This window comes from Salirhabdus euzebyi (genome assembly GCF_014207435.1).
GTDB lineage: Bacteria > Bacillota > Bacilli > Bacillales > Alkalibacillaceae > Salirhabdus > Salirhabdus euzebyi.
The window spans coordinates 1-115,343 of the sequence record NZ_JACHGH010000006.1 but is presented as its reverse complement, the minus strand read 5'-3'; the positions used below and the strand labels follow the sequence as shown (position 1 = coordinate 115,343).

The following is a 115,343-nucleotide window of genomic DNA, read 5'->3' as shown; positions in this document are numbered from 1 at the left end:
TTTTGAAGGACAAGGAATTTTGCACACTTTATACTGACCTTTCCAACCCTACTTCAAACAAAATTTATATGGCAATTGGTTATAAACCAATTGCCGAATCGATTGTGATAGAATTTAGTTAACGTATGATTGGAGGAGTGGCCTTATGTCCAGAAAAGAAATTCAAGAACAAATAGATCAACTGAAAATGGATTACATTCGTATACAAGGAGATTTAGATAAACTTGAGGCTGTCGGGGGAAGAGTTTCTCCTTTAGAAAAAACATTAGAACGGATGGAAAGTGAGTTATCTAAGTTAAGAGATCAACTCGCTAATATAGAAGAATAAAATATACGTCCTTTCTTTTGGAAGGACGTTTTTATTTATAAATAAGAAAATATAAATCCGAGAAATCTAGCTCCAGCTACCTAGCCCTTTTGGGCCTCAGTCAAGTCCCTAAGTGGCAGTGACTTCACTACCGTATATAACTTATGCCATCCTGTATAGACAGGATGCTTCCATCTTACTTATTTAAATAGTCATGTAATTCCTTTATTGCCTTCCTTACTTCGTTAACATGTGTGCTATCGTTCATATGCTCCCGGGCATGAAGTAGGACTGGGCGCACGGATTCTACAGAACGGCCAAACTCATACATCCACTCATAACGAGGTACCATCCACGTATGAAAGTGATGGGTTGTATCTTCATTGTAAAAGTAGTAAACATGCTCAATTTGGAATAAGTCTCGTTGTGCTTTTCTAATTTTCCTCAAAATATGGATATAATCTAGTGCTTCTTCTTCTGTTAGTTCATCAAAGGATTTAATATGGCGTTTGGAAGCTAAAATGACTAAACCTTTAACAGGATACGCCACATCTTGATGAGCATGGAAATGTTCTGTTTCAACTACAACTCCACCCTCTGGCTCCACAACCCCACTAGTAATAGCACAGCTTAAACACTCTACTTCAACGGTTTGACCATTTGCTAACGTTATTTTTTTCAAGAATTTTTTCCACCCTTCGACTATATCTACAAAATTATAATCCATTTCGATAGTAATATACATAAATACGTATATTTTACCAACTAATCATGTATTTTCCATAAATAAGTGGTAAGATACAAATGTGTATACTTATACACACCCTAAGTTTACTACCATTTCTGTGGGGTATAAATAATAAATAACCAACTAACAAAAAACACATACAGGTGATAAATCCTATGAAGAACCCAAATAAACATCATATGTTATTTAATGAAGATGAATTATTTCATATATTTACGTCTTTATTTGATATCGTATATTTAATGAAATTTTTGCCCCCAAAAGACTTTCAGTACATACGGGTCAGTGAAAATGCTAAGAAGTTAGCTTCTTTAAAAGATAATGATATCGGTAAAACTATTAGTCAAATTTACCATTCCCATATTGCTGGGCACTTAAATGAACATTACTATGAGGCAGTAGAAAAAAATGGGCCGATTACATTTCGAGATCGATTAAATATGGATAACGAAGAAAAATACGGAGAGTCCGTCCTTATTCCTTTTCAATATAACGAGGAAACTTATGTTGTTGGATTAACGAGAGATATAACCCACGTAGTTAATTTAGAAAAAAAACAAGCCTATGATCCTATTACAGGTTTACCTTTCTCAGATAATTTTATTTCGGCGTTAAACTCGACGTTAAAATTAAAGAAATACGAAGGTTCTATGTGGAATTTGTACTATATATCGATTAATCAACTTTCCTTTATACAATACACGAATCGTAATGTAGAGACTGAGCTCTTAAAACAAATAGCAAACCGCTTAAAAAGATTTTTAAAAAGTGAAGATTTGTTAAGCAGAGTATCTAGTAATGAATTTGTCATCGGTGTACAAATACATTACCCTGAGGAAGGGAAAGATATCGCTCACCAAATTTATGAAGCAATTAACCACCCTTTTCAAACAGAGGAATTTGAAACAATTGTCACCCCATCCATTGGAGTGGCTACTATCAATCCAGCCACTTTAGACATTCCATCAAGTATGGCTGAAGCCTTTCAAGCAATGTTGCGTGCGAAGTCGAAAGTCGATACCCAAATCGTTTTACCTAATGATACAGATTGGTCTGATAATAGTCGCAAAAACACGTTGGAAAGAGACCTATCTTATGCATTGCAAAAAGGTCAATTTCTACTTTATTATCAGCCAAAACTAGACATAAGAGAAAATAATTTAAACGTAGAGGCATTGTTACGTTGGAACCATCAAAATTTCGGCCTAGTCCCACCTAATGAATTTATCCCATTAGCTGAACAAAACCAGCTGATCAAGATTATCGGTAAATGGGTTATTCAGCAAGTATGTAAAGATATGAAAGCATTTAAAAAGCTCAATCCAAATATTAAAGTAGCGATAAATATTTCACCAGTTCAGTTAAATGACGCCAATTTTGTTGAGGACATAAAGAAGATAATTGCAAAAGAAAAAGTTGATCCTGGTAAAATAGAGTTAGAAATAACGGAAAGTGATTTATTACACATCCCTTCTGCACAAAAACAGTTTGAACTATTATCTAATGTAGGATTTCGTTTAGTTCTAGATGATTTTGGGACTAGTTATTCCTCCCTCAATTATTTAAAGGAGCTTTCCGTACAGAAAATCAAAATAGATAAATCCTTTATTATGAATATGGACTACCATCAAAAGGATCAACAAATTGTACAAATGATTATTAAACTGGCTAAAAACCTAGATCTAGAAGTGACTGCTGAAGGTGTTGAAAAGTGGAAGCACATTGAATTATTAACAAAAATGGACTGCAATGAAATACAAGGCTATTATTTAAGTAAACCTCTTCCAGTACTGGAAATTATGAAAAAATTAGAAGAAAATAAAATAAGTTTAACCGAGTATGAAAAGAGGATGTCGTGAAAGTTTATCACGACATCCTCTTTTCATTTGATTAATCCTCTTCTGTACCTCTCATACCCTTACCTTGTCTACCTCTTTTGGAATTACGGTTAGCACCTTTTTTCATATTCTCATCTGTATATTCCGCTGCAAATTCCATATCCGGAGTGCTTTCTGTTGGTGTTTTATTGTTTTGCTTTGCAGCATCGTATGCTGTCTTTCTTTTTGTCATCATATGACCCTCCTTTTCCTCACTATTTTTTTCTAAAAAGAAGAAATCATACATGGAGTTATTTCATCAAAAGCCCTGCCTTGTCTAGAGCCATTACCGCTTCATTTAATGCTTCTTCACTTTCAGCTGCAATGGTATGAAGATGAATTCCACCCGTTAGCTCCGATAACAAAGCTGCATTTGAATCTTCCACTTTCTTTACAAATTTTTTTACATCTCTACGATTTGACACCATAATAGACGCCGTAAACTCACCATAAATCGGATGTTCAATCGTCACTGTTTTAACGGTCGCACCATGGTCAACAATAATGTTTAATTCCTCCTCCGTTCTCTCAGGGGGATGATAGCAAGCAATTGTCCGTTCCACTTGATTGGAATCCTTCGTTGAACGCAAATAAATATAACCTTGACTCGTAGCCATAATTGGTTCATTTTTTGCCTTTAATAAAGAAATATCACCAACAATGACTTGTCTGCTTACGTTGGTTTTATTAGCAAGTTCTCCACCGGTTACTGGTTCTGTCTGGTCTTTTAGGAAGTTTAAAATAAAATCCCTGCGCTCTTCACCTAAAATTTTCTCATCGCTCATGTTTACTCCCCATTCCACGGAAATAATCTATCCTTATTTTACCTCAATGTATCACGCAATTAAAATATTGTAGTTATCTGTACAATAGACCTCCCTAAAGCTTGCAGCTCTTCTAATGTCGTTTTTTCACCAAATGACACACGAACAAATTCCTTTCCTTTTCTATCTGTTTCCCCAAGTGCTAACATCGTTTTAGAAATAGCCTGGCTTCCTACTTGGCAAGCACTTCCTGTAGAAATAGCAAAGCCTAGTCGATTACACTCTAACATCAGCCACTGCCCTTCTATCCCTTCAACGGAAAAGCCTATGATAGCAAAGAGTTGCTCGTCATCTAATCCTTCATATACTGTAAGTCGATTCAAAATTGGCTGCAATTCTTCAATGAAAGCTTTTCGAAAGTCTTTTGCTCGATCCATATTTTCTTGCCTATTTTGAACTGTTAACTGTGCTGCAATAGTAAAAGCTGCAATACCCGGCACGTTTATCGTACCAGGACGCATACCTTTCTCATGGGTCACAGATGGAAATGGTGATTGCCAATTCGTATTTTGTTTTACGACCATTGCCCCTACCCCTTTGGGACCGTACACTTTATGGCTTGAAATCGATAAGCTATTTACCACTTCTGCTATTGGTTTTATATCAACCTTTCCAAATGTTTGGACACAATCTGTGTGCAGCAATATTTGATGTTCCTGACAGATAGAAGCAATATCTAAAATAGGCTGTATCGTTCCAATTTCTCCATTACCATGCTGAATACAAACAAGTGCTGTATCTTTTCTAATAGCACGTTCCAGTTCATTCACATTTATAACTCCATTTGGATTTAGGGGTAAATAAGTTATGTCATATCCTTCTCGTTCCATCTTACCTAATACTTGCTGAATGGAAGAATGCTCAGCTAAGGATGTAATGATGTGTTTTTTTTCGTCATCCTGTGCTGATAAAAGGGCATTCACACCCAAATGGTTACTCTCTGTCCCACCACTAGTGAAGTATACTTCCTCTGCACCTACTCCTAGTAAATTGGCTAACTCCTTTCTACAAGTAGTTAGTAAGGAAAAAGCTTTTCCGCCGATATCATGTAAACTATTCGGATTACCGTAATACTCACGTGACGTCTTGACAAATAACTCTAACGCTTCGTCTCTAATTGGACAAGTAGCTGCATAATCGAAATATTTCATATCCCATCAACTTCCTAATTTTTAATTAAATTTACTTGTTATTAGTTTAATTCTGTGTCAATATAGGTGTCAAGACACCTGTAAAATCAGGAGGAATAAGAAGTGAAAAAAACGGATGTCATCATTATTGGTAGTGGGATTGCTGCCTTGCAGCTTGCCACACATATTGACAAGGATAAGAATGTGATAATCCTCACAAAGTCTCATTTAACAGAGAGTAACTCCTACAAAGCTCAGGGCGGAATAGCCTGTGCCATAGGAAAAGGTGATCATTTTATTAAACATTTAAACGATACGCTAGAGGCAGGCCGCCACCTGCAAGATGTAGAAGCCGTTGCTATGCTAACAAAAGCAGCTCCATCTATCCTGCAATCCATGATTAAAGAGGGCTGTCCGTTCGATAAAGATTCTGACGGAAAGGTCTTGTTAGGTAGAGAAGGTGCTCATCATGAAAATCGTATTGTTCACGGTGGTGGTGATCAGACTGGAAAAATTATGATAGATCACCTTACAAAGAAACTTTCACACAATATTTCCGTAATGGAAAACTTTTTCGTTTTTCAATTATTAATAGATAAACAATCAAATACTTGCTTTGGGATAAAAGGTAAATATGAAAATAACAAAACAGAAACGATACACGCCGATCACATCGTACTAGCAACAGGTGGTGCAGGTCAGGTGTATTCTTTTACGTCTAATGCACTAACAGCAACAGGAGATGGAATTGCATTAGCTTATCAAGCAGGTGCTGCCTTAACAGACATGGAGTTTGTTCAGTTCCACCCAACACTTTTATATGTAAACGGGGTAACAAAAGGACTTATTTCAGAGGCTGTGCGTGGAGAGGGTGCCAAACTTTTATTAGAAGATGGAACCAAAATAATGGAGGGCATACATCCACTAGAGGACTTAGCACCTAGACATATTGTGTCCCAAACGATTTTTGAAAATCTACAAAATGGCAAACAAGTGTATTTAGATATATCGATGATTGTGGATTTTGAAAAAAGATTCCCTTCCATTTCAGAGCTCTGTCTATCAAATGGTGTGTCTATAGAAAAAGGAAAAATTCCGGTAGCACCAGGTAGTCACTTTTTAATGGGAGGCATTAAAACCGATAAAAATGGATGCACCAATATTAATCGGCTATATGCCATTGGGGAAGTAGCATGCGCCGGAGTTCACGGTGCAAATCGACTAGCTAGTAATTCTTTGCTAGAAGGCTTAGTATTTGGGCGAAACTTAGCAAGCTTCATAAACCGTTCAGAAAATTTAGTTCAACAGTATGAAGAACGCTCTACTCCTTCTCTTTCTAGCAAAACCCTACTTCCTAGTTTGCGAGAATTACAAACTAGGATGATGAAAAACACAGGAATTGTACGTTCAGAAGAATCGCTTAAACAACAATTAGAGTGGTTAGAAAAATATAAAGCAAACACACTCTTAACCAAAAACTTAGAGCACTACTCCATCAAAATGGTTACGAAAATTTTTATGCTAACAACTGCATGGCTTATAACTTCTGCAGCTCTTCAAAGAAAAGAGAGCAGAGGGGGACATTACCGTTCCGATTTCCCTCTAGAGCTGGAAGAATGGGACCAAACACATATAGTACTGGATCAAAATAGTAGAAAGGAAGAGTATGATGAACAAATTAAAGCTTACGCAACTACTTGAGGCTTTCTTTTTGGAGGATATCGGAGAAAGAGACGTAACGAGCGATGTACTATTTGGTTCGGAAGCTACAGGAGAAATCGTCTTTATCGCAAAGGATGATGGTATATTCTGTGGGGAAAAAGTGATAAAAATTGGATTTCCCATTTTAGATTCTACAGCTGACGTAACTCTCTTTGTTTCAGACGGTAGCTTGATTGAAAAAGGTCAAAAATTAGCTGTCGTACAAGGGAAGACAGCAGATTTACTAAAAGGGGAACGTGTTGTTCTTAATTTAGTTCAACATATGAGTGGAATTGCTTCGAAAACGAATGAAGCTATTAAGCTTTTAAATAGTGATTGTACAAAAATATGTGATACGAGAAAAACAACCCCTGGTCTTAGAATGCTGGAGAAATATGCCGTTACAGCGGGTGGAGGCTTTAACCACCGATTTGGATTGTATGATGCAGTCATGATAAAAGATAATCATATTTCCTTTGCTGGCTCGATTACGAAAGCTGTAGAGAGAATTCGGAGGCATATCGGTCATATGGTCAAAATTGAAGTGGAAACCGAAACAAAGGAACAAGTGCTTGAAGCTGTCCATGCAAACGCAGATGTCATTATGTTCGATAACCAAACACCCGAATCTATTAAAGAGCTAATCCAGTATGTGCCAAAACATATCGTTACAGAGGCTTCTGGAGGGATTAAGATCGAGGATTTACCACGTTATTCTAATACTGGGGTTGACTATATATCCATGGGCTGTTTAACCCATTCTGTTGTTGCATTAGATATTAGTGTAAAAGTGAAAATATAAATCACCTTTTAGTAAGACGATTTATTTTAAAGAATGGTGTTCTTAATCCGTCATCATAGATGGAAAATTGACGTACTTTACCTGTTTAATCCCAGCCGCTACGGAAATACACTACGCTTTCCGCGGGCTCGCGCTGAGCCTCCTCTCGCAAAGGTCGCTCGTTATGGGGTCTCAACGTCTTCGCTGTCCCGCAGGAGTCTACGTGTATTTCCTTCGCTGGTCATGAGCACTGTAATTTAAAGTACTTAATTCATTAGAGTGAAAGATTATTATACTTTGTGGGCTAATTACTACTCTTAAATCAAAAAGATATTACCAGTGTAGGCAGAATACGAAGACTCCTGCGGGATAGCACATGTCTGAAGACCCCGGAGCGGTGCTTTTTCCGCGAGGAGGCTGAGGCCGGGCCCGCGGAAAGCGAAGTATGCTGCCGAAGCGGTTGTATAGCACTCACCAACAAAGCTATAGCTATGTCGTAGTTTAAAGAAAAACAGCATTTAAAGCCTTTATAAAAAATAAAAAAACAATAAAAATAGGGAGTGTGTGTTGTGAACTTATTAGAAGTTTTAGAGCAAAATAGCACAACTATTCCAGATCGTTTTCGAGAGATGTCAACAGAAGAGCTAGAACAATTTGTTTGGGATGTGAAGAAGTCATTAGGGAAAAGGCTTTTCATTCCAGGCCATCATTATCAAAAGGATGAGGTTATTCAATTCGCTGATGCCAGAGGGGATTCTCTTCAATTAGCGCAGCTATGTGAACAAAATGAGGAAGCAGAGTATATTGTTTTTTGTGGTGTTCATTTCATGGCAGAAACCGCAGATATTTTAACGACCAAAAATCAAAAAGTTTTCTTACCTGATATGAGAGCTGGTTGCTCAATGGCCGATATGGCCGATATTCATCAAACAGAGCGGGCTTGGGAGCAACTCACAAAATTATTTGGATCTACAATCTTGCCTTTAACCTATGTAAACTCCACTGCAGCTATAAAATCTTTTGTTGGGAAAAACGAGGGTGCAACTGTCACCTCCTCTAATGCGGAGAAGATGGTGAAATGGGCATTTGAACAAAAGGAAAGAATCTTATTTCTACCAGATCAGCATTTAGGTCGAAATACAGCTTATAACTTAGGTGTTCCATTAGAAAAAATGGCTGTATGGGATCCAATTAAAGAAGAGCTTCTTTATGAAGGACCTATAGAGGAAATAAAAGTTATCTTATGGAAGGGACACTGCTCCGTTCACGAAAACTTCACTGTTCAAAATGTCGCACAAGTACGTGAACAATACCCGGACATGCGAATTATTGTCCATCCTGAATGTCGTAGAGAAGTTGTGGAATTAGCAGATGAAGCAGGGTCTACAAAGTATATTATTGATGCCATTGAAAAAGCAGAAAAAGGGACATCTTGGGCGATAGGAACAGAAATGAACTTAGTCAAACGGTTAATAAAAGAGAATCCAGATAAGCATATTATTTCACTAAATCCCCATATGTGCCCTTGTTTAACGATGAACCGAATCGACTTACCTCACCTTGCATGGTGTCTTGATAGCATCGTACAAACAGGTACACACAATCAAATTACCGTCACTGAATTCGATGCCCAAAACGCAAGGCAAGCACTTGCTAAAATGCTTGAGCATGTGTAGACTTTGTGCCTGTCACCACCCGAATTTTGTCGAAAAGCCTAGCAAATAATTTGCTAGGCTTTTTTCATTAAAGAACATACGAAGCGAGTACCCGTTGTACTTCGTAAATATTTAGTTGCTTATTAAATGTCTTTTCGATAGGAGTGGCGGAACCAGAAACCCATATTTTCATTTCGGCCTCTAAATCAAAATTGCCTGCTGTTTCAATGCTAAAATGGGTAATACTTTTATAAGGCAGGGAATGATATTCCACCTTTTTTCCAGTCATTCCTTGTTTATCTACTAAAACTAACCTTTTATTAGTGAATATAAACAAATCTCTGATAAGCTTATAAGCTTTCTCCAATTGTTCTCCTGGTGCCAATAACTCACGAAACTCTTTTTGCGCTTCCTCCACACTTACTTCAGATGCATTGCCCATTAATCCATCAAATAATCCCATCCATTTTCCCCTTTCTATTATTTAGAGTTTTTTATTCACTTCCATCGCATCCTTGAGCCTTTTTTGCATATCACCTATTCCTCTCGTTCCATGAAGAGGAAAAGATAAACTCACATCATTCGGAAAGAGCATTTCTAGTATAGGCTTAAATTTTTTACCACCTAACATCGTCACTTTCGGTACATTAAAAAGGTTGTTGTCTTTTAGTTGTTTTCTCATATATGGGATTGAAATAATATCTTTATTTTTATGTATTTGCGAAAAACTTAAATCATAAGAACCTTCTACGAATTGATTGGGTAAAAGGATTCCGTATTTTGGCGATATAATTACCCAGTTTCCGTAAAATTGTTTCGCATAAGCCTGGCATAATCGATGGAAGGTACCAATATACGCTTCTTTTGCAAGTATATGATTTAAATGAGGGTATTTATCCCAAATTTTAGGTTTTCCAGAAGGTATAATACATAACTCTTGTATATTATCGGTCAAATTGAAAAGACACCTCTACTTCCCCAGGTTTTGAATTTGCTTATTGAACACATAGCTTACCCTTGAATATCCCACCTTTTCTTCATAGAAACGGTGAGAATCTTTTCTTTGTAGCCCCGAAGATAAGGACACGAGCGCAAATCCATTTTCCTTTGCCCATTCTTCCACATAAGAAAGCAGCGTTTCACCGTACCCTTTCGATCGCTCCTGATCATCTGTTACTAAATCACACACCCAAACAAAACGACCATTATATAACGTAATCATAGGCATAAAGCCAATCGCGGCAACTATTTTATCTTCATTAAGAGTCAAAGCATATAGCTTATATCCTTCTTTGATTTGGGCCTCCATTACTAAGGATACATATGTGGAAATATCCAAATGTCCTCTTAATTGCTTAACTACCGGAAAAGCTAGCTTTATTTCATCCTCTGTCACAAGCTCCTGTATAAAATAATTATTCACACTTATCCCCCGCTTCTCCACATTTTTTCTATTTACTTATCGCCTTTGCTTTGTCACTATATTCTTTGGATGATTGTTTAAATCCTTTATTAAATCGCATCTAATTCACCTATTGACATTAAGAGTCAAAATTGGACAGAATACGCTCCATATCCTCCTTCATTTCTTTCATGTCTACTGGATTTACAAGGTTATTTTCTACTTTATATTTACTTTTCAAAGATAAGATCCGATAAACACTTTCATTAAGTCTCTCTTCTGAAATTTCTCCTGTTTTTACAGCATGCTGGATTCGCTCGTAGGAACTTACAATATTATCTTTTCCGTGAGCTATTAACAAAATATCACTACCTGCTTTAAATGATTGCAACGCCGCTTCACTAACCGAATAGTCATTTGTAATTCCTTTCATCGTTAAATCATCTGTAATGACCACTCCCCTAAAGTGCAATTTCTCCCTTAGTAAATCAGTCATAATTTTCTTAGATAGTGATGAAGGATTTTTTGAATCTAGCTTTGGAATCGAAAGGTGCGCAACCATAATAGCATCTGCATTTTCTTGGATAGCTCGCCGAAAAGGTTTTAACTCTATCTTTTGTAGCTGTTTCAGAGACTTATTCACTACTGGTAATTGTTTATGGGAATCTACCGACGTATCACCATGCCCCGGAAAATGTTTTATAACTGGAATTACATTTTCATATTGATGACCTTGCATGACCGGTATTCCGTTTTTTACTACTTGACTAGGTGTTGAACCATAAGCTCTTGACCCGATAATAGGATTTTCAGGGTTACTATTTACATCCATTACAGGTGCATAGTTCATGTTAAACCCTAAAGCGCTTACTTCCTTTGCTAACATTCGCCCTATTTGGAAGGATAACTCTGGATCATTTTTTTCTCCTACTTCTTGTGCACTAGGCGCAATTACTAACTCTTGCTCCGGAATTCTGCTCACTTTGCCCCCTTCTTCATCTACACTAAAAAATAAAGGGACCTGGTCTTCATTTGCCTTTTTTAGGTCATTAATAAAAGAAACAGTTTGTTCTACACTTTCCATATTGTCTTTAAATAATATAAATCCACCTACATAATAGTCATTTATGTATTGCTTCATGACGGAATCAATTGTTTGACCCTCTATACCAACCATAAATAGTTGACCAATTTTCTGCTCAAGCGATAGAGACTGTAATTGCTCGGCTATAGTATCTGACTTCGAAACCGGAATAACGTCATTGTCTAATTCCTGCTCCTCCAAGGTATATTCCTTAACTTCTTCACCCTTCTTTTCTTCCGTTAACATTCCTTGGAATCCGATAAAACTTACAAAAACAATGGCGGTCCATACAATGGATGTTATACGTCTACTCAAAATGTCACCTCATTTATGTACTTTTATCTCTCCTCTCTATTTTTCTCCATTTTTCCCTTTCTACACATATGGGATAAAAACTTGTTGCATTTCCCCCAAAAGAAAAGTGACTTATAAAGAATGAATATCTTTACAGTCACTTTTTTAAAAAATTATTTTCTTTTCGACCATGGTAAATCAGTACCAAATTTTTCTGCCATCTCTTTTGAATCATGTCGTCTTTGGCGACGATACTCTGCTCGCTTCTTTGCACCAGAATGGAGCCACTCTTCTTCTTCTGTTTCTGGAAAAACTTGTGGAACTGGAACAGGCTTTTTCTCTTCATCCACTGCTACCATCGTTAAAAAGGCTGTAGCACAAACCTTTCGTTTACTGGAAAGTAAGTTTTCTGTGATGGCTTTTACGAACACTTCCATTGATGTTTTATGCGTAAACGTAACAAAGGCTTCTAAGCATATGGTATCTCCTTCATAAACAGGGTTTAAAAAATCTACGGAATCCGTCGAGGCTGTTACGACAGGCATTCTTGCATGTCTAGCCGCTGCTATAGCTGCAACATCATCAATATATGCCATTAACTTCCCACCAAATAAAGTTCCATGAGAATTCGTATCTGGTGGCAGCACATGTGAAGTTTTAATCGTTAAAGATTCGATACAAGGTTTTGCTTTCATGCTATCCCTTCCTTCATCTAACGTATAGCTTTATTTTAACCCATAGCCGTTCTAGATATATAAGGGATTGCTTACTTTCTTTCTAAAAGCTCAATAACTTCTCTGTCCACCCCACGATAAAAAACTGTTTTCCAACCGTTTTGGAGCATTAGCGGTCCTTCTATCGGATTTAAACCCTTTTGTGCTAAAAGATCGATCCATTGATTCAAATCATCGACCTCCAAACATAGGTGCATTTTATCATTTGCATAAAAAGCACTGTCCGTTTCCACAAGTTCAATACAAGTATTTCCTCTTTGCAAAAAGGCTATTTTCTCTCCAGGAAGCTCAAGATAATCGATCACTTTAAATCCAAAATAACGATGATAAAAAGATTCAGTCACCTTTAAATCAGAAATTTGAATACCTATATGGTGAAGCTTCATCTTACTGACCCCCAGGAAGAATAAGATTCATATCGCCAAACTCATGCCACAAATAGTTATAATGAATGGCCTCCTCGTAAGCCGCAAACAGAAAATCTTCCTTTATAAAAGCTGCGAGCATATCCAAATGACTTGCTTCTGGTTCATGGAGTCCTGTTAATAGGCCATCAACAACCTTCAGTGAAAAGCCTTTGTAAATGTATAAATTTGTAACGGTATCCATTGATTCAACCGTTTGAAATTTATTGACCGCAGATTCCAAAGCTCTTACTACTGTTGTGCCTACAGCTATAACCCTGCCTCCTTGCTTCTTCGTCTCATTAATTAAATCTGCTGTTTCCTTCGGGATGTTAAATGGTTCTGGATGCTCTTCAGGACTTGGCCAACGATCCTTTTCATAATAACTTAATCCTGCATGCAAACTTAAAAATGCTATTTGAATACCCTTCCTCTTTAGTTCTGTTAATAGCTCCCACGAAAAGGCTCTACCCGCTGAGGCAAGCTCAACAGAACCAGGAACAGTTCCATAAACTGTTTGGTATGCCTCTAATGGCAAAGGTTTTTTAATATATTCATAGCGAATCGGCTTGCCAATTTGATATATTGCATTAAAAAGATTTGACCCTGATTGATTGAAGGACATAATGACAAGCGGTCTGTTTTTACTATAGTCAACAATCGTTCCCTTTAAATTACCTGGGAAATGTATGCTTAACCCTATATGATAATCTGGATTCACTATGAGAACTTCCCATTCATGATTAGACAGCTTTCTTGAAAGGCGAATCTCCACTTCCCCTATAGGACTTTTCCCTTCCAGAACAGGCGGAATCGTACGGCTATTATTGAAGACGAGTAAATCACCTTTTTTAAAATAGGAAGCTATATTAGAGAATTGGTCATGATACCTTTCACCATTGTCTCTCTTCATTACCATAAGCCGGACTTGATCCCTTTTCCCTTTCGTCCACTCAATTGGTTCTGTTGCATTTAAATGGGTTGGAATGTCAAATCTAGTAGAGGTCATCATAAGGATAGCCTCTTTTCATTTGCAAAAACTTCCGCTTGAAACCTTTCACCATTTTCAACAGAATCATCCGATGCTAAATATAAAAAGACATCTACCACATCAGTAGGATTAGCTAATTCATAGTCACAGTCAGGAACAGCGATATCATGCATGTCTGTATCCATCTCACCCGGGTCCACCATATTTATACGGACGCCCGATTCTTCTAATTCATCGGCCCATGTTTGCGTCATACCTTCAACAGCAAACTTAGAAATACCATATGCCCCCCATTCGCCAAAACCCGTTTTACCCGCCTCAGAAGTTACATTAATAATAGAGCCAGCTTCTCGTGTCAGCATTCCGGGTAATACACGCTTTGTCATAAGAAATGGGTTATTAACATTTACACGCATCACTTCCTCAAAATCTTGTTGCATATAATCTACTAACAATTTTGGGCCTGGTCCAAAGATGGATGCATTGTTAATTAACACATCAATTTGCCCGAAATGGTTTTCCACTAAAGAAACAAATCGCTCCACATCTAAACTATTTGACACATCCGCCTTTATCGCCAACACTTCCGCTCCAATTTGTTTTACTTGCTCTTCCAATTCTACCAACCGTTCTTCTCCTCTGGCACAAATTGCTAGACGCGCACCTTGTTTTGCAAATGCTATAGTTAGAGCTTTACCTAATCCCTTTGAAGCACCCGTAATAACTACCACTTTATCGTTAACATTTATCATATTTATCTTCCTTTCCTTTTCGCTTATTAACTCCATTTTAGTGAAACACAAGAAAGGAAACATCAGAAAAAGAGGTGAAATACATATACGAAATTGGAAGGGTAGTTCCCTACGACTTTTGGAGTAGGGATGGCATATTCGCATATGCTTTAAGTAAGCTAAAAAAATAAGACTAGTACTTTAACAGGTACCGTTACCTATTACAAACATTAAAAATGCAACGGAAATTGACTACTAAATTACACTTCAATTTGTAGTTATTTTTTTATTGATATACATCCATCTTCACTTATAATTGCTTTTTACTATGTAAGATTAATTGCAACCGAAAGTTAGGGTATACGTCCAGTGTATGGTTACATTTAGCCTACTTTTGTGTGTTAATTGAGTGTGTAGCAATATCTTGTAATTTTGCAAGGATATCTTTTTCGCTTGTTTCCGAAAATGAATATAGCTTTTATGGTAAAGTAAATATAAAGTTTGTGAAGAATTGTTCATAAACTAACGAAGCAGTTTAGTTTAACAAACAATAAGATATATGGAGAGATTTTAATGAGTAAAGTAGGAGTTTACAAGGTGGATATTACACCACCATTAGGTATTGAATTTATTGGATACCATAGACCAACAGGTATTACAAATGTTGATGAACGAATTTATGCAACAGCGTTTGTGTTTGAAAGCAATACAGCTAAGACTGTATTTATTAGTATTGATAATATAGGAATGCTAATAGAAGACACATCAATAATTCGTGAACAAATTGCAAATGAATTAAGCATCCCATTTGAAGGAATTACTGTTGTTTACACACATACCCATTCAGGACCTGCAACGGTTAGTAATAGTGAAGTCGTCAAGGCTTATAAAACTCTACTAATAAAAAATGTTGTAAAAGCTGCGGTTAAAGCGAATCAACATGTACAAATTTCTGAGGTTGGATGGAATGTTACAATGGGGGATATTGGAGTTAATCGTAGAGAAGAAACTACTGATGGTAAAGTTAAGATGGGAACAAATGAAAATGGTATTGTTGACCAGCGAATAGGTGTTTTAGCAATTAGAAATCAAGCTACACAAAAGTTATCGGGAGCAATAGTATTTTGTACTGCCCATCCTAATGTCTTAAAGTCAGACAGTGACATCTTATCAGGTGATTATCCAGGGTTAACAAGGGCTATTCTTGAACAGGTACTACATTGTCCAGTTATAATTGTACAAGGCGCAACTGGAAATGTTAATGCAAAATACCGTGGTTCAATGAGAGCAATACAGCAAATGTCGTATGCATTAAGTGGCTATGCTCTCACCATGATGCCTTCAATTGTATTCAGGTCAATTTCCAAGCACAAAACAATTTCTACAAAGTATAAGATGGATTTAAAAGACATACCTGAAACAGATAATATAAAAAGAATGGCATTATCAGCTGAAGAACAGTGGGGAGTCAATACAAATAAATGGCTTACGGTTATGTTAAATAAGTACAACCAACATACAAAAAAAATATCGATTGTCTTGGAAATTCAACTATTTCAAATCAATGAAGGTTCTTTTTCAGGAATACCTATGGAACCCTTTTCAGAATCAGCTCTCGATGTCCAAGAAAAACTTAACAATAAACTTGCATTTTTTGGTGGCTATACCAATGGCTATCTCGGCTATTTACCTACAAAGGAAGCATACCCATATGGCGGTTATGAAGTCGAACTTAATCCAGTAGTTTATGGACCCATTACAGGTTTGTGGATGCCTCCAGTCGAAAATACAGCTGAATCGATAGTTAACAAAGTCTTGGAACTACATAGAAACTGAACCTTATTAAGCAAACAGTGGTAATAGCTGAATATGGGGCTGTCTAATGTGGTAGCTCTTATTTTGTTAAAGGGCAGGGTAGTTGATGAAATAAATTTTAAGGTGGAGTAGTGGAATGGTTGGTTCAAGTGTTTAAAAAGTTGTGTAAAGAATCAAATCTGGGAGAGATAATAGGATTTCCATTGTCAATTTCAGGCGGTCTTCTGCATAAGATGTATGCTATTGAAACAGACAAAGGAAAATATGCGATTAAAATATTAAATCCTCAAATTATGAAAAGACCAGATGCCATGAATAATTATGTTAATTCAGAGAGAATTGCTAATTTGGTATCAATGAAAGTACCTACTGCTCCAGCAAAAATATTACTCAATGGTGACTTCTTACTAAAGATAGACAACCATTTTTTTATGATTTTCGACTGGATAGAGGGAAAAACTCTTAAACCAAATAGAGTTAATTCGAGTCATAGTGAAAAAATAGGTTCTTTACTCGCTGAAATACATAGGACAGATTTTTCTGAACTTAAAATAAAAGAAGAATTGGGAGATAATGAACAAACCATAGACTGGAAAAGTTACATTCAAAAGGGACAAAAGAGTAACGCTGAATGGGTTGAACTGATGCTTGAAACTGTTGATCAACTTTATGAGTGGACTTCATTAGCAAACAATGCAAATAGAATGCTTTGTACAAACTTAGTTATTAGTCATAGGGACTTAGACCCGAAAAATGTTTTATGGAATAATGATAATCCCGTTTTTATTGACTGGGAATCTGCTGGTTATATTAATCCAATGCACGATTTAATAGAAACTGCACTATACTGGTCTGAAGAAGAGATAGGAAAAATAGATAAAGAAAAATTTTTTGCTTTTATAAACGGTTATAAAAAGAGATATGGAGAAGTTCAGATAGATTGGTCTACCGTCTTAGAAAATGGATTTTTAGGTAAGTTAGGTTGGCTTGAATATAATTTAAGACGTTCCTTGTGGATTGAGTGTTCAGATGAAGAAGAACAGATGATGGGTACGACTCAATCAATTGAAGCAATAAAAGAAATTAGAGACTATGCAGAGAAAATTCCAACATTAGTTGAATGGCTTAATGATGAGGTTTAATCATTTGTTATTCAACTAAAGGGTGCTAGAGTTAAACAAGAGGAACGCCAAATTTAAGGTGGTGTTCCTCTTTTTTTTGGAAAATAAAGGGAATAGACTGAATTTTATGATAAAATTATATTATAAAAAATAGTTCTTCAATTAACGAGCAGAAGAGTTGAAAAAGGGAAATTAGGTTAGGTGGTGGGGATGTGGAATCGAAACGTAATGTCGTATTATGTGCGTTACTACTTGCTTTATTATTGACTGGTTGTGGTAATAGAATTGATGTAGAACAAGCTAACAAAATTGCTGAAAATTATGTCCAAGAAAACGAGTCTGATGGTGATGAGTGGTATATCAGTCAATCAGAAAGTAATGCTGGGAATTGGGTTATTCATATGAAACTTTTGGGGAACGACTGTGAGATTAAAGTTGTTTATATTAACAAAAAATCTGGTTCTATATCTGATGTTCTTGGTGGTAACGAATGTTAAGCTAACGATGGGAAATATTCAATAAGGAGTTGTTAGTGTGGCAACTCCTTGTTGTGTTAAAGAACAGTATGGTTCAACAAGAAGTTTTTAAAAAAGGGGGTAATATAATGCTTAGGTTTTTATCATTGGTTATTTTAGCTTTATCTACTCAAATTATTGGAATTATTATGTGGGGAGAATACGTCTGGTTATATAAGTTTGCAAATGGTGGTGTAGGAGGAACTCCGTTAAAACATATTCAACCTATTTTATGGGGGATTATTGTTATTGAGGTTATTACATTTGCCTTATTAACGGTATATCTAAAAAAGAAAGAAGACTAATTCACTTATTCCATTAACGGGTACTAGAGTGTAACAAGCGATAATCTAATGATGGTCTTTTATTTTTCTAAAGCGCAATTGGGATATTATGTTAAAATTTTGTGCATAAGGATCTTGTGCTTACGAGCAGAAGAGTTTAATAACAAACTTTCATTCTTTAGAGGGAGTCTATAATAAATGAAAAAGATTTTTATTCTTTCATTATCCTTAATCACAATAATAATTAGCCTCATAATCCTTAACAATTATCTTAATCCAAATGTTGAAGGTTCAATAAAAGATAGATATAAATGGATGAAAAATGTTCAAGTATTGCAAACAGATTGGTATGGGAGTGAAGGTTTAACATTTTTTGTTGCAAAGAGTCTTAATAACAATGAGATAGACTTTTGCAAAGGATATGTTAGCAAAAACATTTTTCAGACAAAGACAACAAGGAGAGGTTGTGTACCCTTAAGTAAAAGCATAGTAAATGAGGGAGTGGTTGGAACATCAACTTTTAATGGAAAGCTAAGCAGGAGTATGCAAGAAGATTGAGAAAATAGAAGGAGGGTTGTTATGGGGGGGTTAGCATTTATTTAGTTTTTGTTTGTATATATTGGTTTGCCTACTGCAGTAGTTTTGGTATTACTATGGATTTACGAAATCAAATCAAATAGTGAAACTCAAGTTAGACAGAATAAAGAGATAATTCAATTATTAGATGATCTTAATAAATAGATGAAATTTTGATTTCAACTAAAGAAGATAACCATTATAAATGAGGTTTTTATTTTTGCAAAATTATATTTGGAATAATATGTTAAAATTAACTTATTAAGTTAAGACGAGGAAGTGTTTATTCGTATTTTTGTTGGGTCAGAAAGGTTTCTCTTAATGGTCGCCAATAAGGGGGATTAAAAATTGAAAAAAAGTATTGTATTGTTCTTTTTCAGTCTGATGTTAGGTAACTTGTCGGCATGTGGTAATGAGAGTAATCCAATTATTGAAAGTTCAGCTATTGAACTTCAAGATGTCGAAAACTCCGACACTGAAGTATTGCGTTTTTCTGTTTATATTAGTGATATCAATATGGAAACAGATCAACATTTTTCTGTTAGATTTTTAGTTCAAAATCCTTACATCAAGAACTTAATTAAAACAAATGAAATTGATGTTACCGATAGACTATTTACCTCAACAAAAATAGATAGAGAAAATGGGAAATCAAAATCATTTTCTGTTTGGAAAACGCAGGAAATAAGACAAGAATTTTCAGTTCATGAAATAAAAGAAAATATAGAAGAAAGAGAATCTGTCATAGTTGAACTTTATAGTGGTGAAGAAATAATTGCTCGAGACATAATTAGTTCTTTTGAAGATGTGAGGAAGTGAATATATAAAAATAATACCAAAAAATATTAAATTCTAATTGTCCTTCGGGAAGATAGTGGAACAAGACCATTTTCTAATTGTGTTAACGTGTGCATTAGTTTAAAAAGGAAACAAATAAAAATAATAGTTATATTCCAATTGAACTGAATTAATATTATTCACAAACAAAAAACAAAAAGCGCTGCAAAATACAGCGCAACTTAATAAACATTTTTACTTTCATTTTGGTACGCAAAATAGAGTTTTACGATAGGTAACGGAATCCTTACTAGTATTTGCTAGCCTTATTGCTTAAGATAAAGGTTCGAATTGAAAAGCCATTTGTTCATCAGCAACAGTAAAGCGGTCCCTACCATTTGTTTTTGAATGATAGAGTGCATCATCCGCAATTTTATACAACTCTTGTATTTTGTGGCCCTTTTGGTAGACGAAAGCAATCCCGATACTTATCGTACATTGTATGGTTTCTTTGTTTACATTTTCAAAGGAATAAGAACGTGTCTCATTAAGCATTCTCTGAGCAAATTCAATTGCCTCTCTTCTGCTTTCAACCTTTTTAGCAAGTGCGAATTCCTCTCCACCTATTCTTCCTGCTATTCCTCCATCTTCCACGAATCTTTTAAGCAATTCAGCAAATGTTGCCAAAACTTTATCACCTGTTAAATGTCCATACTGATCATTTACTTTTTTGAAATCATCAATATCTATTAAATAAAATGCTAAAAAATCTTGCTCTTTCTTTTGGGCGATTTTTATTTGAAGCTTGTCCATAAAGTATTGACGGTTAAAGAGGGATGTCAACATATCCGTGGTTGCACGTTTAAAAAGGTCATCTTCATACAGTCTTTGTGCTGTAATATCCTTCAGCATCCACAGTACACCGATGAAAGAATTTTTTTCATCTTTAATATGAAGTTGTTCTAATTCAACATGCTCCCCTTCTTCTAATTTATATTCTGTTTTTCTATTATACCCTTTTAGTATTTCATCACCTTTAGGTATGTAATGGTTAATGTTTTCTCCAATCCTCATGTTTATTGCTTTAGGATAAATTTTAGATAATAGTAGTTTACCTTTTTCATTTAATTGCACAATGGTGCCTCTATTATCCAACACTAGTATCCCGTCACGCATGTGCTGATAAATTAAATGATTAGCAAATGGCCATAAATCAAAAATCTTATAACGGAATAAGCTTAAAAACACAAAAATACCAGCAGGCAGGATGGTGACAACAAAAGGATAAGCAAGAAAATCTGCAAGGAAAAGTTTTGCAACCCCAAGTATAATAGGAAAGCCGGATCCTAAAATGAGCATTAGATGTTGCATTTTATTCGTTGCAGGTGTTTTTCTATAATTAATTGTTAACACAAAGAATGCATATAGGAGCAATAAAAATGCACAAATAATAAATACTTGACTAAAAATAGTAGATTCTACTGTGATTTGTTCCCAGCTATAAAAGGAATCTAACGATATATTTGACCGAATAAGATGATGGTAGGAATCTGTAAAAATTAACGTAATATAAGCAATCGATATAATGCCCATATACTTTATTAAATGGAAAGACTTCGATTGATTGGAATGTATGAATTCACGAACGAGCCCATAATAAAATACAGGCATAAGAAAAAAGGGAATTTGTTGAACATTTCGCCAAAACAACTTCACTTCAAATGATTGGAAGTAAAGCTCAAAATAATTAGCTAGCGCCAACAAAGAGGTAAGCCACATTAAGGCTATAAAATACCTTGCACCTTGTACCTTTCTATATTTAAAAGCGAATGCGCCAAAAGCTGCTGATAAAATAAATGCTACCCATAGTAAAACTAAAAATCCAGCGGATCCCATTCTATAAACCCCACTCTAATAACCATTTTTATATTTATTTCCTAGGCCTTTAGTAGAAATACAAGGAAGTTTTATAGAAAAATTGCCGAAGAATAGTCTTGAAGGAGGACCTGTAGGAAATAGTAGTAGTACCATTACTTCTAATACATTTCTATTGTTTAGGAAGACAAAAGCTATCTTTCGTATATTATAGCAAACTTTTTAACTATTACGAATATAATTTCAAATAGATTCCCATACTCATTAAAGTTATATATTCGTCATTATATTAGAAGTAGTTTTTGCCTATATAAATCAACATTATTTAAAGGAACAACTCCACTGCTCACTTTAGATAAAGCTACAATATTTATAGAAAAAAGCCAAAAGATAAGTATAAGTAGTTGAAAATATATTACTTTACCTTTACTTTTTTGTTAAGCGTTTTTTAAAATAAAGTCTATGGAGGCTTTAGTAATGAAAATATTAGTAATAGAAGACAACGAAAGTGTAAGTACGATGCTAGAGATGTTTTTTCAAAAAGAGGGTATAGAAGGTACGTACATTCCGGATGGCGCTGAGGGTTATAAGCGATTTAAGGAAGAAGAGTGGGATTTGCTAATCATTGACTGGATGCTACCGAGCATGGACGGGGTCACTCTATGTCGTAAAATTCGTGAGGAAAATAATAGAGTACCAATCATTATGCTTACAGCTAAAGATAGCGAATCTGATCAAGTCATTGGGTTGGAAATGGGGGCAGATGATTATGTTACTAAGCCATTTAGCCCACTTGCTTTAATGGCTAGAATTAAAGCAGTAACACGTCGTTACAACCTTACTCAACCTAAAAAAAGTGACCATCATTCTTACATTGAAACGAAGCATTTTAAAATAAGTAAGTCGACGAGAGAAGTCTTTTTTAACGAAAAGCCAGTTACCACTCTAACGCCTAAAGAATTCGATTTACTCTATTATTTCGTTCAACATCCAAAACAAGTCTTTTCAAGAGAGCATTTACTAGAACGGGTTTGGGGATTCGATTTTTATGGGGATGAACGCACAGTAGATGTTCACATCAAAAGACTGCGTAATAAAATCGGTAATGAAACACAACCCTTTTTCCATACCGTGTGGGGAGTAGGCTATAAGTTCGATGAGTCGGTGGAATCGAATGAGAATTAAATATATTTTTCAGCTAATTGGAAGCCAAATCAGTGTGCTTATCTTTGCTTTTCTTATTTTAAGCCTACTTTTTTCTCACTACGTAGAGGAATTGGTCTACCAAAACAAAGTGGATGAACTCATTTCGTACGGAGAGAAAATATTAAATGACCTTGATTCACATCCACTTGAACGCGAGCAAATTCCCATGACACAATACAGTGAGATATTACGTACAAGGGATATATTTATTACGTTATTTGATGAACAAGGCAAAGTTATCTATCCTCAAATTACCGATTTTCCGATTACAAAATTATCCGAGCAGGAATGGACAACCATAACGGAAGGAAGAGCAATCACATTAAAGCGTGATCTGGAAAGATTTGACCAAGCAGTATCTTTAGTTGCAGCTCCTTATATTCAAAACGGTCAGTTTTTAGGTGGGATATTACTAACAGCACCAATTAGTGGTTCTAGGGAAATGATTACGGAGCTAAATGAGTATTTGCTCTTTACTGTTGCAATAGCACTTTCCATTGCCATTATTCTTAGCTGGCTAATGTCTAAATTGCACGTGAATCGTATAAAACGTATTCAGGATGCAACATCAGCAATCGCCAATGGAAATTACAAAGTTCATGTGCCTTCCTCTAATTTTGATGAAATCGGTGAACTTGCAAACGATTTTAATCAAATGGCCAAACAACTAAACCTTTCCATGGAGGAAATTAAACGTTTGGAAAAAAGAAGAAGGCAGTTTATTGCAGATGTTTCCCATGAACTTCGGACCCCATTAACAACGATAAATGGCCTGATTGAAGGATTACGAAATGACATGATTTCAGAGCAAGACAAAGAAAAAGGAATGGACTTAATCAGCAAAGAAACAAATCGTTTAATTAGATTAGTGAACGAGAATTTAGATTATGAAAAAATACGCTCCAACCAAATAAAGTTAACAAAAGTCGAGTTAAAACTAAAAGAAGTATTTGAAATCATAAAAGAACATTTAGACCTTCATGCACAAGAGAAAGACAATACTATTCTTATGGATGTAGAAGATAACTTAACCGTGTATGCTGATTACGATCGGATTATCCAAATATTAATTAATATTGTAAAAAACAGCATTCAGTTTACGGAGAATGGTACGATTTGGATGAGGGGACGTGCTTCATCTACGGAAACGATAATAGAACTTGAGGATAATGGAATTGGCATTGACCCAAAGGATATCGAATCCATATGGTTACGTTTCTATAAAGCTGATTTATCAAGAAAAAATAATCCGTACGGTGAATCAGGATTAGGATTATCCATAGTAAAACAGCTTGTACACCTTCACAATGGGGATATTAAAATTAATAGTACTAAAAACAAAGGGACAAAATTCACTATTCATCTTCCTAAAAAGAATATGTAAGAACAAAAGCGCAAGCGCCTTGCTCAGCCTAAGGCAGGCATAAGACAAGACCTGCCGTAGCGGTTTTTGCCATAAAAGGGATTGACTTATGTACCGAGGGGATAGGTGCTGGAGCTAGACTTGGCTCCCCCGTGCAACTAACTTATCCACAAGTCTAAAATTTTATCATTTCTTAAGCAGCAATAAAGCGAGTAAAAATTACTCGCTTTTATTTTTCTACACTAGAAAAGTAGCCACGTTTCATGGATAAATATCACTCCCCATACTATCCCTTAGAATTTTCTTCATTTTTTCTTATCCTATTCAAAGTTTGTTCATAATTTGGTCATATTTACTGGATATGATACGAGTAAGCAAAAATTCTTTACTTTTTGCTGATTGTACAAAAAGGAGGATTTATGATGGATGACAATCAAATTCATGAACAACAAACAACAGAAAAACCTCATCAAAAAAGCAAAAAGAATAAAAACTGGTTTTCCAATATATTAGCAGGTATGGTAGGGGCTGCTCTTACCCTAACCTTTGCTCTAGCCGTAAATGATTTTTCTCCTACCTTTAATCAAGAGGATCATACAACCCAAATTCAATCATCTCTTGTATCAACGGAAACAAGTAATTTAGCTGATGTTCAAGAAACTTCTTCTGTATCGACTCCGATTACAAAGACAGTTGAAGAAGCCTCCCAAGCGATAGTTGGTGTTGTGAACATTCAGGAAACCAACCCTTTTTTCTCCCGTAATGGTAACTCACAGTCTAAAGAAAGCGGGACAGGTTCAGGAGTGGTTTTCAAAAAAACTGGAAATACCGCATACATTGTAACGAACAATCACGTCATCGAGAATGCGAACGAGGTTGAAATATCTTTTCATAACGGAGAAAAAGTCGAAGCACAAATTGTTGGAACAGATCCTTTAACAGATTTAGCTGTACTAAAGGTTCGTGCCGATCATGTTACAACTGTAATGGAGTTTGGTGATTCTTCCAAACTGCGCCCAGGTGAACAGGTTTTAGCAATTGGAAATCCATTAGGCCTAGACTTCTCACGTACTGTTACACAAGGCATTATTAGTGGAACCGAGCGAACCATTAATGTTTCCACGTCAGCTGGGGCTTGGGATCTTGATGTTATCCAAACTGACGCTGCCATTAATCCCGGTAACAGCGGTGGTGCTTTGATTAATACACAAGGACAAGTGATTGGAATTAACAGCTTGAAAATTTCCCAAAACGGGGTAGAAGGATTAGGTTTTGCTATTCCGAGTAATGATGTGGTTCCTATCATTAATGAATTAATTGAAGATGGTGAAGTGAAACGCCCTTATATAGGGGTAAGTTTAATCGATGTACATGACATCCCATCTTACTACCGAAACAACATTGATGAAAGCTTAGAAACTGGAACAATGGTTGCAAAAATTGATACTTCCTCTCCGGCTGTAAATAGCGGACTAGAGGTTGAAGATGTAATCATAGCTATTGATGAAACAGAAGTTAAAGATGCTAGTGATTTACGAAAATATTTATATACAAAAGTTGATGTTGGTGATGAAGTAACATTGAAAATTAATCGTAATGGAGAAATATTAGAAATCAACATTAAATTAACAGATTAATGGGAGGAAATAATGGAAAAACAATTTATTAAAATAACCCTATTCCTAGTAATTGTACTATTATTAGGCGCTTGTAACAGCACAAATGACTCAGAAGGAAGTTCAGAAGAAATTGTCTTCCCTACTTTTGATAAAGAGAAAATTGAAAGTATTGATAAGGTGGCAGAGTTTGAAGGTGGGGTCGTTACTGGAAAAGAATTTGCTAACCATTTAGCTATTGAAGGCTTCTTTAATCCCGACGCAGCACTAGAAGATGATACCTACCAAAGTGAAGCCTTACAGTACTTGGTAATGGAGAAAAAACTCAGCAATGAAGTGGAAGATCGTACTTGGGCAGAAGAACAAGCTGCTTTAGTTTGGAAACAAATTGAGCAAACATACGATAACAAAACGAGAAATAATGCCTATGAGGCGCTTGGTATTACAGAAGAGGAAATCAAAAATTATATCGTCAACTTTTATGTTGTTCAAGATTATTTTCAGGAAGATATTACCGAAGGAGAAATTAGTGATTACTACGAAGAAATTAAAAATGACTTAACAACTGCTTCTTTCCGTCATATTCTTGTCTCTACACAAGAAGTAGATGAGGAAGGAAACACTGTAGAAAAACGTACAGATGAAGAGGCACTGGCTATTATAGAAGAAATACAAACGAAACTAGAAGAAGGTCAAGATTTTGAAACTTTAGCGAATGATTACAACGAAGATCCTGGTAGTGCTGAAACAAATGGCCTATATGAAGAAGTAGCCGTATCCACTTTAGACGAGAACTTTATGCAGGCAGTTCTTCAACAAGAAAAGGATAAAATAGGTGAACCTGTAAAGACAAACTATGGTTATCATTTAGTGCAAGTGCATGATCTTCAGACGAAGAGTTTATCCGATGTCCAAGATGCAATTAAACAACAGCTTGCAAACGACTATGCAAATGAATACTTGGCTGAAACTGTGCCTAACCTAATTACAAAAGTTGATGAATCGATCTCCCTTTAACATAGAGGCTGTTGGTATTGTACCAACAGCCAATTTCTATTTAGAGTACAAAACCTTGAATCACGCGTCCCTTTTCATCCACTTTTTCCACATAATCCCCTTCTGTCAAATCCCCAATTACTTTTCGCCAGAACTGTTGAGCCCTCTTGTTTGTTGCAATTTGCGTAACCTCCCATGGTCCTTGAAACTTACGGAAAATGCTTCTTGCTGCATGTGAGCCTATCCCTTTTCGGTTAAATTTTTTCAAGATGAAAAATTCAGCAATTGAATGGCTAGCATTACTTTCCGATTCCGTAGTGACAAGTGCAAAACCTGCTATTTCTTCCTCTACCTTTATAATATAGGGATGATAGTTTTCCTTCTCCCAATATGCTGTCAAATCATATGGTTGGTACTTCCCATCCTCTTCTACACGTATTTCATCACGATATGCTGTAAATTCATAGACATAAAATTGAAATAAATTTTGTATTACTCCTTCTTGTGTTTGTTTTGCCTTTTCTATTATGATGTTCAAAAAATCCCCTCACCTACCATTTTATTTATCTTTTAAAGTATAATAGAATTGCAATTTATTATCACTTAGAAATGAGGAATTTTCTTGAGACAAATAATTGCCATGGGTGGTGGCGGGTTTTCCATGGAGCCCGATAACCTGCTTTTAGATAAATATATTTTAGATCAATCCAGAAGCAAGAAACCAACCATTTGTTTTTTGCCTACAGCAAGCGGTGATTCAGATAGTTATATTCAACGATTTTATACTTCTTTTGAAAAACTTCCATGTACACCAACTCATCTATCATTGTTTAAACTACCAACTAGAGATTTAGAAGGTTTTCTTTTAAAACAGGATATTATTTATGTCGGGGGTGGGAACACGAAAAATTTACTTGCTCTATGGAAAGAGTGGAACTTACACACGATTTTAAAGAAAGCCCTTCAGCAAGGGGTAATTCTAGCAGGTCTTAGCGCCGGTTCTATCTGCTGGTTTGAAGAGGGACTAACAGACTCCTATGGAGATTTGGATCGACTTGCGTGTCTGGGCTTCTTGAAAGGTAGTAATTGCCCTCACTTTGATGGAGAAATCAATCGTAAACCTACATATGAAAAAATGATACAAAACAGAGAACTTAAAAGTGGTTACGGTGTTAGTGATGGAGCAGCTATACATTTCATTGATGAAAAGTATTTTCAAACGGTAAGTTCTAGGCCCAATGCAAAAGCTTACTTTTATTCCATTCACGAGGATCAGTTAATAAAAAATTTGCTAGATACAAAGTATTTGGGCTAATCAGGAGGACTATAGTTTGAATAGGAGATATGTAATTATTACGGCTATTTCAATATTTGTTTTACTACTTGCTATACCTATCTACTCTACCTTTTTTAAAACGAATGACCCAATAGTAGAAGAGATGAGAGCTATGGGAGTAGATACAACTTATTATTTTGACCTAGATGTTGATCCTGAATCAAAAATTGTGACAGGAACTGCTTCTATCTATGCTTTAAACGATACTGAAAAAGACTTAGAATCCATTTACTTTCATTTATATCCAAACGCATTTGAAGAGGTGGAAAAAAACGATGAAAATTGGGAGACAATTTTAGGTGATTTTCCATTACCAGGATTTATTGAAATGAAGGAAATAAAGATTGATGGAGAAACCTCTAACTATGTTGTAAAAAATACGATACTTGAAGTTCCTTTGGAGTGGAAAACAAATGAACTTACTAAAGTAGAGCTAGCTTTTACATTAAACGTTCCATTAAATAATAATGCTATTTCCTATGATCAATATGCTATGTGGCTTGGTAATAGTTTACCCATTAAATCTGTTTATGATGAAAGTGGTTGGAACACAGACCCCTATTATCCAATAGGAGATCCATTTTATAACGAAATGGCCAATTACCACGTGAAGGTGAAGGTACCTAAAGAATATCAAGTAACGAATACAGGGTTAGATGTCTCTCCAAAAATAGAAGAAGACAGTAATATATATGATATAACCGCAAATAAAGTTAGGTCCTTTTCATTTGCTATTTTGGGAAATGAGTATGATAAGGTAGAGTCCCAAATAGGCAATAAAACAATACGGACCTGGTACCGGAAATCCATAGATTCCATGGAAGCTGTCAACAGATTCCATGAAGTAAGTGAAAAATCCATTGCCTTTTTCAGTGAGAAATATGGTGAATACCCGTATGAAGACTATGATGTCATTGCAACAAGAGGTTTCTTTGGGGGAATGGAATTACCTGGAGTTTCTTTAATTCAAGGAACATATTTTACCGACAACACCGATTATGGCGTTAATTCTGTTGCACACGAAGCAGCTCACCAATGGTGGTTCCATGTTGTTGGAAGTAATCAAATAGAGGAACCTTGGCTCGACGAAAGCTTAACTGTTTACAGCACCATTCGTTTTTTAAAAGAGTATTACCCGGAAGTTGCAAAGGATACAGTAAGTAGAAACCTACATCGCGTTACAGCTATCGATGAATTAAAGACAGAAGAACAGTTGGTTAAAAGTGCTGTTACATCCTTTAAAACCTGGGATACTTATTTTTCTGTCATTTATTCCATCGGCCCACTAATGTTTGACCGATTAGAAAACGAAATTGGGGAAGAAAAGATGGATAGCATCTTAAGCAATTACTTCGAAAAATACAAATATAAGATTGCAACTGGTGAAGATTTAATTCAAACGTTTGTTGAGGAATTAGGCGAAGAAGCTGAAACATTCTTTCATTCGTGGTTACAAAATGAAATAACTAACTTACATTAAAAAATGAGGAGAATATAAAATGACAAATATTAATAACTTATTAAATGAATTCGAACAACTTACACGTTGGCTAGAGAGCCTAAAAAAAATGGATGCGGAGAAATTTTTCTCCCCTTTAGCCGAAGGTAAGTGGTCGGTTGCAGCACTTGTTTCACACTTTAAGTCTTGGGATGAATATGTTTTATATAATAGGGTCCCTTTATTTAATGGCGAAGTAGCACAAGGAGAAAATGGGCCAGATCAAGAAGAAGTTAATGAAAATGCGAAACAATATGCACATAGTGGCATTAGCCAGGAGAATCTCATTAATGAGGTTATCCATACAAGAAAGCAATTCATTCAAACATTAAGTGAATTACCAGAAGAAGCTTGGAGTAAAAATCATCAGCTTAATGAGAATAAAACAATCACATTAGAGGACTATATTAGTGGTCTTATTAGTCATGATGAACATCATCAAAAACAAGTAGCTTTATAGAAAGGGGAATAGGGATGAACAAGATTGATCAAGCTATTCAGTTTAGTGCTCAGGCACATGATCAACAATATCGCAAAGGATCATCCACTCCATATATAAGCCACCCTTATGCTGTAGGATTAATACTTATGCAGCACGGATGTGCAGAAGAGGCTATTATTGCCGGAATTTTACATGACACTGTGGAAGACACAACAGTCACATTGACAGAAATTGAAAATAAGTTTGGCATACACGTAGCTCGTATAGTAGAAGGTTGTTCTGAACCTAATAAAGAGCTCTCTTGGGAAGAAAGAAAGCAACATACGATTGAGTACGTAAAAACAGCTCCTTTAGAAATACGCCAAGTTACTTGTGCTGATAAGCTTCATAATTTAAGATCAACGAGAGAGAATTATGAGTTAATTGGTGAAGAGTTATGGAACCGGTTTAAAAGAGGGAAAGAGAAACAAGCTTGGTACTATCAAAGTATCGTAGAAAGCTTAAAGCATGGTGAACACTTTGCCTTAATTGATGAATTAGAAAAAGAAGTGAAAAGTTTCTTTATAAAATAAATGCTGTTTGCTAAATCAATGTTGCTTTATTCGCTTAAACTGCGAAGTACTATAGGTTTGCATTTTGATGAGTGCTATACGACCGCTTCGGCAGAATACTTCGCTTTCTACGGGTTCCCAGTGAGCCTCCTCGACTTCGTCTCCGGGGTCTCACTTAGTCACTGGTCCCGTAGGAGTCTACGTATTCTGCCTCCGCTAGTAGTATTTTCTGATTCAAGATTGGCGATAATCATGAAGTCCATTCATTTTATGAGAATTCCAAACCTATCACTTTGGCTATATTTCAACTCTGTTCCAACCATCAGTTCTTTGAATTATAACACGTACAAAGCACATGATCAGCGAAGGAAATACACGTAGACTCCTGCGGGACAGCGAAGACGTTGAGACCCCACAGCGAGCGATTTTTGCGAGGCTCAGCGCGAGCCCGTGGAAAGCGTAGTGTATTTCCGTAGCGGCCGTGATTCATACATATTAAGTTACGTCGCATTTTCCATCAACTGTGATACAAATGACAACAGCCTTTAAAAAAAAAAGCAAAAATAAAAGACGGGTATTTAACCCGTCTTTACTTCACTCTTCACTTTTAATTTATTTAACATATCTACTGTCATAGAAGCTAAATCAAACTCTGCTTTAAATCCCCATTCCTCTTTTGCTGCTTGTGCATCAATAGAGTTAGGCCAACTCTCCGCTATCGCTTGACGTACTGGATCTACATCGTATGAAAGAGCAAAATCTGGTATGTGCTTTCTTATTTCTTGAGCAATTGCTTCCGGATCAACACTCATAGCGGTTACGTTAAACGCATTTCGGTGTTTCAACTTAGTGGAATCTGCTTCCATCAGTTGAATAATAGCCTGTAATGCATCTGGCATATACATCATATCCATAAAAGTATTTTTATCAATATAGGAAGTATATGCGCTATTTTTGATTGCTTCATAATATATTTCTACTGCATAATCTGTTGTTCCTCCACCAGGTGGTGTTACATAGGAAATTAAACCTGGGAAACGAACACCTCTCGTATCTACACCAAACTTTTGGTAGTAATAGTCACATAAAAGTTCTCCAGAAACTTTATTGACACCATACATCGTTGAAGGACGTTGAATCGTATCTTGTGGAGTGCTGTCCTTTGGTGTGTTCGGTCCAAATGCTCCAATGGAACTAGGTGTGAAAAATTGCGTATTCAATTCTTTTGCCACTTCTAAAGCATTTACTAAACCACCCATATTAATATTCCATGCTAATAATGGATTTTTTTCTGCAGTTGCAGATAACAAGGCTGCCAAATGCATAATAGTATCAACGTTATGTTTTTTTGCAATGTCACCAATCTTTTTCGCTTCGGTGACATCTAGAATTTCAAACGGACCTGATTGAACAACTTCACAATCGGTTTCCCTAATGTCTGTAGCAATAACATTTGTACTTCCGTATATTTCTCGCATTTTCATAACGAGCTCAGAGCCGATTTGCCCTAATGCACCTGTAACCAATATTTTTTTCATTTTCCTTCTCCCCCCAACTTCTCTAGGATGTATTAAGTCTATATAAGTCCTAGTTCTTTCCCTACTTTTTCATATATTTTAATCGCATCATCCAGCATTTCTTTCGTATGAGCAGCTGTTGGCATGTTACGTACTCGACCAGTCCCTTTTGGTACAGTCGGGAATACGATTGATTTTGCATAAACCCCTTCTTCGTATAGGCGTTTACTGAATTGCTGTGTTAATTTTTCATCACCAATAATACATGGGGTAATAGGCGTTTCACTTTTCCCTATGTCATATCCAAGAGACTTTAATCCTTGTTTTAAATAATCGCTATTTTCCCACATTCTATTTTGTAAGTCTGTGCTCTCCGTTAGAATGTCAATTGCTTTGGCACTAGCTGCAGCATCAGCCGGTGAAACTGCTGTCGAGAATAAGAATGGACGAGAACGAACCTTTAACCAGTCAATTAAATTTTGTTTTCCTGCTACATAACCACCAATAACACCAATTGCCTTTGATAAAGTTCCCATTTGCATATCTACTTTGTCTTGAAGTCCGAAATGTTTAACTGTTCCTGCGCCTTTTCCTAATACACCTGAGCCATGAGCATCATCTACATATGTGATTAAATCGAATTCCTCAGCAATTTTCACGATTTCTGGGAGCCTTGCTACATCACCATCCATCGAAAAGACACCGTCTGTTATAACCATCACTTTATTATATTGACCGGATTCAACAGCTTCTTTTGCTTTTGCTCTTAAATCCTCCATATCAGAATGGTTAAAGCGAATAATCTTTGCACGAGATAATCGGCAACCATCTATAATCGATGCATGGTTTAACTCGTCGGACAAAATGGCATCATTTTTGTCCATTACTGCTGAAATGGCAGCCATATTACAATTAAAACCTGACTGATAAGAAATAGCTGCTTCGGTACCTTTAAACTTTGCAATTTTATCTTCTAATTGTAAATGAAGATCCAATGTACCGTTAATGGTTCTTACTGCACCCGCACCCACTCCATGTGATTGAACTGCATCAATAGCAACTTCCTTCAAACGATCATCTGTTGCTAGTCCTAAATAGTTATTAGAGGATAAGTTAATTAACTTTTTATCATTAATTGTAATAATTGGCCCATTCGCCCCTTGAACCGGATCAATGTCGTTATACAAACCTAATCCCCTTAATTCCTCTAAGTTTTCATTTAAAAATCCATTTAATTTTGAACTTGTCATCAAACAAACCTCCTTGTAATATGTAAGCGCTTAATAAACAGTTGTCTTTCCTATATACACAACACAATCATTTAAACATTAATTTATACATACATTTTAACACAACGTGTTTTTTTGTGTATACAGAAAAGACATCAATGGGTCTTTTATGAATTTGCTTTCCATTATTTTTCCCCAATATAAGTTCACTATAGATAAACTTTTCCATTATATTTAGCTATTCCGTTTTATAAACCTATTCATTCCTTTCCAATGAAGAATACGTTAATTATTAGAGTTTACTTCTTTACTACTAAGGAGGAGGGAAATGAATGGATAAAAACTTTCTTAAAAATATAGAAAATGTTACTGGCGTTAAAGCAGATAACATTTTACAAGTAGCGAAGTCCTTCCAACAAGCAGACTTCAAAGATGAAAAAACAGTACGTAATTTGATTCACCAAATATCAAAAATGGCAAATAAACCTGTGACTAAAAAAATGGAAGATCAATTAACGAAAGCTATTTTAAGCAAAAACATCCCTAACCTTAACGAACTAAAGAAAAAACTCTAACAACTAGAAGAGAGTCTTCCACTGTTAGTGGCTCTCTTCTTTTTTACTCATTACAGTCATTCTCTCATTACGATAAGCTTTACTAGTTTGTGGATGTTATGCTATATTTAATATAACTATTTTAAAGGAGGTGACGGTTGAGATGATCAACGCATGTGCGCACGTAATTCATACAAATAGCTTGTATTTGAACCGTGCTCAAACTCATGGTTTTGTTACTAACGGGATACGTATGCCCTTTTTTAGTAACTGAATGATGACATGTGTTGGATCTCAAACCTAACTTCTTTGGTATATTTTTATTAGATCTACACCATTTGCGTGTGGATTTTTTTGTACGAAAGTATAAAAAAGTATTAATATTTGGACTAAAGTGTCTAGGGATAGAGGGTCTATCTCTGGACTTTTTTTGTAAAAAAATATTAGGTGTCACGGTTTTTCCAGCACATTGTTAAGTATGAGAGATGAACAATACTGGAGGAAATATAGATGTTATTAACGTTAAAAGATGTGAAGAAGATTTTTGGAAGTGACCTATTGTTTGAAAACTTAAATTTTGAAATAAAGGAAAAGGACCGAATTGGTTTGGTAGGTAGGAATGGTAGCGGGAAAACGACCATTTTTAAATTAATAACAGAGCTTGAAGTACCAGATAAAGGGCAGGTGTTTAAAAGAAAAAATGCAACAATCGGTTACTTATCGCAAATTCCCGAGTTTGATGGGCTTGTTGCTGATTTTCTAAAAATGAGCTTTCAAAATTTAATGGAATTAAAAGAAAAGATGACCGTACTAGAACAAAAAATGCTTGATCCTAACAAATTTGAAAAGGCTCTACAACAATATGGAGAAGTCCAAGAACAATTTTCAAGATTAGGTGGCTATGAAATCGACTCTAAGCTTGAAATGGTTACGAACGGGTTAAGAATACCACACCTTTTGAATCAATCTTTTGAACAATTAAGTGGAGGGGAAAAAACAAAAGTTGGTTTAGCAAAGGTTCTATTAGAGGAGCCTACAGTACTTTTACTTGACGAACCGACGAACCATTTAGATTTACCGTCTATTGAGTGGCTTGAAAACTATTTAAAAGATTTTAAAGGGGCTTGTTGCATCATTTCCCATGATCGATACTTTTTAGATGAGGTTGTTACAAAAGTCGCCGATTTAGAATCCGGAGAGATAACCCTTTATCACGGTAACTATTCGGCCTTCGTAAACGAAAAAGAAGAAAGGTTACTTGCTGAATTTAAAGCTTTCCAGGAGCAACAAAAGAAATTGAAAAAAATGAAAGAAGCAATTAAGCGTTTGCGTCAATGGGCAAACCAATCAAATCCTCCGAACGCCGCACTCCATAAGCGAGCGAGAAATATGGAAAGAGCTATCGAACGGATGGAAAAATTAGACCGCCCTATTTTGGACCCGAAAAAAATGAATCTTTCCTTCCATACTGATCAAAGAAGTGGTAAAGACGTTGTTCGCTTAGAGGGTATCGGGAAGACTTATCAGGATGTGACGGTTTTACAAAATTTAGATTTACACATTCGTTACCAGGATCGATTGGCTATCGTTGGCCCTAATGGTAGTGGGAAGTCTACTTTACTCCACATTATAATGGAGGAAGAGAAACCTAGTTCGGGAAATGTTCATTTAGGCGCACAAGTGAAAATAGGTTACTTGTCCCAGCAACCTTTACACGGAGTTGATCCAAATATGAAAATGATTGATTATTTTCGATCGTTTATTACGGTTACCGAGGGGCAAGCGAGGGAAATTTTGTCACGTTTTATGTTCTACGGATACTCTGTGTTTCAAAAGGTGAGCCAACTAAGTGGAGGAGAAAGGATGCGCCTGAAGCTCTCTATTTTTATGCACCAAGACTTGAACTTGTTAATTTTAGATGAACCAACAAACCATTTAGACGTTGATTCACAGGAAGTACTAGAAGATGCCTTAGAACAGTTTACCGGAACTGTCTTATGTGTTTCTCACGATCGATATTTTTTAAATAATTGCTTCCACGAAACAGCATATTTATTAGGTGGTAAACTTCATCGATTTATAGGAAACTATGATGAGACGAAGGAAAAAGCCCAATCTGTCGGCTATTAGAATAGATTATGAAAAACTAACTCATAAAGAGTCTCCTGCCTGACTATGTAAATTAATTTGCTAGTCAGGCTTTTTAATAGTTTGAAAAATATGACATTTATATCTATATTAGATAAGGGGGAGATAAAATGACAAAAAAACACATGTGGACAATCATTAGTTTAACTATTATTAGCTGTCTTCTTATGCTAATAATTGAACAAGGATTACAGACAACCTATTTCACAAAAACGATTGCTAAAATCATTTTGTTTTTAGCAGTTCCTCTTTTCTACATTCGTTTTATTCTGAAAGAGAAGATTCTCGTATTTCTAAACTTAAAAAACATTGATATTACAAGACTAAAAACAGGCTTCTTATTTGGTATTCTTTCTTTTCTTATTATTTTAGTGGCCTACTATGTTCTAAAAGATTTTATTAATGCAGAAACAATTATTTCAGACTTAAAAAACAGACTACATATTACACCAGAAATTTATATTTTTATCGCTTTATATATCACATTCGGAAATTCATTATTAGAGGAGTTTTACTTTAGGGGATTTATCTTTCTTAAGATTTACCAGACCAACCATAAAAAGCTAGCATATGTGTTTTCAGCAGCACTATTTGCCATTTATCATGTAGCCATTTTTATCAATTGGTTTAACATTTGGCTTATTATGTTGGCGCTAATTGGATTATTTACGGTTGGCCTTATTTTTAATTGGCTAAACACGAAATCAAACAACTTTCTTAATTCATGGATTTTACATATACTAGCTGACATTGCTATCGTCGCTATTGGATTTTATTTATATCAAATTACTTAGGCAGCAGGGGTTTCCTTGCTGTCCTTTTCCACCCCAAACGGAAAGCGCTTTCATTTTTTATATAATTAACATATGATGGATAGTAGAGGAATAATTATTACGGTTAAGGGGGAGATAAAATTGACAATTCACGAAAAAAAGTTCAATACAATGGTTATTCATGGAGGCTATGATTCTAAGGATCATTTGGGTAGTTTATCTACTCCACTATATCAAACATCTACTTTTACTTTTGAGACTGCGGAACAAGGGGAAAAAAGATTTGCAGGAGAAGAATCTGGTTATATCTATTCTCGCTTAGGTAACCCTACTGTCCGAGCATTAGAGGAACGAATTGCTCTTTTAGAAGGAGGAGAAGCAGGCCTTGCTTTCGCTTCCGGTATGGCCGCAGCATCAGCTATCCTATTTGCCCTAACGAAAGCAAATGATCACATTATATGCTCTCAAGGTATTTACGGCTGCACATTCGGACTATTGAATATAATGAAAGAAAAATACAATATTCAGACTGATTTTAGCCATCTGGAAACAGAGCAAGAAATAAAGGCACTTATAAAACCTGAAACTCGTTGTATTTATATTGAAACACCTATAAATCCTACTATGAAATTAATAGATTTAGAGCTTGTTTCAAAGGTTGCCAAAGTGCATAACATCCCCGTAGTTGTGGACAACACCTTTTGTTCTCCGTATTTACAGCAACCGCTTCAAAAGGGATGTGACATCGTTATCCATAGCGCAACAAAATATATCGGTGGTCACGGAGACGTTGTAGCTGGTCTAGTAGTCGGAAAAAAAGACTTTATTTCGGAAGTAGCGATGACGACGCAAAAGGATATTGGTGGAATCATGGCTCCATTTGACGCATGGCTTTTATTACGCGGACTAAAAACATTGCCAGTTCGGTTAGATAGGCATAGTAGCAATGCCTGGAACATTTTTCAAAAGCTTAAGGAACACCCAAAAGTAGCTAATATCTATTATCCAGGTGATCCAGACCATAAAGACTATCACATTATGAAAAAACAAATGAAACAAGGAGGAGGGCTTATTTCATTTGAGGTAAAGGGGTCGAAACGGGATGCCCAACAAATGCTTAATGCCCTTTCTTTCATTAATATAGCCGTAAGTTTAGGAGATGCAGAAACACTCATTCAACACCCCGCAACCATGACTCATGCTGTAGTACCTGAAGAATCTAGGCTAAAAATGGGAATAACTGATCAACTAATTAGGCTCTCCGTTGGGTTAGAGGATTGGGAGGATATTTGGGCGGATCTTAATCAAGCATTAGAATCTATATAGCCGTACCTATTATTTTAAAACATAGGCAATGAGCTATCGCTAAAAGTGTAGGATTTAACTTTTAACGATAGCTCTTTTTTAGGTTCTCTATTTAGTTTTAAAACCCCAGTCAAAAACGGATCGGGATTTCTTAAATTCGCCTTAATTATCACTAGGTGAAATTTTATCTTTTAGCTTTAAAGAGCTTTTTTCATCTAATAAATAGAAGAAGATGTACCTTTTTCAATTTTAGGGATAATCGATTTAAATAGAAAAAAGCTAAACATACCTGACGTAAAAATAAAATAAAAATAGTAATAACTTCGCTAGGTAAAATAGAACTCATGAGTAAGAATAGATAAGCAATCAATTGTGCCCCATTAAAATGTAGGGTGTGAAAAGCCATATATGTACTTCTCGCATGAGCTGGTGGAATGCTTGCCATATAACTTCTTCTTATTGGAACAATTAGTATTTCCCCTAAAGAAATAATTGCCATGATTAGTAGAAGAAGTGTTAAGTTTGTTGTATAGGATAGAACTGTAAATCCCAATGTAACTAGTAAAACCCCTACTAACATTACATGTTTATCTTTAAACTTACTAAAATATCTTGAAACTACTAGTGTTGATAATACAACAATTAACGTATTTTCACTTAATAGCACACCGACTATCCCTGTACCATCAATTTCAGCCCCAAAAAAGGATTGTTGGTCTACAACTCGCTCAAACCTTAGGGCAATATAATTTGTAAGTTGAAAGTCTAAGGAAGTAAGAAAGGTACAGGCTAGCACAAACCCTATAAAAATTCGGTCGGATAGCAGTTCACGGTACCTTGTCCACCAATTGACGTGCTCTTTAACACCATTTTTTTCAATTATCTGATAGGACTCTTCAATAAATAAAGCAATGATAACAAAAACAAGTAATGCTCCAAAAGATAAACTTAGAAACAACCAAAATAAGTACTTATGAAAAAGTAGACCACCAAGCAGACTACCAACAGCAAAAGACATACTATTTGCCCAAAATATATACGAAAACACTTGCTTTCTTTCTTGCTTCGTCGTCACATCAATTAGCATTGCAGAATTTGCTGGTCCAAACATCCCAAAACAAAACGTATGAACTAATAACATGCAGTAAGTTAATTGTGGTATTGAAAACCACGGTGAATTACAAGCTGTCATTACTGCATATGCTAATAAACTTATCCCCTGAGCTGCCACCATTACTTTTTTTCGACCATAACTATCTGCTAAAAGACCACTCAAAAGCTTTGCGACGATTCCTATAACAACATTCACCATAAGCAAGAAACTTGCCTGTTTTATTCCAAAATATATTGTCATATATATATGGTCATAAAAGGAAATATCATCGAACTGATAAAACTACTAATTGTAGAATATATAATTCTTAATTTTATATTTTTATGGAAATATCGAAAATGTATGCTCTCCACCCTCTTCAATTTTAACTACACAAAAATGAAGAATTCAGATTCAGATGTTAGGATGAAGTAGTGATACCTTATAAATCTTTTAAAAAGTATGAAAAAAGCCATAGAATGAGTGAATATACACATCCTATGACTATATGTTTAAAAATATATATTAGCAATATAAATCATGCATTATTATATAGAAGGTACGTATACCGGATTTTCTGATCTGAATTTAGTTTTAATAGACTCACGATAAATACCCCCTTTAACAATAATTTCCTAACAAATCAACAATACCTTTAATAGATTTGACTGTCAATATATTCCTTCACTAAAGAACCTTGCTCCACATTCTTTTGTGTGAACCTCTCGACGTTCTCTCCGTATATCTTTTTAATTATATGTAATGCAATATTTTTTCCTGCCTCAAACCCGGAAGCTGTTATGATGTTTCCATCTTCTACTAGGTTACTGTTTACAACGAAATCCACATCCGGATACATACTTTGCATTGTATTTTTAGAAATGCTTTGTACCACAGCTTTTCTTTTGTTTAGTAGTCCAGCTTCAGCCAACAAAACCGTACCCAAACCAATAGAACCTACATTTTCCACATAACTATATTTCTTAAGCCAATTAACCGTTATGCTATTGTGTATTATTGTATTGATTGCACCCAAGGTTCCACCTGGAATAATAATTATGTCTAGCTCTGGAGCATTTGCGAAGGAATACATAGGTTGTAGCCAAAAACCAGATTGTGTCATGACAGAAGAACCTTTTTCTGAAACTGTTACGAGTTGAAACAACTTCTTTCTAGGTAGGCCTCTTTTATATAACGCCAACGACTTCTCTAACTCCGAGCTTGCAACTAAAGAAAAAACATCCCCCACATTAGCCACATCTCGATGGTTAACATCATCATAAAGTAAAATCCCAACTTTTTTACTTTTATCCACCATATTCCCCTCAAATTCTAAAGAATTTAAATATATTTACCTATTTTACCATATTTTTTCAATTTTTCACTAAATTTTATAAGCGTATTTTTTCCTTGTGCCGTCCTTTATCCTATATAATAGATGTTCTAAGCTCTGAACAGAAACGAGGTTAAATGATGAAAGTCGAGGATTTTAAACTTGGCATCATATATACAGCTAGTGCTTATTTGCTTTGGGGATTCTTGCCGATTTATTGGAAGCTAATTGAGGGTGTTACAGCAAGTGAAATATTGGCACATCGTATCATTTGGTCGTTTGCTTTTATGATGATCATTCTTTTTGTTAGTAAGAATTGGTACCCTTTTTTGGAGGAATGTAGAAGGCTTATTAAAAATAAAAAAAGGTTGATAGGCATTACTTTGGCTTCCATTGTTATAAGTTTAAATTGGCTCATATTTATTTGGGCAGTCAATAGTAATCATGTAGTGGATGCTAGCTTAGGCTATTATATTAATCCATTAGTAAGTATTTTGTTAGGTGTTATCGTACTAAAGGAAAAGCTATCCTTTTGGCAGTTAATGGCCGCCTTCATCGCTTTTTTAGGTGTCCTCAATATGACGATAAACTTCGGTTCAGTCCCTTGGGTATCCTTAGTATTAGCGACTAGCTTTGGCTTATATGGACTGTTAAAAAAGTTGTTTCCCATTAAAGCGATGTATGGACTTACTATTGAGACGATGCTAGTAACACCTATCGCACTGTTATTTTTACTAAACACACATTTTGGCAGTTGGTCTTCTATACAACTATTTAACATGGAAAGTGGTTTACTTCTTTTAGCAGGCGCTGTAACAGCCATTCCATTGCTGTTATTTGCAGGTGGGGCTGCTAGAATTCCTTTATCCTTGTTAGGTTTTTTACAATACATTACTCCCACTATCATGTTGATTCTTGGCGTCTTACTTTACCATGAGCCGTTTACTAGCGTGCACCTTACATCTTTTACGTTAATCTGGATAGCATGTGCTGTTTACAGTTTATCGCGCACAAAACTTTTCACACGGTTAGAGCCAAAAATCTTGAGGAAAAGAAAATCTATGTAATATCGTAACCGTAGTCTAACAACATATTGAGGCTACGGTTTTTCTTTTAATCTTTTCATGAAACTGATTACATTTTTCGTTTGTCTAAAAAGCAATTCCCCCGCATTCTCCATACTTTCCGTCAACGTAATTGGCTGCATCATGATGGAAAAACAACCAGTAAAAAGTTCTCTTAGTTTTTCCTCTTCTTGCACACTACCAGAAATTAGGATGGTAGGTACACCTTGTTCTGTAGCAAGCTTTGCCACATATGCTGGTCCCTTTCCATAAAGAGTTTGGTAATCACTTTGTCCTTCTCCTGTTAAAACGAAATCAGCATCAACTAACTCCTTTCTTAACCCCATTACCTCAGCAACTAATGTTGCTCCGGATTGTAATTGAGCGCCAATCGACAAAAGGGCAAATCCTAATCCACCAGCGGCCCCAGCTCCTGGTAAATGGCGTAAGTCTTTATTCACCTGCTCCTCCATCACATTTGCATAATTCCAAAGTGCCTTATCTAATTTCTCTATTTGTTTTGGATTGGCGCCTTTTTGCGGTCCATATATCACACTTGCTCCATCCTTGCCACATAAAGTGTTATGAACATCACAGGCAACAATGATTTCTATATTGTGAAGACGTGGGTCAAGAGAAGAAATGTCTGCTCGTTTAACCTTTAGTAAATCCTCCCCAAAGATTCCCACTTCCTGTTGGTGAGCATCATAAAATTTTGCACCTAAAGCGTGTAACATTCCTAAACCACCATCATTAGTTGCACTACCACCTAAGCCTATAATTATTTTCTTATAGCCGTCGTTCATCAACTGATTTATTAACTGCCCAACACCAAAAGTCGTTGTAAGGTATGGATTCCTTTTATCGTTGGGCACTAGCGTTAATCCCGCTATTTTAGCTACCTCTATAACTGCCGTACTTTCTTCTAGGATGCCAAAAGTCGTTGATATTCCTTCTCCTAGCGGACCAATGCAATTTGTTTGTTTCACTTTACCATCTTCCCCATGCACAAAAGCATCTATTGTTCCTTCTCCCCCATCAGCAAGCGGAACTAATGTTACATGTGCATCAGGAAAAACGTCATGGCAGCTCCTTTTCATCACTTCACAAACTTCTTTTGCAGAGAGACTCCCTTTAAAAGAATCAGGTGCAATAACTATTTTCATTTTTTTACCCCTTAGAATTTATATTCATTATCAACTATTTACCCATCATTAGTATTTAATCCTTCTTATAGGAAAAATTAGTATTATCAATATGTATTAGGAGGATATATCCATGGATCAAGAAAAATTTACGAAAGATTCAATGCCAACAGCCCCCGAATCTTATTGGAGAGATTCGGTCACTTTACCTTCTTTTGAAGCGCTTAAACAAGATATAGATGCAGATGTTACGATTGTTGGTGGTGGAATTACTGGTATTACGACAGCATACTTATTGCAAAAGGAAGGACTTCAAGTTGTTTTGCTAGAAGGCGGAGAAATTTTGAATGGCACCACCGGGCATACAACCGCAAAAATTACTGCCCAACACGATATCATTTATGATGAGCTTATTGGACATTTTGGTTTAGAAAAGGCTAGAACTTACTATGTGGCGAACATGGAAGCAAAAGAATTTATTGAAAACATTGTAAAAGAAAATAATATTGATTGTGATTTCGAAGAGCAGGATGCTATTATTTATGCCACATCAGATGACTCCATGCAAAAACTTGAAAAAGAGTACCGGGCATATGAACGCTTAGGAATAAAAGGAGAATTTTTAGATAAAATTCCTTTTAACATCACTATTCAGGGTGCTTTAGCCATGAAAAATCAAGCCCAGTTCCATCCACTCAAATATTTGAAGCATTTAGCTTCTTCCTTTGTAGAGAATGGTGGAAAGATCTATGAGAATACAACAGCGGACACTATTGAAGAAGCAGCAAAATCAAAGGTTGTAACACGTGATGGATATAAGGTTACGAGCGATTTTGTACTTGTATGTTCTCACTTCCCTTTCTATGATAAAAAAGGCATGCATTTTGCCCGCCTTTATCAGGAGAGGTCCTATCTTATTGCAGTAAAAGCAAGGGATGAATATCCAGGAGGTATGTATTTAAGTGCCGATCAACCTACTCGCTCTCTTCGCTATGCAAAAATGGACGGAGAAAACATTGTTCTAGTTGGAGGAGAGGGGCATAAAACCGGACATAGTACGGATACGATGAAGCATTATCAAGCATTAGAAAACTTTGCTCGCCAAACCGTTGGGATTGAAGAGTTCTTGTATAGATGGTCCGCACAAGATATTTATACGCTTGATAAGGTTCCTTATATAGGACGAATCACTTCCAATGATCCGAGTATTTTAATTGCAACTGGGTATAAAAAATGGGGAATGTCAAGCAGTACTGCAGCAGCAAGATTATTAACGGATCTTGTTTTAAAAAGAGACAACCCAGCCCAAGAACTTTTTAGTCCTTCTAGATTTGATGCAGATCCCGATTTCCGTAAATTTATGAGCCAAAACATGGATGTTGCAGGACATTTTATTAAAGGAAAAGTGGAAGGACAATCGAAAAGCTTGGATGACCTTTCTGAAGGAGAAGGTGCAGTCGTTAAAATTAATGGAAAACGTGCAGGAGCATATAAAGATGAAGCAGGGGAATTTCATATAGTAGATACAACCTGTACCCATATGAAGTGTGAATTAGAATGGAATAATGGTGAGCATAGTTGGGATTGTCCATGTCATGGTTCTAGATTTTCCATTGATGGAGATGTGCTAGAAGGTCCCGCTACAAAACCACTAGATAAACTAAACTCTAACTAAAATAAGAAAGCTGGCTATTGGCCAGCTTTCTTATTTTAATAATGGATTTAACTCACTAATCAATTTTTGTAGTTTTTGCGATTGGTCGTAATATAATTGTTTAGTGTTTTGATCCTTTGTTTGTAAAGCAAACCCTTCTAAATCTGCTTGTATTTTTCTTAACTGTGCAGCTAACAATGGTTTCTGTTGAATTTGGGAATCATCTGTATCATCAACAAACAAATCAACATAAACATTTCCTTTTGAATCTACTTGAGCCAAAAATACGTCGGAGAAATTTTGTGCTCCTTGTTTTTGGATTTCTCCTTGAAGCCATTCTTTTGTATATCCATAATGTTTTAATTTTTGCTCGATCAGTTGACCATCTACTATAACTAACTGTGGTAGACGTTCTTCTTCCACGAGAAGCCCTAAGGTTTGCGGGGTAATCGGTTGATTTCCAGCCTTCATCATTACACTAACTTTTCCGTTCGTTTCTAAAACCGCAGCTTCTACATCTGATAACTTAAAAGCATTCTTTTCTCTTAATTTCGTCATTAAATCATCAAAAGTAAACCGAACTTTTCTCAAATTATCCTCTAGCACTTTCCCATTTTCAACTAACACGGTGGGACTACCCTCCACTGCATCACGAAACCGAAAAGAACCTAGAGATATGTAGTTGACAATGAGTTGAAAAAGTGTCCAATATATTAAACCAGCAACACCAATTGCGATTGTCACTTTTTCATTTATAGCAAGTGTAGCTGCTATACTACCAACGGTAATGCCTACTACATAATCAAAGAATGTAAATTGGGATATTTGTCTTTTTCCCATAATTCTGGCAAGTGTCAACAAAACAACAAAAGCAATTAATGACCTTATAAATATTAATAATAAATCTGGCATTATTATTACCTCCCATTCATACATACTTTTTCCTAAATTAGAGAAAATATAAGCAAATGATAAAAAGAAGGGGACGAATAACGTTGCTCAATAAGTTAAAAAAATTCGTTACTTTTTCCATCCTTTTGATTCTTTTAGCAAGCTGCGCACCAACTGATGATACCAAAAAGGACATAGAACAATCCTTAGATCAAATAAAATCTTCCGTTAAGATTAACGACTGGCAACAAGCTAGTAAAGAAGTGGATAGCTTAAACAAAAAATACGATAAACACCTTTGGAAGATGCAAATGTTAGGTGAAGAAAATTCATATGAGCAAATGAAGATAGAAATTGAACAACTAAGGGCAGCTATAGAAGATGAAACAAAAAGTAATATTACAAAAGAAGTGGCAACGATTAGGGCCTACTTAAACAACATTTTTCGATCCAATTAAGAAAGAGGGTGGCATTTCGCCACCCTCTTTACATTAAAAACCTTTATATTGAGGCTCTTCCTGTTCAATTTGTTTGACACGGGGCTCTAAGGATTGTACTAAAGACATTGTTTGTTGTGCAGCGTTATCGTATAGTTGCTTTGCATTTTTATCTTGTGTTTGTAAAGCAAACTGTTCGAAACTTGCTTGTGCACTTTTTAGACCAGCAACTGCTTGTTTTACTTGTGCAGATACAGTCATCGTATTCACCCCTTTCTTTTGTTACAACATTATTATCTGTACTATCTGCAGACTTATTTATGGTGAATATTGTTATTGGATTAGACTTTTGTGTATCCATATTGCTGCTTGCGAACCTTCCCCCATCGCTATAGTAACCTGCTCTGAATGCGCAACGACATCTCCTGCTGCCCATACGTTTGGAACATTGGTCATTTTCGTTCTTGGATCCACGACAATATGTTTGTTTTCCAACCTTTCTAAACCTAGTTGATGACCTATTTCCGATCGAACCTCATTTCCGCCAAATGCAATAAACCCTCTGTCACCATGTACTACTTCATTATTTTTCAATCTAACCCCATTGAAGTATTCCCCTTCGGCCATTACTTCCATTATTTCTTCATTAAGGAAAGAAATATTCTTTTCCTTTAATTTCTTTTTAACATCATCTGATATTGTTTTTTGTTCATGATTTATAAAGATAATATCTTGCGTCCAATAGGAAAGTGTTAATGCCATGTTTGCACCTGAATTACCTGAGCCCATGACAATTGTTTTTTTATCTTTCACTTCATATCCATCACAATCCGGGCAAACATAAACAGATTTACCTAAGCATAGATAAAGGCTGTTAAATGGAGGAATTCTATCCATAACGCCAGTGGCTATTAAGAGCCGTTTTGTTACATATTCTCTTTCATTTTGAGAAGATAAGATAAAAGTTTCCTTCTGCCTTTTGACCTTCAAAATTTTATCGTTTGCAAATTCCACTCCAAATTTTTCAGCATGTTGTTTTCCAACAGATCGTAAATGTTGCCCACTAACACCATCTGGGTATCCCAATATATTGTGGTAGCTTCGGCATATCACTGATCTTCCATCATTAGAATCAATTACTAATGTATGGTGTTTATATCGCCCTAATTGGATTGCAGCTTGTAACCCAGCAATGCCCCCACCAACTATAACGCAATCATAAACCATCATGCTCTCCTCCTTTCTAAGAAAGGAAAAGGTTCTAACGATTAAATCGTTAGAACCTTAACATTTTCATTAGCCTTTTTGTACATTGGCAGCTTGTGGTCCTTTTTGACCATCTTCAATATCAAAAGTAACGGTTTGTCCTTCATCTAAAGTTTTGAACCCGTCACCTTGAATTGCAGAATAGTGAACAAATACATCTTCAGAACCTTCCACTTCAATGAAGCCAAATCCTTTTTCTGAGTTAAACCATTTTACCGTTCCAGTTGCCATTTGAAATCCTCCTGAATCCTTTTTGCTAGGTGATACTTCCATGTATCACTACATTTATAATATGTGCTAAACAAAGAAACACATTCAAATAATCCGTTAAAAATTGTTTTTAATTATAGCAAAGTTTACCAAATTCAAGCATATAACACCCTATGAAAAAATAGCCATTAGACATAAATATTGTTTTTTCCAACAAAACCACTAAAACAAGACATATTTGCATGACAACCGATGACAAATTTTTCAGAACTTGTCCTATATACTGAAGAAAAGCATGAAGTGGTGAATTTGTATGATGAATGATTCAATTACTGTTTATAATGTGAAACACTCCGAATTCAAAGTGAAATGGAACCAACAACTAAATAGTATGGATAAGGATGACATTTGCTTTTACCGGTTTGTTGGAGGCAATCTTAAAGAAACGGATGAACTTATTCAACAACTGAACACCTTGAAAGAAAAGAAGGCTCTTCTTTTAGGTGTATTTCGTTTTCCATTTCGTTTTGAGGGAAAAAAGCGTTTGCAAACAGCTATCACACAATACTTTCGAATGAAAGAACTTTGTGACGCGATTATTTTCTTTCATGGTGATGGCATGATGGATATGATTGACTCTACCACAACAGTAGTCGAAGCAAATCGCATTTTCGGTTCATTTGAAGAAATAGCCATTAAAGCACTCGAAGAAATGGTCGCAATTCCTGGTGAAATGAACATTGATGTCCATGATATTCGAACTTTCGTAAAAGAAAAGAAAGGCCCTCTATTTTTACATACAATAGAAGGTGATTCATTTGATGAACCGTTAAAATATTTAATATCAGCACCTTATTTACCAGAAAATTTTACAGACGGGAAACAAATGATCTTAAATATTGGTTATACACAAGAAGTTGGCATGGATGCCTTTAGACATATTAACCTCCGTTTGAACGATTTATTCAACAAAGCAGATCTTGTTAAATTAGGTACCTATTTTATGGATGAGCCTGGTAATCGCTTTAAAATCACTCTATTAGTGAATGGAATAGATGATCCATTTCCACAGCCGGATGACTTAAAGAGGATCCCCACTCCACCACTTTGGTTAAGAAGGAAATGGGATATCATTTTGCAAAAAAGTAAAAATTTAAAAATATTTACCCAACCAAAAGAAAATAATAAAGAACACGGAAACTCCATAGAAAAAGAAGATAAACTGCATTTATAAATGGAAAAAGCCCCTTTTGGGGGCTCTTTCTTAATGATTAACTTCAATTTCACCAATATCCGTTCTAACTTTTAAAGTAGGTCCTGGACCGTTACCGTTTGTAACAAAGGGGCCATTAACGTCAATGTCACCTATATCACTATCCAAATCCAACACTAGGCTTTCTGAAAGTTCCTTCACATTAACAACAACTTCTCCAATATCCGATTTAATATTTACATCCTCTGTGATGGCTTCCATAGTTAATTCAACTTCACCTGTATCTGATTCAATCTCTATTTTTCCGACTGCACTTTTCACATTTACCTTACCTACATTTGTTCTAATTGTTGCTTTTTCTCCTACAAACTTATCTATTCCAACTTCCCCAACATCATTTGAAACGAAAAGCTCTGTTACTTCTATTTCTTCAATGTCTATTTTACCTACATCTGATTCCACTTCAACATAACTTAATAAACCTTTAGGTATACTTACATCAATGTATTGTTTATCATTCATATTAAAATTGATAAATGGTATGGAAAAAAACTGTTTCGAATGTATATCTGAAGTTACCTGTAGAGTATTACCCTCTTGTGTAATCTCGAATGTACTTTTGTTTTCGTTTTGTTTTGAAACTTCACCGTGAATATGAACTTCTATTTCATTACTATCACTTTCGAAAATACGAACATCCCCAACATTGGATTTAATTTTTACACTTTCTATTTCTTCTGCATCAAATGATTGACGTTCATTAATATCAACTTTTGGCCCTAGAGCAAAAATACTCCCTCCCAATGATACAGTACCAATTATTCCTATAATAAGTACGATAAGAGCGCCTATTACTACCTTTTTCATTACGCATTTCCCCCTTTAATAATTCTAATATTGAATTTCACATATTTTAAAATGATATGATATAAAAATTTTCCTACATAGATCATTCCGACACTAAACAACACACCAAGGCTACTTACTGTTATCGATACAAAGAAACCTAATAAAGCATTACTTGAATCAAAAAATAAGGAAACAATCCAAGCAAATGGCGATAAAGTAAGTGCAATTGCAGCAGCTGATAGCCCTACATATACTCCAATAATTGCTACAATAGGTCCAAGCATAATGATTAGGTTAAAAAAACTAAGCCCGATTGTTGCAATAACTGCCTGTGAAATGTTTTTAACTGACTTATCCGTTTCTGCCTGGGTAACACGGTAATCGATTAGTAAATCCTTAGCAATCACTCTAGGACTCCCTAAATCTTTTACTATTTCTTCTTCTGTCTTTCCTTCTGCTTCTCCAAGTTCAAAATGCTCCTCAAAGTCATAAATCATTTCTTTGCGATCATACTCAGGAACTTTTGCTAGCTGCCGTTCTAACTCTTTTAAAAATAATTGTTTATTCATTTTCAGTTGCCTCCTCAATTAATTCACTTACACCCTTACTAAATTCCTTCCAATCACGAATAAGCTCGTTCATATACTCTTCGCCCTTATTTGTTAAGGTATAATATTTTCTAGATGGTCCCTCAGTTGATTCCGCCAAATAAGTCGTACAATAATCTTCCTTTGTTAATCGTCTGAGTAATGGATAAAGTGATCCTTCTGCGACATTAATTCGTTTAGAAATGTTTTGTGCTAACTCATACCCATATTGATCACGACTAGAAATTAGTACAAGCACACAAAGCTCTAAAACACCTTTCTTAAATTGTACATTCATTTCATTTCACTCCTACTATTTATCAATCACTACTAGATATTGTTTAGTACTACTGCAAAAAAATTAGGACTATCGTTACCTATGAGTATATAATAATATACACTACTGAATATTGCAAGATACTGATTATAATATTTTGGAATTTTTTACCCGAGACTTATTTTTACATAGAACAACGCTGTTTTAATCCGTCTATAGACTGAAATGCCCTCATTATTTAGCATGGTTTAGGAAGTGAAAATTCCAGGGTGTGGTTTTTCTCTGTAAATTTCTCTATTTATTCCAATGAAAAACCTTTATATTTAACTTAATCTGCATATGTTAAATATAGGTCACGAAAAATACGTTTACCTTTATATATTTTTTTATTAGAGCTCAGACATCGGTTTTTAAACTTGCATAATGGGGAATTGATTTTTAATAAGGATTACAGATAAATTGACAGGTGTGAAATAAAATGAATAAAGGAATTATGATTACTGCTTGTACTCTACTCCTTTTAGGTGGGTTGTTTTTTATTTTCCTCATAAAAGATATTCCAGCTACAGAGCAAGATGTTAGTATAGAACAAGACGAACTACCTGAACCAGAAAGAGAAGAAGTACCAAATCCCGATAAAAATTCACCATCGATTTCTGAAAAAATTTCACAAACTGTTACAGATGTAGTAGAAAAAGCAATTGAGTTTCTTTCTAAAGAGGAAATGAACATAGTTGCAATAGGGGATTCATTAACAGAAGGTATCGGTGATGAAACAAAGAGCGGTGGTTTTGTAGGCATTTTGGAAAGACGCATTGATTCAGCTAATGATATACCAATAACAGTAAGTAATTATGGGAAAAAGGGAAACCGTACGGATCAATTACTTATTAGGTTGGAAGAAGAGGAAATTAATCATTCGATAAAAGAGGCAGATTTAGTTTTAATAACGATAGGTGCAAATGACATTATGAAGATTGTCAAAGAGAACTTCCTCTCTCTGAGTTATGATGATTTTTCCTCGGAGCTTGATCACTATCAAAATCGATTAGAGGCAATTATGAACTATATTAGAAGGATGAACCCGTCAGCACATATTTATTTAGTTGGTCTGTTTAACCCATTCGCTCAATATTTTGGGGACATCCCAGAACTTGATATCATTGTTAATGATTGGAACACAAGAGGTAGAAGAGTAATTGAAGCTGATCATAACGCTACTTTCATTCCAATTAAAGATGTGTTTCAAAATACAGAAGACCACTTATTTTCAGCTGATAATTTTCATCCAAATGCCTTAGGCTACGAAAAAATAGCTGATCGAGTAATGGAATACATCACATCAACCTATCGCAGGGTCAGCAATTAAAAAGAGATTTTTGAAACCGATCCTGTACAAGATGAGTGGTAGTCCGTCACCGCGGAAAAATACTCGCTTTCCATGGGCAAGGCTTCAACCTCCTCACAAGCCAAGAGCGCTCACTGCGGGGCCTTTAGACTCTTGCCTCTCCCATAGGAGTATCGCATGTTTCCGCAGCTTAATTAAGTGGTTTGTAGAAACGCGAAGAATTCCCAAAACATAATGATCTCACGTGTCAAACTTAATCAGAAAAATCTATATCAGCGTAGGCAGAATACGGGGACTCCTGCGGGATTAGTGACCTAAATTAAGAACCCAAAGACGAGGTCGAGGAGGCTCACTAGGAACCCTAAGGTTCTCGAAGTATTCAGCCTACGCTATTAATGGCTATTTGATTAAAGAGTAGTAATAAGACCACCAAGTACAACCTTAAAAAATTGCATGAAGATTTCTTATTACCTATATATATATTTTCAATAGTCTTTCTCTCTAATTAATTAGGATAGAATACTGCGCACATTCATAGCGAAGGAAATACACGTAGGACAGCGAAGAGGTTAAGACCCCATAACGAGCGTTCTTTGCGAGTGAGGAGGCTCAAGTGGGAGCAAGCGGTAAGCGTAGTGTATTTCCGAAGTAGTTTGATTCGCACTTATTAGTTACGTCAGATTTACTATCAACTGTGATGCAATGACGACAATTTATACAAAATGATACTTAAAAAAAGTGAATTGGGGATAAATATGTTTGAAAAAATAAAGATAAAAAATAAATGGAAGGCTTTATTCTTTGGCTTAATGGGCATTAATGCCGTTGTTATTATCTGGCTTCTGTTACTCATATTCCTACCATTAGCAGGAGAAAAAATCGAATCAAAAGAAAATATCGATAAAGGGCAAGCTGAATTCACTATATCTTCCACAAAACAAAATTTAAACCGACTAATTAATACTTATCTAGAAGAACTTTCTGAGCACACTGATATTGATTATGCTATATCGATAGATGACAGTGTCAAGCTTATTGGCACTATTCTTGCGTTTGAAAAAGACATACCACTTACAGCAAGTTTTACTCCAGAAGTTCAAGAAAATGGTGATTTAAACTTAAAACTTCAGTCCATTACATTAGGAAGACTGGAGTTACCAAATAAAAAAGTACTAGATTACGTAAAGAAGAACTATCCTATGCCTGAATGGGTGATCGTAAACCCAGGAGATGAGAGTATCTATGCTGCCGTAACCGAAATGAAAATTAGAAGTAATTTTAATGTAGCTGTTGAGTCATTCAATCTAAAAAGAAATCGCCTATCTTTTAAACTAACTGTTCCAAATAAAGCATTTCATTTTAATTATCCATTTTAAAAAAGGAGGGATTATCCCTTCTTTTTATTTGTATATGTGAATAAGATTCCTTACCTTTCCTCATATAATTTATCATTTTCGTTTATCTATGTTTTATTGTTAAATAGTCTCAATATTCCCAAGCTTTTGGCATTTCGACAATTTCTTTCAATTTTTTATAGGAAAATTAATCATTATCGATTACAATAGTAATGTTCAACTACATAAATTTACTAAAGGGAGAGATATTTATGTTACAAAAGTGGGGAAAAGGCGGTAGCGTAATTGTAATCGCTGGTATTGCACTAATCATTTCATTATTCTTACCATGGGTTGACCTTGGAATCTTTTCAGTAAGTGGATTTCAACAAGAAGGGTATTTAGTACTTATTCTTTTTGCTTATCCTTTATATGTAGCTTTTGCCAACAAACCAATTAACGCAATTGCAGGCTTGGCAACGTCTATTATTTCTGTTGTATTTTTATTTTATTTCCTATCTTCTAAATCCGAGAGTTTATTCGGAGAAACAATTAATGCTGCCGGAACTGGTCTTTACTTAGCACTTGTTGCATCATTTGTCTTAGTAGTAGGAGTCGTTTTAAAAATTAAAGAATCAAAATAATGGTTATATGTAAAAAACCTTCCTGCTTGGAAGGTTTTTTTATTGGTTTATGTGTATTTGCATTATTTCCGTTTCCCCGCCCTTTACTTCCTTACGGTCCGCTATCTCTAGTGTATCCACAATGGAATAATTCGTAATAATTGTTGGAGTTAATGAACTTTGTACCTTTTGATTAATTAAATTTAAGTTAAATGATAAAAGTTTATCTCCAACAGATACCTTTTGCCCTTGCGTTACAAAGGAATGAAAGCTTTCCCCATTCAAATTAACCGTACCCAAGCCAATATGAATTAACAATTCCACACCCGAGTTACCCCTTAAGGCAATAGCATGTTTTGTTGGGAAGAGTTGGATAACTTCTCCATCAATTGGTGAAACAACTTCCCCTTCATTTGGTTTTATCGCAACCCCTTCTCCAATTAGTTTTTCTGAAAAAGTTGGATCTGGAACCTTTTCAATGGGTATTAAATCTCCTGAAATCGGAGCAATGATCGTTTCTGTTTTTGTTAACTTAGACGCCTCTTTCCCAAACCATTTTTGGAGCATTTCTTACCTCCTAATAAACCTTTTGCTAATTTCAAGGATGTAATTATTAATTTTTGTTTTCTTGCCCTATTTTATTCCGGGCTTAGAACGAGAAACTTTGTTTTAACTACTCCCTTTAGGAAAACCTATAAAGGAGACGGGGTCCTAGCGTCTTGTTGTATCTTATGACGACTGCACCGTCTTTTTATGTTTGATATGAAGGAGGGTTAAAAGTGAGTGACAACCATTTCACACGTGTAGGTACAAATATAAATGACGTAAAAGAAAAAAATGCCCAATCTGGACTTTCTTACAATGAGGCAAAAGAGCTTATTGCCAAAACGACTGGTGGTAGGGATACGGCAAAATATAGTAACACGAATATAGAAGAAGTTCAGAATGAAATAAATAATCAGCATAACTTTTAATAAAAAAGAAGCAAAGGGAACTTTAAGCAATTTCCCTTTGCTTCTTTTATTTTTCAAATAAATCTCCAGTTAAATACCTTTCCCCTGTGTCAGGAGCAATAGCAACAACGACTTCCTCTGGAGTTTTTCTTTTTGCTACTTCTATTGCTGCAAAGCAAGAAGCACCTGCGGAAGCTCCAACTAATATTCCCTCTTCCTTAGCTAACCTTCTTGTTATTTCATAGGCCTCCTCATCCTTAATTTTAAAAATTTCATCATATACCTGTTGATTTAAAATATTTGGGATAAATCCTGGGCTAGTTCCGACTAGCTTATGTTTACCTGGTTTTCCTCCTGAAAGGACAGGGGAACCAGCAGGCTCCACGACGTGTATGCTTAGATTTTTAAAATACTTTTTCAATTCCTCACCTGTCCCGGTAATTGTTCCACCTGTACCTGCTGTTGCAACAAATGCAGACAACGGTTTACCAATCTCCTCCATAGCATCTATGATTTCTTTTGCTGTCGTTCCACGATGGGCGTCTGAATTAGCTATGTTGTCAAACTGTAGGGGCATAAAGCTATTTGGTGTTTTATTTACTAATTCCTTCGCTTTCTCAATTGCACCTGGCATTTTTTCCGCTCCAGGTGTTAAAACAATTTTTGCTCCGTAAGCTTTCATTAGCTTAATACGTTCTTCGGTTGCAGTATCAGGCATAACGAGAATCGCCCTATAACCTCGAGCAGCTGCGTTCATCGCTAAACCTATCCCCGTGTTTCCGCTAGTAGGTTCAATAATTGTAGCTCCTTTATGTAATAACCCCTCCTGCTCTGCCTTTACTATCATGTTATATGCTGCACGATCTTTAACACTTTTACTTGGATTAAACATTTCTAATTTCAAGTAAATGGCCGCTCCATTTTTGGGGCCAATTTTATTTAACTTAACTAATGGGGTATTCCCTATTAGGTCTGCAATATTGTCTACTACCCTCATTCCTTCACGTCCTTTACAAGAGAATTGATTATGATTTTACCATATTCTTTGCATTTTTTCGTCAAATCTGAAATAAGATACTTTTGTTTCTTTTTTTTAATTATTTCGTTATTATATATATTTAGGAACACGAAGTATTTAGAAGGAAGGGATTTATCATTACCGATCAAGAAAAACTAGCAAAGAGAAATTTGGCGATTATGTGGTTTGCTAATTTTTTTATAGCAGGAAGTATGACAATGGTACTTCCGTTTTTATCCTTATATATTGACTCTTTTGGAAACTTTTCTGATCAGTATGTTCAACATTGGTCAGGTTGGGTTTTTGCTATAACGTTTGTAACAGCCTTTATATTTTCTCCTATATGGGGAAGATTTGGTGATAAATTTGGCAGAAAAAAATTCTTAGTGATTGCTGCTGTCGGTCTATCTGTAAGTGTATTTTTGATGAGCTTTGTAACCTCTGTCATGCAACTTTTTATATTGCGATTTTTCATGGGTATCTTCACTGGCTTTATTTCCACTTCTCAAGCACTCATATCTACTCAAACACCGAAACATTTATCCGGGCGAGTACTTGGAACTTTACAGACAGGAAGTGTATCTGGAAGTTTATTAGGACCACTTTTTGGTGGGGTTTTAGCAGACTATGTTGGCTTTGCGGCAACATTTCAATTAACTTCCATTCCATTAATTCTTGCAGCTATTTTTGTATTCGCAGGCCTTAAAGAGTACAAACTGGAAACAAACGAAGAAACAGAAATGAAATTCTCAAGAAAAGAAGTAATCCAACACATCATCAGGCACCCAATGTTACTCATGATCATGTTTGTATCAATGTTTGTACAAATTGCTCATTTTAGTATCCAACCGATTTTAGCACTATATGTAGAGGAGCTCCATGGTCCAGTCAATTTAGCTTTCTTCTCCGGCTTAGCATTTTCTATTACTGGTTTAGGAAATTTGTTAATGGCTAGAAGGTGGGGAAGGCTTGCAGATCGAATAGGTTATGAGAAGATATTAGTAGCCTTATTAATTTTATCAGCTGTTGTGTATTTCCCCGGGGCATTTGTCACAAACATTTGGCAACTAGTTATTTTGCGCTTCTTATTAGGTGTTACAATCGGTGGAATTATACCAGTTAGAACAGCTTATATACGACATGCAGCTCCCGTATCTATACAGGGAGAAGTACTCGGATACAATATGAGTCTTCGGTTTTTAGGTAATATAATAGGGCCTGCCTTAGGTGGGATCATTGCTGGTTATTTAGGTATATCCTCGGTGTTCTTTATTACTAGTGGCTTGTTATTAATGAGTGGATTTTTATTAATCATAACCATGCAACGCCATCCTAAAGTCATTAATCAATATAATTAAACTTACCATTAAAGGAGTCATGTTCTCATGTTCAATCCAAAATTAAAAGAATTCGCAGAACAAAAATTAGTGGAAGCTTCCATTGATGACCTACAACAAACTATGGAAGCTGGGGAAATAACCGCAAAAGATCTTGTGTTTATGTATTTTGACCGCATTCAGAAGTATGATAAAAACGGTGTTCATTTAAATTCCGTTTTAGAACTTAACCCAGAGGCTGTTCATATAGCTGAAGCATTAGATGCCGAACGCCAGGAAAAAGGTGCTAGAGGTCCATTGCATGGGATACCTATTCTTTTAAAAGATAATATAGATACAAATGATCATCTTCATACTAGTGCAGGATCATTAGCCTTAGCGAATAATGTTGCAACGAAAGATTCCTTTGTTGCTCAAAAGCTTCGTGAAGCAGGGGCCATTATTATTGGGAAAGCGAATATGACGGAATGGGCAAATTTCATGACAGAAAATATGCCTAATGGATATAGCTCTCGTGGCGGACAGGTACTAAATCCTTATGGACCTGGTACATTTGATGTCGGTGGTTCAAGTAGTGGTTCAGGTGCCTCTGTAGCAGCAAATTTAGTGACCGTTGCAATAGGTACAGAAACATCCGGATCTATTTTAAGTCCAGCTAGCTCTAATTCCGTTGTGGGCATCAAACCAACAGTAGGCTTGGTTAGTCGAAGTGGCATTATCCCCATTTCTCATTCACAGGATACAGCTGGCCCAATAGGACGAACAGTTAAAGATGCAGCTCACGTATTAGCTGCAATTGCAGGGGTAGATCGTCATGATCCTGCTACCGTAAAGGTAACGAAGGAAGACTTCGATTATGTCACTAATATTGATAAAGGAATAGATGGTTTACGTATTGGTGTAGCTAGAGATCCTTATTTTGATCATTTAAGTGAGGAAGAAGTAAAATTATTGGATGAAGCAATAGAAGAACTGCAAAAAAACGGAGCTACCATCATTGATCCTGTTGAAATTCCGTCTCAAAAAGAAGACTGGGACATTAATGTACTCGTTTACGAATTCAAGCCTGATTTAAATGCATATTTAAGAAATACGAGCGCTGATGTAAAAGTCCGCTCATTAAAAGATGTTATTGCATTTAACGAAAAATACAAAGAACAAGCTCTAAAGCACGGGCAAACGATGCTGATCAAAAGCGAGGAAACAAGTGGAACCTTAACAGAATCAGAATACCTAGTTAGTTTAGAGAAGGATCAGTACTTAGCGAAAACAGAAGGTATTGACGCTGTTATCGAGGAGAACAATCTAGATGCCGTTTTATTTCCGAATAATTTAGGTGCTGGAATTCCATCAAAAGCGGGTTACCCTTCCATCACAGTTCCAGCAGGATACACAGACAAAGGAAAACCAATTGGTGTTACTTTCACTGCCAAGGCTTTTGAAGAAGAAAAGTTAATTCAAATAGGATATGCATACGAACAGGCTACTAAGCTTCGTAAGGAACCAAAATTAGACTAAAAAACAGGAGTCCCGCATTAGTTAGTGGGACTCTTTTTTTTGACTTATTACGCTTAAATAAAAAGCACATTACTTTTTGGAAGTTCCACCCTTTTTTAAAAATTGGTATGAATAGGCTAATCCTAAAACATAAAGAACCATTAAAAAATAAACAGGCAATAAATGAATGAACGTTGTATAACCAATGAACAGATGGGTCCCTATTCCTGCTATGAATGCTGGGAGTGCACCTATAGCCACTGTATTCCACAACCACTTTTCGCCTCGTCTATATCCCCACAAGGAAAGCATCAGTACTAGTAATCCCACACTCACTAAAGCTCCACCAAATCCTGCACGATCATGTGCAATTACTGGGATTAATTTATCATTCATTTGTTGGAGCATTTCTGGTGACATGCACATGAATTGAAGGTCAGTCGATACGAAAACGTCAGATACCCCGATAATAGATATGATTATTCCACCTAATAAAATGGAAAACCCTAAGATAACAAAAAGAAGCTGTCCAATAAGACCATTTTTCCACGCTTTATCATTTATTGCCTTGGAAAGTGTTGGGGAATGAATTGCTGTTTTAGATTCCCTTAAACTTGCCATGTAGATAGGAAGTAATAAAAGCCAAAAAATTCCGTGAAGCCAATCAAAATAGCCGAAACCGATAAATAGAAATATTCCTAAAAAGCCAACAATAGCAGCTGTATGGAACGCACTTCTTGCCCAATGTAGACCGTATCTGATTCCATACCTTGCTAATTGGATATAAAGTATACTGCCGGAAATCATTGTGCCAGCAAGTGCCATTCGATCATGTGCCATGAATGATAAAACAAGCGGATTTATTGCTAAAATTTCATCCCTTGTGAGCCCAATAAACGCTTCATCATATGGTAACAAGACGGAAGTCATACTGAAAATTAATGCCATAACGCCACCTATAAAAATAGAAAGCCCAAACAAAAAGGACCATATAAACCCTTGTTTTTTAGGTTCTTCTCTTTTTTGTTCTTCATATAAAATACGTTCTTGAATTCGTTTCGGTAATCCAGGGCCAGTTTCGACATACCCTTCCCTTAAAAGAAAGAAATCAGCCCCAGCCTCATATAATAGAATGGCATCTTCCGGGGAATTGACTACACCAGATGTAACCGAAATCATGTCAGGTATTTCTTTTTTTATCTTAATCAGACGATTGATTAACTCCTCTCTAGCATTTAGAGATTCAATCCAGTATCCATTTTCAACATCCCTTAATCCCTCCAAAACTACTCCTTTAATGATTCCCTTACTGAACCACTGGTTAAGATGGGTCATGACAAGCTCTTTCTCCCCTGTCTGTATAACAAAAACAGGACGAGCTATATCGTATTTACTCTCTATGACAAAGTGCTGTAATTGGAAATCTGTTAGGAAAAAAGCGTCTACATATGGAGAAAGATGTTGGATTGCTGTTTTCCATTCCGCTTCTGTTAAGTCCTTATCCAGTCTAGCTATTATAGGAATCTTCATTTCTAACGTAGCTAGTTTCCTAATCGCATGCTTTAATAGAACTTTTTCTTCGTGAATAGAAAATTGTATACGGTTGCTACTTGTTTTTCGGGGTTTGACCTCATAGGATTTATTCAGCACAATAGGGCCTACTTCTAAAAAACCAAAACCCAGTTCCTGAAAGGCCTTTGTCCCTGAAAGATACGGATCAACACTTCCACTCAATCCTATTGGTGATTGAAATTTTATTTGATTAACGCTACGCCTTAATCTAGGTGAAGGTTTTAAATGTCCTAAAAAATGAATTATACTCCTACCTCCAGGGATAGAAGTAATCATATTCATAGCTTGATGTATAAACGCCCTGCTTTTTGAAGGCATCATCTTATCTAAAAGAATCTTTTTTAAAGGATGATAGGACCAATCAGGCATAATATCCACACCTTTACTTATAATTGCACCCTTAGTTTATCAGTTTACTGAATGGAAATAAATGAGAAAGATATATTTCGTTAACTTGGCGAGCACATACCTGCATTTGGGTAAAAAAAGAGAAGTGCCGAAACACTCCTCATTACAAAACTAACTTCTGCATTCTTTCTAATACTTGCTCTATATCTTTTTTCATTACTCCAAAGTTTGTTACGAACCTTATTGTTTTTTCTCCAAATGCTACGCCAAGAATACCTTCCTTTTTTAATGCCTCCAAATAGGAATCCGCCGTATGACCAATTCTCTCCACGTTAATTAGTATAATATTAGTCTCTACTTCATTTTCTACTTCAAGACCTTTTATATTTTTAATCCCGTCTGCTAGCATTTTTGCGTGCTCATGATCCTCAGCTAACCTGTCAACCATTTCCGTTAAGGCGATTAACCCAGGTGCAGCAATCACACCCACTTGACGCATACCTCCACCTAACCTCTTTCGCCACTTTCTTGCTTGTCTAATGAATTCCTTTGAACCTGCTATCATGGAACCTACTGGTGCTCCTAATCCTTTTGATAAACAAAACTGAACCGTATCAACATAAGAAGACCATTCTTTTACTGGTATGCCAGAAGCAACAGCAGCATTAAATAATCTTGCCCCATCCAAGTGTATAGGCACCATATGCTCTTGGCCAATTTCATGTATTGCCTTCATATTTTCTAAAGGAATGATTGCTCCGCCTGCTTTGTTATGCGTATTTTCTAAGCAAATGAGCCCTGTTTCAGGAAAATGTAGATCATCTGGACGAACAGCATTTCTTACGTCTTCAGGATTTAACGCTCCTCTTATCCCTTTTAAAGGTCTTGGCTGTACACCAGCAAACGCAGACATTGCTGCTCCCTCGTACAAATAAATGTGTGCATTTTCTTCCAGAATGACTTCATTACCTAATTGGCAATGTGTTAAAACAGCAATTTGATTTCCTTGCGTTCCACTCGGAACAAATAGAGCTGCTTCCTTCCCAGTTAATTCTGCAGCTTTTTCCTCTAGCTTATTTACAGTAGGGTCCTCTCCATACACATCATCCCCAACCAATGCTTTATAGCTCGCTTCTCTCATAGCGGTTGTTGGTTTTGTTACTGTGTCACTACGCAAATCAATCATGAGTCTAATCCCCTTCCTTTAGTTCTTCATCTTATTACTATATTACTACACGATACATCTCGTTGCAGGTATTAAAATGAGAAAAAAGTTTCAAATTGAATGGAATACTTAAGCAGTTCTGAGAAAACATAATACTATTACTAGTTTAAAGGAGGGAAGGTCATGCAAAAACAACGTGCTCAAGAAATAGTGGAATCACCTGAAATTATTAATGTCACATTTAATGGCACACCGATTTACATTCAACACGTCAATGAAGATGAAGCGACTGCTAGAGTTTATCCTCTAGATGAACCGAACAAAGAACAAGATGTACCTTTAGAAAATTTACAGGAACATTAAAGTCGATTATTAAACATAAGTTATATTTTCTATATCATAACACGTAAAACCCTTTGCACTTATGCAAAGGGTTTTACCATTAAGTAAAGGACTACGCAATGTAGTTCTTTATGATGGTTAAGTATTATTGATCTTTGTTCTTATGGTATTTTTCTTTTTCTTTTTTCCCATGTTCCCAGTTGGGTACATATCCGCTTTCCTTAAGCTTTTCATGGAACTGTTGTAGGCGTTCGAATTTCTTATCCGCTTCTTCCTTGCTCATTAATCCAAACTCTACATATTTCTCAATGATTTGTTTGTGCTTTTCTAATAGCTCCCCGTACATTTGGTCAAGCACTTTCTTTTGATCTTCTTTTAATTCTACGTTCGGCTTTTCTACGGCAGTATCCTCAGCATGGATATTTATATTAAACATAACACTAAAACTGAGTAGAGAAACCATACAAATAGACAAGATTTTTTTCATATATTCAAACCTCCTTTCCAACTATTTTTTAGTCTTTTTCTTTTCGAGGTATTTATACAAAAAAGATGTTCATTAACCGAGTATTACACCTTTATTTTTAGATTTTACTTAGCAAAAATAGCATATTACTCTGAGAGCATATGCTATTTTGCAGTTTTTACTATTTTCCACACAAAAAAATTTACCTATTACTGACCCCATATGAACATCAATAGCCTATTAGCTACTACAAAAGTAGCATATAAAATTGCGACTGATGAGTAGTTTAATGTATAAAGTGCTAGGAAAGGAAGAAAAAATATACAAAATTCCACTGCTGCATGGACTAATACAGACAATTTAATAGGTGCATGTGGAGAGCCAAAAACTCCCCATACTATAGCAATAGTTAATGGAACAATAATAGCTAAAATGATTTTAAAGGATGTAGTACCACCTATTTTATAACCCCAATAACCTAAAATAAACAATACACAAAGTTCTAACAGAAATCTTACACTCAAATTTAGTACTTTTAATACTTCTAACATATTACTCATTTCTCTATACTTCTTTCCTTATTATTTTCCAATCCATTAATAAAAGTTTCCAGAACCAATTGCACACTTTCATCTAAATCAAGAGGAATTCCAAATCCACCATTTCGTTCTAAAGAAGAAAAGCCGTGTAAAACACTTCTTAATCCGCGAACATAATGTAGAGCCATTCGTTCCTCAAGCTCATAATAGTCCATCACTTTTAAAACAAGGGTTACTATTTTATCAGCCTCTATTTGTATAGCTCTATCATCTGAAACAGGAATTAATGTGACCGCCTCGTATAAACCAGGATTTTTTCTAGCAAAGGATATATAAGCATGACCTAGCGCACGGATTGCGTCATCTCCAGCTTTCCCAACAACAGAAAAAGCTAGTGTTTCATACAGCATCTTTAAGCCATACTTTGATAGCTCCTTCCTTAATCCTGTTAAACCATCTACATGGTTGTATAAAGACGGAGGACGGATTTCGAGTTTTTTCGCTACAGATGCTAATGTTACAGCACCTACACTATGTTCGTCTGCAATTTGAATAGCCGCTTTTAATAAATCTTGAATAGATAAACCAGTTCTAGGTGACATTCTTTAATTCTCCTTATTCCTTTTTTCTGCTTCTTCAACCGCTTTTTCTAGTAAAGAAATTGGGTTCTTTATCATTTTTCCGTGACCAACTGCTAATATAGTTGGTTTACAAGCTACTAGTTTTTTAGCACTCTCAACTGCTTTTTGTTTATCCCAAGTAGCCATTGCTGGGAAAGGGAATAAGGGACGCATTTGTCCGGTAACCGCTAACCCACCTTTTGTTTGAAAAGCATCTCCTACAATTAATGCATGAGTTCTACTATCTAGAAATGACATAGATCCGGGAGTATGACCTGGTGAAGAAATAGTTAAAAGGGAACCAATTTCATCGCCATCTTTAAGCAAAATATCTGCCCTCGTTTTTACCTTTTTAGGTACGCCACCTCGTATTGGTTTGTTTGCTTCGTGCTCATCAAGTGAACGATCTCCAGCCAGTAGTCGATTATCACGCGCTGAAATATACACCGGAACATCAGGCAATTGTTCTTTAAGTGCATCTAGTGCGCCTACATGGTCACCATGTCCATGTGTTAATACAATGCGGTTTATCCGTTTCCCTATTTTGTTTGCAGTTTGTAAAATGCCTTTCATACTATACGGTAACGCAGCATCTATAAGCGTTAAACCATCTTTCTCCTCAACTAAGTAACAACTTACCGGAAAAAAATTCGGCATAAAAGTTATTTGGTACAAATGACCTTCCTGTAATACTCTCATTATTTCATCTCCATTCATAAACTAATATCATTAGTTTTATTATAACTAACGTTATTAGTTAGTCAAGAGAAATGTTAAATTTTTCTTGTTTTCCATAAAAAAAGAGAAGGAATCTAGTATCCTTCTCTCCGCTTTTTTGGGTATTATCTTTTCAAACTAGCCATCATTTTGGAATCAACAGCAAGTTATACAGTACTATATCAAATTGTATAAATTGTGTATAATAATTTAATACGGAGGGACAACACATGTACAGTATAAAAAAAGTATCCGAGTTGTTAGATATTCCAACCGTTACGATAAGAGCATGGGAAAATCGTTATCATGTCGTTTCTCCTATCCGAAGTAACGGAGGACATCGTTTATATAGTGACAAAGAAATAGAGACCTTAAAATGGCTGAAGGAACAAACCCAAGAAAAAGGAATGAAGATCGGGGAAGCCGTTCATCTTTTAAACCAAAAAGGTATAGCCGGCCAGGAAACTTCTCCTACCCCCGTCCCTATTCAAGGTGGTCATAAAGATTATCAGCAATTATCAGATGAGCTTTTTGAGTCTCTAATAAATTTAAATACGTCACAATCTAATCAACTAATTGATTTAGCTTTTTCCTTATTTCCTTTTGAAGATGTTTTTCACCATATCTTAACTCCTGTTTTGCATAAGATTGGATATCAATGGGAGCTTGGTAACGTTACTGTCAGTCAAGAGCACTTTAGTAGTCAACTTATATTGCAGCGATTCAATCATTATTTTCGTATTTTACCTGTAAAAAGTCATTTACCGAAATTTTTAGCTTTCTGTCCTGAAGGGGAAAGTCATCAAATTGGCTTAATGCTTTTCAGTTTATTTATACGTGCTAAAGGTTCAGAAGTCATTTTCCTAGGACCTAACACACCACTAGATAGTTTACTAACTATTATAGACAAACAACAAATAGATGTAGTTGCCATTTCTATCACGGACCCTGCTCATGTTGAACAGATTGAAGAATGGGTTCAATCCTGCAAAAGGAAATTTTCTACTACTAAGATTGTGTTAGGTGGGCAAGGCTTTAAAAATACACCCTTATCTTTATCGGATTCGGTGTTATCCTATGATCGTAAACAATGGGCAAGTTGGTTTAATTCCATAATTCACTAAAAAAAGTTACCTACCCCTAACTTAATAGGCGCTGGTAACTTTTCTTTAGTTTATTTTGGATCAATATTATGATTATGTCTGAAAAGATTAGATGGATCATATTTCCTTTTAATGCTCAATAATCGTTCATAATTTTGAGCAAACGTGTTTTTCGTAGCTGATTCCAATAATGCAATTCCATTGAGATAAGATGCATTTCGGTGGGAATAAGGAAGTAAATCTGCATAGAGAGAATCTACCCATTGTTTACATACCTCTTCATCCATACCCGGCATTACCATTACATCAAGTAGCAAAACAAATGACGCATCACGGATAGCGAAAGCTGTTTCCTCTTCAGGAATTCTGTTCATTTTCCCGCTTAATGCCCACAATTGGGATAACACGGTAGGTACAGGGGCATTTTCAAGCTTATTTAAAAGAACATCTATTGTCTTCTCATCTAGGTCCTTAAAATAAAGAGAAGTTCCGTAAACTGGTATATGGTCCTGAACCATAACATCTAATTTCTTTTGTAATTCTTCGTAAGGAATAACTCCTGATTGGTCTACAATTGGTTTAGCTAATTCCCGTAGTGGCTGAATAACAGACTCCCCATTTTTCGGGTCACCTGCATAAAGACCAGACACAGCAACTACTTTTTTATGGTGTAAGGCTTCTGGTAGGAATGGTGCTGGCGGAAGCATCATAGCAGTAATATTGAAGGAAATATCGTCTGGAGCATTTTCTAGAAATTCCTGCGCTTTTGTAAGAATACTTTTAACATCTTGATAGTCATACATTACATCTATAGCTAGTACTTCTGGACCTAAATCATAAAGCTGAAATTCAAATTTGGTAACTACCCCAAAGTTACCTCCTCCACCTTTTATAGCCCAAAATAAATCTTGATGATTATTTTCATGGACATAAATTAGCTCACCCTCAGCTGTAACGATATGTGCTCCAACAATGTTGTCACATGTTAAACCATATTTTCCACGTAAGTACCCTAGGCCGCCACCTAAAGCTAAGCCCGCTACCCCTGTTTTGGAAACAGTACCTGTTGGTGTTACAAGTCCATACTTCTGCGTAGCTACATCTATATCCCCTAACTTCGCACCACCTTCCACGATTGCCACTTTTTTAGCTTGGTCTACCTCAACCCCTCGCATATTAGATAGGTCAATCATCAATCCATCATCACACACTGCAGTCCCTGCTAAATTGTGACCGCCCCCACGTATGGAAATATGTAAATTTTCTTCCTTCGCAAAATTTACTGCATCTACGACATCCTGTTCTGATTCACAAACCACTATTGCCTTAGGACGACGATCAATCGCACCATTCCAAACTTTCCTTAATTCATCATAAGCATCATGATTTGGTAATACTAAGCGATTACCTAACTTACTTTCCAACGTACTAAACATTTTATCAATCCTTTCTAATTGGTAAAAATTACTTGTTCATTATAACAACTTATCGTTCGTTATTAAATGTTTTTTTGTTATTTTCTGAAAAATTTTATTCGTTTTATGCGTAAAAAAACCGATACGCTAATAACGTATCGGTCCCTTCTATAACTGCGCTTTATACCAATCAGCGGCAGCTTCAACTTCTGTTCTTGTTAATTGGTGGCCATTATTTTCCCAATGAATTTGCACCTTAGCATTAGCTTTTTCTAATAGCTCTTTTAAGTCCTCTGATTCGGCTGGAGGACAAAGCGGGTCGTTTTTACCAGCTGTGAGTAACACAGAGGTTCCTGTAAGATCTGGTAATTCTACTCCTCTTCTTGGTACCATTGGATGGTGCAACACTGCCCCCTTTAAAGCATCGTTATAATGGAACAATAAACTTCCAGCAATGTTTGCGCCGTTCGAGTAGCCTACAGCAATTATGTTTTTCCGATCAAAAGAATACTTTTCAGCAGCCTCATCTAAAAATTCGTAAAGCTCCTTTGTACGATTAATAAGGTCTTCCTCATCAAAAACACCTTCTGCTAAACGTTTAAAAAAACGAGGCATTCCATTTTCTGATACATTTCCTCTAACACTTAAAACAGAGGCCTCTTTATCAATTATACTCGCTAATGGTAGTAGGTCTGATTCTGTTCCACCTGTACCGTGTAATAAAAGTAGTGTAGGTTTATTTTTATCGGAACCTTGTTGAAAAATATGTTTCACAACAATTACCTCCCTAGTTAAGCTTTATTTCCTCTATTTTATCTTTTATAATCCTTAAATTACAAATAATAACTAACTAATCATTTATACGCAAGCCATATTAGAAAGACTTGACTTGTCGCCAAGTCCTTATGGCGAAAGCCTAAGTTTTTCTAATACTTAAATCCTTTAACAAAGTTTAACTTTCTTAAAGTCTAAAAAGAATCCGTATTAATACGGATTCTTAAGGATGAGAAACGATTAACTCTAATTTACCGTTTAATTCAAATGCACCGAAATCATGTGGCAAAATGAAGTGATCCCCTTTTTTCACCTTATAAGATGATCCCTGTACATCTATGGTACCTTCCCCATCCAGAACGCTAAACAAGGAAAAAGCTTCTGTTTGAGTGAATTCTGTATTGTCTTGAACATTCCATTTTTGCACAGTGAAATATTCACTTTGGACAAAAGTAGTGATTACGGTACCTGCTTTCGTTTCCGTTTGATAATTTTGCTTTTGTTCCTGATGTGGAACTGTTGTAACATCTATTGCTTTTTCTAAATGCAATTCTCTTTTATTCCCCTCGTTATCAGTACGATCGTAGTCATAAACTCGATATGTTGTGTCAGAGCTTTGTTGAGTTTCTAATACTAACGTACCTTCACATAAGGCATGAATGGTCCCACTTGGAACAAAAAAGAAATCTCCAGGCTTTACTGCAACCCTTCTAAGGAGCTTGTCCCATTGTCCATTATCAATCATGGTACGCAATTCCTCTTTTGATGATGCATTATGACCAAAAATCATTTCTGCACCTTCTTTACAATCAATGATATACCAGCACTCCGTCTTTCCTAACTCCCCATTCTCAAACTTCATCCCATATTCATCATTAGGATGAACCTGAACAGATAAATCAGTATTTGCATCTAGAATCTTCGTTAAAAGCGGGAATTTTTCCCCTGGATAGTTGCCAAATAAATCTTTATTATTGCGCCAAATATCGTCTAAAGAAGTCCCTTGAAATGTACCATTTTTAATCTTTGTGGTACCGTTTGGATGACCTGAAATCGCCCAGCATTCACCTGTTTTATTAGAAGGAATATCATAATTAAATTGTTCTGCCAATGCTGTTCCACCCCAAATACGCTCCTGAAACACTGGCTCTAGAAAAAGTGGTTCCTTTTTCATTTGTTACCCACAACCTTTCCACCATTCTGTTACACTCCATATTTTACCATTAAAAGAGGAGGGTTTCCCCTCCTCTTTTAGCCTTCCCAAAATTAAATTTCACTAGCTAGCTTTATAATATCTTCTTTAGTTGTAGCGTTTAGTAGGCTTTGACGGAATTCATCATCAATTAATTTACGTGAAAGCATTTGTAAAATCTTCAAATGTTCATCGCCGGCACTTTTTTCTGGAACAGCAATCATAAAAATAAGATTCGCTGGTTCATCATCCATACTTGCCCAATCTACTCCGTCTCTTTTAATACCAAAGGCAACACGTGGTTCTTTTACAGCATCACTTTTCCCATGGGGAATAGCAATACCAAAACCAATACCCGTACTACTTTGTTGCTCACGAGCATGTAAAGCATCTATATATGGCTGCTTTTCTGTTAGAGCTCCATTGGCTTCAATTAGAGAAGCAAGTTCATTCATAACTTCATCTTTTGTAGATCCTTCTACGTCCATCTTAATTAAATCTTCTGTTAACAAATCTGTTAATTTCATTAATCTCCGCCCCTTTAATTTATTCTTTTATTGGTTTCTTAAGCGCATTTACGAGGAATGCGGTCACAAGAACACCAACAATGATAGCAATGAAAAACATTAATACATTATCGACTGCTTGGAACACGGCAACGATTGGACCACCGTGAGGCACATTATCTGCTACGTTAGACATCATCGCAATAACAGAACCAACCATCGCACCAATCATTATACTAGGAATAACACGAAGTGGATCTCGTGCTGCTAATGGGATTGCCCCTTCTGTTATTCCTACAAGCCCCATAGCTAAAGCCGCTTTACCAGCTTCTCGTTCTTCATCTGCATACTTTTTCTTATTAAGAAGTGTTGCTAAACCTAAGCCTAACGGAGGCGTACAAATAGCAACAGCAATAGCACCCATGATGTAGGCATTTCCTTCTGCGATCATTGCAGCACCAAACAAGAATGCTACCTTGTTAAATGGACCACCCATATCAAATGCAATCATGGCACCTAAAATAAGAGCCAACACAATTCGGCTTGCACCTTCCATACCTTGAAGAAATGAAGTTAATCCTTCCATAAGTCCTGCAATAGGTTGTCCAATAACGAAAATGAAAATCACAGCCACTAAAAATGTTGCCACTAACGGAATGACTAAAATAGGCATAATGGGTTGAACCATTTTTGGAACAGGAATTCGTTTAATTGCTTTTGCAATGTACCCAGCAAGGAAACCAGCAATGATACCACCAATAAAGCCAGCCCCTGCGTCACTCCCATAGAAACTTCCTGTAGCAGCAATATAACCACCGACCATACCTGGAGCAAGACCTGGGCGATCCGCTATGCTGTAGGCGATGAAACCAGCTAAAATTGGCACCATTAATGTGAAACTAGCTGCACCAACATTAAGAATGGTTTGCCAAACGGAGCCTTCCGGAATTTGCAAACCAGTTGGTGTGGGTTCCCCACCTATAGCAAGGGCCAAGGCAATCAATAACCCACCCACTACAACAAATGGAATCATATAAGATACACCATTCATTAAGCTTCGATAAATAGGATTTTCTTTTCCTCTTTTTTCTTCTTTCACTTCCGTACTATCTTCTTTACCATATACGGGAACTTCATCGTTTTCAAACTTCTTGATTAGCTCTTCAGGTTTCCTTATTCCTTCACCTACACCAGTTGCCAATACTTTTTTCCCATTAAAACGGCTCTTATCTACTTGCTTATCCGCCGCAATAATAATACCGTCCGCTGCTCTTATTTCTTCAGCAGTCAACTCATTTTCTACACCTATAGAACCTTGTGTTTCTACTTTTATTTCATGACCCATTGCTTCAGCCGCTTTAGCTAGTTTTTCGGCTGCCATATACGTATGGGCAATACCATTAGGACATGATGTAATGGCTAAAAGCTTCATGTAATTATTCCTCCTTTTATTGAAATGCATTACAAAATTCTTCCACAGTACCTACGTCTTGTAATTTTTTTAACACTTTTTCGTCTTCCACTAAAATTGCTAATTCAGAAAACAGCTTCTTCACATCTTCTTTTGCTATTTCCTTATTTGCAAGCATAAAAACCAACTGAACCTTTTCATTACTCCAATTAATTGGATGAGTTAACCTTCCGACTGCAATACCTGATTGAATAATTTCATGTACGTTACCATGAGGAATAGCTATTCCACCACCTATATAAGTGGAAGAAAGCTTTTCTCTACGTTTCGCATCCTCACCAAATTTTTTTGTTACATAGTCATTTTCATACATATTTTGCGCAAGAATTTGAATAACATCCATTTTGTCTTTTGCATTTATATTAAGAAAGATTAAATCAGAGCTAATCTTCTTTAGTAGCGTAGGATAAGCAGTAGATTTCTGACTGTTTAATTGCTTACTGTTTTCATAAAATTCCATGACCTTTTTCTGCTCATGTAAAGGTAAGAGTGGACTAACGATAACAGTTGGTACTAGCTTCTCTTTAAGTGGAACAGTGCTTATAATAAAGTCCGGTTTTTGTTCTTGGATCATTTTTTTCATGTGGGAAATAGAAACCGTATCTAAAATAATCATTTCTGGTAATAAACTAGACAGTTTTGCCTCTAATAATTTTGATGTTCCTGCTCCTGTTGCACAGACGATAATCGTTTTCAGGTTATACTTCCGGCTTTTTTCAAGTCGTTCTAATGCAGCTTGGAAGTGCAATACCATATAGCCTACTTCATCTTCAGGAATATCGACTTGGAGCTCCTGTTCTAGAGAAGGAATAAAGGATAAAAGTACCTCGAAAGTATACCTGTACATATTTTTAATTTCTTTAATCATGGGATTCTTCATTCCTAAGCCGTGTTTTAACCGGTTTAAGGCTGAATGAAAATGAATAGATAGCCCTACTAAAAGCTCTTGGTCATTGTATAATTGTTCATCTATAACAAGAGAAACTTTTTTCACAAGTTGTTGCACATAGCGAAATGCTTCTTGATCAATTTTTCCAATCGTTTTATCTAGCTCAGCATTCAAGTGTTCTTTTGCGAATCGAACATGTGCCCCAAGGAAATGCAAGGTTATATAGCCTATCTCTGATAAGGGTACCTTAATGGACAACTTTTGCTCCAGTTCTTCAGAAAGAAACGTAGCAAGCAAAAATTCTTTTTTCTCCCTTAACTTGATCAGTTCATACTCAGGCATTTCAATCCGAAAACCTTTTTTTATCCTTTTTATCGCTATTGCAATATGAACAGTTAAATTTACAATAGATTGATCAGTTAATGGAAATTCAAGTTGCCGGTCTATTTTTCTTACTTCGTTTTCTATAATGGCAATTTCATATGGATGAAGAACCCCTTCAAGTAAATGAAGTTGGTCTAAATTCAGGACAAAAGAATCAACATCGGCCAATTGTTCAACCACGTCTGATAAAGCACGCCTCCAATCTCGTTCTGGCCCATCTACTTTCAGACCCACGTTAGGTCGTCTAATAAGCTCAAGGTTATAAGTGCTTAACCATTGTTCTACTTCTGTTAATTTTGCACTTACCGTTCCCTTAGAAACATATAACGCGTTAGCAATACGTTGACTTGATACGGCCTCATCCGAGGTCAACAGCAGCTTAATAATATGTAAAAATAGGTTATTTCCGGACATTTTGGAGGGTTCCATGTTTAGTTTATGCTTCAGATTATTTTTCTCTCGATCTGTACCTTCTAACAGCACACCTAAACTTGGTCTCCTTATAATTTTTAACGTTTGATAATCCTGTAAATACTCATCAAGCGCTTTCAAATCATTTCTAATCGTCTTCTCAGAACAATAGAGCATTTCTGATAAAGACATAACTGCACTATATTCTTTGGTATTTAGCAGTATATGAAGGAGCTGACTTCTTCTAGAATGCATTCGCTTTCACCACATTTTCAAGAAGAGAAAAGAGAACCTTTTCTCCTCCGTAAATTATCTTAACTTATTTCAAGATGATAAATAGTAAAAAACATTACCACATATTACGGTAACTTTTATCCATTATATACAATGCGAAAGATCAACAACTACTATTGAGCTTATATTTTTTTGGCTCATTTCGCATCGTTTGTTGCTATACTCTTGAATCAGAAAGGCACGCACATCTTTAAAGAGCAAATCCTTTCAAAATTTCATTGCATTTTATAGTTTTTTCCTATTATCTTAAATCAAGCTGGAAATATCCTAAGCACATATTTGCGTTTCTTTATTCAAGAACAAAAGCGCAAGCGCCTTGCTCAGCCTAAGGCAGGCATAAGACAAGACCTGCCGTGGAGGTTTTTGCTACAGAAGGAATTGACTTATGTCCCGAGGGGGTAGGTGCTGGAGCTAGACGTGGCTCCCCCGTGCAACTAACCTATCCACAAGTCCGAAATTTTATAATTTCCTAAGCAGTAAAAAAAGCACGACAGAAATTACTTCGTCTGTCGTGCTTTTACTGATTTAAATGAAATTAGCTAGCTTGTTTTCCACTATCATCTGTTTCTACTTTATCTTTTAATTCCTGTTGCTGCTCTAGGTACATTTGCTTTGCCAGCTTTGGACCATTCCAAAGTGGCGGAAGTAGTAATAGAGAAACAGGAATAGCTGTTACAACAATAAAATTTTGTAACGCTGATATACTACCTTCTCCAATTGTTAACAACACAACGGATAGAATACCGAAAAGTAATACCCAAAATACTCTTATCCATTTTTGTGGATTGTCATTCCCTGTTAGTGTTACAGCTACAGTATACGAAATAGAATCAACTGTGGTTGATACAAATACAAGGGTAACAATCAGGAATCCTACTGCCATAATAAATCCAATAGGCAATTGGTCCATGATGGCCATCACCGCAGCCGGCATTCCACCGTCACTTAGTGGACCAGAAATTGTTCCTGGATTGTTAACTTCATGGAATAACCCAGTTCCACCAACAACTGTAAACCAAAAATTACTTACTAATGGCGCCACAACGGAAACAGCTATGATAAGCTCACGAATAGTACGTCCACGGGAAATTTTACTTATAAATATAGCCATCATTGGTCCATATCCTAAGAACCACCCCCAGAAAAATACTGTCCAATACCCTAACCAAGCTTGGTCGCCGCGATATAGCGTCATTTCAAAGAAATTTTGTAAATGAAATGCCTCTGCAGCAATGAAAGAATCAATAATAAACATTGTAGGACCAATTACTAACATTATGGCAGTTAAAAGCACCACAAATCCTACGTTTAAACGACTTAAAAATTGAATTCCTCTATCAACACCACTTGCTACCGAAATAGCAGCAATTACAATTAAAGCACCAACAATTATAATATTTGTCGTTAAAGAATTAGGAATACCAAATAGAGAATGTAAACCATAACCTAATTGGATACCTAAAAATCCGATAGGCCCCATCGTACCTGCAGCTACTGCAATAATAGATACAATATCAGCAGCAGAACCTAATAAACTTTTTTTGAAAATTTTTTCTCCAAAGATTGGATATAAAATCGTGCGAGGTTTAAGTGGATATCCTTTATGATAATGAGCATACATGAGGACAATTGTTGCTAACGTTCCTAAACACGCCCAAGCTAGGAAGCCCCAGTGTAAAAAGCTTTGTGATAATGCAGGTAGTACTGCTTCTGTTGCACTCATTCCATCATTTGCAAACAACGGCGGAGTTGTTACGAAGTGATAGATTGGCTCCGCAGCAGCCCAGAAAACACCACCACTAGCTAAAAGCGTACATAAGATCATTGAAATCCAGCGGAAATAACCATTCTCTGGTTTATCCATTTTACCTAATCGAACTTTACCGTACTTAGAAAAAGCTAAAATAATTCCTATTGCGAAAGTTCCAAATAATAATAACTGCCAGTAAGCTCCAAAAAATGTAACAGACCAATTAAAAGATTCTGTAACCAAACTACCTACTAAATCAATATCTATTAATGCAATAATAACAAAAAGGGATAAAAACCCACCACTTACAGCAAACGTAGTCCAATCTGTGTTTGTTTTTCTCGGTTTCATTGTTATCCTCCTGATTTTTTAACGAAGAAGCTCGTCATTTTTGTATAACAAACTATGAAAAGACAGAGGAAAATTACTATGGAACGGACTTACAGTTTGCTCTTATTTCAAAACGTATACGCCTATAATAATCGTCTTGGATAATTACACCTACCTATCGTCTTTATTTAAACCTCTCTATAGAGGTATTTTTATATACCCAATTCAAGTGGTTTTAAAACACCTAATTCAATATTATAGTAATAAATTTAAATATCGTCAATTACTCTCTGGAGTAATTAAGGATTTGCGATCTTTGTTGAATAAAAAGCAAGCAGAACATTATAAAACATTCTGCTTGCTTTGCTGCGTGTGAAATAAGTCGGCATAAAAGCCATTTCTCGTTAACAGTTCATCATGTGTACCTTGCTCAATAAGCTCTCCTTCTTTTAAAACTAATATTAAATCTGCTCGTTGAATAGTATTTAATCGATGAGCTATTACGAAACTAGTTCTGCCTTCCATTAATTTTGCTAAAGCTTCATTAATTTTCATTTCAGTGATTGTATCAATGCTACTAGTTGCTTCGTCTAAAATTAATAACGCTGGATTTGCAAGCATTGCTCTAGCAATAGATATTAACTGCCGTTGCCCATGACTAATCCCTCTTCCATCTGAATAGAGAATTGTATCGTAACCATTAGGTAGTTTTGAAATAAAGTCATGTGCATTAGCTGCTATCGCAGCTTTTTCAACTTCCAAATCAGAGGCATGGAGATTACCATATCTTATATTTTCTCGAACAGTTGTCTCAAACAGAAACGAATCTTGTAGAACAACACCCATTTGAGCACGTAAGCTATCCCTCGTTATCGATTTTATATTTTTCCCATCAATTAAAATTTCACCACTTTGAGCATCGTAAAATCTAGAAAGCAATGATATGATTGTTGTTTTCCCAGCACCCGTTGGTCCAACAAGAGCTACCGTTTCCCCAGGGGAGGCCCGAAAACTAACATCCAATAACGTATCTTGAGCTTCTTCATAAGCAAATGATACCCCTTTAAAGGTGACCTCTCCCTTTATCGATTTTATTGCCTCCTCTTTCCTACCTTCATCTGTTTCTTTTTCTTCATCCATAATATTAAATACTCGCTCTGCACCTGCTACAGCAGATAGAATAACATTGAACTGATTAGCCAAATCATTTAGAGGACGAGTAAATTGTCTAGAATAGGTTGTGAAAGTAACGATAACCCCAATGGAAACAATATCGTTAATTGCCAGAATTCCTCCGACTCCAACAATTATCGTAAAACTCACATTGTTAAGCATATTCATTAGCTTTGGTATAAAACCTGAATAGGTTTGGGCCCAATATCCGGAATCCCTTAGCGCCTTGTTTTTTTCATCAAATTCGTCTATCACTCTGTTTTCCTGCGAAAAGGTTTTAATGATTTTATGCCCTGATAGTGTCTCTTCGATGTAACTATTTACATCTCCCAAGTTCTTTTGTTGCTCTTTAAAATAAACACCGGTTCGATTTGTAATCCATTTTAAACCACCAAACATGATGGGAACGATTGCAAGTGTTAATACTGTTAGCAACGGACTTAACCAAAGCATAACAATTATTGTCCCGGTTATCGTTAGAAGACTAGTAGCCACTTGAATGACAGATGTATTTAGCGTACGGCTTACATTCTCCATATCATTCGTTAATCGGCTCATTAATTCCCCATGCTGACGCTTTTGAAAAAACGCCATAGGTAGCATTTGTAAATGGGAAAACAATTTTTTCCTCATCGCGAATACAGTACGCTGTGCTACATCAATCATAATAAAGTTTTGCGTCCATTCTGTAGTGGCGTGGAGAATATAGATTCCAACTAGGATAGAAAGCATGACTAGAAGAGCGGATGTGTTAAATTCTTCTATCAGTTTATCAACAGTAACCCCTAAAAGAAACGGTCCTAAAAGGGCAAAAGCCGAGCTTAATAACACGAGGAAAAGTACTAGAATAAATAGTCCTTTATCCTTTTTCATATAAGACCAAATACGCTTAATTGTCCCTCTCACATCTTTTACTTTCGGACGCTTCCCTAAGCGCATATGAGGATGTGGCGGCCTTTGAGTTTGATTATTTTTATTATGATTAATCGCCATATTCTAACACTTCCTCTTGGATTTGGGACTTGTAAATATCACGATAATAAGGATTTGTTTTGTACAATTGATCATGTGACCCACTTGCTACAAGCTGACCGTCACTTAGCAATAGAATTTTATCCGCTTCTTTAACAGAACTAATTTTTTGAGCAACTATTATTGTTGTGCATGCTTTCTTTTTCAACGTTTCTAGTATTTCTGCTTCCGTATGAGCATCAAGAGCACTTGTGCTATCATCTAACAACAATATTTTAGGGTCCCTAACAAGCGCTCTAGCTAAAGAAAGTCTTTGCTTCTGACCTCCTGAAAGGTTCACACCTCGCTGACCTACTAACGTTTCATATTGCTCTGGTAACGTCATAATAAAGTCGTGGATGTTGGCACTCTTAGCCGCTTCCATCACTTCTTCTAATGAAGCTTCCTCATTTCCCCACTTAATATTTTCTCTAATTGTTCCTGTAAATAAATGTGCTTCCTGAGGGACTAAGCCGACTACCCTCCTCAACTGGGCAACATCCCAATCGTAAACGTCCTTTTGATCAATGAGAATTTCACCCGAAGACACTTCAAACAGTCTTGGAATTAATTGAATAAGTGAGCTTTTTCCGGAACCAGTCTCCCCTAATATGCCAACTGTTTCTCCCTCATTAATGGAAAACGTAACATTTTGTAAGGCAGGACTTTCATAAGAAGGATAATGAAACGTAACGTTTTGAAAGGAAACTTCCCCCTTTACAAGCTGCGGGTTCCTATTTCCTTGTTCCATTAACTCCTCATCTTCTTGTTCGACTAGAACGTTAGAAATACGAGTAGCTGATGCCTTACCTCTAGAGAAATTCATAATTAAAAAACCAAACATACCAATAGCTCCCATAATCCTTGTTCCATAATTTAAAATAGCAACAATTTCACCAGGTTGTGCTGTACCTGCATTGAGCTCAAAGGAACCGAACCATAATATAAGCACGATGCTAAAATTCATCCCGAATATAATAATTGGGGTTGCTAGTTCCATGAGACGTAATGCTTTTACATTCTGTTCCATTAAAGACTTATTTACTTTTCCAAAACGTTTATCTTCATGGGATCCACGATTATACGCCTTCACTAACCGCATGCCAATTAAATTTTCCTGAATAACAGAATTAACTGTATCCAACTTTTCTTGAACCCGCTTAAAGTACTTTACACCTCTTGATACAATATATAGCATGAGTATAATTAATACTGGTACAGCAATTACGAAAACGGATGCTAAACGTGCATGAATCATTAAAGCCATCACGATTCCAATCATAATAAACAAGGGAGCCCTTAGCATGATTCGTAGTCCCATAAAAATAAATGCTTGTACCTGCGTTACATCTATCGTCATCCTAGTAATTAATGAGGAAGTGGAAAAACGTTGAATATGGGAGGTGGAAAACTGCTGAACCTTTTTGTATAAATCACCTCGCAAATCATACCCGACACCTTGACTAACCCCGGAAGCAAAGAAGGAACTGACAATACCTGCTATAAATGCAATTAACGATAAACCTAGCAATAAGCTTCCCCACTTAATAACTACACCTAAATCACGAGTCATAACACCTTCGTCTATTATTGCAGCCATAATTAATGGTTGAACAAGCTCTACAACTAGTTCGACTGCCATCAAAAATAAAGCAATCCACATTGATCTTTTATATGTTAGTAAATAGCCAAAAATCTTTTTCACGTCATCACCTATGTTCAAAAGTATAACCTTAATTATATAACAGTCTGAAAATTTCATCACTTAAAATAGTTTAATTAGAAAAACTTGGCTTGTCGCCAAGTCCTTATGGCGAAAACCTTAATTTTTCTTATACTTTAATCCTTTATCAAAGTTAAACTTTCTTAAAGGCCAAAAAAAGGATTACTATTTACATAGCAATCCTCAATCAGTAAGAATATATTTTTCGTCTGAAACAGCCTGAATAAAAGTACTTGGCGTTCCATGGGAAAACATGATCAATTCATGCATTGCCCGTGTACATGCGGTGTAAAAAAGATTTCTTTCTATTTCCTTACAATAATTCTCTTCCGAGGCGTTATATATAATGACACTATCAAACTCAATCCCTTTTGCTAAATAAGCCGGAATAACGATAAGACCTTTTTGGAACGTTTTTGTATTTTGGTCCATGAACTTAATAGGCAAATAATCTTTTAGTTGGTTATAAGCCCTTTCGCTTTCTTCCATCGTCTTACATATAACCGCTATTGTCTCATAACCCTTTTCCCTGAGGCTTTTCAATTTCTCTACAATGAGGGAAACCAGTACATTTTCATTTTGCGTCATACATAAACTTGGTTTTGTTCCCTCTCGATTAAAAGGTTCAATTACTTCTCCACCAGTAATTAAATCCTTCGTGAAATCCACAATTTCTTTCGTAGAACGATAACTTCTCGTTAATGTTATTCGTTCACTTTCATTTTCGTTAGTTGGCGATAACAATGTTTCCCCAGCATATGTGTGGGCATAAATTGCCTGGTTATAGTCACCTAGCAACGTCACTCTACTGTATGGGTATTTTTCTTTAATATAAGCAAACTGAAATGGTGAATAATCCTGCGCTTCATCTATGAAAACGTGACGTATCGTGCGATTAACTAAAAATCCAAGTATATGGTCTTGCAAATATAAATAGGGGGAAACATCTTCCCAAGCTAAAACCTTCTGCTTCATATTTGAAACAGTCTGCTTACATATGTCATACCAGTTTGTCGGTTCACTTTCGCTCTTGTTCTCGTGTGACCATCTTTGAAAAAAGTTCATAAAAGTTGCGTGTACATTTACAAACGATAGAGCTTTAACTTTTTTCCGTAACGGCGTTAACTTCCTAGTCACAACCATTTCACGCAATAATTCTTCTTCCCGTTCAAAATCGTCAAAAGAATCTTCCGTGAATTGCTTACCCTTTTCTAACTGTTGAAAAGCATTAACATAATCTTCTTTTTCCATTAAATCTAATTCTTCTAAAACCCAGTCTTGCTTTATTTCCTTTTGTTTTAGCTTATTTAGTGTTTCTACTATCCAATCACGTACTAATTCCATGCGGTTTGCAATAGAAATAGAAGAATCTAAACCATAGAAGTAATCCTCAATTTGACCTTTAGTCAAAATTCTTTCCCCACGAAACTTAATATTTCTAAATATAATACCTTCACTAGAAAGATATTCTAAATAGTCATCCATCCATTTTTTGAATACCAAACTTGCTTTAAAGCGAATTCCCTCTACCCGTGCTTCGTATTCACTGTTATGATCATCACCTGTTAAGTAGTATTCCATCTGTTCAAAAGGTGTCTCTATATCATATTGGTTACCTAACCGTTCCTCCACATGCTCTTGAAAGGTTGTTTGTTTCATGTTTTCCTCACCCAGCTCAGGAAGAACAGTAGCTACATAACTATTAAATAATGGATTTGGTGAGAAAAGAATAATATTTTCTGATGTTAAGATTTCACGGTAACGATAAAGTAAATAGGCTACTCTTTGTAGTGCTGCGGATGTTTTACCACTGCCAGCTACACCTTGAACAATAAGTAATTTTGATTTGTCATTTCTAATAATTTGATTTTGTTCCTTTTGAATTGTTGCAACGATACTTTTCATCGATACACTAGCATTATCGCCTAGTACCGATTGTAATAAATGATCTCCTATTGTTAGTCCTGTATTGAACATCCCGTTTATATATCCATTACGAATAATAAACTGGCGCTTCAATTTCATTTCCCCATCAATACTGCCATCAACAGTATCATATTGCGCTGGGCCAGGAGGGTAGTCATAATACAGACTAGAAATAGGTGCTCTCCAATCATAAATTAAAAAATCTTCATCTTTCGTATCCATTAAGGATGAAATACCGATATAAATGTTATCTGTTTTTTTCTCTCCATCTTCCAAAAAATCAATTCTCCCAAAATAGGGAGAATCCTTTAATCTTTTTAAGGTTTTTAACTCTTCGCTTAATTGTCCATGACTTCTTTCTCGCTCTGACAAAAGTTCTGCTTGTTGTTTTATACTTGCTTGAGTCTCAATAATGTCATCTGGATCATCTATATTCACGGTAACGTCATCCCAGAAGGATTTGCGAAGATCAATAACTCGCTCCTTAATTTCATGCGCATGACGAGCTAATTTATCTTCTTTTCTTTCTATTTCTTCAATAACAAAATCAACTCGTTTTTGTTCCTCGATAAAGTCTTTACTTTCTTGGTCCATCGTTACCCACCTTATACGTTTATTCCTCTATTACATACTTTTATCTTATGGTAATTTTAACCTCATATTAACACAAATATGATTTTTCTTATTATGAAAATTGCTTACCTATTCTTTTTCTCCATTTGTCCGAACAAAAATACAATTTCCTTACCTATTATTTTGTGAAAGCTTTATTAACATGTAACCAGTTGTCTGTTTGTTCTAGCTGGGAAGCTAGCTGTAAGAGTATATCTTCCCTTCCTTTTGCAGCCATAAACTGTACACCCACCGGCAATCCACTTTCTGTCCTATGTAGTGGTGTTGACATGGCCGGTTGGCCAGTTAAATTAGCTAATTGCGTAAAAGGAGTGCGTTTTAAACTTTCCTTGGATAATTGATCTACGATACCGATTTTGTGTAACGTTTTTCCAAGTCTCAGTTTACTAGCTATTTGAATCAATGCCTTCTCCGAGTTCTTTAACTCTAGTTGTCCAATTTTTGCAGGTAATGTAGCTGTAGTTGGGGTCATATAGAAATCATATTTTTCATGAAACTGTTCCATCAAGAAAGAAGCCTTATCCCATTCTCTTAAACTTAAGACAAATTCCTCTGCAGATATTGTTCTCCCAAGTAAACCTAGTAACCAAGTGGTCGGTTCAACATCCTTTTGCTTTACCTTTCTATTCACTAATCCCTCTACTTCTTTAAGGGTAGCAGCTACTTCTCCAAAATACATTGTCATATAACTTTTAGCTAATTGCTCTCCATTAACAGGGGCATTTTCCTCTACGACTTTATGTCCTAGCTTCTCCAATAACTTAGCTGTTTTCATTACGGCTTCTTTACACTCTTCATCTACTTCTGTTCCTAAAGGAGATAAAGTGGAAAAGGCGATTGTATAGGATTGGTTTTTCTTTTGTTCGACTATATTCAGATAGTTTTCATGTACAAAAGGGGGATGAAAAGCAGCTGCTGCTTCCACCACTTTTAGTTCATCTAACATTGCCGCACTATCCCGTACCGTTTTGGTCAAGACATGATCAACAGAAGCTCCTTGCCAGTTTCGTCCGACCTTTGGACCTACTGGGGTTCGCCCTCTTGTCGGTTTTAACCCAAATAGCCCACAATAAGCTGCAGGTATCCGAATAGAACCACCACCGTCATTTGCCCCTGCAATCGGAACCATACCAGAGACAACTGCTGCTCCAGCTCCCCCGCTAGAACCTCCAGGCGTATATTCGGTGTTCCATGGGTTTCTTGTTGGTCCGTACGCCTTTGGTTCTGTAATTCCCATTAAGGCAAACTCTGGTATGTTTGTTTGACCTAATAATAAAGCACCAGTCTGTCTAAATTTTGTTACATAATAAGAGTCTTCTTTTGCTCGATAGCCATGCAATAGTTTTGAGCCCATCGTCATAGGCTCACCCTTTATTTCCTGTGTAATGTTTTTTAGGAGCATCGGGACTCCAGCAAACGTTCCACCTATTGGTTTTTCACATTGATTTTTAGCCTGTTCATACATTTTATGTACTACTGCATTTAAACGAGGATTTTCTTGTTCGATAAGTTTAATTGCTTCCTCCACAAGCTCAACAGGCTGAACCTCTTTATCCTTCACCAATTTTGCTAACCCTAACCCATCGTAGCTTTTGTAATTCAATAAACTCACCACAATATCCCCCTTTTAGAAAAACCATTTACTTACTTTATTCTCTACAAAAGGATGTACCCCTTTTTATACAAATAGAGGATTAGAAAAACTTGGCTTGTCGCTAAGTCCTTATGGCGAAAGCCTTAATTTTTCTTATACTTTAATCCTTTAACAGAGTTAAACTTTCTTAAAGTACAAAAAAGGGATATCGAATAATCCGATATCCCCTTTACTACTAAGAAAAAGTCTTTTTTAAATATTTGTATAATCCGTCTTCATCATAAGAAAAATCAGTAATTTCATTCGCCCGTTCTTTTACAATTTCCGGAGCATTTTTCATAGCAACTGAATATGCGGCAAATTCGAATAATGGCAAGTCATTTTCACTGTCTCCAATTGCCATGACATCTTCTTTAGACAAGTGAAATTTATCCAATAATGTCTGCACACCTGTCGCTTTAGAAATATTAGAAACGGTTACTTCAACGTTATGAACAGAAGAGGAGAAGTAATTAAAATCTATATTCCTTTTCATTTTTTCAAACTCTTCTTTCCATTTAATTATTGATTCCTTGCTTTTACTAAAAAAGTATATTTTTGCTATACTGTTTGTTTCTAGCTGGTCAACCCATACAATTTCATCTATTTCTCTCTTTCTTGAAATCCACTCGTTTTCCTCAACCGTTTCTGGTTTCGGATCGCTTATTTGACTAAGTAATAACGCTTTGTCTTGGTTAAGAGCGAACCTTGAACCCTCATTCGGATGTACTTCGTAAAATATCCCTCTGGCTTCTGCTTTTTCAACCAACTCTTCTACAAGTTGTGGTGGTAATGCATATTGTGACAATGGCTCATCCTTGACAAACACCGCCATACCATTTGCTGTAACAATTCCATCTAATTCAAAATCGGACTGCAATACACCCTTAGCCTCTCTTAATGTTCTACCTGTTGCAATAAAAACTAATTTTCCTTGTTTACGCAATTCTTTTATGTAATCTTTCACATTTTCACTAACTGTACTCTGTTCATCAAGTAAAGTTCCATCCATATCTATTACTATCATTTTATAGTCCATTTCTGCACCCCTCGTTGGAAAGTATAGTTGTTGTGACGTTACAAATTTCCTATCAAGTATACAACAAGTACTCTTTTCCTTTAAAGGTTTAAACGATAAAAGAGGCAATCGCTTTGATTACCTCTAGATACGATTATATGTTTACAACATGTACATCCATTTCTGCACCATGCATAATCGTATTTCCTATCGTACAACCTCTTTTTGCTGATGTAATTAACTTTTTCTCTGTCTTTTCATCAATATCTCCAGCAATAGAAACTTCAATATCGAATCTTTTCATTCTTGATGGACTATCCTCTGCCTTTTCCGCATCCACCTTTACTTTAAAGTCATGAATGGGCAACTGGTCTCTTTTTATTAGAAAATCTAATGTTAGACCCATACATAAACTTAATGAGGCACAAACAAGCTCTGTGGGCGAGAAACCTTCTCCTTCACCCTTAATTCCGGTTATAACATTTCCATTTTTATTTTTCATTCCGTACGTTCCATTTTGATTGAGTTCTAATTGTATCATTGATGTTCCTCCTTCAAAAATTAATATTTACCACTTATTATTTATCTACCCGTATTTTTACATTAGAAAAACTTGGCTTACTTTATTCTTTTAACAGCATTAAACTTCAAAGTACAAATAATCATGCTACACCAATAATTAAAAGGTATAATATACCTAAAAAAGTAGGATGAGGGTCTATGGAGTGTTTAGTTAAAACAGGGATTATTCATTACGAAAGTTATGGCCAAGGAAAAAACATCATTATACTTCATGCCATGGGAACTGATCACCGTTCCATGAAAGGGTGGTTAGAACCAGTATTTGAGAAAGTTGCCGGATGGAGAAGACTTTACATTGATTTACCAGCACACGGAAAAACGATTATTAATGATCAATTACGAACAACCGAAGATATGGTACAAAGCTTATTAGCGTTTATAGAAAAGGTAATACCTAATGAACGTTTTTCGTTAATAGGTATGTCTTTTGGTGGATATATTGCACAAGGGATAGTAGATCAAAAGAGTGAACTGGTTAATGGCATTTGCTTAATTGCACCTGCTATACATAAAAAGGATAGGGTATTACCAGAAAAAGTTGTTTTATCAAGGGATGATGACGTATTAAGCACACTAAACCCCGATATCAGAGCAGCATTTGAACTACTTACTGTACATCAAACAAAAGAAAACTTATCGGTTTTTTTGTCAGAAGTACAGCCAGGCAGACAATTAGCAAACCGTCAGTTTCTCCTCTCCAACTGGAGAGATAAAGGATATTTTTTAAATAACGAAACTTTTAGTCAAATTGATAGTCTTGATTTGCCCGGGTTATTTATATTAGGGCGAAAAGACTCTGTATGTGGCTTTATGGATCATCTTTCTCTATTAGAAAAGTTCCCAAATGCTTCCTATGTGATTCTTGATGATTGTGGTCATTTAATCCCGATAGAAAAAAGAAAAGTAGTACAAGCTTTATTAGAGGATTGGCTAATCAAAATAAGCGTGTAAGGATCCAACTTACACGCTTTTCCATTTTTCACTGTCGAGTTGCCATGGAACGCTTGATAATTTGATTTACCACTTCTGAAAAGACTAATCCCATTGCAATAGCACCTGAAATCATAAAGACTTTTGCCGCTAACGGTAGAGCCACACTATAATCATTTTCTACAAATCTTCTCATTGCATCATAGGCAAGTCCCCCGGGAACAAGCGGGATAATACCAGCTACACTAAAAATAATCATCGGTGTTTTAAATTTTTTCGCAAAAAATTGACTAATAATCGCAATTAAAAAAGAGGCTAAAAATGTTCCAACAACTTGATCAAAGCCTTGGTAATAAACAAGCCAATAATATAAAACCCAACCAACCATTCCAACTATTCCACATTTTAAGAGGGAGTTTTTTGGGGCATTAAAAATAACACCAAAAGTAGCAGCCGCAATAAAGCTTGTAACTATTTGATAAATCACAAATCTCCCCCCCTAAAATGAAAATCCAATAGAAATGGCAATACCAGCACCGATAGCAAAGGCTGTCAGAAATGCTTCTGCCCCTTTAGATAAGCTAGATACTAAATGACCAGCCATTAAATCCCGAACAGCATTCGTTATTAATAGACCAGGTACTAAGGGCATGACTGATCCAATTATAATTTTATCTAGCTCTAACCCGAAACCTGCCCATATAAACAAAAAAGATGTCATCCCAATAACGAAGGAAGCCAAAAATTCTGCGAAAAACTTAATTTTTACCAAATCATGAAAATAAACCATACATGTGTAGCCGAGACCCCCAGCAATCACAGCATAAAAGAAATCGTGCCACTGACCTTGAAACATAATTAAAAAACAACCACTTGCCAATGCAGCAGCTAATATTTGAAACCAAATTGGGTATACCTCATGAGCTGTTTCGATCTGTTTAAATTGTTGATGAGCATCTTTTATTGTTAATTCCCCAGCACTAATTTTTCTAGAAATACTATTTACTACTGCTACTTTATGTAAATCAGTTGAACGGTCGGTTATTCTAACTAGTTTGGTTGGATCCAAGCCATCAATAGAGAATATTATTCCTGTAGGCATAACAAAGCTATGCGAATGTTCCATTCCATAGGAGGCAGCAATTCGCATCATTGTATCTTCAACCCGGTATGTTTCTGCTCCGCTTTGCAACATTATTTTACCTGCTAATAAACAGACATCTACTACAGCATTTGCATCCGTGTGACTATTTTTCATTTCCTTCTCCCCGATTCCGATACTCTTGTCCATTCAGTTTATAAGATTTGAAAGGTTATAATCAACTATCCTAGCAACAAACAATATAATGAGCCATAAATGAAATAAAAGATGTGTAGTTATGATACTTCAACCTAAAAAAGTTATAACTGTGTTTAACCTATTTCTATATCGAAAAGAAGCCATTTCTTAACGAATTGACTTCTTTTCATCTACTACTTTATTTTCCAATGTACCTATTTTTTCAATTTCGACCTTTACTGTATCACCAGCCTGTAAATATTGAGGTGGTTCCATTCCAAACCCTACTCCATCTGGTGTACCTGTTAAAATCACATCACCTGGTTCAAGTGTTATTAATCTGGAAACAAACTCAATTAAAAACGGAATATTAAAAATCAAATGTTCCGTATTTGAGTTTTGGCGTAACTCTCCGTTTACAAATGTCTTTATCGATAAATTAGCTGGATTCTGAATTTCATCACCCGTTACAACCCAAGGACCAATAGGAGACGAATGATCTAATGATTTACCTTGCAACCATTGTGGTGTTCTTTTTTGTAGATCACGAGCTGAAATGTCATTTCCTATTGTATAGCCTAATATGTAATGTAGCGCTTCTTCTTTCCTTACGTGGGAAGCTTCTTTCCCAATAACGATGGTCAATTCACCTTCATAGTCTAACTTTTCCGTATACACTGACTTTTGAATACTATCTTCCGCTCCGATAATAGCATTGCTGAATTTATTAAAAAGAACAGGGAAATCCGGAATATCACTTTTCATTTCCATCACATGATCCTTATAGTTTTTCCCCACACAAATGATTTTTGAACCTTTCGGGATTGGCGGAGCGAGTTCTACTTCTTCCTTATCATAAACTCCTTTTGTTAAACCATTACGCATCGTAAAATCGATCGCTTCTTTACTTCGTTCAAATGCCACTTCCCCCAAGGAGTAATAATCACTAATATTTGTTGGTAATAAGCTATTTATGTTCCTGACTAAGTCTATTTCGCCTTGATGAAGTAGCAGTTGACGATAGGCTTCATTTAAATCAATTACGCGCTCTTCTACGAAAGCACCTACTCGATAATCCCCTAGTGCCTTTTTGAGCCGGTATACCAATAACTTCATACGACCTCTCCCCTAATTGTTTTGTCCCTAATCTAGCCGATTTCAACAATCGTGTCAACGTTATCGACAAACAATAACCAAATTTCTGAAGAATAAAAATTTTTGCTTGAAACAAACTAATAAATGCACACGAAAATTCTCCAGATAGTTATTGACATCGCATTTGTTGTGTGATAAATTAAAAATTTTACATTTAATTTATTTATGTTATAATGGAGATGTGACAAAACCTGGGGGTGAACCTTATGTACAATATTGGTGACAAGATTTTTTACCCAATGCACGGTGCAGGAGTAATTGAAAAAATTGAAGAAAAAGAATTTTTGGGAGAGAAGCAACTTTACTACATCATGACTATCCCAAATAAAAATATGGACGTTATGATTCCTAAGGGAAAAGAAGAGCGTCTTAATTTACGTAAGGTTGTAGATTTTAATATATTAGATGACATTAGAACAGTCTTCACAGGGGAAGAAGAAGAGCAATCGATCCATCCTAATCATCGTCACAGATTTTACATGGAAAAAATCAAAAGCGGCGATATATTAGAAGGTGCAAAGGTTATTCGCGATTTAACAAGAATTAGCAGAACAAAAAACTTAGGGACTGCTGATAAAAACATATTAAATAACGCACAAGAAATCTTAATCAGTGAACTAGTAATGGTTAAAGGCATGGATGAAGAAAAAGTAACTGCATACTTAGACCAGGTGATTAACCAATAAGCACTTAAAAAATGCTGCATCTACTCGATGCAGCATTTTTTCTTGTTCTTACATATTGTTAACTAATAAAATGTGGTTTTACTCAACAGATTGAAATAGTGATAAAACATAAAGCCATCGCAAACAATTTCTGATCATTTAGGCTATGTCTAAATGCAGACGAACTAATCAATAGTCTTGAATTAAAAATAATAAGCAAATTACATGTTAGCTAAGGAAATACACGTGGACTCCTGCGGGACAGCGAAGACGTTGAGACCCCACAACGAGCGTTCTTTGCGAGTGAGGAGGCTCAGCGCGAGCCCTAAGGTGCGCGGAGTGTATTTCCGTAGCGGTAGGATTACACCTTAAGTTATTTCACAGTTTAAGTAAAACAAACAAAACCCTTTACAAAAGAATTCTTTTTAAAAGTCAAAGTTATCGGGATCTGGTCCAATTCTCTTATTTTCATTCAAACCATCGAGTTTTTCCATATCTTCCTTGGAAATTTCAAAGTCAAATACCTCAGCATTTTGTATAATTCTTTCTTTTTTAATTGACTTTGGAATCGTGACTACCTCATGCTCCAATCCCCATCTAATTAAAATTTGTGCTGTAGATTTTCCGTAATTAGAAGCAACTTCTTCCACCACTGGATCAATGAGTAATTTTCCTTGCATTAATGGACTCCAAGCTTCCATTTGAATATTTTGCTCCTTACAATAAGTACGCAATTCTTCCTGGGTAAGCTTTGGATGGAATTCAACTTGATTGACCATTGGTTTTATTTCTGCTTCACTTAATAAATCTTCTAAATGATGGACATGAAAGTTACTCACACCAATAGCACGAACTTTCTTGTCTTTGTATAACTTCTCTAAAGCTTTCCATGTATCTTTATATTTACCAGCTACTGGCCAGTGAATTAAATATAAATCAAGGTAATCCAATCCAAGTTTATTTAGACTTTCATCAAATGCTTTTAATGTAGACTCGTAGCCTTGATTTGCATTCCATACTTTAGATGTAATGAATAATTCTTCACGACTAACACCAGCTTGTTTTATTCCCTCTCCTACCCCTTCTTCATTTTGGTAGATAGCTGCTGTATCAATACTTCTGTAATTTGCTTCAATCGCCCATTTTACAGCATCGATAACCTCTTGGCCTTCCTTTACCTTAAAAACCCCTAATCCTAACCAAGGCATTTTCACTCCATTATGTAATGTTGTGGTGTCTTGAAGACTTTTTGCTTTCATTTTTATCCTCCTTATCGTTTGAGAGACATCACTTTTTTCATACATCTCTATCATATCTACTTTATCAGTTTTTACAAAAAATAAGCTTACATCCATTTACTGTTAAATTTATAATAAAAAGAAAACTGAGGTGAATGAAATGGATCATATAAACGCATTAAACAATTACATAAAAGCAACCAACACCCACGATTTTACTAACGTTAAAGAACTATTGTCCGACAAAGCCATTTACTGGTTTACGGATAAAACTTGTACGTCACTAGAGGAAATACAGGCCTACTTTGAAAATGGTTGGGACCTCATGAAAGATGAAGTTTATGGAGCGACAGACGTTAAGTGGCTAACCGTTTCTGACAATGCTGCAACCTGTGTCTACACCTTTTCCTATGAAGGATATCAAAATGGTCAATTTGTTGAAGGTAATGGTCGTGCTACAAATATTTTTGTTAAAAATGAACATGGCGTCTGGAAATTAATTCATGAGCATCTTAGCAATTTCTCTTAAACAGAACAAAAGCGCAAGCGCCTTGCTCAGCCTAAGGCAGGCATAAGACAAGACCTGCCGTGGCGGTTTTTGCAACAGTGGGGATTGACTTATGTCCCGAGGGGGTAGGTGCTGGAGCTTGACGTGGCTCACCCGTGCAACTAACTTATCCACAAGTTCGAAATTTTATAATTTCCTAAGCAACAAGAAGACAGATTGGATTAAATAATCCATTCTGTCTTCTTATATAGCAAGTTAGTATAAGGTTCCTGGTTAAAAAAGTTCTTTTTTCTTCCATTTCCCAAACTGAAAATAGAGATAAGCGAAGACACTACTAATAACAAAACTCACTCCCATACCTATTGCAATACCCATTTCCCCAAACCAAGAGGAAAACAAATAAGTTAACGGATAGCGAAGTATCCAAAAAGAAATAATGTTTAAGACTAGCACTTGATACATAGCTCCAGATGCTCGCACAATCCCATTCAGTATAAAATTAATACCTAAAAACGGATAAAAGAAGCCAATTGTTTTTAAATATTCGGTTCCAAATTCAATAGCTTCGGCATCTTGAATAAATAGCCTTACCCCATATTCAGCAAAGAGCACGAGTAGAAGCGCTATGCTGAGCATGAAAAGTAAATTGTAGAAAAAGCCATACTTTGCAATTTTGTGAACTCGATCCCATTTGTTTACCCCTATATTTTGGCCAGCCATACTGTTCACAGCTGTTCCAAGAGCTGTTGCTGGTAACATTAACACGCTATCCAATCTTTGTGCTGCACTGAATCCTGCAACCACATCTTCACCAAAAGATGTGACAACACTCATAATTGCAGCGACACCTGCAGCAATAACAGCCATTTGTAAGCCTGAAGGAATACCGAGATTCAATATTAGCTTCACTTCATGTGTTTTCGGTAAAGTGGGTATTGTAAATGGCACTAGCTTCCGCTTCCATACATAAGCAACCCCATATAAAAAGGATAGCCCTTGAGATATGACAGTAGCATAAGCTGCACCTTCAACACCCAAATGGAAGACTTCAATAAAAATTGGGTCTAGTACCGTATTTAAGAGTACTGCAATAAGAACAAATCGTAGTGGCGTGCGGCTATCCCCTAAAGCCCTTAAGACTGTACCGATAAAGTTATAGCCTAGTAGAAAGAAAATACCTAGCGCATTTATTTGTAAATACACTTTTGCGTCTTCTAACATGGTAGCCGGTGTCCCGAGTAGTTCCAATATAAATTCAGCAAAGATAAAACCAAGTACCCCCAAAAACACTGCCATTAAAGATAAAACGATCACAAATGCATTTAAGTATTTTTGCAGGCCTACTTTGTTCTCCTTTCCTTTTTGTTGGGACAAAATGGTCAGTGTGGCATTATTAATCCCAATAATAAAAGAAAGGATAGTAAAAATTACTGTACTTGATACTGCGATAGCCCCTAATGCATTAGCACCTATTAGGTTTCCTACCCATAAGCTATCTATTAATTGATAAGAAACTTGAAGTAGGTTTGCAAACATAATAGGCGTAGAGAAAAGGAACATTTGTTTTAAAAGGTTACCATTGGTAAAATCTTGTTGCTTACTCATTTTTATACTCCTTTTTCAGTTGCTACATTCCATCATACCACGCAGCATTCCATTCATATAAAGTGCAGCCTCTCGAACAAAAACTGATACCTCGGACTCTCACTTATCCACAAGTCCGAAATTTTATAATTTCCTAAGCAATTAAAAAACGAGGCTCCCACTGTTGGGAGCCTCGCCGTTCATTTACTGAAAATAACTAATAAACAATCCGATCGTTAAAAGCAACCCAAAAATTGTGTTTGTTTGAGCTGTTGCCTTCATTGCAGGCATCATTTGAACGGGAAGTGTTTTACCAACAAATCCTTTAACAGCCTTAATTGGCTTAGGAATACTTACAAGCACAACCAAAACCCATGGAGATATTTCTCCCATCACAACTAGGCCGATAATCCATAAATAAGCTACGATAAACATGACACTTAATAGGTGAACTGCTTTTTCATGACCTAGTAGTATTGCTAGTGTTTTTCGACCCGATTTTTGATCACCAACTCGATCCCGAATATTATTAGCCATATTGATGGCACCTACTAGAATAGCTACTGGAATGGAAATAAGAATACTCTCTACGTTTACTACACCTGTTTGAATATAGAAGGAAATAATAATAAAGATAGAGCCCATACATAGTCCAGCTAACACTTCCCCTAAAGGAGTAGAAGAAATAGGTAGTGGACCTCCCGTATAAAAATATCCTACTGCCATACCAAAAAGGCCAACTACAGCTAACCACCAGCTCGTATTCATACAAATATAGATACCTATAAGTAGGGCAATTCCATAAGAACCAAGCGCTAGTTGTAACACTGTTTTCGGTTGAAAGCCATCTCTAACAATAGCTCCACCTATACCAACTGAATCCTTCGTGTCCAAGCCTCGCTTATAATCGTAATACTCGTTAAACATGTTTGTTGCAAACTGCAAAAACAAGCAAGCGAGAAGCATAGCAGTAAACAATATATAGTTTAATGCTCCATAATGTAAAGCAAACACAGTACCTATTAAAACAGGAACAAACGATGCCGTTAACGTGTGAGGACGAGTGAGCTGCCACAACGCTTTTCCTACACTTTGTTTTTCAAGTACTTGTTCATCTATAGTAGAATGACTTGTATTCATTACAATTCTCCCCCTAAACAACATACTATTTTTCCGATATGATAAAAGTTACATAAGGGCATAATTAACTCCAACATACATAATACCACATTTCCACTTGTTTTTTTGTATACAGATTTTGCGCTATTTTCTGATAGCATCGGCTACCTTTACTTCTATAACCAACACTAACATTTATTGGTCTGATGAATATAATGATACGAATGAAATTACCCATAAGGGAGTGTTGGTTTCATGACAGTTCCCACTATTTTATCAGGACCAATAGTAAGAAGGGTAGAGCCAAAAAAAGCCTACATCTGGATTTCAACGAGTGAACCTTATCAAATAGGAGCAGAACTTTATTCACTTTCAACTAGACAAGAAAACAATGAACCTACATTAGTGAGTGATCGAACGAAAACAAAAACCGTACAATTTGGTGAAAATTTATATATACACTTAATAAAAATACTACCTTTGGCACAATCGTTTCCCGTCAATACCCTTTTAGGTTATAACTTGCTTTTTACGAAGGATTTCAAAACAATGAATTTACATGATTTCGGATTACTTGATTCCTCTAATCCCGAATCCATTGTATATGGAGACTTACCTTATCCATCCTTTTATATTAATGATAGTGAAGTGAATAATATTTTGTATGGATCCTGCCGTAAGCCACACGGTAAAGGGGACGATGCACTCTATGCCGCTGACATTCAACTACAAGAGGATTTTGAAAATGTAGAACAAAGACCTAGTTCCTTGTTTTTAATGGGGGATCAAATATATGCCGATGATGTTGCAGACCCCTTACTACCTGCTCTTTCCAGCTACGATAAACAGTTAATGGGAAATAGAAGAGAAAAAATTTCTGAAATAGAACCAAAACTATCAACCAAATCCTTTCAAAATGCGCTTAATCAAGTTCACGGCAGACAATTTATTATGGAGCATTTCGCTGAGTTCACATCCAACAATGCCTATAATCATCTAATGACTTTTGGAGAATTTGCAGCAATGTATATGATGTCGTGGGGACCACAAATGTGGAACGAAAACACCTTAACTACATTTGAAAGCATCCTAGATCAAAATAAACTTTATTTTGTACACCCAGAAGAAAAAAGATATGAAGAAGAACGACTAAAAGAGTTAGAACAACATGAATTACGGTTCAATGAGCAGTTAAAGGATGTAAACACATTTAAACGAAACCTTCCGAGTGTACGTAGACTATTGGCCAATATTCCTACTTACATGATTTTTGATGATCATGATTTGACTGACGATTGGAATATTTCTCACGACTGGCAAAAAAACGTTTCAAACTCTCATTTAGGTAGGCATGTTATTGCAAATGGATTAGCTGCATACTGGGCATTTCAAGGATGGGGAAATGATCCAGAAGCATTTGATGACACGTTTATTGAACTCATGTCAGCCTACTTCCAATCATTAACGTTTGCGTTTGCACCTTATAAAAATAGTTTATATGAAGATTGGATAAATCGTTTATGGCATTTTGATCAATGGTTTTTTATTGCTCCTACCTCTCCAAAAGCCCTTTTTCTGGATACGAGAACAATGCGTTCCTTTGACCCTTTACCCCGACCTGTAAAAATTGGGTCCATTATTGAGGAAGTAAAAGACAGCCCTAACCTTATCGGCATAGAGGGATGGGAAAAAATATCTAAGCATTTGACCGATTCCAAATGGAGTAATGAAGAGTCCTTAATGATTATATCTCCCGCTCCATTATACGGAATCGGGGTAATTGAATCTTTCCTGAAGCATTATGTATACCCACTAAGGGTTCTAGGCATACCTGTCCATTACCAGCTAGATTTTGAAGCTTGGAAATATAATGGTAAGGGGTTTGATGAATTTCTTCATCGCATTTTAAAATGGGGACCAAAGCACTGTTTCATTTTATCGGGAGATTCTCATTTTGCTTCTTCTGTTTATTCACATGTGGATTTTCATGGTGGGCAAGATGTTTCCATTTATCAGTTTACAAGTAGTCCCATTCATAATATGAGTTTTTCCGGTTTTTGGGGGTTCCTCTTAAAAAACACATTATGGTTTAACTCTCAAACGAGAAAAAGAAAAGTAATTCACCGTTCTTGTGACTATCAATATAACTTGCATAAAACAGATAGAGAACCCGATATTAATCAAGTGAAATGGAAGGAAAATATTCGCTATCTATCCACCGAGGAAGATTCTATTGTAGAGCTTCAAAATAACATCGGACTACTTACTTTATCACCTAATCGCGCACGAAATGCCCTTCTTCAATATGATCAAAATAAAACCCAAAAAACAATAACTCGTTTTAAACCTATTCATCTAAAAAGTAACAAAGAAAAAGAATAGGACCCACCCCCTTGGGTTTGGGTCCTATTTATATGTTCGGAAAGTAAAAAATATCAACATTCAACGTATAAGTTTAACTACGCCTCTATCTTTGCCAACTGACGAACTTTCTTTCCTTTTCATTACTTTTGGTATTGAACCCGATGAAGGTTCGCAAAAATACCACCTTGCTCTATTAAATCCTCATGTTTTCCTTCTTCTTCTATTCCATTTTCCGTAACTACCACGATTCGGTCAGCATTGCGGATAGTTGCTAATCGGTGAGCAATGATTAGTGTTGTACGATTTTTTGTAAGTTCTGTCAACGCTTGTTGAATAATCATTTCTGTTTCTGTATCAAGTGCAGAAGTAGCCTCATCTAAAATAAGAATAGGAGGATTTTTCAAAAACATTCTCGCAATAGCAATCCGTTGTTTTTGACCACCTGAAAGCTTCAATCCTCTTTCACCTATTTGTGTCTCGTATCCTTCAGGTAAGGATTGGATAAAATCCTCTAGATGAGCTCGGCGTGCCGCTTCTTTTATTTGTTCATCCGTTGCGTTCAGCATCCCGTATGCAATGTTTTCACGAAGCGAACCAGTAAATAAAAAGACGTCCTGTTGTACAATACCTATTTGGGATCGCAAAGATTGTTTTTTCATTTCTCGAATATCAATGCCATCAATGGAAATAGATCCTTCATCAACGTCATAAAATCTAGGAATTAAAGAGCATATCGTTGTCTTGCCAGCTCCAGATGGCCCAACAAAGGCTACCGTCTCACCTGCATGTAGCTGAAGATTAATTCCTTGTAATACTGGCTTGTGATTGTCATAACTAAATGATACATCCTTGAAGGAAATATCTCCTTTTAAATAGGAAACATCGATTGCATTTTGAACATCCTTTACCTCTGGTTCCATATCTATTAATTCGGTAAAACGTTTAAAACCAGCCATTCCTTTAGGATACAGTTCCATTAACGCACTAATTTTATCAATAGGCTTTAACAAAACATTTACGTAAAGGACAAATCCAACGAGTGCACCGTGGGATAATTCACCTGATAAACTTAACCACGCACCATAAACAAGAACAACTAACAAAATGAACCTTGTCATGATATAGATTCCGGAATTACTATAAGCCATGATTTTGTAAGCACCAAGCTTAGCACTTCGAAATTCATTGTTATCTTTTTTAAATCTTGCTATTTCAAACTCTTCATTGGTAAAAGACTGTACGACACGAACACCCGAAACACTATCTTCTACCCTTGCGTTTACATTTGCTATTCTACTAAACATTTTCTTCCATGCTTTATTCATTTTTAAATTACAAACAACGATAAGCCAAACTAAAAACGGAATGACTATAAATGCCATGAGCGCGAGCTTCACATTAAGCGTAAGCATGATCCAAAATGCACCTATAAAAGTCATGATAGAAATAAATACATCCTCTGGACCATGGTGAGCAAGCTCTCCAATATCAAATAAATCATTCGTAATCCGACTCATAATATGACCAGTTTTTGTGTTATCAAAGAAACGAAATGATTGCTTCTGAACATGCTGAAATAGTTCCCTACGCATATCCGTTTCAATATTTATTCCAAGTTTATGCCCTAAATAGTTCACGACGTACTGAAGGGATGTACTTACTAAATACAAACAGAACAGCCCAATCCCAACCGATAAAATCAAGGTCCAAGCACCTGATGGCAGCAAGGAATCAATATACCATTGGACAGCTAAAGGGAACGCTAGCTCTAAAATAGCTACAAACACGGCACTACTAAAGTCAATCATAAATAGTTTTTTATGAGGAATATAATAAGAAAAAAATCGACGGATCATGTACGGTAACCCCTTGTATATTGTATATTTGATTAAATAAATTTGATTATATCAGAAAAAGATAAAAGAAGGACTATTTAATTATATTTAGAATATATATAAAGTTTTACTCTATTTGAAACGAAATTACCCTTAAAGGAGGAATTATAGATGAAGAAGCTAAACAATTACTCAAATGACAAAGGTGGTTATAAATCTTAGCTATTGCTAACAAAACATGGAGGAAATATGCTTAACACAAAAAAATTAGAACAATTTATTGAAGAAAACATGCTAGAAAAAAATGTACCAGGTCTTGCATTAGGAATTATAAAAGATGGAAAAATACTCTACCAGAACGGATTTGGTTATACGAGTACAGAAGAGACAGCAATACCAATATCGCCCCGTACTCTTTTTTCTTTAGGGTCTGTCACCAAACCCTTAACAGGGTCAATGATTATGAAACTAGTAGAGGAAGGGACACTCGGTCTTGACGAACCTGTCATTTCGTATATTCCATGGTTTAAACTTGAGGATGCAGCAGCAAGCAAGGCTGTTACACTTCGTATGCTATTAAGTCACACAGCAGGGCTACCTCATCTTTTTGAACAATACGGCAGCCTTGACTCGGATGCATCCGAAAAGCTTGTTCGCTCCTTATCCCAGCAACAGCTTTCATTTTTTCCTGGGAAAACTTGGTCTTACAGTGACCTTGGAATCGATACTGCGGGATATATAATAGAATTTATTCTAAAAAATTCATTTAAAGATATCATGAAGGAAAGACTCTTCGCCCCTCTGGAAATGGAAAAAACAACTTTTGACCATTTAGAGGCGATGACTTATCCTCTTGCTTTATCTCATTTTAAAAATGAAGACGGAAAGTTCGTTGTTAACCATAAATATATTGGTGGTGCAGCACAAAACCCGTCTAGCTTTGCTATTTCCAATGTTGAGGAAATGTTGAAATTTCTTCATATGCTTTTAAGTGATGGGATGTATAATGGAAGGCCATACTTATCCCAAGAAAGCATTAAGGAAATGTTTTCGATCCAAGGTGATTATTATTTACCTAACGATGCTGGCTATGGCCTTACATTTGAAACAGATAACTATAAAGGAATAAGACGTATCTGGCATGATGGAGCAGTTCAATCCTTTGGGTCATGGATTTTCATGGCACCGGAACAACAACTAGGTGTTGTTTTGTTAACGAATCGAATTGATGGTTTTTGGGATACGTGTGAAGAACTCGTTCATCTTATCTTTGATCAAGTACTTGATCTAAATGAACAATCGGTTCAGATTCCTAACAGCTATGTAGGGGAAACGATAAATCACTCGCTATGTACTGGAACTTATTATGGGCCATGGATTGGTATTTATTGCATAGAAGAAGTAAATGGTCAACTTTATTTTAAGCAAAATAATAAGGAGACTTTGCTCATACCATTCGGTAAAGATAGATATGTAGGTAATGAGGATGGAAGAGAAATTGCGTTAGGTTTTCTTCCCCACAACGGAAATACCGTAACAGATATGATGGTAAATGGCATTCCTTGTGAGAAAGTATCTAATGATCCTGCTTATCGGTTTAACGTTACTAATCTTAATCCTTATTTAGGTAGCTTTCAAAAAGGAAATGATTTGTTGCGTTTCCATGTTAGCCATAACCAACTAATGTGCTTTGATGAATATGATCAAAAGGATTATGATTGCATCTTTTTGTCTGAAAGTAAACTTATGTTCGCCAATTGTCTTATTGAATTTATGTTTTTAGAGGATGGAAGTCTTCCATCAGTTAGGTTAAACAAAGGTAAAATCCTATTAAGAATAGACAAGTAATTTTTAATGTAAACAGGAGGAGCTACATTTACTGTAACTCCTCCTTTTTTATACTTTATGATATATTGTTCTAAATAAAACGAAGGCTTAGGACTTTGCGTTAAAACCTATTTCTTAAAAAGCCGGATTGTTCACTAAATCAACAACACTTTTTAATATTTCCGCCCTTATTTCTACTAACTCTGGATACTGATAGAAAAAGTTAACCTTTTCTTCCCATACATATGTTGGATGATCAATTCGATCAGAAAAAACAAAATATGTCCATGACTCGGCAATATCCTCATATATGCTCGTGGCTGCATAGTCATGTAAAAAATGATCCTCATGCTCCAAATAAAATTGGTAAACATCAAACTCATTATAAGGATCAATCCATTCCCATACCTCTTCTAAGTCATGTTCCCAAAACTGCTTATAAAACGCAGAAATATATGCTGTCTCTTTGCTGCAACCATAATCGGTAAAATATGAAGAACACGTCGTTTGTAGCTCCTCAAATAAAGCCGGATTATTTTCCTTTAAGTATGGATCGTTTATCGTATTTATTTGGGTATCATTTAATGTTAGCAAATGACCATACTCGTGAACGATTGTGTTAACAAAGTTGTACTTATTATCGACATCCATTACATCAATATTTAAAATCCACTTTCTTGGATCACTTTCCATTGGTTCTACAGAAGCTAGCTCATTTTGTTCTCCATCTGTATATAAAATAAGCACCTCAAGCATATCCCTTTTTTCTACAGGGATAATATTGTCTACAATTGACCATATTTCCTCGTGGTATACCGTATCCTGAATTATTTCATTAAAAGAAGGATTGTCTGTCTCAGTGATCGGTTCTACTATTTCTTTGCCCCTTACTAAATAGGAAATGATAGGTTCGAAGTCCTGAGCTTTATACTCTTCTTCCGGAAAGAAACCTTCTAAAATCATGTTTCTCTCATTGCCTAAACTGTCGATGAATTGACCCCCTAATTCCTCACAGGGTATATTTTCTCCTAAACAAGTATCATGCTTATATTCCGTATGAACGTCTACTAGTTCTTTGGGAAAAACGGACTTCGTTACTTCTTCCCACGTACAGCCCGTTATCCATAAAGAACTTATTATAAAAAGTAGGATACCTATTCGATACATATGAACACCCACTATATTTTTTTCTTTCTAGCTAATACTATATAGTAGTTTTCTATTTTTGGTTACATAAATCAGACTATTACGCCTAGTAAAAGTTCTATAATAATAGATTCAAAGATGATGAGCACATTACATGAAATCATATAAAATCTAAGACTCTGTAGTATATGTATGCTACTGCCGATGAAATCATACTCCCAATCCTATTCATGAAAAAACAATCGTCTTATTGCCATGCACGATAATTCTATCCTCTAAATGCCACTTAATCGCGGTAGCTAATACACTTCGTTCAATGGAAGCACCAATTTTCTTTAAATTTTCTATTTTGTCTCTATGGTCAACACGCATGATGTCTTGTTCAATAATGGGTCCTTCATCTAAATCATTGGTGACGTAATGGGACGTTGCGCCGATTAGTTTTACTCCGCGTTTGTATGCTTGTTCGTAAGGCTTTGCTCCTATAAAAGCAGGAAGAAAAGAATGGTGGATATTGATGATTTGATTCTCGTAGGTTTTTACAAAGGATGGGGTTAATATTTGCATATATCGCGCCAACACAATTAAATCAATGTTGTTTTCTGCTAATATTTTCAATTGCTCCGACTCTGCATGTAAACGGTTTTCTTTACTAGCTGGTATATAGTAAAAAGGTATATTCAAAGCTTCCACGGTTACTCTTGCAGCTTCATGGTTGCTAATAACAAGTGAAATATCAGTTATTAAATCTCCACTTTGCCATTCCCACAGAAGCTCCTGTAAACAGTGAAGCTCCTTTGATACGAAAATAGCTATCTTTTTTATTTCAGATACACACGCTAACTTCCACTTCATCGAAAATTTATTAGCGACTTCGGTAAAATCCTTACTAATGGATCGCTCTTTTTCTTTTAAATTAGGGCATTCAAATTCGACACGGATAAAGAAGGTCCCACCTGATGGATTGGTCGAATATTGATTTGATTCTATAATGTTGGCCCCTTGACTATATAAAAAATCGGAAACAGCCGCCACAATACCGGGTTGATCTGGACAATTTATTAAAATTCGCCCCCTATTTTCATGGTGCTTTTTAAAGGTATTTACTTGTTTTACTATTAAACTATTCATCTCCTCACTCCTTCTGTTACTTGTTCTTATATGAAGAAAAGTATCAAAGAATGATTAGTCCTTTGATACTCGTTTTCACTCTTTTAGCTCGTAACTGCCTTTAAGCTTTCTTCCCTAATTAATTCTAACAATTCGGATTTAAGCGTTAAAAATTCTTTACTGCTTTTCACTTGATAGTCTCTTGGCCTCGGTAACGGGACTTTAATATTTTGCTTTAAACGACCTGGTCTAGCTGTCATTACGTAGACGGAATCCCCTAGGAAAATGGACTCCTCAACATCATGCGTAATAAAAAGAATCGTTTTTTTCGACTCTTCCCAAACTTTAAGAAGTATTTCCTGCATAATTGCACGCGTTTGAGCATCAAGAGCTCCAAATGGTTCATCCATTAATAAAATTTCTGGGTCATTTGCTAAGGCACGAGCAATCGCCACCCGCTGCTTCATTCCCCCTGATAGTTGGATTGGATAATGCTTATCAAACCCTTCTAACCCTATTAACTGTAAATAGTGCTTTGCTATATCTTTTCGCTCTTTTTTCGAAATCCCCTTTAGTTTTAACCCAAACACTATATTCTCTTCTACTGTTAACCAAGGATAAAGACTATAAGATTGGAAAACCATCCCTCGATCAGGACCTGGACCAATTACCTTTTTTCCATCCATAAAAACTTGACCGGTTGTTGGCTCTTCTAACCCTGCCACTACTCTTAGAATAGTAGATTTCCCACAGCCTGATGGTCCTAAAATGGTAACAAATTCCCCTTCATTAACAGAAAACGATGTTCGATCTAACGCTACTACTTCACCACTTTTTGTTGTAAACACTTTTCCAACCTGATCAATAACTAGCTTATGTTGTGCGTTCACGTTATACCCCATCCTTTCTCATCCATCCAAATGATTTACGATAAATAACTTTAAATATTAAATCAGTAATTAGTCCGAGAATACCAATAATCATAATACCCACAATAATTTTCTCTGGTTGTAGGAAACGGGAAGCCTGCATAATCATGAAGCCAAGTCCACTAGATGCCCCTACAAGTTCAGCAACAACAAGATATGTCCATGCCCAACCAAACGTTATTCTTAGTGTGTCGACGATGCCAGGCAAAGAAGCTGGCAAAATAACACTTTTAAATAGTTGGAACTTTTTTGCCCCTAATGTATAGGAAATTTCAATTAATTCATTTTGAACATTTTTTGTGACATCCATCACCATTAGTGTTAACTGAAAGAAGGTTCCAAAGAAAATAACGGCCATTTTTTCTGTTTCTCCCAATCCGATCCATAAAATAAATAAAGGAATAAATGCTGAAGCTGGCATGTAACGAATAAAACCGATAATAGGTTCAAATGCCCCTTCCATAAAACGCAATGTACCCATTAAAATCCCTAAAGGAACGCCGATTATAGCAGCAAGCATAAAACCAAAAAATACTCTTGAAAAACTAATCCCTATATCTCCAAATATTTCTCCACTTTTAAACAATTCTATCGCAGTCACTACTACTTTATCTGGCGTTGGTAAAAATAGTGGGTTTACGAAACCCCCATAGCTTAACAAACACCACGTTCCTAGAAAAATAAGAAAGGTAGTGAAACCAGCTCCCCAATAAAGTGTTTTAGAAATATCTTTTTTAGGCGTAAATATATTTTTCCACATTGCTGTATCCCCCTTTATCCCTACGATGACAAGCTTCGGAAAGAGCAAAAGGAGGGTCCTATTAAAAGGACTCTCCTCCTAACTTCCTATAATCCTTCTACAAAAGAAGCATTTAACACATCTTCTGCTTTTGGTGCATTTTCAATAATTCCTTGCTCTAAATAAAAATCAATTGCTTGTTGTGCTGATTGATAAATGGAACCATTACCTTCTGTACCAAAAAGTTCTTCATTTGAAGCTTGGTTAAAAAACTTTAACCCCGGAACCGTTGCAGTAAATTCAGCAAGGTCAATTTTTAAACCAGATGCCATAATTTCGTTTGCTTCTTCTTCATTTTGCTCCCAGAATTCCATTGCTTCAGCCATCGCTGCCACAAATGCCTTCACATCTTCTGGTCTTTCATCAATAACTTCCTGTCTAAAACCTACTGTATCGACGATGATTCCTGATAATTCTTTAGTAGAAAGAAGTATTTTTCCATCTGCTTCTGAAGCTTTTGAAAGCCAAGGTTCCCACGTAACAGCTGCATCTACTTGACCAGCTACAAAAGCTGCACCAGCGTCACCTGCCGACATTTGAACCATTTCCACATCTTCATCCGTTAATCCCGCTTGTTGTAAAGCTGTTAAGATTAGTAGGTGACTAGTGGATCCTTGCTCAAATGCTACTTGTTTGCCTTTTAAATCCGCTACTGTTTCAATATCATTTTTTGCAATGATTCCGTCTCCGCCATATGAATCATCTAGAAGCCATACAACTTGTATTGGAATATCTGCTGCAGCAAGAGAAACTTGTACGTCTAGTGCCGTTGCCATTCCATCAACTTTACCACCAGCTAATGCACTTTTGCGTTCTGCAAGACCTTCTACAATTGTTAGCTCTACATCCACACCGTGTTTTTCAAAAAAGCCTTTTTCCTTTGCTAAAAATAACGGACCATAGCCTGTCCATGTTGGCAAAGTAACTTTTAATGGCTTACTTTCTTCTTTCCCACTTGCTGTATCCTCATTGTTAGAACCACAAGCTGTTGCTACAAATACAATCAATAAAGTAAATAATAAGGTCACTATTTTTTTCATTTTATTCTTTCCTCCAATTTGTTTGTTTTCATTAATTGTTTTATTGCAAGAACAAAAGCTTCATTTGCTTCTTGGTTTCCTATCGAAACCCTTAATGATGTTTCTAGTCCATATCCTGATAAATCACGAACAATCACACCGTGTTCACTAGCTAAATAGTGAAATGCCTCTTTATTTTTAATTCCTGTATCCACAAACACAAAGTTTCCATTACTTTTGATATAACGGAGTCCAAGTTCACTGAATACATCATAAAAATATTGCTTTCCTTCTTCGTTAACAGTTTTTGCATGTTGGATATACGCTAGATCGTTCATACTTGCTAATGCTCCAACCTGAGCTATACTGTTAACGTTAAAAGGTGGCCTTACATGATTAATAGCTTCAATAAGTTCTACAGAGCCTATTCCATAGCCAATTCGTGCAGCAGCTAAAGAATATATTTTGGAAAATGTACGAACAATCAATACCTGCTTATTTTGTTTTACAAAAGGGACTGAAGTTTCATATTCCCCTACATCGCCATATTCATGGTAGGCTTCATCAATGACAACTAGAACATGGCTCGGAACGTTGTCAATAAAAGCGTCCAACTCTTTTCTTGGGATGACTTTTCCTGTAGGATTGTTCGGGTTACATAAGAAGATTAATTTCGTTTTTTTATTAATTCGCGTTAAAATAGCGTCTAAATCTATCCCTAAGTCATCCTTCATTGGCGACATTATTGGATTTGCTCCCATTAAATGCGTGGAAGCGAGAAATTGAATAAAGGTCACTTCAGGAATAATCACTTCATCAGTTGGCTCTAAAAACGTTTGTGCGATAAGGAGAATCATATCATCGGCACCGTTAGCCAATACAATGTTTTCAGAGGATAAGCCTTCTTTTTGAGCGATTTTCTCTTTCAGTTTAATGCCTGGAGAATTCGGATATAAATTAAGGGATTGAATAGCAATATTCATTTCCTCAACCGCTTTTGGTGATGGACCTAACGGGTTTTCGTTAAAAGATAACTTGTATACTTTTTCTTTATTTAAAACGATCTTTATTTCTTCCACTGTATAATCGGCTAATCCTGAAGTATAAGGCATAAGCTTTGGGTAAACGCTACGGACTAAATGTTCAACACTCATATTAGGTTCACACCCTTTCCTATATGGTCCGCCTTTTTAATAGCATGGATTACCATATCAGGGGTTACCTCGAAAGGCATATTCTCCATATCCTCAATGGTCACGGTAATATCACCTAGATGCTGCCATTGTTGTTCGGTTAATTGCTTAATACCCAATTGTGATAGCGTAAAGGGTAAGCCTACTTTATGGTAGAAACGAATTAACGAAATGATTTCTTCTTCCTCTTTTGCTTCCATGACAAGTTGTGCGATTATGCCAAAGGCAACGATTTCTCCGTGATATGTCTCATGTACTTCTGGAAATATCGTTAGTCCCGAATAGATTGCATGGGCTGCAGCAGTACGGCATGCATCTCCGCCATATCCACTTACACTGCCGCTTAATAAAATCACTGCATCAATTATTTCATCAATAGAAGTATCGTCTTCGCCCTTTTTTACCGCTTCCATAGCAAGTGGTGCTTTTTCTAATAAAAAATGAAAAATTTCTTCCGCTAGTTTTACTGCTCCTTTATTTAAAACAGTAGGTTGAACATTTTGTATGGAAGCTTTCGATTCGAACCATTTAGCTAATGTATCTCCAATACCCGCTGCTAGAAATCGGTATGGAGCATTTTTAATGATAGATGTATCAACTAGAACTAGATCAGGTGCTTTTGATTGATCACTTATATCAATAAAGGTACCATCCTCGTCGTATATAATAGAAATTGGCGTGGCAGCAGCACACGTAGCAGCAATCGTTGGTATGGCAACTAACGGTAGATTTGTTGCATAAGCTACAGCTTTAACTGTATCAATTGCCTTCCCACCTCCAACGGCCACCAATACATTAACTTCACTATCATTTACCTTATCTACTAAACGATTGATTTGCTCCCAAGAACATTCCCCACCATACGTAATCAATCCTTTGAAGTCGATACCACACTCTATTAAACTAGTTGTAATCTTCTCTTCGCTAACAGATAGAGCAGTATTTCCACCTATTAATAACGCTTTATTACCATATTTTTTTATATAATTACCAGTTTGACTAAGCAAGTTCATTTCTCGAATGTATTTTGCTGGTCCAGGAACTACATACATGTATTGACCTCCTGAAGGGTATATTCTCAACTAATAAATATGCATTTTTATTAATAATTATAGATTTTATGCCCAATCATACTATTTGTCAACGATTAGTTTACAAATATTGTTCTAAAGCGTTTTCATAGTCTTTATATTACATAACCTTCGTCATTTAGGTAGCTTACCACATGGCAGTGTTCATACACTATAATGTATAAATATTGGAAAGGGTTTCTAAAGGATTTTCTTTTTGTTATTATTTTTATAATGTTAACGCGGGGAAGGAATCTACTATGCTACCTTTTACACTTTGCATCATTAAAAATAATAAAGAGGAATTATTAATGCTTTTTCGAAACAAAAAACCAAATAAAGACAAGTGGAATTTTGTTGGTGGAAAAATAGAGCCTGGAGAAACACATGAACAAGCTGCTATAAGAGAAGCCGAAGAGGAAACCGGTTTGACTATTAAGGAAATCATATATCGCGGTGTAGTAAAATAGAGCAACGACGATGGTATGTACGTATATTACGCGGACACGTTCGAAGGACCTATAGTATCCACTATAGAAGGAAATTTGGAGTGGAAAACTCTTGATTGGATATACCATTCACCAAATGTAGTGAGTAATATTCCACACTTTCTACCTTACATTTTAGATTTAGAAAAAGAACCCCTAGAGCACCGCTTTTACTATGATAAAACGGGTGATATTCTTTCCTATACTCGGAAATAGAGGGACTGACTGTTAAAAATTTCTTGCTTTGATGTCAAATCCTTCTAGTCCCTTGCTTTTTGCTTTTTTTCCATTCTCTAATTCTCCTGTTTTCTAATCCAACTCTGTATTATCACTACTTTCAAGTTGATATTCCGAAAAAGTATAGATGAACCCATCCGTATTTTGGGGGAAGGTGGCTTTTAGGAATAAACAGGAAATTTTTAGAGAAATTAAGGAGAAGGAAATCTTTGTTAGGAGAGAAGCATATGGCAGAAACAGTAAAAGAATTAGTGATGATATTAGGAAGAATTGTTACGATTATTCCCTTATTATTATTTGTTACTATTTTTATGGGAAAACGTGCCATTGGGGAATTACCTATTTTTGATTTTCTCATTATATTAATTCTCGGAGCAGTAGTTGGGGCAGATATTGCCGATCCGAATATTCAACATCTACACACCGCTGTTGCCATTGTTGCAATTGGTATATTTCAACGAATTGTTGCCTCATGGAAAATAAAGAATAGAAAGGTTGGAAGGCTAATAACATTTGAACCAACTGTCGTTGTTCAAAACGGTAAGCTATTAGATAATAACTTAAGAAAAATTCGTTATTCAATGGATAATATCTTACAAATGTTACGTGATAAAAATGTTTTTGATATAAGTGAAGTAGAAACAGCAATCGTAGAATCCAATGGCGGGTTGAGTGTTTTAAAAAAAGCTAATAAAAATACCGTCATTAGAGAGGATTTGGCTATTAGTAAAACATCTCCTGGAATTGCTTTGCCTATCATTGTGGAAGGGGAAGTTTATGATGATGTTCTTCGGTCATTTCAGAAAGATACGAATTGGCTTCAAAATAAACTTAAAGAACATGGTGTAATGAATATAAAAGAAGTCTTTTTCGCTTCGATCAATCGGGATTTACAATTACATATTTCTATGAAAGAGGAAAAAAACATTCAAGTTCCCCGCATTCTTCATTAATGAAAGTAACGTAAACTATTGCTTTTTTCCTGCAATAATATTAGTATTCTTGAGTACTCACTCTACTTAGGGAAAAGAGCTGAAAGAAAGAAATGCCAAAACAAATTTGGTTATTAATAATTGGGACTGCTATAAACGTAACAGGAGCTTCGTTTGTATGGCCACTAAATACAATATATATGCATAATGAACTTGGGAAATCTTTAGCTTTTGCAGGTATCATTTTAATGTTAAACCAAGCATTTGCCATTATCGGAAATTTAATTGGAGGAACGTTATTTGATAAAATAGGTGGCTACAAAACAATTATCGCCGGAAGTTCTATTTCGATGACTTCAGCCTTTATATTAGCAAACTATCATTCGATTGTTCCATACTCCCTTTTACTTATAACGATGGGATTAGGCTCTGGGATTGTAGGTCCAGCTATGTACGCCATGGCAAGTTCCGTATGGCCAGAAGGTGGAAGAAGAGCCTTTAATTCATTATATGTAGCTCAAAATCTAGGTGTTGCTCTTGGTGCTTCCTTAGGTGGCTTTATTGCCGTCTATTCCTTTGATTATATTTTCATTGCAAATGCAAGTGTATATGTTGTCTTCTTATTGCTAGTTATTTTTACTTTTAAGCCAATGGAGAAAAAAATAGATAAACATACTTACACAACTGTTTTGGAACAACATAAAGGGATTAAGAACAAACCAGCTTTCCGTGCTTTGATTCTTTTAAGCATTGGCTTTTTCATCTGTTGGGTTGCATATGTACAATGGCAAACAACCATAGCATCTTATACACAAGATTTAGGTATTAGTGTTGATAAATATAGTATTATTTGGACGATTAATGGTTTATTGATTGTACTTGGGCAGCCACTAGTAAAATGGGTTACCAAACGAATACCTTCAACGAAACAACAAATATATATCGGAAACACTATTTTTATTTTTTCTTTTGTTTATTTGTTATTCGCAGACACATTTACTGCTTTTGCAACCGCAATGGTTATCCTAACACTAGGTGAAATGCTCATTTGGCCTGGAATTCCTACTTTAGCAAACGAGCTAGCTCCTAAAGGGAGAACCGGTTTTTATCAAGGTATCATAAACAGTGTTGGTACTGCCGGTAGAATGATTGGTCCAGTAGCTGGGGGAATAGTGGTAGATTTCTTTAATATCCATGTTCTATTTTTTGCGTTAATTATTCTATTTATTATCCCTTATATAACTACTTTCGTTTATGATAAAAAACTTACTGTTACACCAATTGCTAGAAATCCTCTACCCAATAAATAAATTGGAGTAGAGGATTTTTTATTGGACCATTTTCGTCCCAACTTCCATACCTGCACAAAAGTTAGAAAGACTACTTTTTTCTTTACCATCTAAAATAACTACTTCCTTTACACCAGCAGACAACGTATCCAAAGCAGACCTTACTTTTGGGACCATACCACCTTTAATGATTTTCTTATTAATTAATTGTTCTGCTTCCTTTTTATTTAGCGTTCTCTTCCATATTTTCTTACCGTTTTCCTCACTATACACACCTGAAATATCACTAACAAAACAGAGCTTTCCGCCTAATGCTTTGGCAACAGCTGCTGCAGCAAGATCACCATTTATATTTAACCTATTTCCTCTTTCATCGATACCGATGGGGGATATTACAGGGATATTGTCAGTAAACATTATTTGGCTTACTAATTCTGTATTTACTTGATGAACCTCCCCGACTAGGCCCAGGTTACCATTATCCATTATTTTGGCGTTCAAGAGGTCCCCATCTGCACCACTAATTCCCAAGGCCCTCCCTCCCGCCTTTTTCAGCTGTGAAACAATGTTTTTATTTACAGAACCTGTTAGGACCATCTCCACCACATCCAGCACTTCAGGTGAAGTGATCCTCATTCCATCATGAAACTTTGTTTCTATCTGAAGTTTATGCAAAAGGGAAGAAATAAAAGGGCCGCCACCATGAACAATAATAGGTTTCCATTTTCTACTTTTTTGAAGGTTAACGACATCCTGATAAAATGTTAATGGTAATTCTTCTAATACACTACCACCACATTTGATAATTATATAGTTCATATATTCCCTCTCCTAAGTTCGGTACGAAGCATTAATTCGAACGTAATTGTACGATAAGTCACAACCCCACGCTTTTCCACTACCATTCCCTTGGTCAAAGTCAACATGTATATAGACATGCTCTTTTTCTAGATGAAAGATTGCTTCTTCTTCATTAAATGATATTGGTAAACCTTTTTTTACGATCTCCACCGTGCCAATGGATATAGATAAATTTGTTGGATCAATTTGCTCTTCACTATAACCTATAGCACAAACTATTCTGCCCCAGTTTGGGTCCTCACCGAAAATGGCTGTTTTTACCAAGTTAGACGAAATAATTGTCTTTGCAATATTTCTAGCTGATTGATCAGTTGCTACACCAGTTACTTGGACCTCTACTAATTTCGTAGCACCTTCACCATCCCGGGCAATTTGTTTAGCTAAAGACTCACAAACAAATTGTAAAGCAGCAATAAAATTATTCCACATGTCACTTTCTTTTGTCAGCTTTTCATTTTGAGCCAATCCATTTGCAAGTAGTAATACCATATCATTCGTACTCGTATCACCATCAACGGATATAGCATTAAATGTTTGATTCGTAACCTCTCTCAATGCAGTTTGCAAATCCCGTTGTTCAATATTGATATCCGTTGTGATAAAACCAAGCATTGTTGCCATATTAGGATGTATCATTCCCGAACCCTTTGCAGCACCACCTATGGAAACAGTTTTACCATTCATTTCAAATTGGACTGCCACTTTTTTCGAAAACGTATCTGTTGTCAAAATTGCCTTTTCAAAGTCTTCCGGTGCATTTCTTTTTAGGGATTCAGGAATTTGTCTTAATCCTTGATTTATTTTGTCCATTGGCAGGTTTTCTCCAATAAGTCCTGTTGATACAACGGCTACATGATGCTCCGCTAATCCTAATTCACTAGAAAACTGACGGCGCATTTCATAAGCATCCTCTAATCCCTTTGGACCAGTACATGCATTTGCTTTTCCAGAATTAACGATAATCCCTTGCAGCTTTCCTTCCTTTGTCACACTTTCTTTCGTGACGATAAGAGGGGCTGCTTGAAAAGTATTCATCGTATATACAGCTGCAGCGTCAGCTGGGACTTCTGAATAAATCCACCCTAGATCTTTTCTCTTTCTTTTAATTCCACAATGCATACCGCCTGCTCTAAAACCTTTCGGAGTTGTAACAGACCCTTGATGAAGCACGCTAAAACTAGAATAAGTTTCTGTTACATTATTGTACGTTTTCATTTTTCTCCTCCCATTTCTATGGATAAACAGGTGTAAAGGAAAGGCCAGTTGTCTCTTCCCACCCATTTAATATGTTTACATTTTGTATAGCTTGGCCGGATGCACCTTTCATTACGTTGTCAATGACCGAAATAATCGTTAACCTATTCGTTCTTTCATCTACGAAAAAGCCTAGATCACAAAAATTTGACCCTAACACTTCCTTTGTTGATGGCCACGTGCCTTCTTGTCTTAATCGTACAAATGGAGCATTTTTATAAAAGCTACGATAAATATCCAATATTTCGTTTGTACTTATTTTTTTAATCAGATCAACATAAATAGTGCATAAAATGCCTCGTGTCATTGGAATTAAGTGAGTAGAAAATGTAAGTTTAATTGGTATTTCACAATGGTCTAGAAGAATTTGTTCTATTTCGGGGATATGTTGATGAGCTCCTAATTTATATGCCTTTACATTTTCGTTTACTTCAGCAAAATGGGATGATATTGAAGGATTACGTCCTGCACCTGATACTCCAGATTTTCCATCAATAATAATGGATTCATAGTTTATTAACCCAGTGTGCATCATAGGAATCAATCCAAGTAGTCCTGCTGTTGCGTAGCATCCAGGGTTTGCTATAAACGAGGCATTCTTAATTTGCTCCTTATTAACCTCTGTTAAGCCATAGGTCGATTGCTGTAAGTAGCTTTCGTTCGTATGGATTTTTTTGTACCAATCCTTATACAATTGACTTGATCTTAGCCGGAAATCGCCCGAAAGATCTACACACTTTATCCCTAACTCTACTAGGGCAGGAAGATAGTCCATACTTACCCCAGCTGGAGTAGCAAAAAAAACGATATCAACTTTTTCCGCTATTTCATTTGTATCGAAGACTTCTAAGTTCTCCTCTACAATTTCCGATAGATGAGGATATAAGTCTGTAATAACTTTACCACTATTAGAATGGGATACTATCAACTCTAGAGAAAGGAATGGATGCTGATTAATTAAACGTATTAATTCCACTCCACTATATCCATTCGCTCCAACTATACACACTTTTTGCACAATAAACCCTCCCCTCTTTTATTTTGGATAATTATACACATTCACTTATACATATTCAATGCTATTTTTAAAATAAGACAAAATTTTCTGAAATTTTTATTATCAAATAAAGAGCAGATCTTGTTAGACCTACTCTTTTACGTATCTACTTTAAAACTTACATTTTCCTGTTCATATACGGTTTTAAAGTTTTCATCTTCAGATAAAATCGTGTACAAATCTTCTGGAGAAAACCATAAATGGTCATTCTCAAATTCATATCCAGCACCGTGATAATAGCTGAGCCATATTAATTTAGAGCAATATACATATTGCCATGGATCGGAAAGGTTCGAGAGGGCAAAGTTAAAGACCGGTTTTTGTTCTCCATTATTTAAGTTCTCCTTATACTCTTGTAAATAATCAATCGCATTTTGTGCCGCTTTTTCTCCCATTTCTTTATTCTTCGGTCTAAATTGTGCATGCTCAGGATGTTTTTCTAAAAATTGTTGAATGGAGTCCTGTTTGATGGCCGGAAAACCACCGGGTGATTCTATTAATTCATCTTCAGATATTGCCAAAGCGGCATGACCCATGTAACCAGTCATTTCCTGAAGGACATTATCACTTGCTACTAATATATCACCAGCTTGAAATGTTCTATCCCTTACGTTACGGATGCCTTTCTGTTTAACCGTAAACGTAAAGTGGTGCTGCCCCACTATTAATTGTCCTTCCTGCTCTATAATGGTCAATACGTGTTTTCCGTTTGAAAAGTATCCTTTTTTTAGCTTCATTTCATTTGCCCCATGAACGGATCCAACAAAATGATTATCTACATATAAATGGTAGCTCGAATGGGGAACTAAATTAACGAACTTAATCCAATGAAAACTTTGTGTAAGTATGAATTTTTTCATCACCGATATCACCACCCATAACTAATGTATTCAAGGGTTATTTTTTTGTGTTATAGACCATTTTTAATTTCATACGAATTCGCTCCTGCATAGGTTAGTGATATACAACAAATCTTCCATTAATTATTACTATTGAATTTTTAAAAAAGAAGGAGTGAAAAAAATGAGTGACTTAACTTATACAGATTTTTTAGCAGATTTAGGTGTGGGCGGAGCACATCCTGGGAGTCTTCGTTTAACAAAAAACATCATTAATACGTTAGACATAACAGATACATCGACAGTACTAGATGTAGGCTGTGGAACAGGGCAAAGCGCTTACTATATTGCCAACAGATATGGATGTCAGACGTATGCTCTAGACAAAAATTCTACAATGATACAAAAAGCAAAGAGTAGATTAATGAATAATCAGTCTTTACCACTTACTTTTTTACAAGGTAATGCCGAAATTCTCCCCTTTAGTGATAATACGTTTGACTTCATTTTCTCTGAATCTGTCACTTCATTTACCAATTATGAGTTGTCATTAAACGAATATGCACGGGTATTAAAGCCTTCAGGAACTCTCATTTTAGTGGAAATGACAAAGAGACAGCACCTTTCCGAACAAGAAATCGCTGAAATAAAAGATTTTTACGGTATGACAACCATATTTGCAGAAGAGGAATGGAGAGATAACTTAACTAAAGTAGGGTTTACTACAATAAATACGGAGGACATTCCGCTTACTAATGAACCAACACAAATGGAATTTAATTATTCTGAGGATTTAACAACAGAGCACTTTGATGTTATGAATAAACATCACTTTTTAACAGAAAAGTATGTTACTAAATTAAGCGCAAAAGTTTATTACTGTAAATTTTCATAGCTTAATGCGGGAGGGAAGAACAATTGGGTATTATCGCAACTAATCATTGGTTAAGATCCTATGTAAACCAGAACGAAAAAGAACCTATGCGGCATCATCATCCTTTAGATATCCAAAAAAAAAGCTTATGTGATCCTTTAACACCCTATTTTACTGATGCAGAGCCTGAGGAAATTCAACAACATTTATTAAATTTTGGTCTTTTTGTTCCAGACCGAGAAGATGAAAACATTATAAATAACATTTGCGAGGGTGATTATTGGAAAATAGCAAAAAAGGAATTTAGCCATTTACAGAAGGAATGGGATGGTCCTGATGTGCCTGTTTTTATATTTCCTTCCAATTATCGGAATAGACAATTACACCGAGATTTTAATGGCTTAGCCGGACTAGGATTTAAAGATAAACTATTTTTGTTTATAACAGAAAACACATCATTAAAGGAATTGACGGCCATTTTGCATCATGAATATAACCATGTCTGCAGGCTACATCACCAAGGAGTTAACCACAAAAACACGTTGCTAGATGCAATGATATTAGAAGGATTAGCAGAAAAATCCGTTGAAGAACGATTTGGAAAAGAGTCTATGGCAAAGTGGACATCTATATATGACGATGACTTTGCAAAAAAATATTGGGGACGACTTTTGAAACAACATTTAGCTGTAAAAAAGAATGACCCACTTCATGATCAAATAATGTATGGAGGTGGTCCATTCCCAAAATGGATTGGATATAATGTAGGTTTCCGGATTGTATCCTCCTATTTAGAAATAGAAGGATCCTCCGTTAAAGATATATTAAAAACACCTTCATCTACTATTTTAGATGGTTCCTCTTTTGTGAATCAAAGTGACTAGCAGACCTTTGCCTTTAAGAAATATCTCATTTACAAGACGCTTATCCTATACACATTTTTCCTGCTTGCATATTTATATTATGGAACACTAAGGAAAGGAGACTTTCTATGTCACCATTTTATAATCAATGCTGTAGGCATAAAGGCAAAGCGGTTGCTATTCGCACTCGCGAAGGAAGAGTGCACAGAGGTATAATTCATCGTGTAAGTCCAACACATGTTTATTTACAACCTTTACCTTCTCGTAATCTTGGAGGTTATGGTTACGGCTGGGGTTGGGGTGGTTATGGCTGGGGAGTTGCCCTCGGTACAATTGTTGGATTATCTTTACTCCCAGCCTTTTGGATATAAACTACTCACTTACTCAATACCCCTGAAAGGATTGATTCTCCCTTCTATTTCTTAGGAGGGAGTTTTTTTATTTAGTTATTATCTATTAATGAAAAACAGCCTAAAATGTGAACTGTAACCCCGTTTACGGACAGTAAAAAAAAAGCGCCTATACGGCTATTAAATGGCCCCGGAATTCTTCCGGGGTCATTTTATTTAAGCCCCATTGATATCGATTATGGTTATATTCGTA

At 35.9% G+C, this 115,343-nt stretch carries 111 protein-coding genes and 1 pseudogene (1 of these 112 running past the window's edge); 48 read left to right on the top strand and 64 right to left on the bottom strand.

Features of this window, described 5'->3' with window-relative positions; genetic code table 11:
• Nucleotides 1-122, top strand: partial view of a GNAT family N-acetyltransferase gene (locus HNQ94_RS11385; RefSeq protein WP_174496591.1) — the 3' end only. The gene continues 724 nt to the left of window position 1, outside the view; only the last 122 of its 846 coding nucleotides appear in the window; its start codon lies off the left edge, out of view; the stop codon is at nucleotides 120-122.
• 23 nt (nucleotides 123-145) lie between these two features.
• Nucleotides 146-328: an SE1832 family protein gene (locus HNQ94_RS11380; RefSeq protein ID WP_174496592.1), complete on the top strand. Its 183-nt coding sequence runs from the start codon at nucleotides 146-148 to the stop codon at nucleotides 326-328.
• 175 nt (nucleotides 329-503) lie between these two features.
• On the opposite strand, the gene HNQ94_RS11375 is transcribed toward HNQ94_RS11380, so the two are convergent.
• Nucleotides 504-989, bottom strand: a complete 486-nt coding sequence (locus HNQ94_RS11375; RefSeq protein WP_174496593.1) for an HIT family protein — start codon at nucleotides 987-989, stop codon at nucleotides 504-506.
• A gap of 221 nt (nucleotides 990-1,210) precedes the next feature.
• Here HNQ94_RS11375 and HNQ94_RS11370 point away from each other — a divergent pair, with 221 nt between their 5' ends.
• Nucleotides 1,211-2,914, top strand: coding sequence for a putative bifunctional diguanylate cyclase/phosphodiesterase (locus tag HNQ94_RS11370; RefSeq protein WP_174496594.1), 1,704 nt, complete (start codon nucleotides 1,211-1,213; stop codon nucleotides 2,912-2,914).
• A 31-nt stretch (nucleotides 2,915-2,945) separates the two neighbouring features.
• Here HNQ94_RS11370 and ykzP read toward each other — a convergent pair whose 3' ends face one another.
• From ykzP to HNQ94_RS11355, 3 genes are read right to left on the bottom strand one after another with little or no spacing between them, the layout of a single operon-like run.
• A complete protein-coding gene (gene ykzP, locus HNQ94_RS11365) occupies nucleotides 2,946-3,125 on the bottom strand; it encodes a protein YkzP (protein ID WP_174496595.1) in 180 nt (59 codons plus the stop codon).
• A gap of 58 nt (nucleotides 3,126-3,183) precedes the next feature.
• The gene (locus tag HNQ94_RS11360; RefSeq protein ID WP_174496596.1) at nucleotides 3,184-3,717 is read right to left on the bottom strand and encodes a transcription repressor NadR; all 534 of its coding nucleotides are present in this window, start codon (nucleotides 3,715-3,717) and stop codon (nucleotides 3,184-3,186) included.
• A gap of 59 nt (nucleotides 3,718-3,776) precedes the next feature.
• A complete protein-coding gene (locus HNQ94_RS11355; protein WP_174496597.1) occupies nucleotides 3,777-4,907 on the bottom strand; it encodes an IscS subfamily cysteine desulfurase in 1,131 nt (376 codons plus the stop codon).
• A gap of 102 nt (nucleotides 4,908-5,009) precedes the next feature.
• Between HNQ94_RS11355 and nadB the strand changes: the two genes are divergently transcribed.
• The 3 genes from nadB to nadA all read left to right on the top strand — a co-directional run bounded on the left by nadB (nucleotide 5,010) and on the right by nadA (nucleotide 9,044).
• On the top strand, nucleotides 5,010-6,587 hold the full coding sequence (gene nadB, locus HNQ94_RS11350; RefSeq protein WP_174496598.1) for an L-aspartate oxidase: 1,578 nt from the start codon (nucleotides 5,010-5,012) through the stop codon (nucleotides 6,585-6,587).
• Entirely contained in the window at nucleotides 6,556-7,389 is an 834-nt protein-coding gene (gene nadC / locus HNQ94_RS11345) for a carboxylating nicotinate-nucleotide diphosphorylase (protein WP_174496599.1), read from the top strand. The genes nadB and nadC overlap by 32 nt, the downstream gene beginning before the upstream one ends.
• 548 nt (nucleotides 7,390-7,937) lie before the next feature.
• Nucleotides 7,938-9,044, top strand: coding sequence for a quinolinate synthase NadA (gene nadA / locus HNQ94_RS11340; RefSeq protein ID WP_174496600.1), 1,107 nt, complete (start codon nucleotides 7,938-7,940; stop codon nucleotides 9,042-9,044).
• Nucleotides 9,045-9,111: 67 nt separating this feature from the next.
• On the opposite strand, the gene HNQ94_RS11335 is transcribed toward nadA, so the two are convergent.
• The 8 genes from HNQ94_RS11335 to HNQ94_RS11300 all read right to left on the bottom strand — a co-directional run bounded on the left by HNQ94_RS11335 (nucleotide 9,112) and on the right by HNQ94_RS11300 (nucleotide 14,684).
• Nucleotides 9,112-9,486, bottom strand: a complete 375-nt coding sequence (locus HNQ94_RS11335) for a PH domain-containing protein (protein WP_174496601.1) — start codon at nucleotides 9,484-9,486, stop codon at nucleotides 9,112-9,114.
• A gap of 21 nt (nucleotides 9,487-9,507) precedes the next feature.
• A complete protein-coding gene (locus HNQ94_RS11330; RefSeq protein ID WP_221452545.1) occupies nucleotides 9,508-9,978 on the bottom strand; it encodes a DUF6884 domain-containing protein in 471 nt (156 codons plus the stop codon).
• 15 nt (nucleotides 9,979-9,993) lie between these two features.
• Complete coding sequence (locus HNQ94_RS11325) at nucleotides 9,994-10,446, bottom strand: GNAT family N-acetyltransferase (protein ID WP_174496602.1); 453 nt, start codon at nucleotides 10,444-10,446, stop codon at nucleotides 9,994-9,996.
• Between the two features lie 118 nt (nucleotides 10,447-10,564).
• A complete protein-coding gene (nagZ, locus tag HNQ94_RS11320) occupies nucleotides 10,565-11,824 on the bottom strand; it encodes a beta-N-acetylhexosaminidase (protein ID WP_174496603.1) in 1,260 nt (419 codons plus the stop codon).
• A 152-nt stretch (nucleotides 11,825-11,976) separates the two neighbouring features.
• Nucleotides 11,977-12,498, bottom strand: a complete 522-nt coding sequence (locus HNQ94_RS11315; protein WP_174496604.1) for an acyl-CoA thioesterase — start codon at nucleotides 12,496-12,498, stop codon at nucleotides 11,977-11,979.
• A 71-nt stretch (nucleotides 12,499-12,569) separates the two neighbouring features.
• On the bottom strand, nucleotides 12,570-12,923 hold the full coding sequence (locus tag HNQ94_RS11310; protein WP_174496605.1) for a VOC family protein: 354 nt from the start codon (nucleotides 12,921-12,923) through the stop codon (nucleotides 12,570-12,572).
• Between the two features lies 1 nt (nucleotide 12,924).
• Nucleotides 12,925-13,953 (bottom strand): S-adenosylmethionine:tRNA ribosyltransferase-isomerase, encoded by a 1,029-nt coding sequence (locus tag HNQ94_RS11305; protein ID WP_246200012.1) that lies wholly within the window; start codon nucleotides 13,951-13,953, stop codon nucleotides 12,925-12,927.
• A complete protein-coding gene (locus HNQ94_RS11300; RefSeq protein WP_174496606.1) occupies nucleotides 13,950-14,684 on the bottom strand; it encodes an SDR family NAD(P)-dependent oxidoreductase in 735 nt (244 codons plus the stop codon). The genes HNQ94_RS11305 and HNQ94_RS11300 overlap by 4 nt, the downstream gene beginning before the upstream one ends.
• 552 nt (nucleotides 14,685-15,236) lie before the next feature.
• On the opposite strand from HNQ94_RS11300, the gene HNQ94_RS11295 reads away from it, so the two are divergent.
• From HNQ94_RS11295 to HNQ94_RS11270, 6 genes are all read left to right on the top strand, one after another.
• Nucleotides 15,237-16,499 (top strand): neutral/alkaline non-lysosomal ceramidase N-terminal domain-containing protein, encoded by a 1,263-nt coding sequence (locus HNQ94_RS11295; protein WP_174496607.1) that lies wholly within the window; start codon nucleotides 15,237-15,239, stop codon nucleotides 16,497-16,499.
• 110 nt (nucleotides 16,500-16,609) lie between these two features.
• Nucleotides 16,610-17,620 carry a phosphotransferase gene (locus tag HNQ94_RS11290; protein WP_174496608.1) on the top strand — a complete coding sequence of 337 codons (1,011 nt, stop codon included), beginning with the start codon at nucleotides 16,610-16,612 and terminating at the stop codon, nucleotides 17,618-17,620.
• 191 nt (nucleotides 17,621-17,811) lie between these two features.
• A complete protein-coding gene (locus tag HNQ94_RS11285; protein ID WP_174496609.1) occupies nucleotides 17,812-18,096 on the top strand; it encodes a hypothetical protein in 285 nt (94 codons plus the stop codon).
• 107 nt (nucleotides 18,097-18,203) lie between these two features.
• On the top strand, nucleotides 18,204-18,419 hold the full coding sequence (locus HNQ94_RS11280) for a hypothetical protein (RefSeq protein ID WP_174496610.1): 216 nt from the start codon (nucleotides 18,204-18,206) through the stop codon (nucleotides 18,417-18,419).
• A gap of 177 nt (nucleotides 18,420-18,596) precedes the next feature.
• Nucleotides 18,597-18,956 (top strand): hypothetical protein, encoded by a 360-nt coding sequence (locus HNQ94_RS11275; protein ID WP_174496611.1) that lies wholly within the window; start codon nucleotides 18,597-18,599, stop codon nucleotides 18,954-18,956.
• A gap of 366 nt (nucleotides 18,957-19,322) precedes the next feature.
• Nucleotides 19,323-19,793, top strand: coding sequence for a hypothetical protein (locus HNQ94_RS11270; protein ID WP_174496612.1), 471 nt, complete (start codon nucleotides 19,323-19,325; stop codon nucleotides 19,791-19,793).
• Nucleotides 19,794-20,084: 291 nt separating this feature from the next.
• On the opposite strand, the gene HNQ94_RS11265 is transcribed toward HNQ94_RS11270, so the two are convergent.
• The gene (locus tag HNQ94_RS11265) at nucleotides 20,085-21,647 is read right to left on the bottom strand and encodes a histidine kinase N-terminal 7TM domain-containing diguanylate cyclase (RefSeq protein WP_174496613.1); all 1,563 of its coding nucleotides are present in this window, start codon (nucleotides 21,645-21,647) and stop codon (nucleotides 20,085-20,087) included.
• A 456-nt stretch (nucleotides 21,648-22,103) separates the two neighbouring features.
• Between HNQ94_RS11265 and HNQ94_RS11260 the strand changes: the two genes are divergently transcribed.
• From HNQ94_RS11260 to HNQ94_RS11245, 4 genes are all read left to right on the top strand, one after another.
• On the top strand, nucleotides 22,104-22,811 hold the full coding sequence (locus HNQ94_RS11260) for a response regulator transcription factor (RefSeq protein WP_174496614.1): 708 nt from the start codon (nucleotides 22,104-22,106) through the stop codon (nucleotides 22,809-22,811).
• Entirely contained in the window at nucleotides 22,801-24,216 is a 1,416-nt protein-coding gene (locus HNQ94_RS11255; RefSeq protein ID WP_174496615.1) for a sensor histidine kinase, read from the top strand. The genes HNQ94_RS11260 and HNQ94_RS11255 overlap by 11 nt, the downstream gene beginning before the upstream one ends.
• A gap of 401 nt (nucleotides 24,217-24,617) precedes the next feature.
• Nucleotides 24,618-25,832 carry a S1C family serine protease gene (locus tag HNQ94_RS11250; RefSeq protein WP_246200013.1) on the top strand — a complete coding sequence of 405 codons (1,215 nt, stop codon included), beginning with the start codon at nucleotides 24,618-24,620 and terminating at the stop codon, nucleotides 25,830-25,832.
• A gap of 12 nt (nucleotides 25,833-25,844) precedes the next feature.
• Entirely contained in the window at nucleotides 25,845-26,828 is a 984-nt protein-coding gene (locus HNQ94_RS11245; protein WP_174496617.1) for a peptidylprolyl isomerase, read from the top strand.
• Between the two features lie 40 nt (nucleotides 26,829-26,868).
• Here the strand turns inward: HNQ94_RS11245 and HNQ94_RS11240 are convergent, their stop codons facing one another.
• Nucleotides 26,869-27,345, bottom strand: a complete 477-nt coding sequence (locus HNQ94_RS11240) for a GNAT family N-acetyltransferase (RefSeq protein ID WP_174496618.1) — start codon at nucleotides 27,343-27,345, stop codon at nucleotides 26,869-26,871.
• Between the two features lie 84 nt (nucleotides 27,346-27,429).
• Between HNQ94_RS11240 and HNQ94_RS11235 the strand changes: the two genes are divergently transcribed.
• From HNQ94_RS11235 to HNQ94_RS11220, 4 genes are read left to right on the top strand one after another with little or no spacing between them, the layout of a single operon-like run.
• Nucleotides 27,430-28,122: a Type 1 glutamine amidotransferase-like domain-containing protein gene (locus HNQ94_RS11235; RefSeq protein ID WP_246200014.1), complete on the top strand. Its 693-nt coding sequence runs from the start codon at nucleotides 27,430-27,432 to the stop codon at nucleotides 28,120-28,122.
• A gap of 16 nt (nucleotides 28,123-28,138) precedes the next feature.
• Complete coding sequence (locus tag HNQ94_RS11230; protein WP_174496619.1) at nucleotides 28,139-29,623, top strand: M1 family metallopeptidase; 1,485 nt, start codon at nucleotides 28,139-28,141, stop codon at nucleotides 29,621-29,623.
• Nucleotides 29,624-29,642: 19 nt separating this feature from the next.
• On the top strand, nucleotides 29,643-30,101 hold the full coding sequence (locus tag HNQ94_RS11225) for a DinB family protein (RefSeq protein ID WP_174496620.1): 459 nt from the start codon (nucleotides 29,643-29,645) through the stop codon (nucleotides 30,099-30,101).
• Between the two features lie 14 nt (nucleotides 30,102-30,115).
• Nucleotides 30,116-30,655, top strand: coding sequence for an HD domain-containing protein (locus tag HNQ94_RS11220; protein ID WP_174496621.1), 540 nt, complete (start codon nucleotides 30,116-30,118; stop codon nucleotides 30,653-30,655).
• Between the two features lie 557 nt (nucleotides 30,656-31,212).
• On the opposite strand, the gene HNQ94_RS11215 is transcribed toward HNQ94_RS11220, so the two are convergent.
• The gene (locus HNQ94_RS11215) at nucleotides 31,213-32,172 is read right to left on the bottom strand and encodes an L-threonine 3-dehydrogenase (protein ID WP_174496622.1); all 960 of its coding nucleotides are present in this window, start codon (nucleotides 32,170-32,172) and stop codon (nucleotides 31,213-31,215) included.
• A 38-nt stretch (nucleotides 32,173-32,210) separates the two neighbouring features.
• Complete coding sequence (locus HNQ94_RS11210) at nucleotides 32,211-33,401, bottom strand: glycine C-acetyltransferase (protein ID WP_174496623.1); 1,191 nt, start codon at nucleotides 33,399-33,401, stop codon at nucleotides 32,211-32,213.
• 311 nt (nucleotides 33,402-33,712) lie between these two features.
• Here HNQ94_RS11210 and HNQ94_RS11205 point away from each other — a divergent pair, with 311 nt between their 5' ends.
• From HNQ94_RS11205 to megL, 5 genes are all read left to right on the top strand, one after another.
• Complete coding sequence (locus HNQ94_RS11205; RefSeq protein WP_174496624.1) at nucleotides 33,713-33,955, top strand: stage VI sporulation protein F; 243 nt, start codon at nucleotides 33,713-33,715, stop codon at nucleotides 33,953-33,955.
• Nucleotides 33,956-34,097: 142 nt separating this feature from the next.
• Nucleotides 34,098-34,208 (top strand): RAxF-45 family protein, encoded by a 111-nt coding sequence (locus HNQ94_RS19830; protein ID WP_376697745.1) that lies wholly within the window; start codon nucleotides 34,098-34,100, stop codon nucleotides 34,206-34,208.
• Nucleotides 34,209-34,444: 236 nt separating this feature from the next.
• A complete protein-coding gene (abc-f, locus tag HNQ94_RS11200) occupies nucleotides 34,445-36,064 on the top strand; it encodes a ribosomal protection-like ABC-F family protein (RefSeq protein WP_174496625.1) in 1,620 nt (539 codons plus the stop codon).
• Nucleotides 36,065-36,192: 128 nt separating this feature from the next.
• Nucleotides 36,193-36,876 carry a CPBP family intramembrane glutamic endopeptidase gene (locus tag HNQ94_RS11195; protein ID WP_174496626.1) on the top strand — a complete coding sequence of 228 codons (684 nt, stop codon included), beginning with the start codon at nucleotides 36,193-36,195 and terminating at the stop codon, nucleotides 36,874-36,876.
• A gap of 120 nt (nucleotides 36,877-36,996) precedes the next feature.
• Nucleotides 36,997-38,181 (top strand): methionine gamma-lyase, encoded by a 1,185-nt coding sequence (gene megL, locus HNQ94_RS11190; RefSeq protein WP_246200015.1) that lies wholly within the window; start codon nucleotides 36,997-36,999, stop codon nucleotides 38,179-38,181.
• A gap of 190 nt (nucleotides 38,182-38,371) precedes the next feature.
• On the opposite strand, the gene HNQ94_RS11185 is transcribed toward megL, so the two are convergent.
• A complete protein-coding gene (locus tag HNQ94_RS11185) occupies nucleotides 38,372-39,514 on the bottom strand; it encodes an MFS transporter (RefSeq protein WP_260400928.1) in 1,143 nt (380 codons plus the stop codon).
• 394 nt (nucleotides 39,515-39,908) lie between these two features.
• Nucleotides 39,909-40,568, bottom strand: a complete 660-nt coding sequence (locus HNQ94_RS11180; protein WP_174496628.1) for a DJ-1/PfpI family protein — start codon at nucleotides 40,566-40,568, stop codon at nucleotides 39,909-39,911.
• A gap of 155 nt (nucleotides 40,569-40,723) precedes the next feature.
• Here HNQ94_RS11180 and rarD point away from each other — a divergent pair, with 155 nt between their 5' ends.
• Complete coding sequence (rarD, locus tag HNQ94_RS11175; protein WP_376697744.1) at nucleotides 40,724-41,653, top strand: EamA family transporter RarD; 930 nt, start codon at nucleotides 40,724-40,726, stop codon at nucleotides 41,651-41,653.
• Nucleotides 41,654-41,685: 32 nt separating this feature from the next.
• On the opposite strand, the gene HNQ94_RS11170 is transcribed toward rarD, so the two are convergent.
• Nucleotides 41,686-42,816 (bottom strand): glycerate kinase, encoded by a 1,131-nt coding sequence (locus tag HNQ94_RS11170; protein WP_174496630.1) that lies wholly within the window; start codon nucleotides 42,814-42,816, stop codon nucleotides 41,686-41,688.
• Between the two features lie 112 nt (nucleotides 42,817-42,928).
• Between HNQ94_RS11170 and HNQ94_RS11165 the strand changes: the two genes are divergently transcribed.
• The gene (locus tag HNQ94_RS11165; protein WP_246200016.1) at nucleotides 42,929-44,470 is read left to right on the top strand and encodes an FAD-dependent oxidoreductase; all 1,542 of its coding nucleotides are present in this window, start codon (nucleotides 42,929-42,931) and stop codon (nucleotides 44,468-44,470) included.
• A 30-nt stretch (nucleotides 44,471-44,500) separates the two neighbouring features.
• On the opposite strand, the gene HNQ94_RS11160 is transcribed toward HNQ94_RS11165, so the two are convergent.
• A complete protein-coding gene (locus HNQ94_RS11160) occupies nucleotides 44,501-45,361 on the bottom strand; it encodes a DUF421 domain-containing protein (protein ID WP_174496631.1) in 861 nt (286 codons plus the stop codon).
• 83 nt (nucleotides 45,362-45,444) lie between these two features.
• Here HNQ94_RS11160 and HNQ94_RS11155 point away from each other — a divergent pair, with 83 nt between their 5' ends.
• On the top strand, nucleotides 45,445-45,798 hold the full coding sequence (locus HNQ94_RS11155; protein ID WP_174496632.1) for a DUF4363 family protein: 354 nt from the start codon (nucleotides 45,445-45,447) through the stop codon (nucleotides 45,796-45,798).
• Nucleotides 45,799-45,831: 33 nt separating this feature from the next.
• On the opposite strand, the gene HNQ94_RS11150 is transcribed toward HNQ94_RS11155, so the two are convergent.
• The 3 genes from HNQ94_RS11150 to HNQ94_RS11140 form a co-directional block, all read right to left on the bottom strand.
• Entirely contained in the window at nucleotides 45,832-46,038 is a 207-nt protein-coding gene (locus HNQ94_RS11150) for a DUF1657 domain-containing protein (protein WP_174496633.1), read from the bottom strand.
• Between the two features lie 72 nt (nucleotides 46,039-46,110).
• Nucleotides 46,111-47,004 carry an NAD(P)/FAD-dependent oxidoreductase gene (locus HNQ94_RS11145; RefSeq protein WP_174496634.1) on the bottom strand — a complete coding sequence of 298 codons (894 nt, stop codon included), beginning with the start codon at nucleotides 47,002-47,004 and terminating at the stop codon, nucleotides 46,111-46,113.
• Nucleotides 47,005-47,073: 69 nt separating this feature from the next.
• A complete protein-coding gene (locus HNQ94_RS11140) occupies nucleotides 47,074-47,274 on the bottom strand; it encodes a cold-shock protein (protein WP_174496635.1) in 201 nt (66 codons plus the stop codon).
• A 292-nt stretch (nucleotides 47,275-47,566) separates the two neighbouring features.
• Between HNQ94_RS11140 and HNQ94_RS11135 the strand changes: the two genes are divergently transcribed.
• Nucleotides 47,567-48,487, top strand: coding sequence for an FtsZ/tubulin family protein (locus tag HNQ94_RS11135; RefSeq protein WP_174496636.1), 921 nt, complete (start codon nucleotides 47,567-47,569; stop codon nucleotides 48,485-48,487).
• A gap of 30 nt (nucleotides 48,488-48,517) precedes the next feature.
• On the opposite strand, the gene HNQ94_RS11130 is transcribed toward HNQ94_RS11135, so the two are convergent.
• The 3 genes from HNQ94_RS11130 to HNQ94_RS11120 are packed head-to-tail and all read right to left on the bottom strand — an operon-like array spanning nucleotide 48,518 to nucleotide 50,200.
• A complete protein-coding gene (locus tag HNQ94_RS11130) occupies nucleotides 48,518-49,333 on the bottom strand; it encodes a DUF4097 family beta strand repeat-containing protein (RefSeq protein ID WP_174496637.1) in 816 nt (271 codons plus the stop codon).
• Nucleotides 49,333-49,884 (bottom strand): HAAS signaling domain-containing protein, encoded by a 552-nt coding sequence (locus HNQ94_RS11125; protein ID WP_174496638.1) that lies wholly within the window; start codon nucleotides 49,882-49,884, stop codon nucleotides 49,333-49,335. Before HNQ94_RS11125 ends, HNQ94_RS11130 begins: the two co-directional genes overlap by 1 nt.
• Nucleotides 49,877-50,200, bottom strand: coding sequence for a PadR family transcriptional regulator (locus HNQ94_RS11120; RefSeq protein ID WP_174496639.1), 324 nt, complete (start codon nucleotides 50,198-50,200; stop codon nucleotides 49,877-49,879). Before HNQ94_RS11120 ends, HNQ94_RS11125 begins: the two co-directional genes overlap by 8 nt.
• A gap of 457 nt (nucleotides 50,201-50,657) precedes the next feature.
• Between HNQ94_RS11120 and HNQ94_RS11115 the strand changes: the two genes are divergently transcribed.
• The 3 genes from HNQ94_RS11115 (at nucleotide 50,658) to HNQ94_RS11105 (ending at nucleotide 53,505) form a co-directional block, all read left to right on the top strand.
• Entirely contained in the window at nucleotides 50,658-51,548 is an 891-nt protein-coding gene (locus tag HNQ94_RS11115; protein WP_174496640.1) for an SGNH/GDSL hydrolase family protein, read from the top strand.
• A 734-nt stretch (nucleotides 51,549-52,282) separates the two neighbouring features.
• The gene (locus HNQ94_RS11110) at nucleotides 52,283-52,903 is read left to right on the top strand and encodes a YpmS family protein (RefSeq protein ID WP_174496641.1); all 621 of its coding nucleotides are present in this window, start codon (nucleotides 52,283-52,285) and stop codon (nucleotides 52,901-52,903) included.
• 230 nt (nucleotides 52,904-53,133) lie between these two features.
• On the top strand, nucleotides 53,134-53,505 hold the full coding sequence (locus tag HNQ94_RS11105) for a hypothetical protein (RefSeq protein ID WP_174496642.1): 372 nt from the start codon (nucleotides 53,134-53,136) through the stop codon (nucleotides 53,503-53,505).
• Nucleotides 53,506-53,544: 39 nt separating this feature from the next.
• On the opposite strand, the gene HNQ94_RS11100 is transcribed toward HNQ94_RS11105, so the two are convergent.
• The gene (locus tag HNQ94_RS11100; protein WP_174496643.1) at nucleotides 53,545-54,051 is read right to left on the bottom strand and encodes a PTS sugar transporter subunit IIA; all 507 of its coding nucleotides are present in this window, start codon (nucleotides 54,049-54,051) and stop codon (nucleotides 53,545-53,547) included.
• Between the two features lie 212 nt (nucleotides 54,052-54,263).
• Between HNQ94_RS11100 and HNQ94_RS11095 the strand changes: the two genes are divergently transcribed.
• Nucleotides 54,264-54,458 carry a gamma-type small acid-soluble spore protein gene (locus HNQ94_RS11095; protein WP_174496644.1) on the top strand — a complete coding sequence of 65 codons (195 nt, stop codon included), beginning with the start codon at nucleotides 54,264-54,266 and terminating at the stop codon, nucleotides 54,456-54,458.
• Between the two features lie 46 nt (nucleotides 54,459-54,504).
• Here the strand turns inward: HNQ94_RS11095 and cysK are convergent, their stop codons facing one another.
• Nucleotides 54,505-55,434 carry a cysteine synthase A gene (cysK, locus tag HNQ94_RS11090; protein ID WP_174496645.1) on the bottom strand — a complete coding sequence of 310 codons (930 nt, stop codon included), beginning with the start codon at nucleotides 55,432-55,434 and terminating at the stop codon, nucleotides 54,505-54,507.
• 200 nt (nucleotides 55,435-55,634) lie between these two features.
• Between cysK and HNQ94_RS11085 the strand changes: the two genes are divergently transcribed.
• Together HNQ94_RS11085 and HNQ94_RS11080 are read left to right on the top strand one after the other, a co-directional pair.
• A complete protein-coding gene (locus tag HNQ94_RS11085; protein ID WP_174496646.1) occupies nucleotides 55,635-56,813 on the top strand; it encodes an MFS transporter in 1,179 nt (392 codons plus the stop codon).
• Between the two features lie 27 nt (nucleotides 56,814-56,840).
• Nucleotides 56,841-58,310, top strand: a complete 1,470-nt coding sequence (locus tag HNQ94_RS11080) for an amidase (protein WP_174496647.1) — start codon at nucleotides 56,841-56,843, stop codon at nucleotides 58,308-58,310.
• A gap of 69 nt (nucleotides 58,311-58,379) precedes the next feature.
• Here HNQ94_RS11080 and HNQ94_RS11075 read toward each other — a convergent pair whose 3' ends face one another.
• Both HNQ94_RS11075 and ltaE read right to left on the bottom strand, forming a co-directional pair.
• Nucleotides 58,380-60,230 (bottom strand): dihydroorotate dehydrogenase, encoded by a 1,851-nt coding sequence (locus HNQ94_RS11075; RefSeq protein WP_174496648.1) that lies wholly within the window; start codon nucleotides 60,228-60,230, stop codon nucleotides 58,380-58,382.
• A 142-nt stretch (nucleotides 60,231-60,372) separates the two neighbouring features.
• A complete protein-coding gene (gene ltaE, locus HNQ94_RS11070) occupies nucleotides 60,373-61,395 on the bottom strand; it encodes a low-specificity L-threonine aldolase (RefSeq protein WP_174496649.1) in 1,023 nt (340 codons plus the stop codon).
• A 162-nt stretch (nucleotides 61,396-61,557) separates the two neighbouring features.
• Here ltaE and HNQ94_RS11065 point away from each other — a divergent pair, with 162 nt between their 5' ends.
• Nucleotides 61,558-61,737 carry a small acid-soluble spore protein H gene (locus HNQ94_RS11065; RefSeq protein ID WP_174496650.1) on the top strand — a complete coding sequence of 60 codons (180 nt, stop codon included), beginning with the start codon at nucleotides 61,558-61,560 and terminating at the stop codon, nucleotides 61,735-61,737.
• Between the two features lie 124 nt (nucleotides 61,738-61,861).
• Here the strand turns inward: HNQ94_RS11065 and HNQ94_RS11060 are convergent, their stop codons facing one another.
• From HNQ94_RS11060 to HNQ94_RS11045, 4 genes are all read right to left on the bottom strand, one after another.
• A complete protein-coding gene (locus tag HNQ94_RS11060) occupies nucleotides 61,862-62,203 on the bottom strand; it encodes a DUF2680 domain-containing protein (RefSeq protein WP_174496651.1) in 342 nt (113 codons plus the stop codon).
• 188 nt (nucleotides 62,204-62,391) lie between these two features.
• Nucleotides 62,392-62,742: a YrdB family protein gene (locus HNQ94_RS11055; RefSeq protein ID WP_174496652.1), complete on the bottom strand. Its 351-nt coding sequence runs from the start codon at nucleotides 62,740-62,742 to the stop codon at nucleotides 62,392-62,394.
• Nucleotides 62,739-63,323 (bottom strand): TetR/AcrR family transcriptional regulator, encoded by a 585-nt coding sequence (locus tag HNQ94_RS11050; protein ID WP_174496653.1) that lies wholly within the window; start codon nucleotides 63,321-63,323, stop codon nucleotides 62,739-62,741. Before HNQ94_RS11050 ends, HNQ94_RS11055 begins: the two co-directional genes overlap by 4 nt.
• Before the next feature lie 3 nt (nucleotides 63,324-63,326).
• A complete protein-coding gene (locus HNQ94_RS11045; RefSeq protein WP_174496654.1) occupies nucleotides 63,327-64,040 on the bottom strand; it encodes an MBL fold metallo-hydrolase in 714 nt (237 codons plus the stop codon).
• Nucleotides 64,041-64,288: 248 nt separating this feature from the next.
• On the opposite strand from HNQ94_RS11045, the gene HNQ94_RS11040 reads away from it, so the two are divergent.
• The gene (locus HNQ94_RS11040; protein ID WP_174496655.1) at nucleotides 64,289-65,182 is read left to right on the top strand and encodes a MerR family transcriptional regulator; all 894 of its coding nucleotides are present in this window, start codon (nucleotides 64,289-64,291) and stop codon (nucleotides 65,180-65,182) included.
• 50 nt (nucleotides 65,183-65,232) lie between these two features.
• Here HNQ94_RS11040 and HNQ94_RS11035 read toward each other — a convergent pair whose 3' ends face one another.
• The 12 genes and pseudogenes from HNQ94_RS11035 to HNQ94_RS10975 form a co-directional block, all read right to left on the bottom strand.
• Nucleotides 65,233-66,597: an FAD-binding oxidoreductase gene (locus HNQ94_RS11035; RefSeq protein WP_174496656.1), complete on the bottom strand. Its 1,365-nt coding sequence runs from the start codon at nucleotides 66,595-66,597 to the stop codon at nucleotides 65,233-65,235.
• Between the two features lie 147 nt (nucleotides 66,598-66,744).
• Nucleotides 66,745-67,350 carry an alpha/beta hydrolase gene (locus HNQ94_RS11030; protein ID WP_174496657.1) on the bottom strand — a complete coding sequence of 202 codons (606 nt, stop codon included), beginning with the start codon at nucleotides 67,348-67,350 and terminating at the stop codon, nucleotides 66,745-66,747.
• A 223-nt stretch (nucleotides 67,351-67,573) separates the two neighbouring features.
• Complete coding sequence (gene manA, locus HNQ94_RS11025) at nucleotides 67,574-68,524, bottom strand: mannose-6-phosphate isomerase, class I (RefSeq protein WP_174496658.1); 951 nt, start codon at nucleotides 68,522-68,524, stop codon at nucleotides 67,574-67,576.
• Nucleotides 68,525-68,616: 92 nt separating this feature from the next.
• Nucleotides 68,617-70,480, bottom strand: a pseudogene (locus HNQ94_RS11015) (fructose-specific PTS transporter subunit EIIC).
• Nucleotides 70,481-70,496: 16 nt separating this feature from the next.
• Nucleotides 70,497-72,458: a BglG family transcription antiterminator gene (locus tag HNQ94_RS11010; protein ID WP_174496661.1), complete on the bottom strand. Its 1,962-nt coding sequence runs from the start codon at nucleotides 72,456-72,458 to the stop codon at nucleotides 70,497-70,499.
• A gap of 574 nt (nucleotides 72,459-73,032) precedes the next feature.
• Entirely contained in the window at nucleotides 73,033-74,598 is a 1,566-nt protein-coding gene (locus HNQ94_RS11005; protein ID WP_174496662.1) for a BCCT family transporter, read from the bottom strand.
• A 321-nt stretch (nucleotides 74,599-74,919) separates the two neighbouring features.
• A complete protein-coding gene (locus HNQ94_RS11000) occupies nucleotides 74,920-76,689 on the bottom strand; it encodes an ABC transporter ATP-binding protein (protein ID WP_174496711.1) in 1,770 nt (589 codons plus the stop codon).
• 43 nt (nucleotides 76,690-76,732) lie between these two features.
• Complete coding sequence (locus HNQ94_RS10995; RefSeq protein WP_174496663.1) at nucleotides 76,733-78,466, bottom strand: ABC transporter ATP-binding protein; 1,734 nt, start codon at nucleotides 78,464-78,466, stop codon at nucleotides 76,733-76,735.
• A gap of 201 nt (nucleotides 78,467-78,667) precedes the next feature.
• Nucleotides 78,668-81,004, bottom strand: coding sequence for an RNA polymerase recycling motor HelD (gene helD / locus HNQ94_RS10990; protein ID WP_174496664.1), 2,337 nt, complete (start codon nucleotides 81,002-81,004; stop codon nucleotides 78,668-78,670).
• A gap of 157 nt (nucleotides 81,005-81,161) precedes the next feature.
• Entirely contained in the window at nucleotides 81,162-82,655 is a 1,494-nt protein-coding gene (locus tag HNQ94_RS10985) for an amidase family protein (protein WP_174496665.1), read from the bottom strand.
• 217 nt (nucleotides 82,656-82,872) lie between these two features.
• A complete protein-coding gene (locus HNQ94_RS10980; RefSeq protein WP_174496666.1) occupies nucleotides 82,873-83,715 on the bottom strand; it encodes a Cof-type HAD-IIB family hydrolase in 843 nt (280 codons plus the stop codon).
• A gap of 133 nt (nucleotides 83,716-83,848) precedes the next feature.
• Entirely contained in the window at nucleotides 83,849-84,235 is a 387-nt protein-coding gene (locus tag HNQ94_RS10975) for an OsmC family protein (RefSeq protein ID WP_174496667.1), read from the bottom strand.
• A 179-nt stretch (nucleotides 84,236-84,414) separates the two neighbouring features.
• On the opposite strand from HNQ94_RS10975, the gene HNQ94_RS10970 reads away from it, so the two are divergent.
• A complete protein-coding gene (locus tag HNQ94_RS10970) occupies nucleotides 84,415-85,227 on the top strand; it encodes an alpha/beta fold hydrolase (protein WP_174496668.1) in 813 nt (270 codons plus the stop codon).
• A gap of 28 nt (nucleotides 85,228-85,255) precedes the next feature.
• Here the strand turns inward: HNQ94_RS10970 and HNQ94_RS10965 are convergent, their stop codons facing one another.
• The 3 genes from HNQ94_RS10965 to HNQ94_RS10955 all read right to left on the bottom strand — a co-directional run bounded on the left by HNQ94_RS10965 (nucleotide 85,256) and on the right by HNQ94_RS10955 (nucleotide 87,601).
• On the bottom strand, nucleotides 85,256-85,693 hold the full coding sequence (locus HNQ94_RS10965) for a threonine/serine exporter family protein (protein WP_174496669.1): 438 nt from the start codon (nucleotides 85,691-85,693) through the stop codon (nucleotides 85,256-85,258).
• Between the two features lie 12 nt (nucleotides 85,694-85,705).
• A complete protein-coding gene (locus HNQ94_RS10960; RefSeq protein WP_246200017.1) occupies nucleotides 85,706-86,464 on the bottom strand; it encodes a threonine/serine exporter family protein in 759 nt (252 codons plus the stop codon).
• Between the two features lie 189 nt (nucleotides 86,465-86,653).
• Nucleotides 86,654-87,601, bottom strand: coding sequence for a fumarylacetoacetate hydrolase family protein (locus tag HNQ94_RS10955; RefSeq protein WP_174496671.1), 948 nt, complete (start codon nucleotides 87,599-87,601; stop codon nucleotides 86,654-86,656).
• A gap of 245 nt (nucleotides 87,602-87,846) precedes the next feature.
• Here HNQ94_RS10955 and HNQ94_RS10950 point away from each other — a divergent pair, with 245 nt between their 5' ends.
• Nucleotides 87,847-88,326: a CarD family transcriptional regulator gene (locus HNQ94_RS10950; RefSeq protein ID WP_174496672.1), complete on the top strand. Its 480-nt coding sequence runs from the start codon at nucleotides 87,847-87,849 to the stop codon at nucleotides 88,324-88,326.
• A gap of 404 nt (nucleotides 88,327-88,730) precedes the next feature.
• On the opposite strand, the gene HNQ94_RS10945 is transcribed toward HNQ94_RS10950, so the two are convergent.
• Nucleotides 88,731-89,564 (bottom strand): aldo/keto reductase, encoded by an 834-nt coding sequence (locus HNQ94_RS10945; RefSeq protein WP_174496673.1) that lies wholly within the window; start codon nucleotides 89,562-89,564, stop codon nucleotides 88,731-88,733.
• A 139-nt stretch (nucleotides 89,565-89,703) separates the two neighbouring features.
• Here HNQ94_RS10945 and HNQ94_RS10940 point away from each other — a divergent pair, with 139 nt between their 5' ends.
• Nucleotides 89,704-90,072 (top strand): YybH family protein, encoded by a 369-nt coding sequence (locus HNQ94_RS10940; protein WP_174496674.1) that lies wholly within the window; start codon nucleotides 89,704-89,706, stop codon nucleotides 90,070-90,072.
• Between the two features lie 252 nt (nucleotides 90,073-90,324).
• On the opposite strand, the gene HNQ94_RS10935 is transcribed toward HNQ94_RS10940, so the two are convergent.
• A complete protein-coding gene (locus HNQ94_RS10935; protein ID WP_174496675.1) occupies nucleotides 90,325-91,656 on the bottom strand; it encodes an MATE family efflux transporter in 1,332 nt (443 codons plus the stop codon).
• Nucleotides 91,657-91,839: 183 nt separating this feature from the next.
• Complete coding sequence (locus HNQ94_RS10930; protein ID WP_174496676.1) at nucleotides 91,840-92,775, bottom strand: 1,4-dihydroxy-2-naphthoate polyprenyltransferase; 936 nt, start codon at nucleotides 92,773-92,775, stop codon at nucleotides 91,840-91,842.
• 234 nt (nucleotides 92,776-93,009) lie between these two features.
• Here HNQ94_RS10930 and HNQ94_RS10925 point away from each other — a divergent pair, with 234 nt between their 5' ends.
• Nucleotides 93,010-95,136 carry a metallophosphoesterase family protein gene (locus tag HNQ94_RS10925; protein WP_174496677.1) on the top strand — a complete coding sequence of 709 codons (2,127 nt, stop codon included), beginning with the start codon at nucleotides 93,010-93,012 and terminating at the stop codon, nucleotides 95,134-95,136.
• Between the two features lie 122 nt (nucleotides 95,137-95,258).
• Here the strand turns inward: HNQ94_RS10925 and HNQ94_RS10920 are convergent, their stop codons facing one another.
• A complete protein-coding gene (locus HNQ94_RS10920; RefSeq protein WP_174496678.1) occupies nucleotides 95,259-96,974 on the bottom strand; it encodes an ABC transporter ATP-binding protein in 1,716 nt (571 codons plus the stop codon).
• A gap of 228 nt (nucleotides 96,975-97,202) precedes the next feature.
• Here HNQ94_RS10920 and HNQ94_RS10915 point away from each other — a divergent pair, with 228 nt between their 5' ends.
• A complete protein-coding gene (locus HNQ94_RS10915) occupies nucleotides 97,203-98,801 on the top strand; it encodes a serine hydrolase domain-containing protein (RefSeq protein WP_174496679.1) in 1,599 nt (532 codons plus the stop codon).
• 114 nt (nucleotides 98,802-98,915) lie between these two features.
• Here HNQ94_RS10915 and HNQ94_RS10910 read toward each other — a convergent pair whose 3' ends face one another.
• The 7 genes from HNQ94_RS10910 to HNQ94_RS10880 all read right to left on the bottom strand — a co-directional run bounded on the left by HNQ94_RS10910 (nucleotide 98,916) and on the right by HNQ94_RS10880 (nucleotide 106,028).
• The gene (locus HNQ94_RS10910; RefSeq protein WP_174496680.1) at nucleotides 98,916-99,947 is read right to left on the bottom strand and encodes a hypothetical protein; all 1,032 of its coding nucleotides are present in this window, start codon (nucleotides 99,945-99,947) and stop codon (nucleotides 98,916-98,918) included.
• 207 nt (nucleotides 99,948-100,154) lie between these two features.
• Nucleotides 100,155-101,057 (bottom strand): formyltetrahydrofolate deformylase, encoded by a 903-nt coding sequence (gene purU, locus HNQ94_RS10905; protein ID WP_174496681.1) that lies wholly within the window; start codon nucleotides 101,055-101,057, stop codon nucleotides 100,155-100,157.
• A gap of 83 nt (nucleotides 101,058-101,140) precedes the next feature.
• Complete coding sequence (locus HNQ94_RS10900; RefSeq protein ID WP_246200018.1) at nucleotides 101,141-101,926, bottom strand: ABC transporter ATP-binding protein; 786 nt, start codon at nucleotides 101,924-101,926, stop codon at nucleotides 101,141-101,143.
• Nucleotide 101,927: 1 nt separating this feature from the next.
• Nucleotides 101,928-102,725: an ABC transporter permease gene (locus HNQ94_RS10895; RefSeq protein ID WP_174496683.1), complete on the bottom strand. Its 798-nt coding sequence runs from the start codon at nucleotides 102,723-102,725 to the stop codon at nucleotides 101,928-101,930.
• A gap of 86 nt (nucleotides 102,726-102,811) precedes the next feature.
• On the bottom strand, nucleotides 102,812-103,804 hold the full coding sequence (locus HNQ94_RS10890; RefSeq protein ID WP_174496684.1) for an ABC transporter substrate-binding protein: 993 nt from the start codon (nucleotides 103,802-103,804) through the stop codon (nucleotides 102,812-102,814).
• Entirely contained in the window at nucleotides 103,801-104,937 is a 1,137-nt protein-coding gene (hisC, locus tag HNQ94_RS10885) for a histidinol-phosphate transaminase (protein ID WP_174496685.1), read from the bottom strand. The genes HNQ94_RS10890 and hisC overlap by 4 nt, the downstream gene beginning before the upstream one ends.
• Complete coding sequence (locus tag HNQ94_RS10880) at nucleotides 104,934-106,028, bottom strand: iron-containing alcohol dehydrogenase family protein (RefSeq protein ID WP_174496686.1); 1,095 nt, start codon at nucleotides 106,026-106,028, stop codon at nucleotides 104,934-104,936. Before HNQ94_RS10880 ends, hisC begins: the two co-directional genes overlap by 4 nt.
• Nucleotides 106,029-106,306: 278 nt before the next feature.
• Here HNQ94_RS10880 and HNQ94_RS10875 point away from each other — a divergent pair, with 278 nt between their 5' ends.
• The 3 genes from HNQ94_RS10875 (at nucleotide 106,307) to HNQ94_RS10865 (ending at nucleotide 109,013) form a co-directional block, all read left to right on the top strand.
• The gene (locus HNQ94_RS10875) at nucleotides 106,307-106,516 is read left to right on the top strand and encodes an NUDIX domain-containing protein (protein ID WP_174496687.1); all 210 of its coding nucleotides are present in this window, start codon (nucleotides 106,307-106,309) and stop codon (nucleotides 106,514-106,516) included.
• Nucleotides 106,517-106,998: 482 nt separating this feature from the next.
• Nucleotides 106,999-107,724 (top strand): DUF421 domain-containing protein, encoded by a 726-nt coding sequence (locus tag HNQ94_RS10870; RefSeq protein ID WP_174496688.1) that lies wholly within the window; start codon nucleotides 106,999-107,001, stop codon nucleotides 107,722-107,724.
• Nucleotides 107,725-107,816: 92 nt separating this feature from the next.
• Nucleotides 107,817-109,013, top strand: coding sequence for an MDR family MFS transporter (locus HNQ94_RS10865; protein WP_174496689.1), 1,197 nt, complete (start codon nucleotides 107,817-107,819; stop codon nucleotides 109,011-109,013).
• 18 nt (nucleotides 109,014-109,031) lie between these two features.
• Here the strand turns inward: HNQ94_RS10865 and argB are convergent, their stop codons facing one another.
• The 4 genes from argB to HNQ94_RS10845 form a co-directional block, all read right to left on the bottom strand.
• A complete protein-coding gene (gene argB, locus HNQ94_RS10860) occupies nucleotides 109,032-109,811 on the bottom strand; it encodes an acetylglutamate kinase (protein WP_174496690.1) in 780 nt (259 codons plus the stop codon).
• Nucleotides 109,812-109,823: 12 nt separating this feature from the next.
• Complete coding sequence (argJ, locus tag HNQ94_RS10855) at nucleotides 109,824-111,068, bottom strand: bifunctional glutamate N-acetyltransferase/amino-acid acetyltransferase ArgJ (protein WP_184351836.1); 1,245 nt, start codon at nucleotides 111,066-111,068, stop codon at nucleotides 109,824-109,826.
• A gap of 16 nt (nucleotides 111,069-111,084) precedes the next feature.
• Nucleotides 111,085-112,125 carry an N-acetyl-gamma-glutamyl-phosphate reductase gene (gene argC, locus HNQ94_RS10850; RefSeq protein WP_174496692.1) on the bottom strand — a complete coding sequence of 347 codons (1,041 nt, stop codon included), beginning with the start codon at nucleotides 112,123-112,125 and terminating at the stop codon, nucleotides 111,085-111,087.
• 137 nt (nucleotides 112,126-112,262) lie between these two features.
• A complete protein-coding gene (locus tag HNQ94_RS10845) occupies nucleotides 112,263-113,024 on the bottom strand; it encodes a hypothetical protein (protein WP_512700770.1) in 762 nt (253 codons plus the stop codon).
• A gap of 163 nt (nucleotides 113,025-113,187) precedes the next feature.
• Here HNQ94_RS10845 and HNQ94_RS10840 point away from each other — a divergent pair, with 163 nt between their 5' ends.
• The 3 genes from HNQ94_RS10840 (at nucleotide 113,188) to HNQ94_RS10830 (ending at nucleotide 115,111) form a co-directional block, all read left to right on the top strand.
• Entirely contained in the window at nucleotides 113,188-113,898 is a 711-nt protein-coding gene (locus HNQ94_RS10840) for a class I SAM-dependent methyltransferase (protein WP_174496694.1), read from the top strand.
• A gap of 23 nt (nucleotides 113,899-113,921) precedes the next feature.
• On the top strand, nucleotides 113,922-114,761 hold the full coding sequence (locus tag HNQ94_RS10835) for a DUF2268 domain-containing putative Zn-dependent protease (protein ID WP_174496695.1): 840 nt from the start codon (nucleotides 113,922-113,924) through the stop codon (nucleotides 114,759-114,761).
• Nucleotides 114,762-114,868: 107 nt separating this feature from the next.
• Nucleotides 114,869-115,111 carry a DUF2642 domain-containing protein gene (locus HNQ94_RS10830; RefSeq protein ID WP_174496696.1) on the top strand — a complete coding sequence of 81 codons (243 nt, stop codon included), beginning with the start codon at nucleotides 114,869-114,871 and terminating at the stop codon, nucleotides 115,109-115,111.
• Nucleotides 115,112-115,343: the final 232 nt, after the last annotated feature.

Bases quoted from the DNA above. Each gene is read 5' to 3' on its own strand.
- HNQ94_RS10935 (WP_174496675.1), bottom strand. From the start codon at position 91,656: ATGAGTAAGCAACAAGATTTTACCAATGGTAACCTTTTAAAACAAATG.
- HNQ94_RS10870 (WP_174496688.1), top strand. From the start codon at position 106,999: ATGGCAGAAACAGTAAAAGAATTAGTGATGATATTAGGAAGAATTGTT.
- cysK (WP_174496645.1), bottom strand. From the start codon at position 55,434: ATGAGGGTAGTAGACAATATTGCAGACCTAATAGGGAATACCCCATTA.
- HNQ94_RS10840 (WP_174496694.1), top strand. From the start codon at position 113,188: ATGAGTGACTTAACTTATACAGATTTTTTAGCAGATTTAGGTGTGGGC.
- HNQ94_RS10950 (WP_174496672.1), top strand. From the start codon at position 87,847: ATGTACAATATTGGTGACAAGATTTTTTACCCAATGCACGGTGCAGGA.
- HNQ94_RS11370 (WP_174496594.1), top strand. From the start codon at position 1,211: ATGAAGAACCCAAATAAACATCATATGTTATTTAATGAAGATGAATTA.
- HNQ94_RS10880 (WP_174496686.1), bottom strand. From the start codon at position 106,028: ATGTATGTAGTTCCTGGACCAGCAAAATACATTCGAGAAATGAACTTG.
- HNQ94_RS11145 (WP_174496634.1), bottom strand. From the start codon at position 47,004: ATGGTTTATGATTGCGTTATAGTTGGTGGGGGCATTGCTGGGTTACAA.
- HNQ94_RS11165 (WP_246200016.1), top strand. From the start codon at position 42,929: ATGGATCAAGAAAAATTTACGAAAGATTCAATGCCAACAGCCCCCGAA.
- HNQ94_RS11085 (WP_174496646.1), top strand. From the start codon at position 55,635: ATGTGGTTTGCTAATTTTTTTATAGCAGGAAGTATGACAATGGTACTT.
- HNQ94_RS11185 (WP_260400928.1), bottom strand. From the start codon at position 39,514: ATGACAATATATTTTGGAATAAAACAGGCAAGTTTCTTGCTTATGGTG.
- HNQ94_RS11215 (WP_174496622.1), bottom strand. From the start codon at position 32,172: ATGAAAAAAATATTGGTTACAGGTGCATTAGGGCAAATCGGCTCTGAG.
- HNQ94_RS11005 (WP_174496662.1), bottom strand. From the start codon at position 74,598: ATGAAACCGAGAAAAACAAACACAGATTGGACTACGTTTGCTGTAAGT.
- HNQ94_RS11125 (WP_174496638.1), bottom strand. From the start codon at position 49,884: ATGAATAAACAATTATTTTTAAAAGAGTTAGAACGGCAGCTAGCAAAA.
- HNQ94_RS11050 (WP_174496653.1), bottom strand. From the start codon at position 63,323: ATGTCACCTAGAACTGGTTTATCTATTCAAGATTTATTAAAAGCGGCT.
- HNQ94_RS11220 (WP_174496621.1), top strand. From the start codon at position 30,116: ATGAACAAGATTGATCAAGCTATTCAGTTTAGTGCTCAGGCACATGAT.
- HNQ94_RS11075 (WP_174496648.1), bottom strand. From the start codon at position 60,230: ATGCCTGATTGGTCCTATCATCCTTTAAAAAAGATTCTTTTAGATAAG.
- HNQ94_RS11105 (WP_174496642.1), top strand. From the start codon at position 53,134: ATGTTACAAAAGTGGGGAAAAGGCGGTAGCGTAATTGTAATCGCTGGT.
- HNQ94_RS11140 (WP_174496635.1), bottom strand. From the start codon at position 47,274: ATGGCAACTGGAACGGTAAAATGGTTTAACTCAGAAAAAGGATTTGGC.
- HNQ94_RS11010 (WP_174496661.1), bottom strand. From the start codon at position 72,458: ATGCATTCTAGAAGAAGTCAGCTCCTTCATATACTGCTAAATACCAAA.
- HNQ94_RS11295 (WP_174496607.1), top strand. From the start codon at position 15,237: ATGAGTAAAGTAGGAGTTTACAAGGTGGATATTACACCACCATTAGGT.
- HNQ94_RS10910 (WP_174496680.1), bottom strand. From the start codon at position 99,947: ATGTATCGAATAGGTATCCTACTTTTTATAATAAGTTCTTTATGGATA.
- helD (WP_174496664.1), bottom strand. From the start codon at position 81,004: ATGGACCAAGAAAGTAAAGACTTTATCGAGGAACAAAAACGAGTTGAT.
- HNQ94_RS11315 (WP_174496604.1), bottom strand. From the start codon at position 12,498: ATGAAAGCAAAACCTTGTATCGAATCTTTAACGATTAAAACTTCACAT.
- HNQ94_RS11225 (WP_174496620.1), top strand. From the start codon at position 29,643: ATGACAAATATTAATAACTTATTAAATGAATTCGAACAACTTACACGT.
- HNQ94_RS10915 (WP_174496679.1), top strand. From the start codon at position 97,203: ATGCTTAACACAAAAAAATTAGAACAATTTATTGAAGAAAACATGCTA.
- HNQ94_RS11120 (WP_174496639.1), bottom strand. From the start codon at position 50,200: ATGAATGTACAATTTAAGAAAGGTGTTTTAGAGCTTTGTGTGCTTGTA.
- HNQ94_RS11150 (WP_174496633.1), bottom strand. From the start codon at position 46,038: ATGACTGTATCTGCACAAGTAAAACAAGCAGTTGCTGGTCTAAAAAGT.
- abc-f (WP_174496625.1), top strand. From the start codon at position 34,445: ATGTTATTAACGTTAAAAGATGTGAAGAAGATTTTTGGAAGTGACCTA.
- HNQ94_RS11275 (WP_174496611.1), top strand. From the start codon at position 18,597: ATGAAAAAGATTTTTATTCTTTCATTATCCTTAATCACAATAATAATT.
- HNQ94_RS11100 (WP_174496643.1), bottom strand. From the start codon at position 54,051: ATGCTCCAAAAATGGTTTGGGAAAGAGGCGTCTAAGTTAACAAAAACA.
- HNQ94_RS11045 (WP_174496654.1), bottom strand. From the start codon at position 64,040: ATGAGAGTATTACAGGAAGGTCATTTGTACCAAATAACTTTTATGCCG.
- nadC (WP_174496599.1), top strand. From the start codon at position 6,556: ATGAACAAATTAAAGCTTACGCAACTACTTGAGGCTTTCTTTTTGGAG.
- HNQ94_RS10940 (WP_174496674.1), top strand. From the start codon at position 89,704: ATGGATCATATAAACGCATTAAACAATTACATAAAAGCAACCAACACC.
- HNQ94_RS11335 (WP_174496601.1), bottom strand. From the start codon at position 9,486: ATGGGATTATTTGATGGATTAATGGGCAATGCATCTGAAGTAAGTGTG.
- HNQ94_RS11115 (WP_174496640.1), top strand. From the start codon at position 50,658: ATGAATAAAGGAATTATGATTACTGCTTGTACTCTACTCCTTTTAGGT.
- HNQ94_RS10865 (WP_174496689.1), top strand. From the start codon at position 107,817: ATGCCAAAACAAATTTGGTTATTAATAATTGGGACTGCTATAAACGTA.
- HNQ94_RS10975 (WP_174496667.1), bottom strand. From the start codon at position 84,235: ATGATACAATTAGAACTCAATCAAAATGGAACGTACGGAATGAAAAAT.
- HNQ94_RS10980 (WP_174496666.1), bottom strand. From the start codon at position 83,715: ATGGACTATAAAATGATAGTAATAGATATGGATGGAACTTTACTTGAT.
- argJ (WP_184351836.1), bottom strand. From the start codon at position 111,068: ATGAAAACGTACAATAATGTAACAGAAACTTATTCTAGTTTTAGCGTG.
- HNQ94_RS11195 (WP_174496626.1), top strand. From the start codon at position 36,193: ATGACAAAAAAACACATGTGGACAATCATTAGTTTAACTATTATTAGC.
- HNQ94_RS11245 (WP_174496617.1), top strand. From the start codon at position 25,845: ATGGAAAAACAATTTATTAAAATAACCCTATTCCTAGTAATTGTACTA.
- HNQ94_RS11205 (WP_174496624.1), top strand. From the start codon at position 33,713: ATGGATAAAAACTTTCTTAAAAATATAGAAAATGTTACTGGCGTTAAA.
- HNQ94_RS11355 (WP_174496597.1), bottom strand. From the start codon at position 4,907: ATGAAATATTTCGATTATGCAGCTACTTGTCCAATTAGAGACGAAGCG.
- argB (WP_174496690.1), bottom strand. From the start codon at position 109,811: ATGAACTATATAATTATCAAATGTGGTGGTAGTGTATTAGAAGAATTA.
- HNQ94_RS11305 (WP_246200012.1), bottom strand. From the start codon at position 13,953: ATGATGACCTCTACTAGATTTGACATTCCAACCCATTTAAATGCAACA.
- HNQ94_RS11080 (WP_174496647.1), top strand. From the start codon at position 56,841: ATGTTCAATCCAAAATTAAAAGAATTCGCAGAACAAAAATTAGTGGAA.
- ltaE (WP_174496649.1), bottom strand. From the start codon at position 61,395: ATGATTGATTTGCGTAGTGACACAGTAACAAAACCAACAACCGCTATG.
- HNQ94_RS11380 (WP_174496592.1), top strand. From the start codon at position 146: ATGTCCAGAAAAGAAATTCAAGAACAAATAGATCAACTGAAAATGGAT.
- HNQ94_RS11040 (WP_174496655.1), top strand. From the start codon at position 64,289: ATGTACAGTATAAAAAAAGTATCCGAGTTGTTAGATATTCCAACCGTT.
- HNQ94_RS11055 (WP_174496652.1), bottom strand. From the start codon at position 62,742: ATGAGTAATATGTTAGAAGTATTAAAAGTACTAAATTTGAGTGTAAGA.
- HNQ94_RS11210 (WP_174496623.1), bottom strand. From the start codon at position 33,401: ATGACAAGTTCAAAATTAAATGGATTTTTAAATGAAAACTTAGAGGAA.
- HNQ94_RS11310 (WP_174496605.1), bottom strand. From the start codon at position 12,923: ATGAAGCTTCACCATATAGGTATTCAAATTTCTGATTTAAAGGTGACT.
- HNQ94_RS11170 (WP_174496630.1), bottom strand. From the start codon at position 42,816: ATGAAAATAGTTATTGCACCTGATTCTTTTAAAGGGAGTCTCTCTGCA.
- HNQ94_RS10845 (WP_512700770.1), bottom strand. From the start codon at position 113,024: ATGAAAAAATTCATACTTACACAAAGTTTTCATTGGATTAAGTTCGTT.
- HNQ94_RS11035 (WP_174496656.1), bottom strand. From the start codon at position 66,597: ATGTTTAGTACGTTGGAAAGTAAGTTAGGTAATCGCTTAGTATTACCA.
- HNQ94_RS10960 (WP_246200017.1), bottom strand. From the start codon at position 86,464: ATGAAAAATAGTCACACGGATGCAAATGCTGTAGTAGATGTCTGTTTA.
- HNQ94_RS11255 (WP_174496615.1), top strand. From the start codon at position 22,801: ATGAGAATTAAATATATTTTTCAGCTAATTGGAAGCCAAATCAGTGTG.
- HNQ94_RS11265 (WP_174496613.1), bottom strand. From the start codon at position 21,647: ATGGGATCCGCTGGATTTTTAGTTTTACTATGGGTAGCATTTATTTTA.
- HNQ94_RS10890 (WP_174496684.1), bottom strand. From the start codon at position 103,804: ATGAAAAAAATAGTGACCTTATTATTTACTTTATTGATTGTATTTGTA.
- hisC (WP_174496685.1), bottom strand. From the start codon at position 104,937: ATGAGTGTTGAACATTTAGTCCGTAGCGTTTACCCAAAGCTTATGCCT.
- HNQ94_RS10875 (WP_174496687.1), top strand. From the start codon at position 106,307: ATGCTACCTTTTACACTTTGCATCATTAAAAATAATAAAGAGGAATTA.
- HNQ94_RS11110 (WP_174496641.1), top strand. From the start codon at position 52,283: ATGTTTGAAAAAATAAAGATAAAAAATAAATGGAAGGCTTTATTCTTT.
- ykzP (WP_174496595.1), bottom strand. From the start codon at position 3,125: ATGACAAAAAGAAAGACAGCATACGATGCTGCAAAGCAAAACAATAAA.
- HNQ94_RS11160 (WP_174496631.1), bottom strand. From the start codon at position 45,361: ATGCCAGATTTATTATTAATATTTATAAGGTCATTAATTGCTTTTGTT.
- HNQ94_RS11135 (WP_174496636.1), top strand. From the start codon at position 47,567: ATGATGAATGATTCAATTACTGTTTATAATGTGAAACACTCCGAATTC.
- HNQ94_RS11130 (WP_174496637.1), bottom strand. From the start codon at position 49,333: ATGAAAAAGGTAGTAATAGGCGCTCTTATCGTACTTATTATAGGAATA.
- HNQ94_RS10955 (WP_174496671.1), bottom strand. From the start codon at position 87,601: ATGAAGTTATTGGTATACCGGCTCAAAAAGGCACTAGGGGATTATCGA.
- HNQ94_RS11280 (WP_174496610.1), top strand. From the start codon at position 18,204: ATGCTTAGGTTTTTATCATTGGTTATTTTAGCTTTATCTACTCAAATT.
- HNQ94_RS11250 (WP_246200013.1), top strand. From the start codon at position 24,618: ATGGATGACAATCAAATTCATGAACAACAAACAACAGAAAAACCTCAT.
- HNQ94_RS10970 (WP_174496668.1), top strand. From the start codon at position 84,415: ATGGAGTGTTTAGTTAAAACAGGGATTATTCATTACGAAAGTTATGGC.
- HNQ94_RS11065 (WP_174496650.1), top strand. From the start codon at position 61,558: ATGCAAAAACAACGTGCTCAAGAAATAGTGGAATCACCTGAAATTATT.
- purU (WP_174496681.1), bottom strand. From the start codon at position 101,057: ATGAATAGTTTAATAGTAAAACAAGTAAATACCTTTAAAAAGCACCAT.
- HNQ94_RS19830 (WP_376697745.1), top strand. From the start codon at position 34,098: ATGATCAACGCATGTGCGCACGTAATTCATACAAATAGCTTGTATTTG.
- HNQ94_RS10895 (WP_174496683.1), bottom strand. From the start codon at position 102,725: ATGTGGAAAAATATATTTACGCCTAAAAAAGATATTTCTAAAACACTT.
- HNQ94_RS10925 (WP_174496677.1), top strand. From the start codon at position 93,010: ATGACAGTTCCCACTATTTTATCAGGACCAATAGTAAGAAGGGTAGAG.
- HNQ94_RS11300 (WP_174496606.1), bottom strand. From the start codon at position 14,684: ATGATAAATGTTAACGATAAAGTGGTAGTTATTACGGGTGCTTCAAAG.
- manA (WP_174496658.1), bottom strand. From the start codon at position 68,524: ATGAAAAAGGAACCACTTTTTCTAGAGCCAGTGTTTCAGGAGCGTATT.
- rarD (WP_376697744.1), top strand. From the start codon at position 40,724: ATGATGAAAGTCGAGGATTTTAAACTTGGCATCATATATACAGCTAGT.
- HNQ94_RS10930 (WP_174496676.1), bottom strand. From the start codon at position 92,775: ATGAATACAAGTCATTCTACTATAGATGAACAAGTACTTGAAAAACAA.
- HNQ94_RS11000 (WP_174496711.1), bottom strand. From the start codon at position 76,689: ATGCGCTTAGGGAAGCGTCCGAAAGTAAAAGATGTGAGAGGGACAATT.
- HNQ94_RS11360 (WP_174496596.1), bottom strand. From the start codon at position 3,717: ATGAGCGATGAGAAAATTTTAGGTGAAGAGCGCAGGGATTTTATTTTA.
- HNQ94_RS11060 (WP_174496651.1), bottom strand. From the start codon at position 62,203: ATGAAAAAAATCTTGTCTATTTGTATGGTTTCTCTACTCAGTTTTAGT.
- HNQ94_RS10920 (WP_174496678.1), bottom strand. From the start codon at position 96,974: ATGATCCGTCGATTTTTTTCTTATTATATTCCTCATAAAAAACTATTT.
- HNQ94_RS10945 (WP_174496673.1), bottom strand. From the start codon at position 89,564: ATGAAAGCAAAAAGTCTTCAAGACACCACAACATTACATAATGGAGTG.
- HNQ94_RS11260 (WP_174496614.1), top strand. From the start codon at position 22,104: ATGAAAATATTAGTAATAGAAGACAACGAAAGTGTAAGTACGATGCTA.
- HNQ94_RS10830 (WP_174496696.1), top strand. From the start codon at position 114,869: ATGTCACCATTTTATAATCAATGCTGTAGGCATAAAGGCAAAGCGGTT.